This is a genomic window from Flavobacterium aquiphilum (assembly GCF_027111335.1).
GTDB lineage: Bacteria > Bacteroidota > Bacteroidia > Flavobacteriales > Flavobacteriaceae > Flavobacterium > Flavobacterium aquiphilum.
In genome coordinates this window covers 3,229,192-3,344,534 of sequence record NZ_CP114288.1, presented here as the reverse complement: position 1 = coordinate 3,344,534, position 115,343 = coordinate 3,229,192, and the positions used below count along the sequence as shown (strand labels likewise).

The window sequence follows — 115,343 nt, the reverse complement described above, 5'->3', positions numbered from 1 at the left end:
GTATGGCAGCTTCATTTGATGATCAGTTTGTTTATCGTGTTTTTGATGCCGTATCTGATGAAGCCAGAGCAAAATACAATCAGTGGATTAAAAACGGAAATGAAAACAAACGGTTTTTAAGTCTCTCAGTATGGACTCCAAACGTAAATATTTTTAGAGACCCGCGCTGGGGACGTGGTCAGGAGACCTATGGCGAGGATCCTTATCTTACTTCTCGAATGGGTATTTCTGTTGTGAAAGGACTGCAGGGACCGGCAGATTCAAAATACCGTAAACTTTTGGCCTGCGCAAAGCACTTTGCTGTTCATTCCGGCCCAGAATGGAGCAGACACGAATTAAATCTTAATAGTGTAGATCCTAGAGAATTGTATGAAACCTACCTGCCAGCATTTAAAGCATTGGTACAGAACGCAGATGTAAGGGAAGTAATGTGTGCCTATCAGCGTCTGGACGATGAGCCTTGCTGTAGCAATACCCGTCTTTTGCAGCGTATTCTTCGCGATGAGTGGGGATATAAATATATGGTAGTTTCAGATTGCGGAGCTGTTACTGATTTTTATACTACTCATAAAGTTTCATCAGATGCGGTACATGCTGCTTCCAAAGCTGTACTTGCAGGAACTGATGTAGAATGTGTTTGGGAAAAGTACCCATTCAAAAACCTGCCTGAAGCTGTTGCTAAAGATTTAATAAAAGAATCCGATATTAACAAAAGTCTGCTTCGTGTTTTAGTGGGGCGTTTTGATTTAGGTGAAATGGACGATGATGCCATTGTGCCTTGGACAAAGATTCCTGCTTCGGTTCTTAACAATAAGGAACATCAGCAGTTGGCACTTGAAATGTCTCAAAAAACAATGACGCTTCTGCAGAATAAAAACAATGTTCTTCCTTTAAACAAAACAGCAGACAAAATTGCGGTTATTGGTCCAAACGCTGATAATGAACCTGTGTTATGGGGAAATTATAATGGTACACCCGTTAGAACAATTACGATAAAAGATGGAATTGAATCCAAAATAGGAGTTAATAAAATCTTTTATGATAAAGCCTGTGATTTGGTAGAAGATAAAGTAACCCAGACTTATTTTGACCAAATTTCATTTGAAGGTAAAAAAGGAATGAAAGCTACTTATTGGAACAATCCAAACAGAGAGGGCGCCAGTGTAATTTCTCAGCAAATAGTTAATCCTATAAAAATGACTACCGCGGGTCAGCATGAGTTTGCTTCTGGAGTTAAGCTGGAAGGATTTTCTGCAAAGTATGAAACAGAATATACAGCGAAACAAAACGATACACTTGTTTTTAAAACGGGTATTACCGGTGTTTTTGAATTATTAGTGAACGGAAAATCAATTTCAAAAGCCAATAATTGGCGGACTGTTCCTTCTAATATTCCATTTGTTGTAGAGGCTGGGAAAAAATATAAAATTGAAATTCTTTATGCTCAGTCAAACAATTGGCAAGCCAATCTTGAATTCGATTTTGGAAAAGGTTTTGATATCGATTTTAGCAAATTGGTTCAAAAATTAAAAGGTATCGATACGGTAGTTTTTGTAGGCGGACTTTCGACTTTGCTTGAAGGTGAAGAAATGCCTGTTTCTTATCCGGGTTTTAAAGACGGTGACCGTACAAATATTGAACTTCCGTCTGTTCAGAGAAAATGTTTGAAAGAACTCAAAGATGCCGGCAAAAAAGTAGTTTTTGTAAACTGTTCCGGTTCTGCCATTGCTTTAGCTCCTGAAACCTCGAGCTGTGATGCTATTTTACAGGCGTGGTATCCAGGAGAATCGGGCGGTCAAGCTGTTGCCGATGTACTTTTTGGAGATTATAATCCTGCTGGAAAACTGCCGGTTTCATTTTATAAAAATTCAGAGATACTAGGTGATTTTGAAAATTATTCAATGAAGAACCGTACTTACAGATATACAACAGATGTTTTATTTCCTTTTGGTTTTGGCTTAAGTTACTCTAAATTTAATATTGGCTCCGGCACATTAAGCAAGACAAATATAAAACCGACTGAAAACACGCAGTTAAGTTTTCCAATACAAAATATCAGTAAACGTGATGGAACTGAAATTGTTCAGGTGTATGTCCGAAAATTAAATGATTCCAACGGTCCTTTAAAAACATTAAAAGCTTTTAAAAGAATCAATCTGAAAGCGGGCGAAAAACAAAATGTTACTATCGATTTACCGGCTTCTTCATTTGAGTTTTATGATACTAAAATTAATAAAATGAATGTGGCATCAGGTGAATATGAAGTTTATTATGGCAATAGTTCGGATGTCAAAGATTTAAAGATGACTACCGTTTTCATTAAATAAAACAGTTTAAAAAAAATGAATTTTAAAAAGAAGTGCCTTTTCGTATTCTGTAGTATTTCCGTGCTGGGACTTGCACAGAATCCAATTGTACAAACTAATTATACTGCAGATCCTGCGCCGATGGTGTATAATGGGAAAGTGTATTTATATACCTCTCATGACGAAGATGAATCGACTTGGTTTACGATGAATGACTGGAAGTTATACACCACCGAAGACATGGTAAACTGGACAGATCATGGGGCAGTGCTGTCCTACAAAGATTTTGGCTGGGCAAAGATGAATGCCTGGGCAATTCAGTGTATAGAAAGAGAAGGCAAGTTTTATATATATGCGCCAATAACCGATCGTCAGGGTAAAAACGGTATTGGAGTAGCAGTGTCAAATAGCCCTTACGGACCTTTTACAGATCCGTTAGGAAAACCATTAATTCAAAACAGCAATGCCGATATCGATCCAACGGTTTTTATTGATGATGATGGACAGGCCTATCTATTATGGGGAAATCCTGTACGCTATTATGTGAAATTGAACGAAGACATGGTCTCTTATAATGACGAAATAAAAACATTTCCAAACACCATTGAAGCATTTGGAAAACGTATAGGGAAAGAAGATCCTCGCAGGCCTACAACTTATGAAGAAGGGCCATGGCTTTATAAAAGAAACAAATTGTATTATTTATTTTTTGCTGCAGGTCCTATTTCAGAACATATTGGTTATTCGACAAGCAAAACACCGATTGGTCCGTGGAAATATCAGGGGGTTGTAATGCCTACTCAGGGAGGAAGTTTTACAAACCATCCCGGTGTTATTGATTTTAAAGGCAAGTCGTATTTTTTCTATCATAATGGTGCATTGCCAGGAGGTGGAGGTTTTACAAGATCAGTATGTGTAGAAGAAGCTGTTTTTAATCCGGATGGCACCATTAAACAGATGAATATGACCGAAGGAATAAAAAAAGGAATAGCCACTGTCAATCCTTACGTTAAGTCAGAAGCTGAAACTATGGCTTGGTCAAAAGATGTAAAAGCTATGCAGAATAATGAAGTAGGTGTTTTTATAACCGCCATGAAAAATGATGCTTTTACAAAAGTCAAAGATGTCGATTTCCGAAAAGATGGAGCTTCAAAATTTACAGCAAGGCTGGGTACAACCCACAACAGTGATGTATCTATGGAAGTAAGGTTAGACGGTGTGGATGGTGAATTAATTGGAACTATAAAAGTCCCAATGACAGGAGGAAACGATAGATGGGCATTAGTGACTACAGACATTCAGAAAGTCACAGGAATACATGATGTTTATTTTGTGTTTAAAGGAAAAGCTTCCAGCAAAATCATGTTTTTTGATTATTGGATGTTTTCAAAATAACAACAAACAATTAGATGTATCAATTGATCATTATTAACAATAAAATAAATTATTATAAAATGCCAATTAACTATCAGACCATTAAGAGCTTTAAGTTTATTTTATGCTTCTGTTTATTCAGTTTTTTTGCCTTGAATGCACAATCGGTTGTGGAGAGTCCGGACGGAAAGATAAAAGTATCAGTTTCGTTAAACAATGGAAAAGCTTTTTATAGTCTTGCTTATAATGGAAAACAATTTTTGGAAAACTCACCGCTTGGTTTAAAAACGAATATTGGTGATTTTAGTTCAGGATTGGTTTTAGAAGCCAATGTGAATAAAAATAAAATTGATGAAACGTATGAGTTAGCCAATATAAAACAAAGCAAAGTGCATTATGAAGCCAACGAGGCAGTGTTTTCTTTTACCAAAGAAGGCAAAAATGCTATTGATGTAATTTTCAGAGTAAGCAATAATAATGCGGCCTTCAAGTATAAAGTGTATCAGCAGAAAGAATCACGCTCCTGTGCGGTTCAGGAAGAAACTTCGGGTTTTTTATTACCTGAGGGGACAACTACTTTTTTGTGTCCGCAGAGTAAACCAATGGTTGGATACGCCAGAACAATGCCAAGTTATGAAACGTCTTACACTCTCGATGCTCCAACAGGGAAAAATGGTTCTGGAGACGGTTATACTTTTCCGTGTCTTTTTAAAGTAAAAAACAATGGATGGGTATTAATTTCTGAAACGGGTGTTGACAGTTATTATTGTGGAAGCAGGCTTATTGGAAATGATAATGGTTTATATACAATAGGATTTCCAATGGCGGGAGAAAATAACGGCAATGGAACAACAGCACCAGGTATTGCACTGCCGGGTGAAACGCCTTGGAGAACAATAACTGTAGGCGAAACATTAGCTCCAATAGTAGAAACCACCATTCCGTTTGATTTGGTTAAACCAAAATACGAAGCTTCAAAAAAATACCAATACACCAAAGGTACTTGGAGCTGGATCATGAAAATGGATAACAATACGACTTTTCCAGTTCAAAAACAGTATATCGATTTTAGTAACGCAATGGGATATGAAACCATTTTGGTAGATGCGCTTTGGGACACGCAGATTGGTAAAGATAAAATTGCTGAACTGGCAAAATATGGTGCTGATAAAGGAGTAGGACTTTATTTGTGGTACAACTCTAACGGGTATTGGAATGATGCTCCACAAGGTCCACGCGGAATTATGGACAACACAATCATTCGCCGTAAGGAAATGGCATGGATGAAAAGTATTGGCGTTAAAGGAATCAAAGTTGATTTTTTTGGAGGTGATAAACAGGTTACGATGAAGTTGTATGAAGATATTTTAGCTGATGCAAATGATTTTGGCATCATGGTAATTTTTCATGGTTGTACACTGCCGAGAGGATGGGAACGAATGTATCCAAATTATGCAGCAAGTGAAGCTGTTTTGGCTAGTGAAAATCTACATTTTGGTCAGGGAAGTTGTGACAATGAAGCAAAAAATGCTTCTACACATACATTTATCAGAAATGCAGTGGGAAGCATGGATTTTGGAGGAAGTGCTTTAAACAAATTTTATAACGCTGATAATACGCCAAACAAAGGTTCAAAAAGGATGACTTCTGATGTATTTGCTTTGGCAACTGCGGTATTGTTTCAAAGCGGTGTACAGCATTTTGCATTGGCACCAAATAATTTAACTGATGCTCCCGACTGGGCAATCAACTTTATGAAAGAAGTGCCGACAACTTGGGATGAAGTTCGTTTTTTAGATGGATATCCGGGTAAGTATGTGATTCTTGCCCGCCGAAAAGGAACTAAATGGTACATAGCAGGTGTGAATGCCCAAAAAGAAATGCTGAAAATTAATTTGAAATTACCAATGATTACAGCGGGTACCGAATTGAAACTGTATAGCGATGACCATAAATTAAATGGGAAAGTAAGTACTGTAAAAATGAATAAAAACCAGCAGATTGAATTAACAATTCCTTGTAATGGAGGTATGCTGCTAGTCAATTAATGATTGGTTTTAATTGTAATTAACTAAAGTGTAATGAAGAATTTAACCTGTATTTTTAAAATTGAAATGGTGCTGGTTTTTATAATTAGCGCAGCTTCTTTTGCTCAAAATCCGCTTATCAGAGATCAGTTTACAGCCGATCCTTCTGCGAGAGTGTTTGGAGATAAAGTTTATATATTTCCGTCTCATGATATATTGGCTACTGAGGGGAAAGGCCGCAAAGACTGGTTTTGCATGGAAGATTATCATGTGTTTTCTTCGGCTGACTTAACTCATTGGACAGATCACGGAATGATAGTACAGCAAAATTCAGTTCCCTGGGTTAAATCCAATAGTTATAGCATGTGGGCACCAGATTGTATCGAAAGAAATGGTAAGTATTATTTCTATTTTCCGAGCATACCAAAGGACACCATTAATTATAAAAAAGGATTTACTGTAGGAGTTGCCATTGCCAGTAAACCTGAAGGACCTTATGTACCGGAACCTAATCCGATAAAAGGAATCAGTGGGATTGATCCTAATGTTTTTATTGACAAAGACGGAAAGGCTTATTTATACTGGTCTGGAGGAAATATTTATGTGGCCAAATTAAAGGAAAACATGACCGAATTAGATTCTGAGGTGAAAACACTTGAGAATCTCCCTGCGAAAGGATTAAAAGAAGGGCCGTATGTATTTGAGAGAAACGGAATTTATTACCTGACCTATCCACATGTTGAAAACAAAATTGAGCGTTTAGAATATGCAACAGCTGATAATCCGTTAGGTCCATTCAAAGTTGCAGGTGTTATTATGGATGAATCGCCTACCGGATGCTGGACTAATCATCATTCGATTATAGAATTCAAAAAGCAATGGTATTTGTTTTATCATCACAACGATTTATCACCTCAGTTTGATAAAGCTAGATCTATTAGAGCCGATTATTTGCATTTCAATCCAGACGGAACTATTCAGAAAGTGATTCCGACTTTGAGAGGTGTTGGAATCACCAAAGCAAGAGATCAAATTCAAATTGACCGATATTCTGAAATAAGCGATAAAGGAGTTTCAATTTCATTTTTAGACAGTCAAAATTCCTTTCAAGGATGGAAAACTTCCTTCAATCAGTCAGGAGGATGGATACAGTACAACAATGTTGATTTTGGTCTAAAGAAATTAAAATCAGTGATTGTAAAAGCTTTTTCAGAAAAAGGCGGGGTTCTGCAGATAGTTTCGAAAGGGAAAAAACAAACGATTATTGCTGAGGTAAATATTCCGAAAGGAAGTAATTGGACAGAAATAAAATCACCGGTATTAAAAATGGAATCCGGTATTCAAAATTTAATTATTTTGTCGAAAGGTGATAATCAAATTGAAATTGATTGGATCAAATTTGAATAGCAGTACAAACTAAAGTTAGAAAAGAATAAAATTAATAAATAATAAATAAATAGTTAGAAATGAAAAAGATACAAATCGTTTTATTTTCATCATTAATGATGGGCTTGTTTTCCTTCACAAATATTGGTGATAAAGACAAGCTCAAAGGTAAAACAGCAAAAAATCCACCTGTGTTTTCCAAAGTGGTTTATCAGGGAGATGATCAGTTATATAAAAAGAATCCATTAAAAGAAGGGGAGTTTTATACTCCGGTGCTGCAGGGATGTTATCCGGATCCGGCAATTACCAGAAAAGGGGATGATTATTATATGGTTTGTTCATCATTTGCAATGTTTCCTGGCGTGCCTATTTTTCATTCTAAAGATTTAGTAAATTGGACAGATTTGGGTGGGGTTTTAAATAATGTTAACGAATTTAATCCGCACGACACAGGTATCAGTGCAGGGGTTTACGCTCCGGGGATAACTTACAATCCGCATAATGATACTTTTTATATGATTGTTACAGCTTTTACAGGGAATATGGGAAATATAATAGTAAAAACTAAAGATCCTATGAAAGGATGGGGAAGCCCAATTAAACTAGATTTTGGAGGAATTGATCCATGTATTTTTTTTGATGATAATGGAAAAGGCTATATCGTTCACAATGATGCACCGGATAAAGGCAAAGAACTTTATATTGGACACCGCGTAATTAAAGTATGGGAATATGATACTGCAACTGACAAAGTAATTCCAGGAACAGATAAAATTATTGTTGACGGAGGAGTAGATCTTTCTAAAAAACCTATTTGGATTGAAGCGCCGCATTTATATAAAAAAGACGGTCATTATTATTTAATGTGTGCCGAAGGCGGTACAGGAGGTAATCATAGTGAGGTTATTTTTATTAGTGACAGTCCAAAAGGTCCTTTTAAGCCATCATCGAATAACCCAATTCTTACCCAAAGATATTTTCCAAAAGACAGAGCCAATAAAATTGATTGGGCAGGACATGCTGATTTAGTATTAGGACCTGATAATAAATATTACGGAGTGTTTTTAGGAATACGCCCTAATGAAAAAGACAGAGTAAATGCAGGGCGCGAAACGTTTATGCTTCCTGTGGACTGGTCTGGAACGTTTCCTGTTTTTGAAAATGGATTAGTTCCAATGGAACCAAAATTAAAAACGCCAAACGGAGCTGAAAATAAAACCGGCAAGGATGGATTTTTTCCTAATGGCAATTTTACTTTCGAAGAAAATTTCACTACCAATAAATTAGATTATAGATGGATAGGTTTAAGAGGGCCGCGCGAAAATTTTATTTCAGTAACTAAAAAAGGACTGCAGATTAACCCATTTGAAGTAAATATTAAAGAAGTAAAACCAACTTCTACGCTTTTTTACAGACAGCAGCACAATAGTTTTACTTTTGCCACAACAATAGATTATAAACCTGCTTCCGAAAAAGATTTGGCAGGTATCACATGCCTGCAAAATGAACGTTTTAATTATGTTTTTGGTATCACCAAAAAAGGAAATGATACTTATATTTTGCTAGAAAGAACAGAAAAAGGGGAGTCTAAAATTATTGCAAGCACAAAAATTGACATCAAAAAACCAATTCGTCTGCAGGTAAAAGCAACAGGAGACAGTTATGAATTTAGCTATTCAACTGATGGTATTGATTTTAAAAACTTAGGGGGAGCAGTTTCAGGAGATATTCTGTCAACTAATGCTGCAGGAGGTTTTACAGGCGCATTGGTAGGATTATATGCAACTGCTGCTAATGATGCTATGCCTCAGTAAAAGTCTGTTCTTTAAGATATAGTTGATGCAAATGATAAGTCCTTAAGAGCATTTAACTCTGGGGCTTTTATCCTGTAATTCTTGGTATTTAATTATTAGCAATTGGTTTCATATTGCCTAAAAAAATAATTTATGATTCAATCTAAAATAAAATTTTATATGTTGTTACTAACATTTTTTTTAGTGATAAACGTATTTGGGCAGGCAATTAAAAAAAGTGAGCAGCGAACTCCTTCTCATTATGTTTTGCATAAAATGGAAGCGCAGGCTTTTAGAATTGCAGCTAATGGTAAATCAGTTTCAATTTATGTTGATCCCAATGATTGGAAAGGCGTCATTCGTGCTGCAAAAGACTTAGGCGATGATGTACGAAAAGTAACGGGGACAGCTTCTCCGGTTTTTGAGAGCGTACCATCTGAAAAGACTTCGATTGTGGTAGGAACTATTGGTAAGAGCCGTATTATTGACAAATTAATTGCCGCTAAAAAAATTGATGTTTCGGGGATAAAAGGAAAATGGGAATCATTTTTAATACAAACTATTGATAACCAGTTAGTAGTGGCAGGTAGTGATAAAAGAGGAACTATTTATGGAATTTATGATATATCCGAAAAAATTGGAGTATCACCCTGGTATTTTTGGGCCGATGTTCCCATTAAAAAAGCTAATGAACTTTACATAAAAGCAGGCAGATATATTCAAGATTCTCCAAAAGTAAAATATCGTGGAATATTCATAAACGATGAAGAGCCATCATTTGCACAATGGGCAAGAGGAAATTACGGAGGAATAAATTCCAAAATGTATGCTACTATGTTTGAATTACTTTTGCGTTTGAAAGCCAATTATTTATGGCCAGCAATGTGGGGAAAATCATTTAATGAAGACGATCCGCTGAATCCCGTAGTTGCTGATGAATATGGCATTGTGATGGGAACTTCACATCATGAACCAATGATGCGTTCGCAAAAAGAATATACAGATAGAAAAAAAGAAATTGGGGAATGGAACTTTGAAACCAATGAAAAAAATATTAGTCAATTTTTTTACGATGGATTAGAACGCAATAAAAATTTTGATAACTTAATCACTATTGGAATGCGTGGCGAAGGTGATGTGGCAATGGGAGAAGGTGATGATTTAAAGAACATCAAAACACTGCAGAATGTTGTTAAGAAACAGCGGGAAATTATCCAGAAAATATATAATGACGGTCCCGAAAACCACCCTCAGGTTTGGGCCATATTTACTGAAGTACAGCGTTATTATGATGCAGGCATGACAGTTCCGGATGATGTGATTCTTTTGTTTTGTGATAATAACTGGGGACAAATACGACGTACTTATCCTGAAAAAGAAAAAGTAAAAAATAGAATAGGCGGGGGTGGATTGTATTATCATATTGATATGAACGGAGGGCCTTGGAACGACCGTTGGGTCAACACAACCACAATTCCTAAACTGCGGGAGCAATTTAATTTAGCGTACCGATCAGGTCTTGATAAATTGTGGATCGTCAATGTTGGAGATCTTAAACCAAAGGAACTTCCTATCGATTTTGTTATGCATTATGCATGGAATCCGGATGCAATACCTGCAGATAAAACATGGGATTATACCGTTAATTGGGCCAGCAGTGTTTTTGGGAAAGAGCATGCAGAAGAGATTGCAGATATAGTTTCAAAGTATACCAAATATAATCTTTGGCGTAAACCTGAAGTACAGGTTGCTAATATTTTTAGCGTTGTCAATAACCATGAATCGGATAGAGTACTAAAACTATGGAGGGAAGTAACCGATAAAGCAGAAAAATTAAAATCAGAAATTCCTTCAGATGCTCAAGATGCTTATTATCAATTAGTATTGTATCCAACGAAAGCTTCGGCTGGTGTTGCTGAAATCTATCTGGCAGCCGATAAAAACAGGCTTTTTGAAAAACAAGGCAGAGTAAGTGCAAATGATTTTTACAAACGTGCTCATGATCTTTTTGAAGAAGATAAAAAAATGAGTGATTACTACAATGATACGATGTCCAAAGGGAAGTGGAAGAATATGATGAGTGACGTTCACATGGGGTATACAATGTGGTCTATGCCTAAAGCTAATCAACTTCCTGAGATGAAAGAAATAACTCCATTACCTGAGCCAACAATGGGTGTCGCTATAGAAGGATCTGAATTATCATGGCCGAATGTTACTGATAAAGCAGTATTGCCTGTATTTGACGGATTGGCTAGATCCAGTTATTATATTGACGTATTTAACCGTGGTCTTGGAAAATTTGAATTTGTTGCCAAAGCAAATAAACCTTGGATTAAATTAAGTCAGTCTAAAGGGGTTGTTGAAAAAGAAACACGTATTCAGGTAGATATAGACTGGAATATTTTAGACGATGGAAGTTTTGATGGTGTGATTGAAATTAGTCAAGCAAACTCAATAGTTCCCGTACAGCTTAGTGTTGTAAAAGCAGCTCAGCCAAAAATCAACGAACCTTATTTTGGGAGTTTAACGGGAGAGTTTTCTATTCCTTCAAATAAATACAATGCTAATATACCAGGAAAGAATGCAAAATGGATTGCTTTGCCAGATTTAGGAAGATCAGAAGCGAGTATGGGAATTTATCCAGCAAATGCACCAAGTGCAACTGTGGAAACAGCTCCTCGATTAGAATATAAAGTCTTACTTTCTGAAAAAGGAAAAGCAAAAGTTTTTTTAGGTATTCTTCCTGTGCAGGATGTTAATCCAACTCGTGGATTGAGAATTGCAGTTGCTTTAGATAATCAAACACCCCAAATTATTGATGCTCGAAAAGGTATGGTTGATGAGTTCAAAGAATATACTCCAAGTAATTTAGCGAACTCAAAAGTGTTAAAACCACTTCCTCCTTTAAACAGAGATTGTTATTTGAACGGCAGTGGTAAGGAACGGCGAAGCGATATTTTTGACAATATGAGGTGGCTTGATACAGCATTAGAAGTAAGCGAACCGGGTATTCATACCTTGAAAATCTTTATGATTGATCCAGAAGTAGTGATTGACAACATTGTTATCAACCCAAATAATAGGTATCCCAGTTATTTTGGACCAGTTCCAAATCAGTATAATGCAAAATAATTTTTAGATTCAATATGAAAAAGCAACATATCAAATGGGTTTTGTTTTTTAGTCTCCTCATTATTTTGGAGGGATGTAAATCCAGTCAAACAGCCGTAAATGGAATTGAAAAATCCAATACTCAAAACTGGATAGGAACTTGGGCTACGGCACAAATGCTTGTTGAACCCAATAATATGCCGCCTGCTCCGGGTTTGGCAGAAAATACACTGAGACAGATTATCAGGGTTTCCATTGGAGGAAAACGGATGAGGTTACGTTTTTCAAATATATTTAGCGATCAGCCTACCGTTTTAAAATCGGTAAGTATTGCAAATGTTGCTGATGCTCCGGCTATTGATGCAGCTACGCAAAAGATACTCAGCTTCAAAGGAAATTCGGGAGTAACAATGAACCCTCAGGAAGAAGTGTTTTCAGATGCTTTTGATTTTGCATTGCAGCCAGGCCAGCTTTTGGCAATTACCATTCATTATGGAACAGCTTCGCAAAAAACATCTGGACATCCAGGTTCCCGAACAACCTCTTATATTTTGGAGGGAGATAATCTGAACAACGCTGCTTTTTCGGGTGCGGTGAAGACAGACCATTGGTATTCAATTATGGGAGTGGATGTTGTTGCTCCTAAAAAATCTGCAAATATAGTCTGCTTAGGTAATTCTATTACAGACGGACGAGGTTCAGGAACTAATAAACAGAATAGATGGACTGATATACTTTCTGGGCGTTTATTAGAAAATAAAGGAACAGAACATATTGGAGTTTTGAACTTAGGAATTGGAGGAAACTGTGTTGTCAGAGGTGGATTGGGACCAACAGCATTGAATCGATTTGACAGAGATGTATTATCTCAGGCAGGAACAAAATGGTTAGTAATTCTTGAAGGAATAAATGATATTGGAGGAATCAAGAATGCTGAAGAGGCGCCAGTTAGAGCACAAGAATTGATTGCTGCCTATAAAGTGATGATCGACAAAGCGCATGCTAAGGGAATAAAAGTATATGGCTGTACTATTCTGCCGTTTGAAAAATCATTTTATGATGCTCCTTATCGACAAGAAGCCAGAGATGCTGTAAATGCATGGATTCGAGGAAATAATGGTTTTGATGCGGTAATTGATTTTGATGCAGCAATGGCTTCAGAGCCTGGCTCAAAAACTATTTTATCCAATATGCATGATAAGGATTTTTTACATCCAAATGAATTGGGTTATAAAAGAATGGGCGAAGCGATAGATTTAGGTTTATTCAAATAAAGCTATGAGTTAGCTTTTGTAAAAAAATCAATAAAAGACTTGAATTCTAGAATAGTTTTAAATAAAAATTAATATAAAATCGAAAGTAAATTACTTATGAAAAATATATTTATAGCTGTAGTATTAACCTCTTTGACTTTTTCGAGTACAATTGCCCAATCGCTCACAACACAAGTTCAAGTGAAGCAAGGCAGACTGCAGGGAACTGCTGAAGATGGATTACTGGTTTTCAAAGGAATTCCATTTGCAAAACCGCCAGTTGGTGATCTTAGATGGCGTGCACCTCAGCCAGTAAAAAAGTGGGATGGTGTGCTACAGGTAAATAAATTTGCGCCGGGTCCAATCCAGGGAGGAAATCCGCCTTCTGGAAAAAGCGAGGATTGTCTTTACCTGAACGTATGGACACCAGCTAAATCTGTAAAAGAAAAAGTTCCGGTACTGGTATGGATTTATGGAGGCGGATTTGGAGCAGGAGCAACTTCTGAAACCACTTACAACGGTAAAAACTTAGCCAAAAAAGGTGTTGTATTGGTCAGCATTGCCTACCGTGTGGGACAGTTAGGTTTTATGGCGCATCCGGAACTGAGTGCCGAAAATCCAAAAAATGTTTCAGGAAACTACGGCTTACTGGATATGATTGCAGGTTTGCAATGGGTAAAAGAGAATATTGCTGCTTTTGGAGGCGATCCAAATAAAGTAACCATTTTTGGAGAATCAGCAGGAGGTATTGCAGTAAGTATGTTATGTGCTTCGCCTTTGGCAAAAGGTCTGTTTAATGGTGCTATATCACAAAGCGGGGGTTCATTCGGTCCTTCAAGACTTACAACGTATCCAGGTGAAAACATGAAAACACTTAAGACTGCAGAAAATGAAGGATTGGATTATATGAAAAATGCCGGCGTGACTTCAATTGAAAAATTACGGTCGATTGAGGCTGATAAACTCCCTGCAGGACGTGGATGGCCCATTGTTGACGGATGGGTAATTCCTGATGATCAATACAAATTATATGAAGCAGGGAAATATAATGATATTCCCGTTCTTATTGGTTATAATTCAGATGAGGGGGCAAGTTTTACAAGAACCAAAGACCCAAAGGAATTTATCAGCAGTGTAGAAACGCGCTATGGTAAATTCGCAGAAAACCTCTTAAAAGCCTATCCTGTCAGTGATTCTTCGGTTCCAAAAACGGCTCGTGATTTATCCCGTGATGCGGCTTTTGGCTGGCAGACATGGTCTTGGGCTAGACTTCAGGCAAAAACGGGAAAGTCAAAAGTGTTTTTTTACTATTTTGATCAGCATCCAGATCATCCTAAAGATTCACCTTACTATGGTTTTGGTTCTTACCATGGTCAGGAGGTGGCGTATGTTTTTGAGAATTTAGATAAAGCAAACCCTCAAACGAGTAAGTCAGATTTAGCAGTTTCAGATCTAATGGGAACTTATTGGACAAACTTTGCAAAATATGGTGACCCTAATGGCAAAGATATTCCTAACTGGCCGGCTTTTAGCAATTCGGATCCCAAGTTAATGTATTTCAATAATAGTGCCTACACCGGTCCAGTTCCAAGTTTAAAATCACTAGAGGTTTTAGATTCTTATTTTTCCTGGAGACGTACACCGGAAGGCGAGGCTTGGGCAAAATAAATTCTATTTCAAATTATACTAAATTATAAATGCAACTGCTTAAATGACCATTAAACTATGAAGAATAATATCAGCCTAATGATGTTTGTTATCTTATTATTTTCAGCAAACACTATGTTTTCACAAAATCCTAATTTCCATATCTACCTGAGTTTTGGCCAGTCTAATATGGAAGGGAATGCTAAAATTGAACCTCAGGACACTGTAGAAGTTGATGGGCGTTTTCAGGTTTTGGAAACGGTAAATTGTCCAGAACTTAAACGTGAAAAAGGAAAATGGTACACAGCTGTTCCTCCATTATGCCGTTGTAAAACTGGTTTGACGCTAACCGATTATTTTGGAAGGACAATGGTCGCAAATCTTCCTAAAAATGTAAAGGTGGGAATTATCAATGTCGCAGTTGGGGGCTGTAAAATAGAGCTTTTTGACAAAGATAAATATGAATCATACGTGACAACCGCTCCTGATTGGCTGAAAGGAATGGTCAAAGAGTATGATGGAAATCCTTATGCAAGATTGGTTGAAATGGCAAAAATTGCTCAGAAAGACGGTGTGATTAAAGGAATTTTAATGCATCAGGGAGAGTCGAACACTGGCGATACGCTTTGGACAAAAAAGGTTAAAATTGTGTATGACAACTTGATGAAAGATCTTAAGCTGAATCCTAAAAATGTTCCGCTGCTTGCTGGAGAAACTGTTAATGCAGATCAAGGCGGGATTTGTGCGAGCATGAATACAATTATTGCCACTCTTCCAAAAACAATTCCTAATTCCTATGTGATTTCGTCTAAAGGATGTACAGTTGCTAAAGATAATTTGCATTTTGATGCTGCCGGCTATAGAGAATTAGGAAAAAGATATGCTGAGAAGATGCTTTCGCTAACAGAAAATAAAGCGTCAAAATAATATAGAATTTCAGTAATGATTTTTACAGCTAATCAGCCAGATATTTACCAAATGATAAAAGCAAATTTATTCAAAAACATACATAAAACAGGCTTATTTCTACTGTCTGTTATTGTTTCTTCTAATATGCTTTTTGCCCAAGAAAAAAAGAAATCAAAAGGAGCATTTGAAAATATAAAATACAGAAATATTTTTTTAGAAGCAGGGTATAAAAAAGCAGCTATTAGCGAGAAACTTTCTAAGGCTTATTACGATGTTTTTGAAGGTCCCAATCGTGTTTATTTTACTGTTGGAGATACAATGGCCTACGTATCGGATGTGAAAAATAAAGATGCAAGAACGGAAGGCATGTCATACGGAATGATGGTGGCAGTCCAGCTTGATAAAAAAGAAGTTTTTGACCGGATTTGGAGATTTTCAAAGGCGTATCTACAACATCAAAGTGGTCCTCGTGAAGGGTATTTTGCATGGAGTTTTAATCCGGTTACTATGAAGCAAAATTCCCCAGGCTCGGCATCTGATGGGGAATTGTATTATATCACCAGTCTTTTGTTTGCTTCTAATCGATGGGGTAACAGCACAGGTATTGATTATTATAAAGAAGCCAGACGAATACTGGACGCTATGTGGAAAAAAGACGGCACTGGGAATATTTATAATCTGATTAATACCGAACACAAACAAATAAGTTTTGTACCCGAAGGCAAAAATTACAATTGGACAGATCCGTCTTATCATTTACCCGCTTTTTATGAAGTTTGGGCTGCATATGCAAAAGATGGGCATGAGCAATTTTATAGAGATTGTGCCGATACTTCAAGGGCGTTTTTTCATAAAGCAACACATCCTGTAACAGCCCTTAATTCCGATTATACAGAATTCAGCGGTGAACCTCATGTTACGCCTTGGATGCCGGCAGGATTTCGTTATGATTCCTGGCGTGTTCCAATGAATATTGCAATGGATTATGCTTGGTTTGGTAAAGACAAAAAATGGCAAAAAGAATATGCCGTGAAGTTTCAAAAGTTTTTAAGGTTCAAAGGAATGGATACTTATGAAGATCAATTCAATCTTGATGGTTCAACTCCCGAATTTATTCTGCCGGCTGGTTCTGTAAAAAAATTAAGGCACTCCATTGGGTTAGTTGCCACAGCTGCAACAACAGCAATGATAAATGATGAAAAAGGAAGTTTGGATTTTGTACATGCTGTCTGGAACGCCAAGCTCGAACCCTATGAGGATGGTTATTTTGACCCATATTATGATGGGTTAATGTATCTTTTTAGCTTGATGCATTTAAGTGGAAATTATCAAATCATAAGCCCGCAAGCGCATTAGATTTTTTTTGCAATGAAATATAAGAAAGAATAAATTGAGTATTCACTAGGATTTTTAAAACAACAAAAATCATGAAACAATATCATTTTTTTATTGGATTATCGATGATTTTATTGAGTTCATTGGCTATGGCACAAATTGAGCCATTAAAAGTTATTGAAGATTTTAAACCTTCTTCAGTAAATCAGCAGGGTAAATTGTACCCTCAAGTGAATTCTCAGGGTCAGGTGAGAGCAAGTATTTTTGCACCACAAGCTAATAAAGTTCAGCTAGATCTTGGAGGTATTAAATACGATATGGTAAAAGATGATAAAGGTATCTGGACAGGAGTATCAAATCCTCAGGATGAAGGATTCCATTACTATCAGCTTAATATTGATGGAGCTTCGGTTCCTGATCCTGGAACAATATATTTTTATGGTGCAGGACGATTAGGCAGCGGAATAGAAATTCCTGCCGTAGATCAGGAGTTTTTTGCGATGAAAAATGTTCCCCACGGCCTTGTAAGCGAAAACATTTATTTCTCAAAATTGACTAATTCGTTCAGACGTTGTTTTGTTTATACTCCACCAAATTATAACGAAAATACAAAAACACGTTTTCCTGTACTTTATTTACAACACGGTAGTTTTGAAGACGAGACAGGTTGGTCGGTTCAGGGCAAAGCCAATTTGATTCTGGATAATTTAATTGCTTTAAAGCAAGCGGTTCCCATGATTGTTGTTATGGATAATGGATATGCTTATAAAAACCAAGGAAGTTCAGAAAATAAGCCCATATCGGTTTTTGAAGAAGTAATGGTAAACGAGATTATTCCAATGATTGATTTAAAGTTCCGGACTATTTCAGATCGCGAGCACAGAGCAATTGCCGGACTTTCGATGGGGGCCAATCAAACTATGAGAATTACAATGAACCATTTGGATAAGTTTGCTTTTTATGGCGGATTTAGCGGTACTTCTAATTATCCAAGTGCTGATGAAATTGATCCATCAGTATTTTTAGACGGAAAGTTTAATGACGGGAAAGCAGTAAACAAACAGCTAAAAGTTTTATGGCTTGGACTTGGAACAAAGGAACCAAATCCTTTTCCCGGTTCAATAGGTGCTTTCAAAAAAATGCTTGATAAACAAGGTATTCGGTATGTATTTTATGAGTCTCAAGGGACTGCTCATGAGTGGTTAACCTGGAGAAGGTCTTTACATCAGTATGCGGGCTTATTGTTCAAGTAAATAAATATTTCTATTAATTAAAAATATATTTAAAATGAAAAAAAATCTCTTGACAATTATTGCTTTGGTTGTTATGACTAGCAGTTTATTGGCACAAAAAATCGAAAAAGAAAGCCCAAAAGGTTTTGACCAGGTTCGAACAGGAATTCCTAACGGGAAAGTTGAGAGTTTAGAATATAATTCAAAAACTGTGGGAACTACCAGAAAAGTGACTGTTTATACTCCTCCCAGTTTTAGTAAAAATAAAAAATATCCCGTTTTATATTTACTTCACGGCATTGGTGGGGACGAAAAAGAATGGTTAAACGGGGGCAGCCCGCAAGTGATATTAGACAATCTTTATTCGGAAGGCAAGATAGAGCCTATGATTGTAGTTATGCCAAACGGCCGTGCAATGAAAGACGACAGCGCCACAGGCAATATAATGGCTCTCGATAAAGTGCAGGCTTTTGCCACTTTTGAGAAAGATTTACTAAATGATCTGATTCCTTTTATCGAAAAAAAATACCCAACGCTCAAAGACAGAGAGCACCGTGCAATTGCAGGCTTATCTATGGGCGGAGGACAGTCCTTAAATTTTGGATTGGGTAATTTGGATAAGTTTGCCTGGATTGGAGGATTTTCATCTGCTCCTAATACTAAGATGCCTCAGGAATTGGTGCCAAATCCTGAAGAAGCAAAAAAGAAATTAAAACTGCTCTGGATTTCCTGCGGAGATAATGATGGGCTTATCTATAATAGCAAGCGCACCCACGATTATTTGTTTAAAAATGATGTCCCCCATATTTATTACATTGAGCCGGGTGTACATGATTTTAAGGTCTGGAAGAATGGTTTGTATATGTTCTCTCAGTTTTTGTTTAAACCGGTAGATTCTTCCAGTTTTGCAAAGTACACTATTTTGGGAACTCCGGCTGAAACTAATATCAGAAATGCTAAATATCCTCAAATATTACCAGATAATCGAGTTGTTTTTAAAGTGAAAGCACCTGAAGCAGTAAAGGTACAGATTGATTTAGGTAAAAAGTATGACATGACAAAAGACGGTGAGGGAACTTGGAACGTAACCACCGATGTTATAAATAAGGGCTTTAATTACTATTCATTGCTTATTGATGGTGTGGCTGTTGCTGACCCGGCAAGTGAAACTTTCTATGGTATGGGACGTATGGCAAGCGGTATTGAAATTCCAAACAAAGAAGGAGATTTTTATGAATTAAAAAATGTTCCGCATGGTGACATTAGCATAAAAAAATATTTTTCAAAAGCCACTAATTCCTGGCGCGAAATGTATGTTTATACACCGCCAGGCTATGGTAAAGCCAGTGAAAAGTATCCAGTATTGTACCTGTTACATGGTGGAGGTGAAGATCAAAGAGGATGGGGGGCGCAAGGGAAGGCTAATTTAATTTTAGACAATTTGATAGCTGAAAATAAAGTCAAGCCAATGGTGATTGCAATGCTTGACGGTAACATGGGAAATACTGGTGGTATTGCAGGGTTTAATGAAAATGCGTTAAAGGCTTTTGAAAATGAATTAAAAAATGGAGCAATACCATTTGTAGAAAATAATTTTAAAGTTGCTACAGATGCCAGAAACAGAGCTTTGGCCGGTTTGTCTATGGGAGGATTACAGACACTTTATGCTGGAATTAAAAATTCAGATATGTTTTCCAGTATTGGTGTATTTAGTTCTGGCTGGTGGGCAAATAATACAGAATTGTCAGGGCCTCAGTACGAGTTTATGAAAAATAATACAGCAGTTATTAATTCAAATATTAAAGAATTCTGGATTTCAATGGGCGGTAAGGAAGACATTGCTTATGAAAATTGTAAAATAATGATGAGCAGGTTTGATGAGATGGGAATTAAATACAAATACAGTGAATATTCAGGAGGACATGCCTGGCCGGTTTGGAGTCATGATTTATATAAGTATACTCAATTATTATTTAAATAAAATATTGTTAAGTATGACTAATGGTATGATACAAAAGTTTTACTGGATTTATGATACTTTATTAAATATAGAAGAGTAAATTTTTAGCAGAGTTGATATCGTTACAATATGAAGGTTTTTAGTATTGTCTTTCTATGTTGTACGCCTTTTTTATGCTATGGATAATGAAAAGATTGCAATTTATTTAAAACACATATAATTGTTTAACTAATTTATTTTTTAATTCATGGAGGAGGTTAATAAAGATGTTACGATATATGACATTGCAGAGAAGTTAAATCTTGCAACTTCAACTATTTCCAGAGCTTTAAAGGATCATCATACAATCAGTGACAAAACGATTAAGAAGGTAAAAGAAGTTGTAGAAGAAATGGGGTATCGTCCCAATATTTTGGCAGCAGGTTTGCGTGGTAATAATACTAAAATAATTGGAGTATTGGTATCACGGATCAATAGACCCTTCCTTTCTTCACTAATTAGCGGTATAGAAGAGACGGCACAAAAATCGGGATATAGTGTAATGATTACTCAAAGTCACGATTCTTATGCAAATGAAGTGAATTTGGCAGAAGCATTATACAGCAGTAAAGTTTGTGGCTTGATTTGTTCCTTGGCTATGGAGACTAACGATGTGTCCCATTTTCAAAAGTTTTTTGATAAAAATATCCCCTTAGTTTTTGTTGATAGAGTTCCTAGGGAATTTGATACTAATCGCGTAATGATAGATAACTATTCGGCGGGATACAAAGCAACAAAGCATTTGATTGAGCAAGGTTGTAAACGTATAGCTCATTTAACCGGATTGCAGCATATAAATACATATAGTGAACGCAAAAGAGGGTATATTGATGCTTTAATTGAAGCTGGTTTGCCCATTGATGAAATGTTGATTATACATTATAACGCCTTAACTTTTGAAGAAGGAGAAAAAGCCAGCAATTATCTATATGATTTAGAAAATCCTCCAGATGGTATATTTTGTGCAAACGATTCAATGGCTGTTAAGGCTATTCAATGTGCTAAGAAAAGAGGGCTAAAAATGCCACAAGAAATTGCAATCATTGGTTTTAACGATGATCCAATTGCTTCGATGATTGATCCGGGATTGTCTTCAATTACACATCCATCCGTCGAAATGGGGCAAGCCTCAGCTAGAAAAATAATAAGCTTTTTAAAAGCGCCCAAAAAGAATGATATTTCCGAAATCACCTTTTTGAACACTGAAGTGGTTGTAAGAGAATCATCAAATAGACAAATTAAAAAATCCGGTAGTATTGATTTCTAATTTCAATTTGCATATCCAAGATTCGTATTTAACTAGAGACTGGAAATTGATAAAGAAACATCCACTCATGGAATAAATGTAAAAAGTTACACGGGAAATGTGTTCTTTCTGGCGTCATATCCACATTATAATAAGGTTGTTGATTTCGAAAATCTGTATGTTCTTGCTGGAGTTGAAGAAGACGATGACGATGACAACGAAGAAGAAGACGTAGACGAAGATGTGGAATTACTCATAGACATTGTTGTTTTTAGTTATTTTAAATTCTACTCGTCTATTTTTATTTCGACCTTCTTCTGTTTTATTTGATTCTATTGGCTTACTATTACCGTATCCAATCGTTTTTATTCTAGTCAAGCTTATACCTTTATTACTTAAATATTCTGCTATTGCTTGGGCTCTATCATCAGATAGTTTTTGATTATACTCATCACTTCCAACGTCATCGGTGTGACCAGAAATCAATATTTCAGTACTGTTATTTTTCTTTAAAAAATTGAATATTCTTTCGAGTTCATCTATGGCATCTTCATTTAAATCAATACTATTTGATTTAAAGTTGATGTTTTCTAAAATATACGTCTTTTCAAGTACTAAAGTTTCTTCCTCAATAACTTTATTTATTTTATTCTCAACAATATTGTCCGAATTGGGTTTTATCAAAGTAACAACCTTATTTAATGGCTCTATTGAAACCATATCTATAAAGTAATATGAACTGTTATGAGTTGCATTGCTATTGGTTTTTTTCTTTTTAGTTTTTGAATCATTATTAAAATTTCCAATTACAATATAGTTTTCTCCCCCTTTTGCTTTAATTACTTTTGAAACTAAGGTCCAATTATCTGAATTCGTATAATAGTCTTCATTTTCAACAGAGTGTTTAGAAGAGCTATTTAACCATATTTTTTTTAGTAAATTATCTGACAAACAATCTGAACTTGGAAGGTTTAATCTTGGATTTGAAAGAATAAAACTTATGTCACTTAGTGCATACTTGGATTTTTCTGCTAGACAAACATAAAATGAAACTTTATAATCTTTGTCCTTTTCTAAAGGACTTTTTAGGAGTCCTTGTATGTATTCTCTATAGTCATTCTCAGCATAAAAGTAACATCCAGCATATTTTTCACCAAATTTAGCAGTTTGGTGTCCATTGTAATTTTCAGGAATGGAAATCATATGATTTTTTGCATTAATATCAAATAAATCTGTTGTGCCATCATTAGGAGTTGACCAGTATTTTACATTTTCATTAAATGCACTAATTGAATCAGGCGTGTATCGAATTTCTTCAAAACTTGGATTTAAAACTAAATTTTGAGAAATTAATTTTAAGGATACAAGTATAAAAACTGTAGTTAATTTAAACGATTTAGTCATTTTTGTTGATTAAGTTTTTTAATTTAAACGCAAAGTAAATTCTTATATTGTGATACTTCTCTGTATAATTAGACACAACGTGAGGCTCTGTATAAATAGTTCTTTCTGCAACTTCTAATTTTTCTTTTTTTTCAATCCTGTCAAAAATATTTAAATCAATATTTCAAATCAAGTTAATTAGATTACAGGCAAAAATTGGGACGAGGCAGCTTCCACTCAAAGCCCTGAAATCACGATAGAGTGGGTTAGACCGAATGATTTAAATAACAAAATAGGCTATCTGAACTGTTTTAATAAAATGCTGTGTGAATGTTTAATATAGTGAACGGATCTTTGCTCCCTCTTTGGTAAGGGGTGGGGTGAGGATAAGCATAAGAAACTATTTTATATTTGCGCTTGGTATATAAAGCATTTTTTCCGGGTCCTCACCTTTTTAGTCTCTTTTTTATTGCTTTCTAAGTGTTGATTCCCGGGGAATTACCTCAGTTTTTAATTCAATTATTTTGGGTTCGAAAGACTTTCCTTCTTTTCGACATAACATTTCTTCTAATAACAAATTAAAAGCAGCAACACCCATTTCATAACTTGGTTGATCAACTGTACTTAATTTTGGTGTGATTACCTGTGAGACCAGCCAGTTACTAAAACCAATTACAGAAATTTGGTCAGGAACCTGAATTCCTTTTTCATTAAAATGGGCCAAAACCCCAACAGCAACTAAATCCGTAATGGCAAAAATTCCATCAATCCCTTTATCCTCCTCCAAAATTTGTTTTGCGAATTCGACTCCCTGCTCAAAAGTGATTGCTTTGCAAGAATACACCAATGAAGAATCAAATGGAATTCCATTTTTTTCCAATGCTTTTTTATACCCTAAAAAACGATCAATGGCATTTTGCGGATTTTCAAGGCCGCGAATATGGGCAATTTTTTTGCATCCCATATCAATTAGATGCTGGACTGCTTCCATCGCCGCTTTCTGGTCATTAATAATAACCTTTGAACTCGGAATCAATTTGGAAATTTTATCAAATTGCACAAACGGAATCTCTTTTCTAAGAATTTCTTTCAGGTGAACATCATTATTCGAATCATTAGACAGCGACATTATAATCCCATCAACTCTTTTATTTATCAAAAGTGCCACTTGCTTTTTTTCTAATTCTAAAGATTCATTAGACTGAAGAATAATAACTAGATAGCCATGCCGCTCTGCCTCAGCGATAATGCCATTAACAACTCCGGAAAAAAAATGGTGTACCACTTCCGGAATTATCAAACCTATGGTTTTAGACTCTTTAGTTCTCAAATTTACAGCAAAACTATTAGGTGTATAACTTAATTCTTCAGCTAGAGCAAGAACTGCTTTCCTTGTTTTTTCGCTAACATCAGGATAGTTCTTTAACGCCTTTGAAACAGTAGTAATAGATATACCTAAGCTTGAGGCTATTTCTTTTAATGTGGTCTCTCTCATAAAAACAAATATCGAAAAAAAAAATGACAAAATCGAAAACGTTTTCGGTGTTTTCGAAAACGTTTTCGGTCAAAAACACTAACTTGTTTTGTGAAATTAAAAATAGATTTGATAAAAAATAACCAAATAAATTATTAATAAAATAATTTCAAACCATGAAAACAATAAATTCATTTTTTAAAAAAATGGGATTAGTTACAGCAGTATTGCTATTTAACTTCTCTTTTTCACAAAATTCAAATTTATCAGGAACAGTGTCTGATGCTTCAGGCGCTCCTCTCGTAGGTGTAAACATTGCAATAAAAAATACCACCAAAGCTATTGCAACTGACCAAAACGGAAAATACACTTTTTCAAATTTGCAAAATGGTACCATTACTATCATCGCAACTTATGTAGGATTCAAAACAGCAGAATTAAATATCACAATAAATGGTAATACAGTACAAGATGTATCCTTAATAGAAGACGCAAATGTACTACAAGATGTTGTAGTCACAGGAGTTGTAAATCCTAAAGCCAAAATCAAATCCAGTGTTTCAATAACTTCTTTAGGCACGGAACAAATTACACAATCTGCACCTAGATCGACAGCTGAAATTTTTCGCACCATTCCTGGTATTCGTTCAGAATCTTCCGGAGGTGAAGGAAACTCAAATATTTCTGTTCGTGGAGTCCCTATTTCATCTGGCGGATCCAAATATTTACAACTTCAGGAAGATGGATTGCCTGTATTATTATTTGGTGATATTGCATTTGCAACAGCAGATATTTTTACAAGATTTGATGGAAATATTGCTAAAATTGAAGCTATCCGTGGAGGTTCGGCATCCACTTTGTCAACTAATTCTCCAGGAGGGATAATCAACTTTATCAGCAAAACAGGAAAAACAGAAGGTGGTAATTTGAGCACTACTTTTGGTTTAGATTATGGCAATTTTAGAACTGATTTGGATTACGGCGGAAAAATTGGAGAAGGTTTGTACTTTCACGCCGGTGGTTTTTACAGAACAGGTGAAGGAATTAGAAATACAGGATTTAATAGCAATAATGGTGGACAATTTAAATTTAATATTACTAAAGAATTTGAAAATGGTTCTATTACAGTTTACGCTAAATTCCTAAATGACAGGGCGGTTGCTTATATGCCAATGCCAGTAGCTGTTTCTGGAACAAATGCCAACCCAAATTGGAAAAGCGTTGACGGATATGATGCCACAACAGGTGCTTTACAATCTATTTACTTAACTCATAATCTTGGACTTGGGCCTGACGGAAATGTGCGCAGAGAAGCAGTTGCTAATGGAATGCATCCAATTTCAAAATCGATAGGAGCCAATGCTTCATTTGACTTAGGCGACGGTTGGAAAATTAATGACAACATCAGATTCACATTAAATACAGGTGGTTTTATTTCTCCATTCCCTGCTGAATTAGCCACAGCTTCAACAATTGCCAATTCGTTTGGAGCTGGATCAACTTTAAGCTATGCTGATAATGGAGCCGCTTTTAATACTCCAAATGGTTTAGTTGCCAGAATTCACATGTTCGACACTCAATTAAACAACATGGGGAATTTTATGAATGATTTGAGATTGACGAAAAAATTGGATAAAATAGGAATAACAGCCGGATTTTTTAAATCCATGCAAAATGTATCTATGTCTTGGCTGTGGAATTCATATTTACAAGAAGTTTCAGATGCGAATCCTCGTTTGATAAACGTTAAAAATGCTGCCGGTACATTATTGTCAGAAAATGGTCTTTATGCTTATGGAACTCCGGCTTGGGGAAATTTAGCCCGAAATTATGATACACAATACAATGTTTCGGCACCATATATCAATATTACGGTGGATGCAACTGAAAAATTATCATTTGAAGGAGGTTTACGATATGACAAAGGAAAAGTAACGGGTTCATTTGCTGGAGGCGTTTCAACAACCTATGACATCAACAATGACGGAAAAATATCAGTACCGGAACAAAATGTTTATGCGATTGATAATGCCAATGCTACGCCGGTAAATTATGATTACGATTATTATTCTTATACTTTAGGAGCCAATTTCTTAATTAATAACAAACAGTCTGTTTTCGCACGTATCAGTAAAGGTGCTTCAGCTAAAGCAGACAGAATTCTATTTAGTGGTTTGAATTATTTGGATGGAAATAAAATCAATGCTTTAGATTTCTTACAGCAATCTGAAATTGGATACAAACAAAAATTTAATAGAGGATATTTCTACGCCACAGCCTTTCATTCTAAAACAGATGAGCAGGGTGGTTACGAAGCTACTTCAAACAGTATTATCAAAAATAACTATAAATCTCTAGGTTTGGAATTAGAATCAGCCTATGATATAACTGATAATTTAAACCTTAGAAGTTCATTAACATACACAAAAGCTGAAATTACTTCTGGTGACAACAATGGAAACCAACCTAGAAGACAACCAAAATTAATGTACAGTTTTATCCCTACTTATAAATTCATGAATAATAAAAATACACTTGGTTTAAGTTTTGTTGGTCAGTCAAAAGCTTTTGCTCAAGATAACAATCAATTAGTGATGGATGGATTTGTAATTGTAAATGGATTTGTAGAAGTAGGTATTGCAAAAGGATTGTCTTTAAATATTTCAGGAAATAACTTGTTCAACACACTTGCTATCACTGAAGCAGAAGAAGGCAGCATCACTGAAAACAAAGTAAACTATGTGAGAGCAAGATCAATGACCGGAAGATCCCTTTCTATGGCATTATCCTATAAGTTTTAATTAAATACAAATTGCATAAATGCTGATTGGTTTTCAATTCCTGTATTTTTATAGTACAGGAATTGATTTTAAAATCATAAAAAACACATAATTATGATACTCTCTAAACCTAAACTTAGTTTTTGGCAAATAATCAATATGAATGTCGGCTTTTTTGGCATCCAATACAGTTTTGGTTTACAACAAAGTGCTGTAAATCCTATCTATGATTTTCTTCACGCTAGTCCGGATCAAATTCCAATATTAAATTTAGCCGGACCTTTAACCGGATTATTGATTCAGCCCATAATTGGGGCAATGAGCGATAAAACTTGGCATCCGAGGTGGGGAAGAAGAAAACCTTACTTTTTTATTGGAGCTGTGATTTGTAGTATTGCCTTATTTCTTTTCCCATTTAGTAGTTCGCTATGGATGGCTGCAGGTCTGCTTTGGATTTTAGACGTGGGTAATAATACCGCCATGGAACCGTATCGGGCTTTTATTGCCGACACTCTTAACGAAGATCAGCAGCCGACAGGTTTTCAAGCACAAAGTTTTTTTACCGGATTAGGTCAATTCTTATCCTATATTTCATTATTTCTGTTTCCCATCGTTTTTACAGGTTACAATGGGGAATTGCCTAACTGGATTTATGCCTCTTTCTTTCTTGGAGCAGTACTTTCAATAACATCGATTTGGTGGAGCATGAAAAAAACAGCAGAAATACCGCCTACAAAAGAAGAAATAGAAAAAATAAAATCAGAGCCCTTAAACCTCCTTTCTCCTTTTGTTGATATCTATCATGCTGTATTGGAAATGCCAAAAGTAATGTGGCAGCTTTTTTTAGTGTATTTATTTCAATGGTATGCTTTAATGTGTTTTTGGCAAAACAATTCCAAAAGCATTGCTTTGTCAGTATGGAATGTTACTCCTTCTAATAAAGAAATTTATGAAAAAGCAGTGGAATGGATGGGATTGATTGGTGCATTTGGATTTATTATAACCTTTTCAGTAGCTTTTTATCTGGCAAAATTAGCCAAGAAACACAGTCCCAAAATGGTGCATTTTGTTTGTCTTTTGTTTGGGGCAATTTCATTTTTCTTTTTCCCTATAATACAAAATCAGTATTTATTCTTTCCGGTAATCATTGGTTATGGGGTCGCATGGGCAAGCATGATGGGAATTCCTTACCTGATGGTTGTTACCAATATCCCTAAAGAACGATACGGAGTTTATATGGGAATAATCAATATGATGATTGTGATACCAATGATTTTACAAAATTTATCCTTTGGTTTTATCTTAAAACATTTTTTAAATAATGATGCACGCTTAGCCATCACTTTTGCGGGAGTACTTTTAATATTAGGCGCAATAGCAACACTTTTTATTAAAAGTAAAAAACCGCAGACTATGTAAAAATTGGTCCGATAAACCATTAAAAAACAACAATTATGAATAATATAGATATCCTTTGTGTTGGTGAAGTTCTTATTGACTTTATCGGACATCAATCAGGAGTTTTTATTGACAACACTAGAGATTATCATCGCTATTTAGGAGGTTCACCTACTAATGTCGCTATGAACTCTTCAAGATTAGGTTTAAATGCTATTATGGTAGCAACGGTAGGAAATGACGGTTTTGGAACTTATATTTTAGACAGGCTGTCCAGTGTTGGCTTAAATACAGATTATATCAAGTGCCTGGATAATAAATCTACCAGCGTTATTTTTGTTTCAAGATCTGAGAGTACACCGGATTTTATTCCATACCGTGAAGCCGATTATTGTATTGATGGGGAACAAATATCAAAAGAAACATTATCCAAAACTAAAATATTTCACACTACTTGTTTTGCTTTAAGCAAAAAACCAGCACAGGACACCATTTTAAAAAAAGCAGAAGAAGCATATAACTTAGGCTGTCAATTGAGTATTGATGTCAATTATGCCAAAAAACTTTGGAACAGTCAAGACGAAGCGATTCAAGTAATCAAAACGTATTGCAAGTTCAATCCGTTGATAAAAATTAGTGAAGATGACATGTTACGCCTTTTTGAAAAAGAACTTCCTCATGAAGAAATATTTAAATTTTTCCATGATGAAGGTGTTGATATCGTTTGTCTTACATTGGGTAGCAAAGGAGTGAAATTATCTCAAAAAGGAAAAAACCTGATACAATTGCCTGCTATTAAAGTAGATAAAGTTGTTGATACCACAGGGGCTGGCGATGCTTTTTGGTCTGGTTTTTTATTTGCTTATATCAAGAAAAAAACAATTAATGAATGTCTGGATATTGCCTTAAAATTAGCGGCTTTAAAACTACAAAATGTAGGTCGCTTGCCGGACAATATCAATATCTTATCTCAACTATTATAAAATTATCATGGAGCAAAATAACAAAACAATCACTAACGGTGTTATGCTTAACGCCTATCCTGACAGTATTGGGACCAAGCTGTGTGACACTATAAGTATGCTTAAAAAACCGGACTTTAAGGATGTTTTTTCTTTATTCTATGTGTTGCCTACATTTTTTAATAGCGATTTAGACAGAGGTTTTTCTATTATTGATTATAATATTAATAAAGATTTAGTTACTACAGCAGATTTAGATGCTTTGAATGAACTCAATATTAAATTAAAATTTGACATTGTATTGAATCATCTCTCCGTTGCATCACCACAATTCAAAGATTTGCTAAAAAAAGGAAATCAATCAAAATACAAAGATTTTTTTATCAATTGGAATGAATTTTGGGAGGGCAATGGCCAAAAAAATGAAGAAGGAATTATTATTCCTAAAGAAGAATTTCTCAAGAAACTTTTCATGAGAAAATCTGGTTTACCCATATTAAAAGTGCATTTCCCAGATGGCACCGAACAACCCTATTGGAACACCTTTTATCAGCAAATAACTTATAAAAAAATTGCTGCTGCTGATTTGCAAAATATAAAACAATTAACAGCAGAGCAGCGCATCATTATAAGTAAAAAAATCAACGATGCAATCGAACAAAATCAAGATTTTAGCAGTATAAAACTTGAAGATTGTGCGCCTTTCAAAACAGAAATTTTACAAATCGTTGAACAAAATCGTTCCTATTTAGGGCAAATGGATGTCAATGCAACATCTCCATTAGTTTGGGATTTTTATGAAGAAACCTTAAAAAAACTAAATGGTTATGGTTGCAATATTCTTCGTTTGGATGCTTTTGCTTATTTGCACAAACAAATTGGCAAATCGAACTTTTTCAACAAACCCGGCACTTGGGAATATTTAGAGCGTATCAAACAAATTGCAGACAAAAATAGTTTAATGCTCTTGCCTGAAATTCATGCAGAATATGGACTTCATTTGCATGACGAAGTAGCAAACGAAGGTTATACTATTTATGATTTTTTCTTACCTGGTTTGACTATCCACACTATAGAAAACAAATCGAGTAAAGCTCTACTAAACTGGGCAAAGGAAATTCTTGATAAAGGATACAAAACAGTAAACATGCTGGGTTGTCACGACGGTATTCCAGTTTTAGATTTAAAAGGAAAAGAAATTAATGGTGTTTACAATAAAGGCATGTTAGAAGATGATGAAATAGAAACCATCATGAGTACAATCATCGAGCGTGGTGGTCGTGTAAAAAATCTTTATGATCCATCAGGGAAAAAGATTTCTTATTACCAAGTAAATGCCACTTTCTTTAGTGCATTGGGTGAAGACGAACAAAAATTACTTTTGGCTAGAGCGATCCAAATGTTCATGCCAGGAATACCTCAGGTTTGGTATCTGGATATTTTTGCAGGAAAGAATAATTATGAAGCAGCAGATCATGGTGGCAGTGCAGGGCACAAAGAAATTAACCGTACCACATTAAGTTTGCAAGACATTGAGCGTGGATTAAAAACTGATGTTGTAAAGAAACAGTTGGAGATTATTCGTTTAAGAAACACATCAAGCGCTTTTTTGGGCAAAGTTGAAATAAATCCATCGACTGATGATTCAATAGCTATCAAATGGACCAACAATAATACTATAGCATATTTAGAAGCCGACCTTAAAACCAATACGTTCACAATACATCATACCGAAAATCAAATTACTAAAAAAATGATTTTTTAATGTCTTGTCCTAAAAGCTATACACTCTAGAATTGTGTATACCTATTTTAGGACAAGACAGTAGTTCAAGTCCTTGTATTACTTACTATTTTACTTGTTTTTGTTTTTTAATGTTAGATCAAATACAAACCAAGCGAATGAAACAATGCCTATTGCAAATAAAACATCACCAAAGGTACGTAGCCATTTTAATGTAATCATGTTAGGATCTTGCATTAATTCAGCAGAACGAGCGTACCACATTCCTTTTTCGATACTTTCTATGGCTTGCCAAATACCAATTGGAAGCAAACTCATTGTTGCCATTAAAAACAGACCAATATTAAGTGACCAGAAAGTGGTTTTGATTAACTTGTTGTTCCATAAGGTGTTTCTATACAAACTTCTTAGAACAAATAACATCAAACCAATTCCCAACATTCCATATACTCCAAATAATGCGGTATGACCATGAAGAGGAGTAGTATTCAAGCCTTGAACATAATACAATGCTATTGGGGGATTAATTATAAACCCGAATATACCAGCTCCTAGAAAATTCCAAAAGGATACAGCAAGCATGAAATAAATAGGCCATTTATAATCATCAACCCAAGCTGATGCTTTAGAAAGTTTATAGTTGTGATACGCTTCATATCCGATAAGGGTTAACGGTACTACTTCCAAGGCGCTAAACGTAGCTCCCAAAGCCATAACGGCACTGGGTGTCCCTGAAAAATACAAATGGTGAAATGTTCCTAAAATTCCTCCAGACAAAAAGACTATAGTGCTAAACAATACATTCAATGTGGCTGTTTTGGTTTTCAATAAGCCCAAACGAACAAAAAGGAAAGCAATTACAACTGTTGCAAACACTTCAAAGAATCCTTCTACCCACAAGTGGACTACCCACCATCTCCAATATTCAGAAATGGCAAGATTGGTTTGTCTTCCCCACATTAATCCGGCAGAATAGAAAAGTGCAATCGCAGAACATGAAATTAAAAAGAGAATGATTAGATTTTTTTCTTCCGTTTTTCTTTTTAAAATAGGAAGTAGAGGTCGAACCATTAAAGCCAACCACAAGAAAAGTCCAACCAGCAGAAAGATTTGCCAGAAACGGCCTAGATCAACATATTCATAACCTTGATGTCCAAACCAGAAATTTTGAACCAAGTTTAGTTTTTGCATCACTCCAAACCATTGACCGATCATGGATCCAACCACTATTATGAGTAAAGCAATGAACAAAAAGTTGATTCCAAAACATTGAAATTTAGGATCTTTGCCCGAAACTGCCGGAGCAATATACAATCCTGTTGCAAGCCAGGCTGTGGCTATCCATAAAATGGCCAATTGGGTGTGCCAAGTCCTGGTTACGGCGTAAGGCAGAAATTTGTCTATTGGAATTCCATACAAACCATTTCCTTCGACACCATAATGGGCAGTTACAATTCCCAACAGCACTTGTAAAATCATGAGCAAACTCACCACCCAGAAATATTTTTTCACCAAATACATCGATGGGGTCATCCCTTGTTTTAAAAGCGGATCTGATTTTGGTATTGGTAAACTTTCCCCTTCACCTGATTTTGCATGATAAAAAACCAATAATCCAATACAGAGTATCAAGGTTATAATACTGACACCCGACCAAGCCATTAAATCGGTAGTGGCTTTGTTTCCTACTAAGTCATCTGCAGGCCAGTTGTGCGTGTATGAAATATCAGAATTAGGTCTTTCTGTAACTGTTGCCCAAGTTGCCCAAAAGAAAAATGCATTCATTTTGTGCATTCTATTTGCGTCTTTGATGGCATTTTTTGGAATAGCATAGTCATTTCGTAATTTGTCAAATTCGGGAGAATTCGTAAACAAACCTTCGTAATAATGACTTAAATATTGAATAGCTAAAACACGATTTTCAGAAATAATTATTGTTTTTGTTTTTTCATCGTATCTATTGGTTCTTAAATCGGCTTGCAAACGTATTTTTAGAGCAGCTTGCTTTTCTTTGTCCAATGCGTCAAAATCTTTATTGAAATCTTTTTGCGCATAGCGGTTCAATATAAAAATAGCTTCTCTATGAAGCCAGTCGGCAGTCCAATCTGGGGCGACATAAGCACCATGCCCCCAGATGGTTCCCATTTCTTGGCCTCCCATACTTTGCCAAACATTTTGGCCGTCTTTAATTTCCTGACCGGTAAAAATGACTTCCTTGTTTTCTGAAATTATTTTTTCAGGAACGGGTGGTGATTGTTGGTAAATTTCGTAGCCATAATATCCTAAAACTCCAAAGGAAAAGAGCGCTACTAATAACAATCCAATCCATAATTTTTTTTCTTGACTCATAATTTTTAATTAGTTTTTTTGTGACAATTCTTTTTCCAATTCTATCGCTTTTGGAAACAAAATATTATTCTCCAAATGAATGTGAAGGTGTAAATCCTGTTCAAATTCTTTGAGTAATGCAATTGTTACTCGATAAGTATTACAGGCATCTTCTGGCGGTGTGTAATTATTGCTCAATGTTTCAATTTTTCTAAATCGATCTCCTTCTGTGGTGTGTTCGTCCATCATCATTTGAATAGGGTTATGTACGGTACCAGATTGCGGTGTCTCCCACTTGGAGTTATTTTGTTTTGCTTGAACCATTTTACGTACTCTAGGAAACAAAATAAGTTCTTCTTTTTTCATGTGTTTTGCCAATTCGCCGGCAGTAGCATTGAAATGTTCGTTGATTTCATGCAACTCGGGGTGACGTTCTCCATGAACTCTGCAGATTTTATCTAGGTAGGGTTTTATTTCCAACGTTTTTTCTTCCACATAACGATGGTGTTTTTTCTCGATATAATCAGCCAATAAATCGATAGGCCAAGATTTATAATCGATTGTATTTTCTGAATTGGATTGTATAAGTGAATTCAAATCTGAGACAACTAATTTCTCATCAATTTTTTTTGCCTCACAAGCATCATTAATGGTTCTGTTGCCTTGACAGCAAAAGTCAATACCGTATTTTTTAAATACTGATGCTGTTCGGTAGTCTTTCGCTACCAATTCGCCTATAATTTGGTTTTCTTGAATATTCATTTTTTTTATGATTTAAAGTTTTGTATTAATATGTTTGTTTTTATAGTTATATTGGACAAAAATATCCACTATTATTTTAATTTTTTTTAGCGCTTTAAAAAGGTTAATTTTTTTTCATGATCCATAGCCAATGTTTTTACAGTAGTTGTTTCTAACATTTTTTTAAGTTCATCCCTAACTAGTTTAAATTGATTATGCACAGGACAGGGCTTTTTTTCGTCACATTTTTTTAACCCTAAACCACAGCCATTGTAAATTGAATCTCCATCAATTGCGAAAACTATTGCGCTCAGCTTTATTTTTTCCATTCTCTGAATATCTATTGAGAAGCCACCTGTAGGGCCTTTGTCGGAGTTTATGATAAAACTTCGACAAAGATGTTGCAGTATTTTTGAAGTATAAGCAGTTGGCGATTCTATTGCTTCTGAAATTTCTTTCAAGCCCGTTTTTCTTCCAGCCAAAGATCGTTCAGCAATGTAGATTGATGCCTTAATACCGTATTCACAAGCTTTTGAAAACATTTATTCTTTTTTACAGGGCAAATATAAGCATTTATTTTTAATAGTGGACTAATTTGTCTATTATTAATTTACATTGTAATCAAAACCAGCTCGCTCGGCTCAAGTTACGTCAAATAAAAAAATCGCAAAAGTATATCTTTGATTAAACAGGTGTTTTGTCCTATTAATGACCTGTCAATTGTTATTTTAGGATGATTCAAAGGGCGATTCAACAACTTATAACCTGATAACGAAAGTCATTAGAGTCTATAATGAAATAAGGCCACATGCAAGTTGCGATTATCTAACCCCAAATCAAGCCCATTTACAATCAGGGAACTTGAAAAAAAGATGGAAGAATTATAATAAAAAGTTTAACTATGAAAAAACAGTTGTATAGCTGATTCAGGATTAAAAATTATATTTGTATAGCTATAATAGGATTTATTTAATAATCTGTATAGTTATTTTAGGACGATTCATAGTTATTTTTAGGACGATTCAAAGCCCACTCAAAGGCATGGATAGTGTATGAATAATGCATGAAAATGAATTGTAGAAATATGGGGTATCATTTTGGGGATAGCAATGTAAAACATCTGCAAAAAATACTATAAGAATCTTATAATTATACTAAACATCAAAAAAAGATCGATAAGGCTAAAATGAATTTGCTTCTATTGACCTATTTCTGAGTGATGGAGTGTCTTCATTGAAAGTAGGAAAGATTATTTTTACTTAAAAGGATGTCGGGTTATTGGCGGGTTGTTTAAAATGGAAACAAAGAAAAACCCCAGTGCTTACTGGGGTTTTTAATTATTATCGTGACCTCTAGTTTACAATTTACAAATCATTTTATGAATGATTTAAAGAAATTGGCATATTTTCAGTTTGATTTATAAGATAATTATTTTGGTTTTTTATAAAGAAGCGGTTTGTATGTATCGTAGGGGTTAAATAATGAAATACTGCAAATTCCAGTGTCGTTGATTACCTAATTCTAATTTGTGTTGACCATTTAATTTCAATATTGTTTTTAGTAGAGACCTAATGGTAATTGGTTGATTTTTATGGTGATAAAATGATTTTTATAATTTGTTGGTTGTTAATTTGTACTGATCAATTAAAATTGGAATTAGGTGGTCAGTCACACCGTTTTGTCCAATATAAAAGCCGAGCTGTTGAGCTCGGCTATATTTGTTGCATTATTTAAATGAATACTTTAGATTAAGTCTGCCTTTGCCGTAGCAATTTTTCCATCTTTAAAGGTGAAGTCAAACATTCCGCTAATTTGGCCTCCGGGAAAATCACCGGTAAAGTCAACTTCTAAATGTGCCTTGTTGTCGCCAGTAGTTAAATTAACTAATCTGGTTTGTGTTTTATAGCCAATAAAGTAGCTATTAAAATACTCTCTTATCTCGTTGTGTCCCATAAATTTTCGTCCCACGGATGGATCGTTTAATACTGCATTTTGTGCATATTTATCTAGGTAATTTTCGGTATCATAGCTATTACTTAGGTCAAGCCACTCTTTTATAAATTCTGTGATGTCCATTCTAATTTTTTTAATTTTGATGAAACTCATGTTTAAATTGAACAGGAGTCTTATTCGTCTTGTTTTTAAATAATTTATTGAATGATTGTGGCTGCTCAAAACCTAATTTATAAGCAATTTCTGAAACAGATAAATTTGTGGTTGTTAAATATTCTTTGGCTTTTTCAATCAACACATTATGAATGTGCTGTTGTGCATTTTGCCCTGTAATAGCTCGTAGCATATCACTTAAATATCTAGCTGATACGTTAAGATGTTTTGCTATGTATTCTACACTAGGTATACCTGAATTTATAGCGTATTCATTGTTAAAATATTCATTTAATATTTTTTCCATTTTGGCTAACAAGCCATTGTTTATATGTTTTCTTGTTAAAAATTGCCGCTTATAAAAACGATTACTATAGTTCAATAACACTTCAATGTAAGAAATGACCAAATCTTGACTAAAATCATCAATCGTATTATTGAGTTCATCACTTATATTTTCAAAAACGTAGAAGATAATTTTCTTTTCTTTATCTGAAAGATATAAAGCCTCGGTGGCACAGTACGAAAAGAAACCATAGGTTTTTATTTTATTATCTAATGAATATCCTCTAAAAAAATCTGGATGTATTAGTAAAGTATACCCCGAGTAATCTTGTTCATCGTCTGCACATGCTATAACTTGATTTGGAAATATAAAAGATAACCCTCCTTCGACAAAATCATAGTAACCTTGTCCGTATTTTATTTTTCCGGTTACACTTTTTTTATACGAAATTTTATAAAAGTTTGGTTGAATTGATTTAGGCCATTCTTCATAGGGTGTTTTAATATCAGAATAATTTACTAAACTTATAAGAGGGTGCAAAGGTTTTGGAAATCCTAAAACTTTATGCATTTCTGAAATTGAATTTAATTTTAAAGGTATATTTAGATCTTTATTCATATTGCAAAGGTATTAAATACTAGATACATATCGATTATTCAGGAAAGGCAAAAGTAAGATCATGATATATTCTATGAGTTACCATTTTCCATTCTCCCTCTATTTTTTTTAATGAAGGTTTATAGTAACCAGACTCAGTTGGAGTAACAGTACCCATTAAACCTATTGTCCCTGATGGCCATCCATTCTCTGGTTTGGTTGCTCCGACCGAATCAAATCTAATGAATTGAGCATCCATTTCGGCGTCACTTTCATTTACTGAGATAATATGGTCGTGTGTAGTATGATGGCTCCAGCCTTTTTTGGGATGCGGCAACATTAAAGTTGAAATAGCATTTGCAATTTCATTCTTTCCGTTAAGTGTGAATAATAAAATTGGATTTTCTGCGTTGAAATCATAAATTTCAACTTTACCATCAGCTGTAAAAAGATTACTTAGCATATCGCCATCTTGTTTATCTACAGCTCTTACATATTGGGCTAAAACTTGTTGAACGGCTCTTTCTGAACTCATTTGATTTTTAAAACTTTCCATTTTTTTAATTTAAATTGTTTTTATGAATTTTGATAAAATATTTGATGAACTTACAAATAAGGTATCATCTCCCCATTGCCAACTATTTCCATTTTTATTTAAAATTGTTGCTCCAGCTTCTTTAGCTATCAATATCCCAGCAAGCCAATTATACGTATCTAATCCTTCTTGACAGAATATATCAATTCTACCTGCTCCAACATTTGCAATTTGTAGCCCTGTTGGACCATAATTTCTTACTGCGCCAAATTCGTTTAATAATTTTTCAACTAGGTTGCTTGTTTTTTTGTTTAAACCTAAAACACTTTTATGTAATGGTGAATGATTGAAACATGCTAGCATAACTTCCATATTGTTTTTTGGAGCTATTTTTAGTTCAATATTGTTCAAAAAAGCCCCTTTTGCATTTTCAGCCCAAAACATTTCATTTTGTAAAGGATCATATATTATAGCTAAATCAGGTTGTCCATTTTTCATAAGTACTAAATTAATAGTCCAACCTAGTAAATGCTGCATGTATTGTACAGCTCCATCCATTGAATCACAAATCCAATATGAGGCTAAATTGCTGTCTTGTTTTTGAATCTCTATATTTAATTCATCATCTGCCCAAGGGATTGCTGGATATAATTTGGAAATGTTATCTTTTAAATAGGTCAAACACTTTTTATCAATAGTGTCAAACATTTTTTGAAATTCTTCGGGTTCTGTTGGGATTTTATGTTTCTTAAAATCCTTTGCAAACTCGTTTCCTATTGTTCTCACAATGTTCAAAAGTGCTGAGATATTATTCGTTTGTATCATTGTTGAATGAATTAAATTCAGTTATTAAAGTTTGAAATTGTCCTTCCGGATTTAGTTTTAATCTTTCGTTATATAGGTGTATAGCATCTGAACCAGCAACATATCTAATTTGATTTTTATTATCGGTTACTGCTTCATAAATTACATTTGCAATGTTCTCAGGTGTTGAAAATTGACTTATTTTGTCTTCACTATATCCTTCGCTCACTTTATCAATTAGATTTTTATATGCAACATGACTGCTACTATCTAAAGAGCGTCCGGCAAAATCGGTTTTTATTCCACCAGGAGCTATTGTTTTAACTTTTATTCCCAAATGAGAAACTTCATAGGCTAGACTTTCCGAAAATCCGTCTATCCCAAATTTAGTGGCTGCATAAACAGAACATGTTGGATAGCCAATTAAGCCAAACATCGAAGTAATGTTGATAAAAAGTCCATTTTTCTTTTGTTGAAAATGGGGCATAAACTCTTTGGATACTCTTATTGTTCCCAGTAGATTGGTGTTTAATTGTTTTGTTATTTGTTGATCAGACAGAGACTCAAGTGGACCAACCAAGCCATATCCTGCATTATTGACCACCACATTAATTGTGTGTTTTTTAAGAACTGTTTCAATAGCAGTTTTAATTTCTATCGGGTTTGCAATGTCTAATTTGACGAGGGTACAATTTTTAAGTTTAGTTAGTTCCATTTCGTTTTCGGGATTGCGCATGGCAGCGATTATATACCAATCGTTGGCGTGAAATAATTTTGCAGTTGCTTTGCCTAAGCCGGAAGAGGTTCCGGTAATGAAGATTGTCTTTTGCATGTTATTAAATAATTGAATAATACACTGCAAAGTTCAGAAGTTAATAATCTATGAATGTTGCTAAAATGAGTTTGGTTGTAGTCAAAATGACGTTGGTTTTGCCAATTTTCTTTGCAATAGATTTCTACTCGTCAGCATTAGGATGTCAACGATACTATTTTGCATGATCAGGTATGCCGATTTTAATTCCAGAAACTATATTAGTTTAAGCTTCTGTATTCATTGGGAGAAATTCCTGTTTTGTTTTTAAAAATTTTAGTAAAGTGGGAGGGATGTTCAAAACCCAAACTGTACGCTATTTCACTTATGGTTTTTTCTGAGTTCCATAACATTTTTTTTGCATCTTCAATAATTTTAAGATGAATTAGTTCTTGAGTAGTTTTTCCAGTATGTTTTTTCAGTAGATCTGATAAATAATTTGGTGAAAAATTCAGTTCATTTGCGAAGTACTTAACATCAGGTAATCCATTGTCTAAAAGTCTAGCATTAGAAAAATATTCACTTAATAGTTTTTCAAAATTTAAAACTATTTCAATATTGACTTTGGCTCTTGTAAAAAATTGTCTGTCGTAAAATCGTTCGCAATAGTTCAATAGTAATTCAATATTGTTTTGAATTAGATTTTGAGTGTGTTTGTCTATGTTTTGAGAATATTCTTTTTTTATTTTTTCTACACAATCCCATATTGTACTTTTTTCTTCATCAGAAATATGCAAGGCTTCATTTGAATCATAGTGGAAAAAAGAATAATCACTAATTTTTTTATTTAAATCTGATTTAATTAAGATATCTGGATGAAAAAACAAGCCCCAGCCTTCCTCCGGAATTAGACTGGGATTAGGAGCAATTACTTGATTTGGACCAGTAAACATTATAGAGCCCTCGTGAAAGTCACAGTATAATCTACCATAATCAATTTCGAAAATGTATTTTTTGAAAAATATGGCATAAAACCCCAGCTTATAAAAAGTATTTTCTTTGAATAGTGGACTTCTTTGTGCGCTAGTTAAATCAATCATTCTGATTAGTGGATGCTTAGGCCTTGTACAACCGTATAGCTTATCCAATTCAGAAATTGATTTTATTTCAATTACATTATCTTTCATAAAAAAGTTTTGATGGGTCAAAATTAAAATAATTCAACCACAACTTTCCCAATTTCAGTGCGGTTTTTCAATGCAGTATAAGCTTCATTCGCTTGTTCAAGATTAAATGATTTTGAAGAAATAAGCGGTGCAATTTTACCTTGTTCAATTAATTTTGAAGCTTTTTCTAATATTTGACCGTGTAAATGCTTATCCGTACCCGACAACAAAGGTAATAGCGTAAAAACGCCAGAGTAGGTTGCCCCAAGAAATGATAATGGTGCGATGCTATGTGTGCCCCATCCTAATGAACTAAGAACATGTCCTGTATACTTTTTAACTGATTTAAATGAATTATCCAAAGTAGTACCGCCAACAACATCATAAACGATATCAAAACCTTTCCCGGCTGTGTATTTGTTTACATATTCTTCGGGTTGCATTGAAGTATAATCAATAGCAGTAGCTCCCAGGCTTTCAATATATTTTAAACCTTTGCCAGAATCTGTTGCATAAACTTCAGCGCCAAATGCTTTTGCAATTTGGATTGCCATGTGACCAACACCCCCAGAACCTCCATGGACTAAAACTTTTTTGCCTTCAGAGACACTCGCTCTATCAACAAGACCTTCCCATGCAGTTATTAGAACCAATGGTATTGCTGCTGCTTGTTTCATTGAAATATTTTTTGCTTTTAACGCAATATGATCCGCATCTACTGCAATGTACTGAGCCAATGTCCCTTGATTATTGCCAACACCGCCTACTAAACCATAAACTTCATCACCTACTTTGAACCTTTGTACATCATTGGCAATATCGGCAATTACACCTGCCATATCAAGACCTATTATTGCAGGAGTAGTTACTTGCGCATGTGCAGCCAATCCTTCCTGTATTTTTAAATCGAGTGGATTTAAACCGCTTGCCATTATTTTTACTAATACCTGACCACTTTTTAAAGTTGGAATTGGTAATTCTTTTAGTACTAATGGTGCTTGAATTTCACTGAGTACCATTGCTTTCATTGTTTTATTGTTAGTTTTCATAAGTAATATATTTAAATTATTAGACAAATTTAGTTTGATATAATGTACTTGACTTAAACATATTAACGCTATTCTTATACATTTCAATGATTATCAATAGCCATAGCTAACCGGTGTTTTATTAGTAGTTGCTATTTTGAAGAATAAATTTGGAAACAGAAGATGGACCCAGTAAGCGTGACTAAATCCACAATAAAAGTTTTAGTATAAATTTAATTTATAATGATAAAGGTATGTTTGCTCTAACTTTGTGAGTGCTTAATTTTTGAGGGAGCTTCACCATATAATTTTTTAAAAGCAAACGAAAAATGGGATAAGTCTTCAAATCCTAAGTTCAGATAGATTTCTGATGCGGTCTTACCTTTTTCTGTTATTTGATAATAGGCTTCCTGTAACCTTTTTTGTTGCAACCAACGACCGGGAGTGGTATTGAATATACTCTTAAAATCTCTTTTAAAAGTGGCCAGACTTCTACCTGTGAGAAAGGCAAACCTTTTTAAATGAACATTGAAATGGAAGTTTTTGTTCATGAATTTTTCTAAATCAATTTTTTGTGGTTCGGCAAAATTAAACAACACATTTTTTAGTGATTCATCGTATTTCAGCAATACCATTAAGGCTTCTTTTTGCTTCAGCAGTAATAGCTCGGTGGCCGTATCTCTATTCAATAAATCTTCATAATGCAATAAAGATTGCATAAAATTATGGAGTAGCTCGTTTTTGGTAAATTTGATAAATGCCGCGTCATCTACTTTTTTTTCTACTGTATAGCTATATTCTGAACTGAATTTTTGCAACATTTCATTATCGAACACAATGGAAATTGATTTGAATTTTCCTGTTTCTGTAGGATATTTTATAAATTTTATCAAACGATTTTTTCGTGCCGAATATAAATCTCCTTTTTTTAATACCACCTTGTTAACCCCATCATTGAGTTCCATTTCGCCCGAGATTATCATTCCTATAGTGTGATATGAAACGAATTGTTCACCTTCCCGAAATGTTGTAAAATGACAGGAAGAGGTTATGGGTCGTCTATTGTTTTCTGTAGTGTCCATCTTGTTAGTAAAATTACAAAAATAATAGATGCCTAAAAGCATAGGTCTCCACAAAGGAAAACTTTATGAAGACCTGTGCTGTCAAGCCAATTTATGCCAAAATTGTTTTTGGTTCTAGATATTCCTCTAAACCATACACTCCAAATTCACGGCCAATACCGCTTTGTTTGAATCCACCAAATGGTGCCAATGGATCGTGTGGAAATCCATTGATACTTACCCGTCCTGCATTGATTTGTGTTGCCACTCGTTCCGCGCGATTCTTATCGGACGAGCTTATGTAAGCCGCTAAGCCGAAGTTGGTGTCGTTGGCAATAGCAATTGCATCTTCTTCATCTTTGTATGGGATAATAGATAAAACAGGACCAAAAATTTCTTCCTGCGCAATTCGCATATTGTTGCGCACATTGGTGAAAATGGTTGCTTTTACAAAGTTCCCAGCTTCTAAATTTTGGGGTTTTCCTTCACCTCCAGTTAATAAAGTAGCACCTTCTTGAAGTCCAATTTTGATATAATTTTGTACGCGCTCAAATTGTTTTTGGCTAACCATAGGACCGACACTTGTATCTTCATTGGCAGGATTTCCAACTATTATATTTTGCGCTGCTTTTTTTGCCAAAGCGTTTACTTCGTTTAATTTATCTTCAGGTACAAGCAATCGGGTTGCCGCAATACATGCCTGCCCACTGTTCATATAGGCCCCTAGTACTGCCTTTGGAATGGCTTCCTCGAAATTAGCATCGTCTAAAATAATGTTTGGTGATTTTCCGCCCAATTCTAAAGTGACACGTTTCATGGTATCTACGGCTTCTTTGGCGATGATTTTTCCTGTAACGGTTGAACCCGTAAATGAAATTTTTGCAACGTCGGGGTTACGGGTAATTTCAGCTCCAACAATATTTCCCAAACCAGTTATGATATTGAAAACCCCTTTGGGTAACCCTGCTTCGTGAAAACACTCTGTAATCAGTTGGGTTTGTTGTGCACTCATTTCACTTGGTTTGATTACTGTCGTGCAACCTGCTGCAATAGCTGTTGCCAATTTATTACAAATAAAACCGTTGCTCGAATTCCAAGGAGTGATGATACCTACAACTCCCAACGGCTCCAAACGCACTTTTGAATGTCCGACTTTTTTTTCGAAGTTGAAATTTTTCAATGTTTCTATCATTGTTGAAAATGACAAATACATTAGTTCCGCACTTCTTTTGGTAAATTGGTAGGTTCCGCCATATTCTTCTATCATTATTGCTGCCAATTCCTTTTCACGTTTGCTTACGGCTGCCTGTAATTTTTCTAAATATACAATGCGTTCTGCTATGGTAGTTTTTGAAAATGTTTTGAAAGCTGCTTTTGCAGCTGCAATAGCCGATTTGGTATCTTGTTCGTCGCCCAAACGTACGCTACTTATTTTTTGATTGGTCGTTGGGCTTAATAAATCGAAGGTTTTTTTTTTTTTTTTTTTTTTTTTTTTTTTTTTTTTTTTTTTTTTTTTTTTTTTTTTTTTTTTTTTTTTTTTTTTTTTTTTTTTTTTTTTTTTTTTTTTTTTTTTTTTTTTTTTTTTTTTTTTTTTTTTTTTTTTTTTTTTTTTTGTACCGTGTGGGGTTACAAACTCGCCGTTGATGTAAATTTGATCTATGCTTTTCATAATTTTTATTTTTATAAATTATATGATGCAAAGTTCTGCTATTACTATCCCAATAGGTTTGTTAAAAAGCTCAATCTTGATTTGTTGTAAAGTTCAAGTTAATTTGCTTAAAAATGAATTACTTTAAGAGGATTAAGGAATATAAAAAAGAGGCTGTCCGAAGGCTGCCTCTTTTTTATATTGATAGGAATTGAACCGATAAACTTAAGGTTATGAATTTGATAAATTTTAAAGCAATCTAATTCAAGTTCTTGTATTACTTACTATTTTACTTGTTTTTGTTTTTTAATGTTAGATCAAATACAAACCAAGCGAATGAAACGATGCCAATTGCAAATAAAACATTACCAAAGGTACGTAGCCATTTTAATGTAATCATGTTAGGATCTTGCATTAATTCAGCGGAACGAGCGTACCACATTCTTTTTTCGATACTTTCGATGGCCTGCCAAATACCAATCGGAAGCAAACAGCTGAGAACACAAGGCGGACATCTATTATAGTGCTACTAATTCCTCCTGAGGAAAGTTCAATGATTCCGAGAGCTCTGTTGGCCTGGTTTAGGAATACTACTTTAAATTGTTCCAGTAGTTCTATTTTGTTGAAATCCCAAGTGGACAGTATCAGTCTATAAGCTTCTCTGGAGGATTTGATTTGAGGTCTTTGAGATGCTTTAATTTTGGTTCTGTAGATGAGTTCAATTTCCGATACGCTTTGCCAGTTTTGATTTTGAGTTTCCATGATTTTTGATGTTTAAGATTAATTATGGAACCCAATCAGGGCATTGATGAGCGAGTGCAAAAAGCAACGCAATAAAGCAGACTTAAGTTCTGCATTTATGGGGGAATTTTTTGTGGCGAACCGATAAGATGCCCGAACTTTGTGATGGAATTAGGCGCCAATTTCCCAAAAGAATTACTAATTCTAAAAAGGTTAATAGCCTAAGGGTGTCTGCTCGGGGGCAAAAAGATAGTTGAATCCATGTATAAAACGAAAGGAGCTTTTCCTAGAGAAAAAGCCCCTCTTTGCTAAAGGTTTTCGGGATTTTGTTGTTTGAGGCGGGAGCGGATTTGATAGAGGTTTTGTTCCATCAGGTTCAGGATGCTTTTATGGTATTTTGACGGTTTGTTTTTAAAGCCCCTGCACTGGATGACTTTCATTTTGGAAAGGGAGAGTTCAAGGGTTTCTATGGGGCGGTTGTCCAATTGGGCAGAGAATAGGAGCGAATCTGTTTTTGTGTAATATTCATTGGTAAAAATGCAGTGGGAGAGTAAATCCCCTTCCTCCATGAAATCCTTTACGTTTTCCAGTATGTACAGGCTCAAGTTATCTTGAGAAAAGCGAAGCCCGAAAAACGGCTCTTTTTCTTGGGCGTATAGAACCTGTGCTTTTTGGATTTCAGAGCGGATTTGGAGCAGGTATTTTTTGCGCTGAACCGCCCTTTTTTTACTAACCAGCCTATCATGGGCCGCATTGAGATTGTCAGGGCAGACAAAACCAGAACAGCTGAGGTCTTTTTTAAACCAACGAAGCAGGGAAATATAATCTTCCCATGTTTTAAAATCTTCAATTTTGTAGTTGTTTTTAAGACAGGTTTTCACCGCCTGCCAGTTTTCGTTTATGTGCTGTGCGTGGGAGGTCAGGTAATAAGAAAGCAGAGAAGTTTGTGAAGCTTTAAGCATGGTTTCGGAGTGGGGGTCTTTTAAAAGCGAAGCAAACAGTATCTGCGGGGCGATGTTGTAAAAGCCAGTTTTAAACCCGTTTCTTTTCAGCACAGGCAGTACTTTCTTATTGGGGAACACTCTGTAGGGATTGATTCGGTATTTGGGGGAGTTTTGGAAATTTTTTGGGCGAATTCCAAAAGGGGAGGGAGTATTGCCACTGGTCATAGGTATGGGAAAATACATTGGTACTGATACTCATGCTGCGGACTTCCCCTTGGACGTTTATCCAGTGCTGCATCACTTCTTTGTGAAAGTATGAGGGCAGGCAGTTCTTTTTCATGTGTTTGTGCGAACAGATGATGCGCACCACCTGATAGCCTGCGTATACGTCCAAAGTGGCGGAATATTCAATTTCCTTGAAATACACCCGATTGCAGTCCTGCATTTTAAGTTTTCCTGCACAGGCTTTGCATTTTATAAATTTTGCGCAGGCTTCGTTTGCATGGTCAGGTTTCCAAGAGTGGTTGCATTCCAGGCAATAAAATTTTCCTCGGGAGAGCACTCCCCATTTCAGGAAAACCGTTTTTTCCGCCCAGGTGTGCACTTGCGCCTGGATTGGTGCAAGTGAAGCGCTGAGCCGTGTTATTTCTTTCTCGATGGTGGTTTTAGGTATCATAAATCAAAAAGGGTTAAGGCGGTTTGCACGGTTTTAGGAGTTTCTTTCACGGGAGTTTTGTCTACCACCTTTTGGGCGGTTTCGATCGGGGTGGAGAATAAATCCGTCTGCGGGGGCTTATTTACGGTTATATCGCATTTGATTTCTGCGGGTGAGGTGATTGTATCATCGATATAATATTGGACAGCTATGTCAAAAATTTCGTTATCGGCAAAGGCATTTAGCCCTGTTTTTTTGACTTCGCTTATAATGTGTTTGATGCACTGTTCTAAATTTTTAGAGGGCTTTGCAAAAGCGGGGGAGAAAGCGGTATCATTTACCGCTTTCTCTTTGAGAAAATTCTCGATTATATTTTTAAAAGTTTCGGAAGCGTCCATTGCTCAAAGATTTAAAATGTTAAAAGGTCTTATTCAAAATTGCGACAGTAGATGTCATAGCAGTATTCTTCCAAGCAGAGCCAACATATAAAGGTATAGTGTGGGAGTTTGTAGCGGTTGGAAATGGGTTCCCCGAGTGATTCTTCGAGTTCGGTTTTGATGTTTTCCAAATCCTCAAAATGTTCGATGTAAAAGGCTTTGCAGTCGGTGTGATAAATAAATTCTTCTATCATTCCGCTAATGCACCCGCTATGTTGCAGGTCAAGTAAAAAGGATTTGAGTTTTTCTTTTTTGGTTCCGTCATAGGATTCCATATTATTGCGGATTATCGCATTGAATGTGCGACTTACATCATAGTCGCTGAACATTGATTTGGTCAAGGCTTTCATAATTCTTTTCTTTAGGCTTATACAATTTATTGCGGGCTGTTAAAAAGGCAGGTCATCAGGGTCTTTGTCGGACTGGGTATCCATCGTCGTATTGTCCTGTACCCCTTTTGGGAATGAGAGGATTTTAACATGACTGGTGTGAAAGGTAAGGCTGCCGTGCGCCTGTGTGTCACTTCCGATATAGGCATTGCACCCAATGCGCCCGAAGAGTTCCACGAGTGCCCCTTTCTTGAGCCACTGCGCTATTTTGGAACTGAGCCAATAGGAGCATTCGATATAGGTTACTATTTTTTTAAATTCGGATGCCCCTTTGGGTTTATATCTGTCGTTAATTGCTATACTGAAATTAACGACTTCACGGTCTCCGTTTACTTTACAAACGGTGGCATCTTTTGTAATTCTTCCTGTAATTTCCATGACATACAATTTTAAAGGTTACTGTTGTTTTGATTTTTTCCCAGTCCCCGAAATGAATTTTTTCAAAAGAAAAACGGGAAAAAAGAAAGCACAAGTAGAGTGTCCGAATAGGAAGCCGAAGTGCTATAAGTCCCGAAGGGTGGTGGAGCGGGAGCGGAGCCATTATGCGCATGCAGGCGAGGGAGGACACTACTTTAGCTGCCCTTTTAACCCGTTTTGAATGAAAATCATGTCTTAAATGATAGAAGCCATTGGGATTTGTACAGAAACATGTGCTGCAGAAACGTTATTTAGGCAAAGGAAAGTTTGTGATTTAAGTGGGGAGTTTCTGCAAACGATGACCGCTATAACTAAAGGTAAGCGCTGAATGAATATTCCTTTGGTTTTAAAATAGAAAAGGCACAGGAGAGAGAAGAAGGTTTTTTTATGGTATTGCAGGGCTATTATAATATTGAACAGGCGAAGAAAAAAGGAAAAAGCAGCAAGCAGTATTCAGATTTAAATGCTTGAGAAAGCTGTTGTTTTTGTTACAGACAAAAAAAATCGATTCGGAGAGACAAAAAAAAAGAGGTATTCAAAGAATCTTTGAGCGTAAGAATGAAGAATAAAGATTTGCCACTTTAATGAGATCGCTACCTAATAGTTTTTATTTTACCTGTCTGAAAGTCAAATTAATTCTAGGGAGTACCTCCCTTGCCGTTTTAGGCACCTGATGTTGCCAAAAACTGATTGATGCGCCCGCAAAAACTACGAGCAAACCATGATGAAGAATGAACGGCATTACTGGGGAATCTCTGTGTTGAACTTAAGGGTCGTCAAACAAAATAAACAATTCCTCCAAAAGTTACTGAAGCGATGATGGGGTTGATGCCGGATTTGTCCGTTTTGTCACTGTGCCAGGCTACGCTGTCTTGTCCGTTTCTATATAAGCTCAGTAGTACAGCATTGAATTTTACATGGATTTCGGCTTCGACTCTCTGGCGGATATTGCGCAGATCTTTTGTAAGTTCTTGAGTATTGGAACCAGCTTCGATATTATTTTTGTCTTCAAACCATGAAACCATCCTTGGAGCCGTGACCACTTTGTCGTACATAGGCATTTCATACTCATACCAATGCGTATCAGCTAAGAGTGCTTGATAATAATAGTCAGATTCCTCTTTATTGAAGAAGTTGTCAATAAGAAATACATCCGCATCGGGCAGGTCAAAATCTTTCCTGCCACGAGTCCCCGACATAAATAGTTCCGTATCGTCAAATAGTGTCATTGGAAAATTTAATTTTTAGTAACAATTGAAGGGTATATTCATCTTGAGAACCATCGAAATATTTTTCAAGCACCTGCTCAAAAATGGGATTGGTGTTTGGAATGTTCGCAAACAACGTCATGCACGAACGGAGTTTTAGATAGTCCGGATGCCCAAAAATCTGTAAGGCTGTTTTGTCTTTTAATTGTAATAAAGCAGTCGAAATTTCGATTAAATGCTTGCCTAAAACGGGATGTGAAAGATATTGTTCTGCTTCGGCCAAATCCTCAATTGCGTAAAACAGGGAAGTTTCGCTAAAGCCCAAACCTTTGATCTGGGGAAACACAAACCACATCCAATGAGTTTCCTTATGACCTTTATTGATTTCTGCAAGGGCTTGTAAGTACAGCTGATTTTGCGCCTCTAAGAAGCGGGTTAATTCGTGAGAGTAATTTTTTTTAAGCATTGGTAGTGTTATTAAAGTTATTAAAGCAATGTATCTATTTGAAAAACCTTTTTCGGATATTTGGCTGCATAACTATAGATTAACTGCATGATATAATTATTGCTTTTGTAAGGTGTGGTGTAACTTTTAATTTCAGATGGTTCGGTAATTCCAATATCAGACGGTATGTAGCCCATCCCATAAAAATGACCATTTTCAACCCATATGCAGCTTCGTTCCTCTGGAGTTCTCCCTTTGTCGGTAATAAAGAAATTCGGCCTGTTTGCTAAAACAAAATCGATAGCATTTTCTATAGTTTCATTATGCTTTTCAAGGAGAGGCAAGTCCCTAACATCCAATTGTTGAGGAGCTTCTTCTGTGAGGGTACAGTATTTGCAAAACCGGTAGTCAATCCCAAAGTTTTCTGCCAACCGCTGCAACATGTTTACGCCATCATACATTGTATGAAAAACTTCTATACAGCGTTGAAACTTGTTCACCTTGCCGATGACCAGATACCTGTAGCCATTACGTGCTTCATATTCATAAAGACCGAATTTAGCCTCGAAGCGCTTCAATGCCTTGTTGTGTATTGGCCATAGTTTTTGAATCTCGGTGCATTCCAGCAGGAGCGCCATTAGCTCGGTAGCGCAAACTTCAAATGAGATACCGTAGATGTCCCTTAAAAAATGTTGTCTTTGTGGCGTAATTTTGTGCCCGCTAAAATGCGATGCTACACGTTTTTTCAAGTTGACTGCCTTACCAACATAGATGACTTTTTTAGCCTGATTATAGAAATAATACACTCCTGGCTTTTCCGGCAACTGCTCGAAGTCTGCAGGAGGGAGATTGGGCGGCAGGCGTTGGTCTTGCGCGGTTTTTTTTAGCATTTTACCTATTTCACCTTCTTCGTCCCATTGCAGCAGTCTGGAAAAAAGAATAGTCGTGGCATCGGCATCACCTCCGGCACGGTGTTGGTTGACCAAAGGGATGTCCAGGGAACGGCAAAGCCTTCCCAGACTGTAAGAACCAAGTCCTGGTTTTATCTTTCTTGCTGCCCGAACGGTGCAGAGCTTTCTGGCAGTCCACTTAAAACCGGCTTTTTCCAGCTCATGACGAACGAATGAATAATCGAAATTGACATTATGGGCAACGAAGATGCGGTCGGTAAGCATCGCTAATACTTTCTCCGATATGGCATCAAATATGGGTGCATCACGAACCATTTCATCACTGATACCTGTCATGGCAAAAATAGGCAGGGGGATCTCCTTTTGCGGATTGACCAAGGTTTCCCAGCGGTCAATAACGTTTGTACCATCATGGATAATAATTGCAATTTCCGTGATGCGGCTCCCACTGGCATTACCGCCTGTGGTTTCAATATCGACTATGGCATATTCCTGCTTTTTCATCTATTATATAACGTAAATCCCTTTCTTATTCTTGTTGTTTGGGCAATGTAAAAGACCTTGCTTTACTGTCCCATTTTATGCCTAGGCAAGCCAATTTCATGTTCCTGCGGATAGGGAGCCCGATGCGTCATGCTGATGTCTTCCCGAATCTGTTCATGTACTTTATACTGCCTGTCTGTAGCATTAGAATATCTCGGATCGGGAATGAAAGGCATCTTTGCCATTTTACTAATGGTAACCGTTGGAAAATGATAATCTACTTCAACAGTCCCTAATAACAAATAGCAACCACCTCCCTGAAAAGGATATTTTTCCAGACTGTCAGCGAAATGAGCGGTATCGAAATATTCTCCCTCATAATCAATCCAGGTTCCAAAATACATGGTCCCCCTGTTGGTTGGTACATGCTTTCTGGAAATAAGATAAGCGAGCATTTTTACCGTTTTTTTATGATGGCTTGCCAAGTCTTTTGTCATTACAGTGCCTCTGTATTTGGTTTGAAGCAAATCGAAGGGAGAGAAAGAAACCGGAAAACTCAATAGCTCAATTTCATCGAAAGCATCTTCAAATACAGAGCGATCCAATTCGGGAAGCTTATAATCCTTGACCGGTTCCTGCAGTAGCATCAGGTTTCTGTTTTCGGGTTTGAAGTTTACCAACAGCAAACGAGCCATGACCAGCAATTGATTTTTTGATTTGCCTGTGAAACGAAAAGCCCCTATAAATATCAATATCTGGATTCCTTCAATACCGATGGGAATACGGTTGATGAAATCTTCAAGCGATTTATAAGCCCCGTTTTTTTCCCGTTCATTAATTATTAAATGGGCCATTTGGATTTCCAATCTTTCCAGGTGCATCAGTCCCAAATATACGTCTATTCCATATAGGGTCGTTTCGTATTGGCTCTTATTGACACAAGGGGTGTGTATGCTTGCCCCGGACATTTTTGCCTCATGCACATATACTTCGGTACGGTAAAAGCCTCCTTGATTATTGATTACGGCGACCATGAACTCAACAGGGTAGTGTACTTTGAGGTAAAGGCTTTGATAACTTTCGACCGCATAGGAAGCCGAATGGGCTTTGCAAAAAGAATAGCCTGCAAAAGATTCGATTTGGCGGTAGATTTCTTCACTGAGTTTTTGTGGATGCCCTTTTTTGGCACAGGAAATAAAAAAGTCTTCTTTCACTTTTTGCAACGCGGCTTTAGAACGTCCTTTTCCGCTCATGGCCCGGCGCAGGATATCACCATCTGCAGCAGGAAGTCCTCCGTAATGCAACGCAATTTTAATAACGTCTTCCTGATAGACCATAATACCATAAGTTTCCCCGAGTTGCTCCTTGAAGACCTCGTGAAAATATTCGAATTGGTCAGGATGGTTGTGACGAAATACATATTCTTTCATCATACCCGATTGTGCCACTCCGGGACGGATAATAGAGGAAGCTGCAACAAGCGTTTTGTAATTGTCACAATTAAGACGTCGCAATAATCCGCGCATGGCCGGACTTTCGATATAAAAACAGCCGATGGTTTTGCCCCGCGCCAAAAAGATATTGGCCGTAGCTTCGTCTTTGGATAGGGCAGTGTTTCGAATATCAACTTTAATACCCCGGTTTTTCTCGATAAGTTTTACGCTATCGTCTATATGACCAATGCCGCGCTGGCTCAAAATATCAAATTTATCAAAACCGATGTCTTCGGCAATATGCATGTCAAAAAGCGCAATAGGAAATCCTTTGGGAGGCATTTCCAAAACAGAGTAATTGGTAATCGGTTCTTCTGAAATCAAGATGCCGCAGGAATGCATGCTGCGCTGATTGGGATACTTCTCCAATAGCATGCCATATTCCTGAACCAGTTTGACAACAGAGTTAGTGTCATGGGTAGCCATCGGATTTTTAGCCAATACGTCCAGTTCGTCTTTGGGAAGCCCGAAAACTTTACCCACTTCGCGGAATATTGAACGGTATTTGAATTCCACGTTGGTTCCGCAGAAAGCCACATGATCGGCTCCATAACGATTGAAGATATATTTGAGTATCGTATCTCGCTCTTTCCAGGACCAGTCAATGTCAAAGTCCGGGGGGGTTTTACGGTTTACATTTAAAAAGCGTTCAAAATACAAATCCAGTTCAATAGGACAGATATCGGTAATGCCCAGACAGTAGGCAATGATACTGTTGGCACCACTGCCTCGTCCAATATGCAAAAAGCCACAACTGTTACTGTAACGAACGATATCCCAGGTGATCAAAAAGTAACCGCCAAACCCCAGTTCATCAATTACTTTGAGCTCTTTTTCCGCTCGGGCTCTGGCCTGTGCGTTATTGGAACCGTAGCGCCAATGGAGTCCCTGATAAGCCAGGCTGGTCAGTAAAGCCATGTCGCTTTTGTGGTTATTGGTATAAAACTTTTTGTTTTTGGATGTTTTAAAATCAAACTCAAAATGGCACTGATCGATTATGTTTTGGGTATTGGCGAGAATGTTCGGATGCTGTTCATATTTAGCCAATAGTTTCTCTAAGGGCAACATAAAATCAGTCTGCCTGCAGTAATCATCTTCAGTCAATTTGGACAATATGATATTGGTGTCAATCGCCCGAAGGATTTTATGTAGGTTGAATTCTCTTTTGGTACGAAAGGTTACAGGCTGGAATACTAGCATCTTATGTTCCAATATTTTCCACTGCTGATGGAACAGTTTTGAGAGTTCTTCCGGACGAATCCCGATGTATTCATTGTCTTTCAAACAGGCAGGGACATTTTCTAATGGATAAATAATAATCACATTTTCAAAATCCGGAGCGGATAAAGGAAGTGGAATCTCTTCAAAATTATGTCTGGTAAGAAAGCGGTTCATTTCGGCAACACCCACGGCATTTTTGGCCAATCCAATATAGCGAAGCACATTGTCAGCCCGAAACTCAATTCCTACCAGCGGTTTTATCCCGACCTCATTGCAGACCTTTGTAAAATCATAGATGCCGGTAACGGTATTGATATCCGTGAGTGCCATGGCTTTTACCTTGCAGGCAACGGCCTGTTCAACCAAGTCCGTCAGCGGAATAGTACCGTAGCGTAGGGAATGGAAAGAGTGGCAATTGAGGTACATGGTATTAGGATTTGCGTTTTAAAATTTCGTCTTTGTTGTTGGGTTTGAAGGTGGCCCCGGCACAGCGCATCACCGCATCAAAACCATAACGGCTCTTCATTCTGTCCATAGCCTGGTATAACGATACCATTTCTTCGGTATCTTCAAAGAGATTAATTTGATAATTGCCCCTGACCAATCCACTAAAGCGGACACCGATGAGTCGAAGGCGCATCCGGCGCTGGTACACTTTATCAAAGAGATCCATCACAGTTCTGGTAAGGACGTGGTCGGCAGAAGTGTATGGGATTCGGCATTGTTTGGTTTCGGTATCGAAATTGGAATAGCGTATCTTAACCACTACGGTAGAAGTGAGCCATTGCTCTGAGCGCAACTGAAACCCCAGTTTTTCGACCATGCCTATTAAAACCGATTTCAATTTGGGAATATCTATGGTATCTTGACTAAAGGTATCCTCTGTCGAAATGGATTTTCTTTCAGTATAAGGTTCAACGGGATTGTTGTCAATGCCATTGGCTTTTTTCCATAATTCGATACCATTTTTGCCAATCATTCGCTGTAAGACTTCCATTGGCATTTGCGAAAGCGTTTCTATGGTGCGGATACCGATTCGGGACAACAACTGAAAAGTAACATCCCCGACCATTGGTATTTTTTTTACTGATAAGGGGTTGAGAAAAGGCTGTACCAAATTGGAAGGTATTTCGAGGTTGCCTTTGGGTTTGCCTTCACCGGTTGCAATTTTGGAAACGGTCTTGTTGATTGATAAGGCAAAACTTATCGGGAGTCCTGTTTCACGGGTGATGGTTTGTGCGAGTTCAGAAGTCCATTGGTAACTGCCATAAAATTTATCCATACCGGTAATATCCAGATAGAATTCATCGATGCTGGCTTTTTCCATGACGGGGGCTTTGTCTTCAATCACTTGGGTAACCGTGTGCGATAATTGGGAATAGCGTTCCATATCGCCTTTCAAAACCTTGGCCTGTGGGCAGAGACGAAGTGCCATTTTAATAGGCATGGCCGAGCGGACACCAAAGGTACGGGCTTCATAGGAACAAGAGGCTACAACACCGCGATCACCGCCACCAATAATTAGAGGAATCCCTACCAATTGGGAATTTTCCAATCTTTCGCAGGACACAAAAAAAGTATCCAAGTCCATATGTACAATTGCTCTTTCCATTTTCCTCTCATTTTATACAGGACAAAATTAATACAGGTTGTAACAAAAATATTTATATTTGTTGTTCCAAATTATAACAAAATAGTTATGTCTTTATTTTCGGACAACATCAGAAGCCTCAGGCTAAAAAAGAAAATTTCACAGGAGAAATTGGCTGAAAGCCTGATGATCACCAGGGGGAGATACGTCAAATACGAAGACGGAACTTCGGAAGCCCCTTATGATATACTAAAAAAAATAGCCCATTACCACCACATCAGCATTGATTTGTTGTTATCGGTGGACGTGCGGAAAATACCGCTGGACGATTTGTTACAACTAGAAGACAACCGCTTGGTGCTTCCCATCACCGTCGATAGGGAAGGGGAGAATTATATTGAGGTGGTGACCCAAAAAGTGAAGGCAGGTTATTTGAATGGCTATGCCGATCCGGAATATATTGAAAGCCTGCAACAGATTTCTTTGCCTTTTTTAGGCCCCGGAAAATACAGGGGCTTTCCTGTTGAGGGGGATTCAATGCCGCCCCATGAAGACGGTTCTATTATTATTGGGCGTTATGTAGAACGATTGGGGGAAGTTATGGATGGCAAAACTTATATCTTCATTACCAAAAGTGAGGGGATGGTGTATAAACGGCTCAATAAAAACAAAAAAAACGCACTGGTTTTGGAATCGGACAATAGTTCTTATCCTGCCTATGAAGTAAAGGCTTCCGATATACTGGAGATTTGGGAGTATGCCTGTAATATCGGACGCAATGACAAAAGAACAGAAATCACCGATTTGGAAACTTTAAGGGATATGATTTTGGGTTTGAAGGGAGATATTCAAGACTTGAAGAAATAAGTGCAACCAATAATTAGGTTGGGGAAACCGCAAATTATTTTTTTTTAATGACCAAATGCGATTGTGTTGGATCATCGAGTAAGCGTTCCATTTCGGAATGAACAATATCGAGGATATCTTGTTTAATCTGTAGGTAATTCCGTTGGATGATTGAATGGTCAAGTTTGCGCACAGAGGGTATTTCCATATACTTTTCTTCTTCTTTTTGGAGTGCCTGATGATCGTTTATGATTTCTGAGTGGAAGGTTTTGAGTTCGATTTTGCAGTCGGGGTTATCGGCAACCATCCCTACAAATTCGCCAGAACTTAGCGTGGCTATTTTGGAAGGGGGTACGGCAGCTTCGAGCTGTTTGGAACGACTAATGGAGGTGTCATTGCTATTAATAGAAAGGCTTTCACGGTCCTGCATGATTTTACCTATGCGTTCCGATAGCTGTTTGGAAGTATCTCCGGTTACCTGCCCGCTAATGATATTGCCAGTTATGTTCATAATCACATCGGCCTGTTCGCGTCCATAGTCTTTACGCAATTGGCTAAAATCCTGTATGCCTAGGCAGGTTGCCACTTTATTGCTTCGGGCGGTTGCAATTAAGCCGTCCATATTGTTGAGATAAATAGTTGGGAATTCATCAAAGATCAGGCTGGATTTCATTTTTCCTTTTTTGTTGACCAGCTTTACAAGCCTATTTACATAAAGCGATAACACTGCACCATAGATTTGTATTTTCTGTGGGTTGTTACCTATGCAGACGATCTTTGGGGCTGACGGATTGTTAATGTCCAAAGTAAAGTCATTTCCCGAGAGCACATAATATAATTGAGGGGAGGAGAGCCGTGCCATGGCTATTTTAGCGGAAGCGATTTGTCCTTCAAGCTGTTCCATTACATCATTGAGATAGGCATTTACAAAAGGATTGATCAGTACCTCGATTTCCTTTTCGGCCCTAAGCAGCGTAAAGAGACTGTCGTAATCCATCTGCATGAGTTCAATGACATGAGGCAGGGTACAAAATTCTCCATCTTTATAACGCCTCAAATACCATATGATGGCTGACAAAAAATTAATGGGTGATTCCACAAAAAAATCACCTTGGCGTTTGATCCATTCGCGGTTGAGTCCTAATAAAATGGTTCGTGCCGATTCCGAAGCATCGGTAATGTCTTCCATACTTTGAGGGTCGAGGGGATTGCAACGGTGCATAATCTTGTCAAAATTGATAAAATAGCATTTTGGAGCAATAGGATAATTCTTTTTGTATTTCTCAAAGGTATTGTAGACAATTTTGGAGAGATCATCATACTTAAAATCATAGACAAACATGCTGAAGCCTTTTTGGATGTGTTGGGTAATCACATGACGAATAACGAAATACGACTTCCCTGAGCCGGGCGTTCCCAATACCAATAATCCCCGAAAGGGATTGATAATATTGATCCAGCTGTTTCTGATTTTGTTTTTTAGATGATAACGGGCTGGTAAATTAATAGAATATTCGTTTACCAATAGCCTTTCTTCCTGAGGGAAAGTTTCGTTTTCTTTGTTGAAGATGTCCCGGCTATCCAAGCTTTTTTTTATGATACGGGATAGAAGGGTACCCCCGGTGAGCATCAAGAGATAACCAATAGAAGTTATTCCCATATATGCCACTGCAATTGGAATAAAATCTAAAGATAGCCAAAACGAAAGACCGCTAATAAAGTAAATTAATAAGCCAATAAAAAAGTAGGCAAGAGCTGTTTTATAATTCATTTTTTCCTCTTTTCGTCCTTTTGCTCCCAAAAGGGAAATCAGTAAAAAGAGCAAAGCAAGGAGTTTGGATTTATTAAAGTTAAAAAACAAGCCCGTGTGATAAATATTGCTTAAAATGGCATCACTAAATTTAGTAACCAGTTGCCACTCAGAGAAAGCCCTATAGCAATAATAATAAAAGTGGATGCTTAAAATAATAATGCTGATGAGCCTGGTCATATCCATTATCTTTCTGAGCGCCTGTTCATTTTCTCCCGTCTGCATTGCCTCTTCTTATTTGATTGAAATAAAAACAAAAGTAAATTTAGCTAAGATTTGGCGAGTAATCCTACTCAAAATATGGTAAGGAAAAAGGAGTGACTAGGAGCAAAGATATTCTCAAAGCAGTATTCTATTTTCAGACGGGAACTAATTATTATAAACTGGAATACTATGTTAGAAGCTAAATAATAATGCAGAAAATTACAATTTTTCAACCCATTTACCGATCTCAGCGAGTAGTTCATTAAAATCAGGTTGACCTTTGAAATACAGTTTGGATGTTTTTTTATAGTGTTCTATAAATCGTTCCCGAAGCTCGGGGTTCTTCAGTAAAAAAGCGTCATTATTAGCCATTGGGATTTTGCAGTCTTTGGGAGGAAAGCGAGCTTCTTTGTGTATTTGATATTCTTCTGTTCCTATGAATGCTTTTACCGCATCATCATGTGATAAGGCTGTAGACATCATAGTATTGCCGCATTAAATTTTGTCGCTCTTCTTTATCTTCCTGTTCTTGCCTGAATTTGGTTGCAATAGTCTGTAATTTTTCAACAAAAGTGTAGCCAATGTTATAACAGGCAATATCTATAGCCCGATTGTCGATTATATCTACACCTTGTTGAACTGCTTTTTCATACGCCCAAGAAGAAATGGTTAAGGGGTTGTTAGGTGTTACGGTGTCAAATCCGACCTCTAATAATATACCTTCCTTAACTCCGTCTATGGCATCTGTTTTACTTTCATAATGCAACCTTATCTCTCCACTACGGTATTGCCTTTGGTCGTCAAAAGCTTTGTCTCTTACTACCGTATAATGCCGTTTATTTCAATATCGTTTGCCAAACTATCGTAAAAGTCTTTCCTCTTTTGGATATTTCGTGGCTTATTGTTGTTTGGGTTTTCATTGATTTCCATTTCGGCCGGTGGCTTGATATGGATGTCGATGTCTTCAGAAAAACGGTGTATGATTCCGTAACCCTTGGATAGAGATGTACCTCCTTTGAGCTCAAATTGTAACCTTTGTTGTTTTAACCCATATAGCACATGCGTAATCCAATAGTCTTTTTCGACAAGACCAGGTTCTATATTTAATTCTGCCCCTAGAATACGGAGCAGATCACGGAAATTTTTATGGTTGTGTAAGTAGTCATGCATATTATACTGTGATAACAGGTTCTAACATTTTTTTTGCTTTGATACTGCCATATTCCACAAGTGATTTTTTTAATTTTTTGGCATCCATTGTTTTTGCTTTGGAATGCACTTTTGACACTATTTCTTTAGGGTCTTCAGCCAGCTGGTCAAGGTTGTTTAACAAGTTTACCAATAAAAATTCCGGTGTTACTTTATTTGGAAAATGAGGTTTAATCCTAAATGAAAAAATCATACCACCAAGATTAAAATCGCCATGTCGCTTATGGCTGTAAACCGTTTTTCCATTGTGTAGCTGGGTGGTTCCTACTCCCAATGCGTTATACGAATTTTAAGGAAGTTACCAAAAAACGTTTGTCTTTTAGAAAAGAACGCACCAATACATCTTCTTCGGGAGGTGTCTCTCCAAAGATGGTCAGCTCGCGATAATAGTATAGCCCTTGAGACAACTTTTGCAAAGTGCCTTCCTGTACCAACTGTTCCAAGTGACGGTCAACAGATTTTGACCACTTGGATAAATCAGCCCTACGATATACCTTTCATTATTTTAACTCCACTCTAACAAATGCAGATACTATTTTATAAACCTTAATAAATTTTCGTTCTACCAAAAAACCGTTGACAAATGTTGATGGTCTTTTACACCCCAATATCCTTTCCTTTGGTTTTTCCCATTCGTCCATTAAACTTTAATTTAAACTTCGATATTCTAAAGGAGTTATTCCAACCTCTTTTTTAAACATTCGGGTAAAATGTTGGGGATATTTAAATCCTAATTCATAAGCTATTTCACTAATCGATTTACCAGGTTCGTACATTTTCTCCTTTGCCAATTCAATCAATCGTAATTGAATATGCTCTTGAGCTGATTTTCCGGTTTCTTTTTTTAAAAGATCGCCAAGATAATTGGAAGACAAATATAATTTTTCAGCAAAGTATTTTACGGTTGGTAAACCGGCAGTCATTGGTAAATCTGAATTAAAATAATCGTCTAATACTTTTTCAAATCGGGTTAATACATCTTTATTGACATTGCTTCGAGTGATAAATTGTCGTTCATAAAATCGTTTACAATAATTTAAAAATAACTCAATATAGGAAACTATTAAAGTTTTACTATGATTATCTATGGCGTGATTCAGTTCATATTCTATTTTATCTAAACAGTCATTGATAATAACTCTTTCACGAGCTGATAAATGCAATGCTTCATTTACTTCATAGGAGAAAAAAGAATATTCTTTAATGTTTTTTCCTAATGCTGTTCCGTGTATTAAATCAGGATGAAAAATTAAAGCTTTTCCAAAGCCTCGTTGCTTTTCTTCTGATGCTATACCATAAACCTGTCCGGGTGAGATAAAAATCAGTGTGCCCTCTTCATAATCATAATCATTAATGCCATAAGTTATATTTCCGCATTTAATATCTTTCAAAAAAATACAATAAACTCCCATCTGTGCTCTAAAATAACAAAAGGGTTCCGCTTTTTGAAAATCAACAATACTTATCAAAGGATGAAGCGTTTCTATTCCTACTAACCGATTGTATTCTTTTACAGTATCTATTCTAACTATTTCTGACATTGTTTGATCATTTTGATACAAATTTAAGCATCTATTTGTCAATATTTTAGCCCATATTGAAGTTTCCGTAATTATGGTTGGTATTCAAGTAATTTGGGTAAGTGCTTACATATGAAATAGATTGAAATTTGCATTTTAAAATTAGACTTCAATAAAATGGACATATTTCAAAGGCTAAAAAATGGTGAGCTAGTTTCTTTTTCAGATCCTGATTATCATGTAATAATCGATAAAGCATCAAAAACAAAAAGTCTCCAAATTGAGTTAAATCAAGCCATTAACAATAATGATTTTCGAACAATTTGGAAGAAAATTTCAGGAAATGAATTAGATGAAACTACAACTATTTCTTTGCCTTTTCAGATTAATATCGGGACCTGTACTATAATTGGAAAAAATGTTTTTATCAATAGCGATTGCACTTTTCTGGATTTGGGTGGGATTACTATTGAAGATGATGTTCTAATTGGTCCCAAAGTAAGCCTGTTAACTGAAGGGCATCCTATCGAATCTGAGAAAAGAAAAGCATTATTCGTAAAACCAATCCTAATTAAAAGGAATGTATGGATTGGAGCTGGTGCCATTATTTTACCGGGTGTTACCATAGGAGAAAATTCAATTGTAGCTGCAGGTGCTGTTGTTTCAAAAGATGTACCTGACAATGTAGTTGTGGGTGGAATTCCTGCAAAAATTATTAAAGAGATTAAATAAATATAAAATGAAAATAATTCAAATCACACCCCTAATCATCAATATTGAAAAAGGGATTGTAGAATGGCAAGAAGCGGTAACTGACAAAGTTTATAAAAGTATATAATAACTTAAATAAAAATAATTATGACAAATAATATCAAAGACAAAGTAATAATCATTACAGGAGCAAGCAGTGGAATGGGAGAAGCGGCAGCAAAACATTTGGCAACGCTTGGTGCAACTGTGGTACTTGGTGCAAGAAGAGCCGATAAAATTGAAAAATTGGTAAATGGAATTAGTAACAATGGCGGAAAAGCCCTTGCTGTAACTGTCGATGTAACCAATCTGGAACAAGTAAAAAATCTCGTTGATACGGCTGTTCAACAATTTGGACGTGTAGATGTGATATTGAATAATGCAGGTATAATGCCACTGTCGCCAATGGATAGGATTAATGTGGAGGAATGGAATACGATGATTGATGTGAATATAAAAGGCGTACTCAATGGTATTGCAGCTGTATTACCTTATATGAAAGAACAGAAGTTTGGTCAGATCATCAACACATCTTCTGTGGCTGGTCATAAAGTATTTTACGGCTCTGCAGTTTATTCGGCTACAAAATATGCCGTTCGTGCATTGACAGAAGGATTGCGAATGGAAATAAAACCCTATAATATCCGAACCACAATCGTGTGTCCAGGAGCTGTTAAAACAGAATTGCTGGAACATATTTCCGAAGCAGATATTCAGCAGGCCAATAAAGATTATGTGGACGAAGTAGGAATAAGTCCGGACAGTTTTGCCCGTGTGGTTGCTTTCGCAATCAGCCAGCCAGAGGATGTTGACATTAATGAAGTCATCTTCCGCCCTACAGCACAGGAACTTTAATCAACTTCAGTTCCCGAAATTGTAAACTACAATGAAGCGGTAATGGGTGAGCAATATTTAATAGATTAAAAAAGTAAAACAGAAATAAAATGAAAAAAATATCAATTCTGGCAGTAACTGTTCTAATGTTTTTAATGCAATCTTGCACACAAAATAAAAACGAAAAAAAATCCGAAAAAGTAAAAAATGAAGATACAATCGAACACTACACTTTTGAGTTGAGTGATAAGGTAACACGTCAAAAAGTAACTTTCAAAAACCGTTTCGGAATTACAGTTTCCGGAGATTTATACCTACCCAAAGACAATAATAAATCTAAAAAGTATGCCGCTTTAGTTTTGAGTGGTCCATTTGGCGCAGTCAAAGAGCAATCATCGGGCTTATATGCTCACGAAATGGCAAAAAGAGGATTTGTTGCTTTGGCTTTCGATCCGTCCTTTACTGGTGAAAGTGGCGGTGAAGTTCGTAACGTAGCATCTCCAGATATTTTCACAGAAGATTTTAGTGCTGCAGTAGATTATCTTGGATTGCAAAACTATGTTGACAGAAACAAAATTGGTGCATTAGCCATATGTGGTTTGAGCGGAATGGCTATTACAGCAGCAGCAAGTGATACCCGAATTAAAGGTGTTGTAACCGTATCAATGTATGATATGTCACGAAGCATCAGCAAAAGTTATAAGGACAGTTATACCAACGAACAACGTCATAAAGTTGTCGATTACTTAAGTCAACAACGTTGGATTGATACCGAAAAAGGAACTAACGCTTTAGGTTACCACGAAGTACCATTTGACCAAAAAGGAAACATCATTAAAGGAACAAAGCTATTGCCTGATACCTTACCGGAAAATCCAAATCCAGTTTTGGCTGATTTTTATTCGTATTACAAAACAAAACGAGGTTATCATCCAAGATCAATTAATTCAAATTCAGCTTGGACGGCAACTACACCCATTTCATTTTTCAACTTCCCTATGCATGCTAATATCGAATTGCTTTCTCCAAGACCAATTATGCTAATCGCTGGAGAAAAGGCTCATTCGCGTTATTATTCTGAAGATGTTTTTAAAATAGCAACCGAACCAAAAGAGTTAGTAATTGTACCAAATGCAACCCATTGTGATTTATATGATAAAGTTGACATGATACCTTTTGATAAATTAGAAACGTTCTTTAAAAATAATTTAAAATAAGTCACTCATGGAAAACAAACACAGCTCAAGAAGAAAATTCATCCAACAAACGGCACTTGCGAGTGGAGCTTTGCTACTAGCAAATCCACTGCAATTATTTTCAAACGAAATAAATACAATAACTATGAAGAATATTAAATCAAGAGGTTATGCTGGTAAAAATATAACGGATCCTTTAGAACAATGGAATTTTGAACGTCGTCCCGTTGGTGACGATGATATTTTAATCGATATTAAATTTTCGGGCATTTGCCATTCAGACATTCATACCGTTGAAGGACATTGGGGGCCACAGAAATATCCGCTTGTTCCGGGACACGAAATTGCAGGAATAGTATCGGCAGTTGGTAAAAATGTCACCAAATTTAAAATTGGGGATAAAGCCGGTATTGGTTGCATTGTTGATAGTTGCAGGAAATGTGATAATTGCAAAAAAGGTGAAGAGCACCATTGCGAAACGGGTATGACGGGAACTTATGGTAGTCCAGACACTACTTCACCATCGGACATAACTCAAGGCGGATATGCAAACAACATAGTTGTAAAAGAACATTTTGTAATCAAAATTCCAAATAATTTAGATTTAAAATATGCCGCTCCATTATTATGCGCCGGAATTACTACTTATTCTCCTTTAATGAGAGAAAACTTTAAAGAAGGTGATAAAGTCGGAATAATAGGAATTGGAGGTTTAGGTCACATAGCAGTTAAATTGGCTGTTTCTAAAGGTGCTGAGGTGTATGCTTTTACTACAACTGCCGATAAAAAAGCCGATATTTTATCTTTTGGTGCAAAAGAAGTAATTGTTGTAGATAGCATGGAAAAACTAAATCCTTATAGAGGAAAATTAGATTATATGCTTTCAACTGTTCCTTATGATTATGACTTGGCTTCATATGCCAATTGTGTAAAGCCTTATGGGAATTTCACCCAAGTAGGTATGCCTATTAACGGACATTTATCATTAAACAATTTTCAAATGATTTTCAATAGAGTAAATTTCAATGCGTCATTGATTGGTGGAATTCCTGAGACTCAAGAAGTAGTCGATTATTGTGCTCAAAATAATATACTTCCACAAATTGAAATTATAAATGCAAATGAAATTAATGATGCTTGGAAAAAAGTTGTAAATAACGAAGCAAGATATCGATTTGTGATTGACGCGGTAACATTTTAAAACCAAATTCAAATGAAATTTTTAATTAGTGCAATAATGGTTCTTACATCATTTTCGTTAAGTATTGCAAGTTGCAGTACGAATGAAACTGCTGAGCCAAATGCTACAAATCAATTAAATGACATTGGTAACCCAACAAATGGAACTATGAAAATAACTATAGGATCTTCAGTTTTTACGGCTACGTTTTATGACAATGCAACGGCAACGGCTTTTAAATCGATGTTGCCTCTCACCATTAATATGAGTGAACTAAACGGAAATGAAAAGTTTTTCTACTTTTCAAACACGCTGCCAACCAATCCTTCAGTTGGTGGTACTATTCAAGTCGGAGATTTGATGCTATATGGAAATAACTGTTTGGTACTTTTCTATGAAAGTTTCAATACATCATATAGTTATTCACAAATAGGAAAGATAACAAATACAACTGGGCTTGTGAACGCTTTGAGTAGTGGAAATATTGATGTGAAATTTGAACTGGAATAAAGCTCAATATTAAACTAAAAAGCAATTGCAGAAATTAACACCAGTAATTAATGAAAAGTGTTTTTTTATATTATATCCCTAATGAAATGAGAAGAACAGGAACATTTTTTAATTGAATAACAAAGCAACTCAACTACTCTAAAAGTTAAGCTAGCAATTAAATTTTGTTGATTTAGAAATAGACAACATAATATTAAGAGGTACAAATGCATTCTATGTTCTTTTGTAACCAAATTATGTTTCGTTAAAACGTTTCATTATTGCCCACTTTTGTATCATAATTACTTTGCAGGATTGACGGAGATTTGCCTTGATAGTAAAATACTAAAATTAATACAATGAAAAAAACAATTTTTATAACAGGGGCATCCCGCGGATTTGGAAAAATTTGGACAGAAACTTTTTTAAAACGCGGCGACAATGTGGTGGCAGCGGTAAGAAATACCGATTCATTAAAGGAATTGGTAACTGAATTTCCTAAAAATTTATTGGTTCTAGAATTAGATGTGACTGACAAAAAAGCATCCTTTGAAGCAATTTCAAAAGCAAAGAGCCATTTTGGAGCCATTGATGTATTAATCAATAACGCTGGTTACGGACATTTTGGAGCCATTGAAGAATTGGAAGAACAGGAAATCCGTTCGCAGTTTGAAACAAATGTGTTTGGTTTGATTTGGCTTACTCAGGCAGTTATTCCTATTATGCGCGAACAAAAATCGGGTCATATCATCCAGCTTTCAAGTGTTTTGGGCGTTATTGCATTGCCTACTTTAGGGATTTATAGTGCTTCTAAATTTGCTGTGGAAGGTTTGACAGAATCTCTGGCAGCGGAAGTGGCAAGTTTCGGAATTAAAGTTACTCTTGTAGAACCAAATGGTTATTCTACAGATTTTGCTGCATCATCTGCAGCACAAAGTAAACCATTGGAGCAATATGATGCTGTGAGAGCAGCACTTCAGGAAGGAAATAAAGAAGAAGATTATGGCGTGCCTGAAGCGACTGCAGAAGCGGTTTTAAAACTGGTAGATGCAGAAAATCCTCCGTTAAGATTGCTTTTAGGCAAAGCTGGTGTCCAATGGACTAAATACGCTTATGGCGAACGTTTGAAAACCTGGGAAGAGTGGCAGGATGTTTCTGAAGCGGCACATGGAAAATAAAGTTTAAATTTGCAGAATCCGATTCGTCGGGTTCTGCATTTCTTTTAAAATTAAACAGATGAATCATTTCGATAAAATAAGTAGTTACAATCAGGCTATCGGACTTAAAGCTCCCGAACATCCGTTGTTTTATATTGCTCGGGGCAATAAAGATTGTTGTGGTGTTGGCAAGGAATCCGAATTTACGGCTGATTTTTATATCATTATTTTCAAAAAGGTCGAATCGGGAAGTATGCAATACGGCAAAACAAAATACGATCATAACCGGGGAAAAATGTCATTCATTAAACCGAGACAGATTACTGGATGTAAAAACATTCGTTTAGAGGAAGATAGTTTTGTAATCCTCATTCACGAGGATTTTTTATCAGGAACAACAATGCATAATGAAATCAAGAAATATGCTTATTTTGAATACGAAGTAAATGAAGCATTACACCTTTCTCCAAATGAGGAAGAAACAGTTTGGAATCTGGTGTATGCGATGGAAAAAGAATACCACAACAACATTGATGATTATAGCAAATCCATAATTCTCAGTCACCTTAGTACCTTGCTTAAATATGCACAACGCTTTTACAAAAGGCAATTTATTAATCGCGAGGAATTATCTGGGGCTACATTTACAAAGTTCAATGAAATACTTTCTTCCTATTTTGAAGATGGAAAGAATATTGATTTTGGTCTTCCAACGGTAAGCTATATGGCAGAAAAACTCAACATTTCTTCACGTTATCTTAGTGATATGCTGAAACAAGAAACAGGAAAAACAGCTTTGGAGCTCATTCATTTCTTCTTGATTTCAGAAGGCAAGAATTTATTGATGGAAGGCAAAATGAACATTGCAGAAATTTCGATTTCTCTGGGATTCGAAAACGCCACTTATTTTTCCAGATTATTTAGAAAAGAGGTTGGGATGACTCCTTTTCAATTCAAAAATGGTTTCTTAAACTAGAGACTAACCATCAAAAATGCAAATATTATAGAAAATAAAAGACTTCAATTACTGCAGAGTTTTATTGGTAAACCATTTTCGGGTAGCCCCTCCCCATTTGCCAAATGGCTGAACGGGACGGTGATTTCTGTTGATGAAAAATCGGTTGAATTTCAATTTGAGGTAAGAAAAGAGATGACTAATCCGTCAGGAACACTCCACGGTGGGGTCATTTGTGGGATGTTTGATGATTGTATCGGTGTTAATTTTATGATTTTAGGTACAGAATATTTCTTCCCAACGATTAATCTAAATGTAGAATTTTTTAGTGTGGTAAAAGAAGGTGAAACTGTAACTGTAAAAACAAATATCATAAAAAGAGGAAAATCTGTAATCAATATAAAAGCCGATATGTTTAATTCTGAAAGAATTATTGCTTCAGCCACATCAAATCTTGTGATAAGCGAAATGACGATAAACATGTAGGTACATTTTTTATTCAATTTATTGGTTACGATTGATTTTGAAAATTATTTTTTTTGGAATAATTTATATGATAAAGGCAAATTGAATTGATTCCTAAATGATGGTAAAAGGACATAAAAATAGCCCATTTCGGAAGAAATGGCTATAATTTTGTTTGGATAAAAATTGTAAATTTACACACCAAGTTAAGGTTTCGATTACAGATGAATTTTAGTCTTTGCTTAAAGCTTGGGGTATTTAAGACATGAATTTTAAGTTTGCGAAGCATGTCAAATGAGATATTATTAAGAAAGAGATAGGCTTACTTTTATAGTATTTTAGAAAAAATCATGGAAAATTATTTAAAAAAAACATTGCAAATCTTAGTACTTTCTTTATTTGCGAGTACTTCTTTACTAGGACAATCGTCTATTTTTAAAAAAAGAGAATCGTATCAGACTCTTAATCAAATATGGGAGTTAGAACCTGAAACAAAAAAGGAACCTTTTTTGATTACTACCTATAAGCCGGTTTATGTTTTGCCTTTTCGATTTTCGAGCCATAGACGTGCTGTTGACTTTGTAGTGCCAGCTGATGAAGTTTCAACTGAGAAACCAATTCAATTGGACAATGTCGAAGCTACAATACAATTAAGTTTCAAGGCCAAAATAGCACAAAATATTTTTGGAAAAGGTGATTTATGGATAGCTTATACCCAAAAATCGTATTGGCAAGTATATAATGCCGAATTTTCAAGACCTTTTAGAGAGACCAACTATGAACCGGAAATTGTTTTTAACTATCCTGTTAAGTTTGATTTTTTGGGTTTGAAAACCAAAATGCTTGGGTTTGCTTTTAACCACCAATCCAATGGAAGAGAAGGCAATCAATTTTCTCGCAGTTGGAATCGTTTCATTATGCACGCTGGCTTTGAGGACAAAGATTGGAGTTTAATAGTTAGAACTTGGGTTGCTTTTCAAACCAATGAAAATCCCGATATCGAAAACTATATGGGCAGAGCCGATGCTACCTTTAATTACAGATTGAACAAACATTTATTGACCCTAAAAGCACAGCATTCATTACGAACCGGTGATGAAAACCACGGTAGTGTTGAATTCGACTGGGCTTTTCCAATTTATGGAAATTTAACGGGTTATGCTCAGTTTTTTCACGGTTATGGAGATGCAATGATTGATTATAATCAAATCCATACCATTGGAGGAATTGGGATTGTATTTGCAGGAACTTTATAAAAATATACCTTTGAATAATTTATTGAAGAGTGTATGAAAACCGCCAAATAAAAATAAGAGGCGAAGTTATTTTGAAAACAGAAGCGCAATTATCTCTGCCGAGTTTACTCTCGAGGATTTGAAAAAAGCTTTACACCTCTAAAAACATGAAAGGGACTAATTTTTAATGAATAAAAATTAGTCCCTTTTGCTAAAATATACTGGTGCAAAACGGTATTAATTATTATGTTATTCGTGTTTTTACGAACATGATAATTTTATGAAAAATGCCGGCTGTAATAACAAATCATTACACAGAAGAACAAGAACAAGCTGCCCGTTTTGCTAATGCTTTAGCACATCCGGTGAGGATAGCCATTTTACAACTACCCAATAATCAAACTTGTTGTTACCATGGTAATATGGCTGATGAATTGCCTATTGCGAAATCAACCCTTTCCCAGCATTTGAATGAATTGAAAGATGCAGAATTGATCCAAGGAAATATTACGCCGCCTACAGTAAGATATTGCATCAATAGGGACAAATGGAATTTGGCTATCCGTTTACTAAGCGGAGTTCTACCTCAGAATCTAGAACCAAATGTTGCTATAGTTGTGAATCCGGAACAATTAATAAATAAAGAAATTGTACCCTAATACTATCTGTTTTCAAAATTTAAGTAAAAAAATGAAAACAATTAAAGTACTTGGCCCAGGCTGCCCAAAATGCAAAACCACTTTTCAGAATGCGCAGATATCAGTCTCTTTTTTAGAAATATTGAAGCATAAAAGAGTCAGATTACTTTAATCATTATAAAGATTGAATTAATCATAAATAATACTAAGCTGTTGAATTAAGCATAATTGACCGTAAATCGCAGGTAATTTAATGTTGCCCAATACTAAATGTAAATTCCAGTACCGTTGACCAATTTAGGTTTCCATTTAAATTCGAAGGAAATTGAAATTATAATCTAATTGTAATTAGCTGATTTTTATCGAATAAAATGAATTTTATAAATGTGTTGGTTATCAATTTACACTGTTCAATTAAAATTGGATTAGGGGTTACCTTTTTTTCCAGTATACTGTACAGACAATAATTGTTGTATTGCAAACAAAACTTTTTGATCTACTTGTAAGCTATTCCGGTTTTAAAAAATCTTAATATTTTATTTTTCAACAACTTAGTGTATATGCAGGATAAAGATCCATATGAAATTCATTTTATCTTTTTTTTAATTTATAAGTAAATTTTTTATATTTGGAATCATACAAATATTACTTTTTATAAATAATAACGCATTTTATCTCATTAAAACAGCATTTAATCGTTTTTTGTATAATCCTATTTGTTTATGTTTTACTGAAGAACGACTAGCTTTTTATGAGGTTTTTTTTTGAGCAGTCTATGAATAAAGGTGTTTTTTGGTAAAGCTATTGTCGCAGTCTTAGAAATCATAATAAATTGATTTTTAATAGGGGACTGTTAGTCTTGAATTTTGGATTGATAAAATTTAAAAGAAGTGGGTTATGAGAAGAAATTTACTCTTGCTTATTTTTTGTGTTTTTTTACAAATGGAAGTGAATGGACAGACGTTCACCTATACACCTGCTTCGGGGGCTTTTATTATTCCGGCTGCAGCGGGTCTAAGTGTAAAAGTACAAGCATGGGGAGGTGGTGGAGCAGGAGGAGGTTCGACTAATGCTGGCCTTGGGCTAGCCAGAGGTGGTGCCGGAGGTGGTGGTGGAGCTTATGCTGAAAGTACATTTACAGTGTCTTTGGGTGCATCTTTAACCATAACGGTCGCAGGATCGGTTAATGGTAGTTCAGGAGCTGATGGTAGTAATGGTTTTGATTCTGTTGTGACTGGATTTTCGAGTGATGTTAAAGCGTTTGGGGGAAAAGGAGGAAAAGGAAATAGTGCCGGGGGGACACCAGTTGGAGGTGCTGGTGGTACTTATTTGGGAACTACGGGCTCTAATGGTAATTCAGGTTCTGGCGGTGCTACGGGTTTGCTAATTAGTTCAGGAGCTGGCGGTTCAGGAGCTGGTGTTGGAGGCGGCGCAGGTGGTGGTGCTATTGATAGCAATATTCTTGCTAATAGTTCAGGCAATGATGGTACTACCTTTGGAGGTGGAGGAGGAGGCGGAGTAACTACAGTTTTGGGAGGGAATCATGCAGGAGGTGCTGGGGCAGCAGGGAAGGTAGTTATTGGTTATATATGTCCAAATTATAATTCACTTACTTCGCCTGCAACAGGAACAAGCGCTTGTGCTCTTATAGGGACATCTACTATAACGTTGACTTCATCCACCGGACTACCAGTAGGGACTTATACTGTAACTTATAACACAAGTTTACCATCTCATACAGGACTTACAGCAACAATGACGGTATCTGTGGCAGGTACAGGAACTTTTACAGCTACAGGTTTAACAACTGCAGGAAATAGTATTATTACCGTAACAAAATTAGAATCAGGTCCTTGTTTTACCACTATAGATACAAACAATGTTGCAACTGTAGTAGTAAATGCTTCACCGGCCATCACGGTACAACCTGCGACTCCAGCCGCAACTTGCGAAGGAGCAGATACACAAACAATATCGGTTACTGCAACCGGAGCGGGATTAACTTATTCATGGAGAAAAGACGGTGTTGTAGTATCAAATAGCAGTGTTATTGGTGGGCAAGGGACGAACACACTTACTTTTACAAATCCACTTGCAGCAAACGCAGGTAGTTATGATGTTGTAATTGCTGGAACATGTGCTCCTACTGTAACATCGAATGCGGTAACGGTAGCAATAAATACTGCTCCGTCAATCACGGTTCAGCCAACTGTACCAACGGAGACATGTTCGGGAAGTGGTACTCAAATTATGTCGGTTACAGCAACCGGAACAGGATTGACTTATTCGTGGAGAAAAGACGGTGTTGCGGTATCAAATAGCACTGTTGTTGGTGGACAAGGAACAGCAACACTTACTTTAATAAATCCAATTGAGCCAGATGGTGGAAGTTATGATGTTGTGGTTAGCGGAACATGTACGCCCGCTAAAATATCAAATACAGTAGCAGTAGCGATAATTACTCCATTATCTGATCCTGGCGGAATTTCAGTAAATGGGGCAGCAGCTGGCACAGTAACGACCTATTGCGCCTCAACTTCAGCTGTATTTAGTGTTGCTGCCGTAGCCGATGCTAGTGACTATAATTGGATTGTTCCTAATGGATGGACAATAGTGAGTGGTCAAGGAACTACCACGATAACCGCTACTACCGGTAGTAGTGCTCAAACTGGTAATGTTTCTGTCTATACCAGTAATTTATGTAATACTACATCAAGTTCTCAATGGATTGCTTTGAGTACTATTCCTCCAATCGCCCCAACAATTGCATTAGTACGGCCAGATTGTACCAATCCAACAGGAGCCATCACAGTTACCAAACCGGTACCCGTTACAGGAATTGTGTATATCATCACCGGTACTAATCCTGTAGTTGCTGCTGTAAGCAATTCAACGGGAGTATTTACAGGATTATCAAGAGGAGATTATACGGTAACGTATCAAAATGGATCAGGTTGTGTTTCAGCAGCGCAAACTGTTTCTATCCAAGCGGCAAATGCCAATACTTGGGATGGGACAAAATGGTCTAAGACCAACGATACAATGCCTCCTACATCGGGCGATGTTATTGTTTTTAATGGGAATTATGACTTAAATGTAGATATAGAAGGTTGTTCCTGTCAAGTGAATGCTGGTTACACAGTGACGATTCCCAGCGGAAAGACAATGACGATTACCAATGGAGTGAGTAACGGGGGAACTTTAATTTTTGAAGATGACGCCAGTTTGATTCAATTCAATGATGCCGCGGTGAATTCTGGCTCAATTACTTATAAACGCATCACTGCTCCAATGAGGAATTTTGATTTCACGTATTGGTCTTCTCCTGTGGTAGGGCAAAAATTATATGATTTGTCACCCAATACGTTGTGGGACAAATATTTTAGTTACGAAAATGGTAGTTGGCAAGTTTATCCATATGGTGTCGGTACGATGGATGCTGGAAAAGGATACATTATCCGTGTTCCAAAACCAAATTCAAGCTATTTAAATGGAAATGATAATTGGACTGGATCTACATATGCCCAGCCAGTTGATTTTATTGGGGTTCCGAATAACGGTTCCATCACAATTGCCACACAAGGAGATGGGAAGGATAATTTAATAGGAAATCCTTATCCTTCGGCAATCGATGCAGATTTGTTTATTACTGAAAATGCTAGCCTTATTGGTGGAGCATTGTATTTTTGGACACACAACACAGCTATTGCTCAAAGTGGCTCGTTTTATGTTTATAGTTCCAGTGATTATGCAAGTTATACTTTAACAGGAGGTACAGGAATTTCTTCAGGTAATTTTGTAGATGTCAATAATAATGGTGTTTGGGATTCAGGAGAAGTAGAAATGAGTTCTAATAAGCCTTCCGGAAAAATTGCTGCGGGTCAGTCCTTTTTTGTGATGAGTAGTGCTTCTGGCAATTTTAACTTTAATAATTCGATGCGTATTTCTGCATCGGGGTCTAATAGTCAGTTTTTCAAGTTGTCTGAAATCAAGAAAAGAACAGGAAAGATTGAGAAGAACAGAGTTTGGTTGAATTTAAGCAATTCAGATGGTGCTTTCAAACAAATGTTGGTTGGTTATATCACGGGAGCTACCAATGATATAGATAATTTGTATGATGGTATCAGTTATGACGGAAACACCTACGTCGATTTTTATAGTGTTAACAAAGAAAAGAAACTTACCATACAAGGACGTGCTTTGCCTTTTGATAAAACAGACAAGGTGCCTTTGGGGTACAGAAGTACAATAGAGGGAACTTTTAAGATAAGTATTGATAAAGCAGATGGGGAATTGACCAATCAAAGCGTTTTTATTGAAGATAATGTAACCAAGACACTTCATAATCTAAAGGATGGGGCGTATTCATTTTCTACAGCGAAAGGAACTTTTGATAATCGTTTTGTGTTGGTTTATGTAGATAAAAATGCAGTAGTTACTAACACTCCGGTCGTGGTAAATCCTCCAATAGTTGTAGCCCCACCTGTAACAGTTGATCCTCCTGTGGTAATCAGCCCACCAGTGGCAGTAAATCCTCCTGTCGTGGTTAATCCGCCGATGGTAGCAAATCCTCCTGTAAGCATTGTAGGCTCAACTATTGATAAACCCATTGATGAGAATAAAAACAAAGAAATTATTATCTCTGTTAAAAATCGCTTGGTAAAAATTAACTCTTTTGACGAGATTATAGAATCTGTCCTAATATATGACTTAAGAGGAAGGCAGCTTTACGAAACCCGCAGTGTAAAAAGTAATGAATTTGCAATATATAGTTTAAGTTCAAGTGAGCAAATGTTAGCTGTTAAGATTCAATTGACTAGCGGACAGTGGATCGCAAAGGAGATTTTTTTTAAGAATTAATTTGAAATAATATTTTTTTTCAATCTCATTCCGTTAATTCAGAATGGGATTTTTTTACTTGAAATACATACTGTCTTATTAACCACACTGCATTTAGGTAATATTGATTTTTAAATCTGTAAAAATCTCCAAATATTGTGGTGCATTTTTAAAAAACTAAATTTGGTTTATGCGTGTACTAAATAAAAGAAGATCTTCAAATAAGGCGTTCTTATTAAATTATTATGTGATTTAATTATTTAGAATTTTTACAGTCGTTTTTGTATGTGTTTTCTCTTTTTCTTCTTCAATTACTTAGGCAAATAATCATACGTCATTTCCGGTTGCAATAAAGAATCGATTAGTTTACAAATTTTGGTTCGAACCCCTCATCGTCCACCTTTTTTAAATAGCCTCATGAGATGCCTTGTTTTGGTGATTCTTTTGGTTCGAAATTCATTTTTTAAATTTATTCAATTTTCCTCACTACCTATATTTAAAGGATTAATTGATTCGAAGATCTTATCGTCAATATTAAACAACATCCTTTTTGAGATAATTATATAATAACGAAAAAATTATAGCTGTTCTAAAATCATCAAATTCATAGAATTACACTACATATATTTAGGTATGCCAAATGGGAATCCTGTTGAATCGTTAGTTAACGCATTTAACTTTCTATTTTTCTATCAAATATCAAGGTCCTACCTTCTGAAATGTCGCGAGGTGGATTATATCGAAAGTATACTGTTCTGTAATATCAATTTTCCAAATATTGTAAACGATTATTGAATGCAGAAAAAAGTGCTTGTCGAATGATAGCATAAAGGGTGCTATAATTAAATTATCACTTTAAGTTAGAAAACCAACATCTAAAAGACGTTGTTACTTATTAATCTGACTTACAATATCGTATAAAAAAAAGCAGGTTATAGTCAAAATCACTAAAAGTGGGTATTGTGCTTTTAGTCTCACAAGTTTATATTTGTAAAAGATACACTTATAAATTGTTTTGAATTGAAATCACTAAATATATTTTTGAATCTGCTACTAACAATTTTGCTGCTTATTTCCAATACAGTAAAATGCTTCATTTTTAAAATATTTTACTTAAAAACAACCTTTTTTGTTGAAGGTTTTTTTTATACCTACTATTCATCAGTTCTCATTCTGCTTAATCTAAAACGATATTTTACAATTGGATAAATAAATTCAAGTCAAGACTTATATATGTAAATACCTCCAAAATCAATCAAATTATTAAATATTAACCTATGAAATATGAAAAAAACTTTACTTTTTTTATTACTTGTGTCCCTATATAGTCAGGCGCAAGATAAAATTTCGTTTACCTATGATACCGCCGGCAATCAAACACAAAGGAAACTTTGTGTTAATTGTCCAACTGCTAAATCTGCGAAAACAGAAAAAGAGATTTTAGCACTTACTGAAAATGAATTAGAGAAATTCTCACCTGAGGATCAATTTTCGTATTATCCAAATCCTGTAAAAGAGGAATTATTTCTTTTTTGGAAGGAATCCAATACTTCAATACTTAATTCAATTCAGGTTTACTCGATTACCGGACAATTACTTCAGACCTATGTCGTAAAAAAGAAAGGGGACTCATCTCAAAACATTCCTTTCAATACTTACCCGACTGGAACATATATAGTGCAGCTTAACTACTCTGACTCTTCTAAAAACATAAAAATATTAAAGCAATAGCATATGAAAAAATATTACTTTTTACTTCAGCTTTTTTGCTGTTCTTTTATGTCAATTGCCCAAATCAGCCAAGGAAAATTGGTTGATGGTGTACAGCCAATCACTAAAGTTTCTGAAAATCCAACAAATAGTTCTTCGTTGAATTTCATGCAGGCAGTTAGTGCATCAGCATCTCTAATGTCAACACCTACAGGAGGTTCTAGTGAAGTAGGGATAACTAAAGGGCAATTGTCCGTTTCTCCCTCAGGAGGATCAAGCTATACAATCCCAATTGCTGTGCCTCCAGGTATTAATGGCGTAGTACCTCAAATTAATTTAGCTTATAATAGTCAAAGTGGTAATGGCGTAGCTGGTTGGGGGTGGAATATTGCAGGAATCTCTGCAATTACAAGAATAGGAGCTACTAAATATCATGATGGAACAATTGATGGTGTAGATTTTGATGATCTAGATCGATTTGCATTTGATGGACAGCGATTAATGATAAAAAATGGCACAGGAGGGACTTATGGAGGAAGTGGTACCGAATATGAAACAGAGAATTTTTCAAATATTAAAATTACTTCTTATGGAACTCATCCCAGTGGTGCAAATTATGGGCCGGCTTATTTTATAGTACAATATCCTGATGGTTCAAAAGCTTATTATGGAAATTCCTCAGATTCTCGTTCCATTACCAACTGGAATATTACGTATTGGGAAAATCCACAGGGAGTAAGAATCTCGTATTATTATAATCAATCCAATAATTGCACTACAATTAGCAGTGTCAAATATGGGAGTAAAGATGCTAATACTCCTATAAATAGTATAGATTTTATTTATCAAACTAGGCTGCGACCAGAACAAAGTTATACAGGGGGGCAAAGTATAATTCAGGACAAGATATTAAATCAAATAACAGTTGTTGGTAATGGTGTGTCTTTTCGAAATTATGTATTAAATTACGAAACCACGACTTTGGGTTATGAAAGGCTTGTGGGAATAACTGAAAAATCAGGAGATAATACTAAAAGTTATAATCCTACAAATTTTGGCTATGAAACAACTCCTCAAACTGTTTATGGATCTGAAATAACATCAAGTTTAAGTGTTGGAAATATTACTCAATCCAATGCTAGAACCGTTGCAGGTGATTTTGATGGAGATGGTAGTATGGACTTTATCCTTTACCCAACTACTATGAATAAATATTGGATATTCAATAATATCACAGCTGGTAGTTCGACCAATATGGGTTGGTTGCATAATGTTGGTTTTTTCAACGAAATTTTTCCGGTAAATTATATTAATTATGCCAATAAATTAATGCCTTTACAAGGGTATACAGTAGTTACAGGTTATAATACATTTACCACTTACGCTTTAACATCCTATGGTATAGTACAACAAGCACAAAAGATAATTAATTTTCCAAAATTCGAGTTAAACTACTATATGTATTGTGATAGTTGGGATCCAACTGATGAGCCAGTGGATCCCATTGAAATGCACTATGAGGGTGATATAGCTAAAAAATTTCTTAGTGGAGATTTTAATGGTGACGGAATTACCGATGTAGTAGCAATCGACCAAGAGGTTTATTATCCATACCAAGATGATTGTCATTATCCTGAAACCTATCAAACCTATCCCGGTGGAAATTTACATTTCATTAATCTAGATCAAAGAATACCAGCTCCTCCGCTTAGCTATTCAGCAGGAGCCATCTATATAACTAATTCGACCAAGTATGAAATAGCAGATTTTAACGGTGACGGTAAATCCGATCTTTATGTTTTTAATCCTGGCTATGTTAGAATTTATACGATGAATGATAGCGAAACATTTGAATTACTCTATGAAAATAGTAGTTATGATTCTAATATTGCATCAGACAAGCCAGCATTGTTTGGAGATTACAATGGTGATGGTAAATCTGATTTTATTATTCCTAATAGCACTGGAAGTAGCATATGGCACAAATATTCTTCTACAGGTACTGTACTTGTAAAAGAAAGCCAAACATACAGTGGAATTAATTTTCAAGCCAATACTTCAATTTACAACTACAGTGTAATTCCAACAGATTATAATAATGATGGAAAAACAGATTTACTATATACAGCTTCCAGTAGAGGGGCAGGTTATAATGTTGGAAGTTTAGATGTTACTTGTTACATTAATAGAAATGGTGTTTTTTCAAATTCAGGAGGGAATTATTATAGTGCCAGCATAAAAGATAAACCAGAAATTTATGCAAACGCTATGCCTATTTTCTTGAACCCCAACCAGAGGAATCAAAAATTAGAATTGGCTTTTATTAATAGTAACAAAATATTTTATTTCAAGTCTAATAAAGATTTTAACAAGGAACAATTGTTAAATTCGATAACTGACGGGAATGGAGTTGTCGAAAACATTTACTATAAACCGCTCATTGAACAATCTTATGATGAAATTGGACAAGTTTATTCTAATAGCAATTTTACTGAAAATTATCCCAATATGGATATTTCTGGAGTGCCAACTTTTCAGGTGGTAAGTAAACTAGAAAAAATAAGTGCAACAAGTTATAAAAAACAATTATTTAGCTATTATGGAGCAGTTTCCAATGTAGAAGGTCTTGGTTTTTTAGGTTTTAGAGGAATACTGAGTACTAATTGGTTTGATGGTACTACTACAAATATGCTCTCTTCTGTAAGTAGAAATGATATCAGCCTTAGAGGTGTACCGATTGAAAATTATACAGTATTGGGGGCAGCGTTAGCGCAGCAATCAGCTCCAAGCTCTTTTATAAGTAAATCAATTTTCAACTATAGCAGTGTATTACTGCCCAATAAGGTTTATGAAATTAAAACAAACTCTAAGCAAGAATTCAACGGATTAGATGGAACTAACTCAGAAATAGTATATAATTATGATGGTTACAATAATCCTATACAAACCATTTTAAATGTAAAGGAAGGAGGTTCAACGGTTCAAACTACCACAACAAATTATAGTTATGACGACCAACCGACTGCTTCAACTTATTATATTGGGCGTCCAATTAGTAAAAATACATCAATTACAGGATCTGGTGATACTATGACAAGTGAAGAATTGTACAGATATACAAATCATTTGCTGACTCAAGTTAAAAAGAAAGGACATAATACCAATTACATTACCGAAGACAATGTATATGATGCTTATGGTAATATTACCAAAAAAACAATTACGGCATCCGGATTGACTCCTAGAGAGACAAATTATGAGTACGATTCTTCAGGAAGGTTTTTAACCAAAAGCACAGATATCGAAGGACTGGCAACAGTATTTGCATATAACGCGAACAATGGTACACTCCTTTCGGAGACCAATCCTTATGGATTGACGACTAGTTATACTTATGATTCATGGTTCAAAAAAATAAATGCTACTGATTATTTAGGTAAAAATATGGCAGTGACTTATACCAGAAGTGGAGGAGATTATCTCATTGGTACCAATGGAGATGACGGTAGCGCTACAGAAGAAATATTTGACGATTTAGGTAGGAAAACACAATCAGGAGTAAAAGACATTAGTGGTAATTTTTCTTATATCTCTTACCTTTATGATATTTACGATAGAAAAGTAAAAGTAAGTGAACCGTTTTCCGGAGGAAGTCCCTCTCAATGGAACGAAACCCAATATGATGATTATGGCAGGATAACACAAAATATCGCTTTTACCGGTAAAACAACCAGTATTAGCTATTCGGGATTGACTGTCACAGCAAGTGATGGTGTTAAAACCAAGACTTCTACCAAAAATGCCATGGGCAACGTAGTTAGTATGACAGATAGTCCAGGAGGAACGATTGCTTATACTTATTTTGCCAATGGTAATCTCAAATCGACCAATTATGATGGGGTGACAACAACTATTGAGCAGGATGGTTGGGGTAGAAAAATCAAATTAATAGACCCATCAGCTGGAATTTACACCTATACTTATAATGATTTAGGTGAAGCTTTGACCGAAACTACACCAAATGGCACTACAACTTACACCTTAAATGGACAAGGAAAGCCGACCCAAAAAACAATTGTAGGAACCAATACCAATAGTTCAACCACTTACACTTATGATGGTGGTACTAAATTACTCACGGGCTGTACTTTTGTCGATATTTTAGAAAATAGTGCGACTATAACGACCAGCTATACTTATGACAGTAGTAAAAGGCTTTCGAGTACTTCTGAAACTACGCCTTATGCTTCATTTAGCAAGCAGCTTACTTATGATGGATTTGGTAGATTGAATACAGAAACTTTAACAGCTAGTACAGCTGGAAAATCTAGTGGTAAAACAATACAACATACCTATCAAAATGGACAGTCTTGGCAAATTATCGATCCTTCCTTTTCTCAGGTATTGTGGCAAACCAATTCGGTCAATGCTAGAGGGCAGCTTACTGGAGCCACGATGGCCAACGGCAATATAGGCCTTGCCAATACCTATGATTCGTATGGTTTTATTACCCAAACCAAACAGGATAGGTTGATCGCATCTCCGGGAAATATTTATACATTCAATACTGCATTTGATGCCCAGAGAGGTAATTTAACAAGTCGCACCAATAGTTTATTTAATTGGAGCGAGAGTTTTACCTATGATAGTTTAGATCGTTTGACTAGCTTTAAAAATACGGCTGGTGTGACAGAAACGCAAAGCTATGATGATAGAGGAAGGATAACTCAAAATGCAGTTGGAACCTATAATTATACAAATAATTCTGCAGTTTATCAAAACACATCGGTGACGTTAACACCTAATGTCCTTTCATATTATCAGACAAACCATGAGCAAAACGTAACTTATAATGCCTTTAAAAGTCCTTATCAAATAGAAGAGGTTGGAAAAGATAAAATTAATTTTACGTACAACGATGGCAACGATCGTAGCACAATGTTCTACGGTAGTTTAAATAATGACAAACTGTTACGACCCTATCGCAAATACTATTCTGCCGATGGCAGCATGGAAATAAAACATAATATTCAGACCGGGGCTATAGAGTTTGTAACTTATATAGGGGGCGATGCTTATAGTGCACCTTTAGTTTTAAAAAGTGATGGAACAACCCAAAATTATTTATATTTACAACGCGATTATCAAGGCAGTATTATTGCCATTACCGATGCATCAGGATATGTATTGGAAAAACGCCTTTTTGACGCCTGGGGAAATGTTTTGGTGCAGGATGGCGCGGGTAATACGCTAAACGGTCTTACTATTTTGGACAGGGGGTACACGGGACATGAACATTTGCAAACAGTAGGCTTGATAAATATGAATGGTCGTATTTACGACCCTAAATTGCATAGATTTTTACAGCCGGATAATAATGTACAAGACCCGTTTAATACTCAAAACTATAATCGTTATGGGTATGTTTTAAACAATCCTTTAAAATATACGGATCCAAGTGGAGAGTTTTGGAATATTGTTATTGGCGCCGTAATCGGGGGAGTTGTGAATTGGGCCACGCATGGTTGCCAATTTAATACCACGGGACTCGCTTATTTTGGAGTTGGAGCTGTAGCAGGGGCTTTGACGGCCATGGGAGCTGGCGGAGTTAGTTCAGCACTTGCTGGAGGTTCTTTTTCTGCTGGAGCATTGGGGACTGCAGCAGCTTGTTCAGTAGGTAGTGGTTTTGCTTCAGGTGCAGTCGTAGGTGCGGCTGGTGGTTTAGCAGGAGGGTTTACTTCTGGTTTCGGCAATGGTTTAGTAGAGGGTAAGAATATTGGAGATTGTTTTAAAAATGGTATTAAAGATGGGGCATTGGGAGCAATTACCGGTGGTGTCATTGGTGGAATTGCTGGGGGTATAGATGCAGCACTAGATGGAAGAAATTTTTGGAGTGGAAAGGGGCAATCTATTGATGCTGTAAAAGTCCCTGCAAATACAGTTTGTAGCGATGAGTATACAAGTAATGTAGAAATGAGAGCCGATTATAATAACAATATTGGTTCAAGAGACGGATTAAGCTTAGAACAAGTTGAAAAGAAATTGAATACATCGGTTGCTTTAGGTGGAAATGGGAATTTACCTTCAGGATGGAATTTAGATGCTAATGGAGGATTAACTGATGGGTCTACGACTGCTGCGGGTATTACAGTTCGTAGCTATTCCGGCGGAATTGCTAATAAAATGTCTTCAAATATATTTATGTCTCCCTCCGTAAAAGGATATGATTTAAATATTAGGAATATGTTATTTAAACATGAATTTATGCATGCGTGGCATATGAGTTCAGGATTTGGTGGCTATAATACATATTCAGAAAGAGCAACTTCTTCTTTTAGCGTAGCTTATTGTAATGCTTATGGTTATGGTTTTATGTCAAGCACATGGAGGAGTGATATAGGATCTTACCCAGCTCAATTTAACTGGACAAAATTTAATAAAATAATACCATTATGGATAAAATAATAAAAATATTTATACTGGCACTAGTATGTTTATCATGTACAAATAAGGAGAGGTTTGAGAGAGATAATAATAAAATAATTTTCCGATACAGTAGGTTTATTACAGTCGATTTTGATGAAAGAATAATAAAAGTTAATTACGCAGGGTTAAAATATTCAAGCGTAATTAATCTTTCCAATAGGGAGGACTCTTTAATAATAAATTCTTTTAATAAAAATAAAATTTATGAGGTCGATGGGGAATTTGCATATCCTGATTGCCCATGGTTAATGCCAAGTTTTGAAGATAGAATTGAAATATATATTGATAAAAAATTGAAGTCAAGAATACTTATTAATAGTAAGCCAAATTGTGTTTCTAAAACGCCTTCTGTTTCAAGTCAAGAATATAGAATAGTTCAATTTAAAGATGATATAAAAAAAATATTGGAAAATAATGGAGATTTTAAAATATCTTTAGATACATTAAAGAAATTTCAAAAACAAAAAAAAGTACTTTTTTTGTAGAATTATTTCGTTAATTCAAGCGGAAACAATCTCAGCGGTTGACGTGATTCCTCCCACCGTCTTGTTTGTAAGGAGTTCCTAGTTACATTAAAGTACAAATGGGAGCGTTTGCAAAGCGGTTAGATAAAACAGAAGTAACTTTAAACGGGTTTACTTCTGTTTTTTATTTGAGATTGTAAACTAGATATAAATAAACAAGGTTAAAACGACATATTTAGAGAATTAATTTTATGAAATATAAATTACTTTTTTCACTTTTACTATATACTACCCTTGTATTCTCCCAGCAAGAAGCAAGTAATTGGTATTTTGGGAGTCGTGCCGGAATAAAATTTCTAGCTGACGGTAGTGTTACTGCTTTACCCAATAATGCAATGACAGCGCAACATGGTTGTGCAACAGTTTCAGATGGAAATGGTAATTTGTTATTTTATTCTAATGGCGAAAAAATTTGGAATAAAAATCACCAAATCATGAGTAATGGAATGAATTTGTTAGGTAGCATTTATTCAACCCAATCGGTATTTATTTTAAAAAAACCAGGCTCATCTAATTTATTTTATGTTTTTACCCTTGACATAGTTGCGAATAATAGCGGATTTAGATATTCTGAAGTAGATATGAATTTAGATGGTGGGCTAGGAGCGGTAACTGCCAATAAAAATATACTACTTTACACACCCAGCTGTGAAAAAATAGCTGTCGTTAAACATGCAAACGGTGTCGATTATTGGGTTGTAACCCATGGTTGGAACAGTAATAGATTTTATTCTTATTTAGTAACTGCCTCCGGCATAAGCAGTACTCCAGTGGTAAGTAGTTCCGGATCAGTTATAGATAATACGCCGGCTGGTTCAATAGATGCTAGTGGAGGTATGAAGATTTCTCCAGATGGCAGTAAATTAGCATTGTGCAATCAATTCTTATATGATGTAGAATTATTTGATTTTAATACTACAATAGGCACTGTTTCTAATGCAAATATTATTCTGAAAGAAAATTCAGGTCAAACTTATAGCATAGAGTTTTCATCAAACAGTAAAGTTTTGTATGCTTCATTGACAACAAATGGTATTTTATACCAATTTGATTTAAAAAGTCCCAATATAGCCTCATCAAAAATTGAAATTGCAAAAACATACAATTCCAATGGAGATTTACAGATTGGAATTAACAGTAAAATTTATTTGACTGCTTTTTCAGGGACTTCTAAATTAAGTGTAATTAATAATCCTGATATTTTGGGATTAGGCTGTGATTTTCAATATGATTCAGTTTCTATGGCCGGTTCCCAATTTTATGGATTACCAGTGTTTTGTGCTTCTGTTTTTAATCAATTTTTTGCCGTCAAAAAATTATGTTTTGGTGATACTTCTGAATTTGCTTTAACAACAACTGAACCTGTTACATCAGTAATTTGGAACTTCGGAGATGGAAATACATCGACATTAAGAAATCCAACTCATGTCTATACAAGATCAGGGACTTATACAGTTTCAGTTTTGGCGACGAGTGCTACTGGCACAAGCACAAAAACAAGAGACATTACTATTTCGCCTATTCCTACAGCAACACAGCCTCAAGATATCTTGGCTTGCGGTACTAATAATGATGGATTGTTCAACTTCGATTTGACCACACAAAGCACTACGATTCTTAACGGACAAGATCCAAATGTTTGCGTTATTAAGTATTTTGCCAATGCCGTGGATTATGTAAATAAAATAGCTATTCCATCTCCAAGCAATTATATTAATAAAGTTCCTTATCAGCAAGAAACTATAATTGCTGAGGTTTCCAATAAAACCAATGGGGAATGCAAAAGCACGACAACTTTCAATATTGATGTTTTTGATACTCCAAAACCAAGTACTGCGATTCCTAAGATTATTACTTGTGATAACATCAGCGTTGGAACAGATGCAGATGGTTATTCATTATTCAATTTGACTCAAAGAGCAAACGGAATATTAAACGGTCAATCTGCAACACAATTTTTGATATTGTATTATAAAGATATTGGGTTGACACAGCCTATTTTGACCCCAACGGCCTATCAAAATACCAATCCAACAGAAACCATTTATGTAAAAGTAGCCAACAAAGACAATCCGAATTGTTTTGCTGTAACTTCATTCATAATTGAAGTTTTTGCGTTACCGGTTATCAATAGCATTGTTGACTTAAAACAATGCGATGATGATATTGATGGTTTTAGTGTTTTTAATTTGGAAGAAGCAATCAACAAGATAACGGTAAATGCAGCATCGGAAACAATCACTTTTTTTAAAACGGCTTTGGATGCGAATAACAATACTAATCCCATTCCGAATCCAACAAACTATACCAATCAAATTGTCAGTGTGGACAAAGTATTCGCGAAGGTAACCAACAGTAAAGGGTGTTTTAGAATCGCCCAAGTGAACCTTATAGTTTCCACTACACAAATTCCGCTAAATTTTAAAAGAAATTTTACTCAATGCGACGATGCAGTTTCGGGTACCAATACCGATGGAATTGCTTCTTTTGATTTTAGCGGGGTTACCAACCAAATTCAGAGTATTTTTCCAGTTGGTCAACAATTGGATATTAGCTATTATAGAAATTTGCCTGATGCGTTGGCTGAAAAGAATGCGATTCAGGATATTTCGAATTATAGAAATATTGGTTATCCAAATACCCAAAATATTTACATCCGTGTAGATAGCAGATTAAACAACGATTGTTTAGGACTAGGAAGCCACATTACTTTGACAGTGGAGCATATTCCTGTTGTTCAGCCGATGAAACTAAATCATTGTGATGATAATCAGGATGGGCTTTATGCATTTGACACTTCGGCTATTCAGACTATTTTATTGAACGGATTAACGAATGTCAAAGTTTCTTATTTTGACCGAAATAACAATCAGTTGCCGAGTCCATTGCCTAATCCATTTATTACCGGATCACAAAATTTAAAAGTAGTTGTTACCAATATGACTTCAACGGCTTGTTCATTTGATACGACTTTGCAGTTTATAGTCGATGATTTGCCTGAAGCTTTTCCAATTGCTGCAGCTTTGACAACGGTTTGTGATGATGAAGCAGATCCGGTTTTGCAGGATGGAAAATTTGCTTTTGATACCTCCGGTTTTCAAACCAGAATTTTGGGAGGACAAACCGGAATGACGGTTAACTATTTTGATGGTAACAATAATGCTCTTTCCAGCCCGTTGCCTAATCCTTTCATAACTTCTACACAAAATGTGAAAGTGGAAGTGGTTAATCCTGTGAATCCTTCCTGTACCGCAACAACAATAATTCCTTTTGTGGTGAACCCGGTGCCGAAAATTCAATTAACAGGAGATGAATTGGTGTGCAGTGATTTGCCGACTTTTACCAAAGTTATTAATGCAGGATTACTGGACGTGACTCAAAAAGCAACTTGCACTTATAGTTGGACATTAGACGGAAATCCAATTGTGGGCGAGACGAATTATGATTTGACGGTCAATAAAAAAGGAATTTACAAAGTGGAGACAACCAACGATCAAAGTTGTTCCAGAACAAGAACCATCACTGTAAATGCATCGGATAAAGCAAGTGTAGAAGTAAATATTGTTGATTTGTCAACAGATAATAGTATAACTGTTTTGGCTAAAGGAGCGGGGGATTACGTTTTTTTCCTGGATAATGAAAATGGGGATTATCAAACTAGCAATATGTTTACTAATGTTCCTGCAGGAATTCATACTGTTTATGTAAAAGATTTAAATGGCTGTGGTATTGTTCCAAAAGAAGTTGCCCTTTTAGGAATACCTAATTATTTCACACCTAATCAAGATGGATACAATGACACATGGAACATAAAAGGCGTGAATAGTGATTTTAACACCCAAACAACTGTTCGTATTTTTGATCGTTACGGCAAGTTGCTAAAAGAAATCAACCCGATAGATGATGGTTGGGATGGCACTTATATTGGCCAGCAAATGCCAGCCACTGATTATTGGTATTCCATTCAATTACCAGATGGCCGAATCTTTAAAGGACATTTTGCTTTGAAGAGATAATAAAAATTAGGTTAAGAACTATTTCCCAACTTCTTTAAATCTTGTAAAAAATGGTTCGAAAACAGGTTCGTAAGGACCACCTTTTTTAAAGAGCCTCTTCAAGTACTTTATTTTAGTGATTCTTTTGGTTCGAAATCTACTTTTTAAATTTATTCATTTTTTATCAAGCCCTGTATTTACAGAATTATTTGATTCGAACCCTCTATGGTCAAAATATAAAATTCAAATTTTATTTTCTTAAGAATAGATGATCTTTTATATTGAGTTGTACTATTAAATGTTTTTATGTTAAGTGCTAATTTAAAATTCGATCAAATCTTGTGCCAATATTATAAATTGCTGTTATTCCCTTTTCCGTAACCAAAAAGCAAAAACAACATCATATTATAATTATCTTTTAATTTCTCCTTAAGAATTTTAAACGCCTTACTAATTTGTGCCTCAACAGTTTTAATAGAGACATCCAAATATTCAGCAATTTCAATATTGGTAAGTCCTTCTTTTTTACTGAGGATGAAAATTTGCTGACATTTTGGAGGGAGGTTTTTGATTTCTTGATTAATTAACGCTATCATTCGTTCGACAGTGCTTTCATCAGTATTCTCAACAACATTCTGTATTGATTCCAAGTATTTTTGCTGTAGTAGCATTTTAGCTTTATTCTGCTGATAACTGTTTATAAACTCATTATAAACAGATTTATATAAAAAACTCTGTATTGGAAATTCGGGTTTAAGTTTATTTCTACTTTTCCACGTATTTAAAAACACATTTTGTACAATATCCTGCGCCATTGAATGATCATTAACCAAAGTCATGGCATAAGCATGTAATTTTCTGTGAAATTTATTCAATAGAAATTTATAAGCCTTCTCCTCGCCATCTACAAGGCTCTTTATCAAAATTACATTATCATCAAAGTCCATAAATGAGTTATTATTTGGCAATAATAAAGAAAAAAAATAAATGAATATTTAAAAAAAAATCAAAAAGAGTTAGGGTATTGTAATTTTGCCTTGTATTATAAATAAAAACTCTCTGGAAATGGATTTCGAAGAAATTGAAATATTAATCATAAAGTACTTTTCTCAATCAGCAACTATGGCTGATTTGGATGCTTTAAACCAATGGATAGAAAAACCTGAAAATCAATCGATATTCGAGGAATATGTAAAAACACATTATGCAATTACACTGGCGATGGGTGATCCAGATATCAAATCAGTTAAAAAAGCACTTTTCGAAGAGATAAAAAAAGAAAAGAAAAAAGTACGTAAGATCAGATTGTATAGTGTAATGAAATATGCAGCAATTGCTATTTTATTTTTGGGAATAGGTTTTCTAATGCAGAAGAACTTTTTTAATGAAAATAGTAACAAGCAAAAATTAGTTTTAAATGAAAATGAAATTACTTTAAAGCTAGGCGATGGAAATACCAAAATCATTGCTGCAGATGGAACTTCAAAGGTGTATGATGCAAATGGAAAAGTAGTTGGCAAACAAAACGGAAAAGAGCTTGTTTACACAAGTAATGGAGAAGGTTCTGAATTAGTATACAATACATTAAGCGTACCCAACGGAAAGCGTTTTAATATTACATTGTCAGATGGGACAATTGTTCACCTAAATGCGGGAAGTTCAATTACATTCCCTATAGCTTTTTTGAAAAATAAAATCCGCAAAGTATTTCTTTCGGGAGAAGCTTTTTTTGAAGTAGCCCATGATAAAAAAAATGCCTTCGTAGTAAATGCAAGCAAACTGGATGTAAAAGTTTACGGTACCAAATTTAATGTAAGTAATTACCAGGAAGATAATTCAACTGACGTAGTATTAGTAGAAGGATCAGTAAGTATGGCTGAGTCAGCTGAAACAATTAATAGAAAAAATGAATTTTTCTTAACTCCTGGTTTTAAAGGAACTTTTAATAAAGAGAACAAGAAAATTTCTAATGAAAAAGTGAATACATCATTATATACTTCCTGGATGACTGGAAATTTAGTTTTTAGAGATGAATCATTCGATAATATCTCCAAAAAATTGGAAAGAAGGTATAACGTAATTATTATAAACAATAACAAAAATCTTTCCAAAGAAACATTTAATGCCACCATTGAAACAGACCATGAAAGTATTGAACAGGTTTTCAATTATTTTAAAAAGGTTTATCAAATAGATTATCAAATAGTAGAGAATAAAATAATAATCCACTAAACCAATGCCTATGAACTGAAGTTTTCTTTAAAATTAATATTAACAACGGTCACTTTATACCTATTCAGTATGTAATCTGGATAAAAAAAATCGGAAAATGCGCCAACATTTCCCGATTAGGTGAAGTGATAAAATCAAAGATTAATCACTATTTAACATTCCAAAATTATGAAAAAACCACCAAAGTCCAATGGATTATTGCCATCGAACTTAAAATTTGATTTGAAAATGAAGCTATCACTGTTATTTTTTATCACTGCAAGCTTTGTTATGCAGGCAAGCTTGTCATATTCTCAAAAAACAAAACTCTCTTTAAATAAAGAAAGCGTTTCTGTAAAAGAAATTATTGATGAAATTGAGTCAAGCAGCGAATTTAAGTTTTTGTTTAATACCAAGGCAGTAGATTTAAATCGTAAAGTCACTATAAAAGTAAAGAATGTACCCATTAACACCATTTTGGATTTACTTTTTAAAGGCACTGATAATTCTTATGAAATAGACAATCGAATGATTTTACTGACCAAAAGAAAGGAAAACAAAGCCGTTATTTCAACTCCCAATTTTATTAATTCGCCCCCAAAGCAAATTAAAGGAATAGTAACCGACTTAAAAGGTCAATCATTATCAGGCGCAAATATTGTTGAAAAAGGGACAAAAAATGGAGTTACAACTGATTTTGACGGAAAATATTCGCTTACAGTATCAGATGAGAACGCTATTCTTGTAGTGTCATTCATGGGATTTGATACTCAGGAAGTGTCAACCAAAGGTCAAACTACTATAAATATAAAACTGAAAGAAACTCCATCAGGTTTGAACGAAGTTGTGGTAGTAGGGTACGGAACTCAAAAGAAAAGAGATTTAACGGGGTCTGTAACTAGCATTAAATCCAGTGAATTACTTTCAGCTCCAAGTTCCAGTACTGCTGAAGCATTGCAAGGAAGAGCTGCTGGGGTAATAGTTCAAAACTCAAGTGGATCTCCATCTTCGACTCCTACAATTCGTATTAGAGGAGCAAATTCATTGACTTTCGGAAATGATCCTCTTGTAATTATTGATGGTGTTCAGGGAGGTAGTTTATCAAGTTTAAATCCAAATGACATTGAATCAACTGAAGTTTTAAAAGATGCTGCATCTCTATCAATTTATGGATCAAAAGGTGCAAATGGAGTAATTCTTGTAACAACCAAAACAGGAAAAAAAGGAGGTACTCGAATTTCTTATAACACCTATACAGGAGCAGATCATATAATTCGCCAATTACCGGCCTTAAATGCAACTGACTATTCTAATTTAGTTAATGAATATAGAATTGATAAAGGACAGGCTGCTTTATTTTCTCCGTCTGAAATTGCTGCAATGGGACAAGGGACTAATTGGCAAGATGCTATTTTTAGAGATGGATTCACTACGAACCACAATCTAAGTTTTAGCGGCTCAAACGATAATGTTAATTATTTTGTTTCCGGATCTATGCTTAACAAACAAGGCATTGTTATCAATACAGATTTTAAGCAATATACCTTGCGTTCTAATTTTAAAGTGCAAATAAGCAAGAAATTTGCTTTAGGATTAAACTCTTTTTATTCAAATGACAGAGCACGTAATGGCGATTCCGAAGGTGCAATCAATTCAGCATTACAATGGTCACCAACAAAAAACATCTATGAAAAAGATGGCATCTATACACAACCGGGTGGTGGAGTAGGACCTGTTTCATTATATAATCCTGTGGGATATGCTAATGAAATTGTAAACGAAAAATTCAGCAAAAGTTTTATTGTTTCACCTACCGTTGAATATAAATTCAATAATTATTTGAAGGCTACCAGTCAAATATCATACAAATACAATAGTGATATGACAGGTTATTTTAATAATCAAGTTGTTAATGCCGGGCCTGCAAGCAATGTAATGGGAAGCAGAACTGAAGCAAACTATAATTCATTCCAAAACACCAATATTCTTGCTTATCATCAAACTTTTGGAGACCATACTCTTGATTTTACTAGCGTTTATGAAATAACAAAAGCAGAAAATAGAATTCTTAGTTCATCGGCTTTAGGTATTCCGGTTGGTTTAGGATATAATGGTATTTCATTTGGTTCAACCATACTAAAACCCTATAACTTACTTTCCAATTCGGCTTCTGAGTCAATTATGGGTAGAGTCAATTACAGTTATAAAAGTAAATATTTAGTTTCTCTTTCTGATCGATATGATGGTGCCAGTCAGCTTGCTGAGGGAAATAAATATCAAAATTTTTATGCTGTTTCTCTTGGATGGAATTTAATGGAAGAATCTTTTATGCAAAATATGAGAGGCTTTCTCAAAGATTTAAAATTTAGAGCCAGTTATGGAACAGTTGGTAATTCAGCAGTACCAGCTTATTCTTCTCAATTATTATTTAATGCATCAGTAGATTCTAATAACAATCCGATACTAACGTTAAGCCAGATAGGAAATCCTAACCTGAAATGGGAAACTACTTCTGAAAAAAACATCGGAATTGATGCCAGTTTGTTTGCCGGACGAGTAAATTTTTCGGCTGAATATTATTCTAAACAAACCGATGATTTGTTGATGTGGCAAACTGTGCCTGTAGCATTGGGAGTAAATTCAATATTGACAAATTCGGGAACGGTTACCAATAAAGGATTTGATTTTTCATTAGGAGGAACACCAGTAACCACTGATAATTTTAAATGGAATTCTAATTTCGTCTTGAATTACAATGAAAATAGAATTTTAGCATTAGACGGTATTTCAGATACTATTATTTATTCAAGTAATGCTGACTATCCTGGTTTAGCAGGATCATTCGTTCAAATGGTTGGTCAGCCCATGGGTACTTTTATGGGCTTTAAATACACTGGAGTATGGAATGAGTCGGAAGCTTCGACTGCAGCACTATACGGTAAAAAACCTGGAGATGCTAAATATGTTGACATCAATAAAGATGGGAAAATTGACAATTCAGATGTTACCATCATTGGAAATGCTCAACCTAAAGTAACATTTGGCTGGAATAATACTTTTACTTATAAAAACTTGGATCTTAATGTGTTTTTCCAAGGTGTAAGCGGAAATAAAATTTACAATGAAAATAGAATTCGTAGAGAGTCATTTACTTCTGATGCCTTTCCAACCAATCCACTTGTAACTGAACATTGGACTCCTACTAATCAGGATACAGATGTTCCGGCATTTCAAGGAAGCGAAAATATAAATTCATCTAGATGGGTTGAAGATGGATCCTATATCCGTATGAAAAACATTTCGTTAACCTATAATTTTTCTAAACTATTAATAGAAAGATCTAAATTTCTTTCAGCAGCGAAGATATATGTTAGTGGTAGTAACTTGCTGACTTTCACAAAATATACTGGATTTGATCCGGAAGCAAGTATGGGAAGAGATGCTGTAGCAGCTGGAGTTGATCGAGGTGTCTATCCTTCTTCAAAAAGTGTAATTCTAGGTTTAGGCATCACATTTTAATAATATTTTAAAATCTTAGTTATGAAAAATTCTAATATATATAAAATCGTATTAGGCTTATTAATTGTGCCTATTCTAATGATAAGCAGTTGTGCGGATCTGGAAGAAGATCTTACAGGACAACCTACAGCGGATAAATTCTTTAATACGATAACCGATTTTAATAGTTTTCTCGCTGGAGCATATACTCCCCTAATTAAACTCTATGGTACAGATTATCCTTATGTTGCCGGAGCCGGAGCCGAAGACGTTCATACGTTAGTAGGCAGATGGAAAGGGCTTGAACAATGCAATATAAATTCGATGGGGAATCCAAACGAAATAACAGATCAATTGTGGAATTCTCATTATTCAAGTATTTCTGTTTGTAATACTACTTTAAGTTTGGCAGGGACTTCAAAACTATCTACCGATCAAATTTCGCCGATAACTGGTGAAGCAAAATTTATGAGAGCTTTAAATTATTTTTATTTAGTTAGATGGTTTGGTGAAGTGCCGATACTAACAGAATCAAATCAAATAAAGGCCTCAACAGAGCCGCAATCTTCGGTAAGTGATATTTATAAATTTATTGTATCGGATTTAGTAGATGCAGAATTAAAACTACCTTCAAGCCAAGCGCTTAAATCAAGGCCAACTAAATGGGCTGCCAAAGCACTTTTGTCAAAAGTCTATTTAGCTATGGCTGGATTTCCATTAAATGATACTTCAAAATATACATTAGCAAGAGACAAAGCTAAAGAAGTAATGGATTCTGGTGTTTATTCCTTGCAAACTAAATTTTCTGATTTGTGGCTTTGGAAAAACCGTTTATCAAATAATGAATTCATTTTTACTCTTTATGCCGATGTAACAACCGGAACAGGTAGTTGGGTTAATAGAGCAGTACGTCCATGGGATCATGGCGAAGGAGGCTGGGGTGATTGGGAAAGCGACAAACGTTTTCTTGCTCAATTTCCAGTTGGAGAACGTCTAAATGGAACCTTTTACTTAACAATGATAGATGGGACTAATTGGCAAAATACTGATTATGCTCAGCCTTATGTTGGAAAATTAAGAGATGGAGGAACAAATACCGGGGGCTATGCTGGTCCACCTGTTGCAGATCTTGCTGATGGATTTTTCTCTATTATTCGGTATTCAGATATTTTGCTAGTTTATGCAGAAGCAGCAAACCAAGCTGATGGAGCACCATCTGTTGCTGCTTATTCGGCCATTAATTCGATTAGAACCAGAGCAGGTTTGAGTCCAATTTCCGGTTTAAGTAAAGATAGTTTTGATAAAGCGGTACTTGATGAAAGAAACATGGAATTGGCTTTTGAAAATAATCGTTGGTTTGATTTGTGTCGCCGTCATATTTTGAAAGAACTTATGAGCGTTTGGTACCCAAATTCTGTTATTGATGATCACAATTATTTGTTGCCAAAACCAACGGATCAATTGGCTATAATGAAAGGTGTAAAACAAAATCCGGGATATTAATTGTCAATTTATTGATATTCTTAAAAAGCAATTACTATGAAAAATAAATTTATTCAAATATTTTATTTGTGCCTAGCAGTGATTATATCTTCTTGTAGTGAGGATAAATTACCGAATGATTCAACTTTGGAATCACCGATTGGGGCACTGATTTTAACAGTTAACGGAGTTGATTATACAGCAATACCAAAGTTGTCCAATGGTCAAACGCTTAACGACACATTATCCATAAATGTAAAAATTCCAAGTCCAACCGGAATCGTGAAGCAAATTTCTCTTACTGATAAAAATGCTTCTGCCAGCGTTAAACAAAATGACAATGTTGTTTTTGTAAAAAATGTATTGCCTATAAAAGTGACGAATGCGGGAGGAGATCATAATTACTATGTTAAAATGAATTTTACACCACCCCCTTTTATGTATTTTATAAAGACTTCTGATAAAGATGCATCAGGAAAGAAATATTTCTTAAATACATTAACTGCACAAAGAATCGTTTCCGGCACTTATGACAACAAATTTGAGGGATACATTGATTTGACAGGAACCAATTGGGATAATATTGGATTGATAAAATCGGATAAGACTGTTTATTTTGATTATAATGGTGGTTGGTGGCCTGAAAAATCTTCAGGTTCATTCAATTTAACTGAAGAAGCTTCTCCGGGAACAGGATATTTTTCTTGTTCTGGACCATGGGCAGACTGGAATTGGGCTAATGCCAACACATCGATTGTATCGCCAGGCATTTGGAAATTTAATTTTGATTCAAAGACCAATAAATTGGATTTGGTTGAAACACAATTTGCAATAACAGGTTCTGCGTCTGGTTCTGTACAAGCGATGACTTACTCGTCAATTGATAAAACCTGGTCAATAACTGCCAATTTAAATGCAGGAAAATTTAAATTTACGACTATTCCATTTGCAAATGGTGATCTCGTTGTTACTTATGGAGAATTGAGCAATAGTATCAGTACCGGAAGTCTGGTTGCAATAGGGAACGATATTCAAATAGCCAGTTCAGGCAAATATAAAATTCTATTGAACTTAAGTTCTGCTCCAAATTACAACTATATCATCACTAAAATTTAATCTGGTATAAATCATTAATTATGTACGGTATTTTTTAGCTTGAAGCTAACATTTCATTTCACAGTTGTTTCGTGAAATATTGAAATGCTAAGATGCTATTGCATAACTGTATCTTATTGTTAATTAAGTAAAAAACAAATATTAATCATCAGTTGAGTTTTATTTTTTTTGGTTTGAATACTGACCTGGCAGGTTTTTATAATCTGTTAGGTCTAAACCAAAAAGCATCGTCATTTAACTCCAACTCCTTGATTACCTAATTTAAACCAATATATAATCTTATCCATAGACATGGATTAATACAAATAGATTATGAAAAAAAACAGTCTTTACAGATCATTCTTTGTGTTATTTACACTCTTTACTTTTTTCTGTACCGAAGCCCAAACCGAAGGATACTATTCAAAACAATGGGGGACACTTAAAAACGAAACCAATGTTTCCTTTGCAAATAGTAATATTCATTATTCAAATAATAGAGTACCAGAAATAACGAAGCAAAATAGTTTTACTGCTAACGCATGGAGAGGAGAAAAAATTCATACGCAAATTTTATTATGGTCTAAAACTAATATTGACAAGGTGTCCTTTAAAATTTCTGATTTAATAAATTCAAAAGGAGATAAAATTGACTCAAAAAAAATAACGGCTTCGTTTATGAAATACGTTTGGACGGATGGGTATTTTGGAAATGGTTGTAGCCCTAGAAATAATTCAAAGTTAGACTCCACTCTTGTTGCAGATTTAATAGATACAGTTTCAACAGTTCCGATGAAAGCAAGAACAGTTCAACCAATTTGGTTAAATATCGAAGTGCCGCAAACGACAGCAACTGGAATTTATAATGGAAAAATTGAAATTAATGCAGGAAAAATATTTACACTAAATGTATCAGTCCGTGTTTTAAATCATGTTTTGCCATTAGCATCACAATGGAAATTTGATTTAGATTTATGGCAATATCCGGTTTCTATTGCCAAAAAACATAATACTCCTTTGTGGAGTAACGAACATTTTGAGCAGATGAAACCCTATTATAAAATGTTGGCATTAGCAAGCCAAAAAGTAGTTACCATCAGTATGATTGATGGAGGAAATCAAAGCAAAGAAGATTCACCTGGAATGATTAAATGGACAAAAAAAGCAAATGGTTCTTGGAGTTATGATTACAGTTTATTCGACAAGTATGTTTCTTTTGTAATGAGTTGTGGGATTACAAAGCGCATAAATTGTTTTACAATGGTTCCTTGGAATATGGAATTTACTTACTATGATGAGGCTTCAGGGAAAAATGTTTCATTTGTTACAACTACAAGTTCTGCTGAGTACAAAGATTTCTGGGAAGGAATGCTTAAAGATTTTACCAAGCATCTAAAAGAGAAAAACTGGTTCCAAATTACCAGCATTGCGATGGATGAAAGAAAGTTACCAGATATGCTCGCAGTCATAAAAATAATTAAGGAAGTTGACCCACAATGGAAGATTGCGCTAGCAGGAAGTTACCATCCAGAATTAATTGAATTGGTAGATGATTATTCAATTTTTAAAGCCAGTAGTTTTACCAATAAAGATTTGAAGTATCGAAATTCGAAACAATTGGTTTCAACTTTTTATACTTCCTGTGAAGGAGAAAAACCTAATATGTTTACTTTTTCTTCGCCTGCCGAATCGGTTTGGATGGGATGGTATGCTGCTTCTAAAGGCTTTTCGGGTTACTTACGCTGGGCTTATAATCTTTGGAACAAAAATCCTATGGAAGACTCACGCGGTGTTTTCCCCGCTGGTGATTTTTTTCAAATATACCCAGGCCCAAGAAGTTCTGTTCGATTTGAGAAGCTAATAGAAGGAATTCAGGATTTTGAAAAAATAAGGATTCTAAGAAAAGAATATAGTGATAAAAATAATTCCAGCAAATTAAAAGAATTGAATGAAGCTTTAGAAAGATTTGACATAGAACTTTTAGATAGTAAATCAGCAGATGAAATAATAATTTCAGCAAAGAAAATTTTAGAAAAATATTAATCTGCTATCGATCTGTAAGTTTTTTTAAATCATGTAAAAAATGGTTCGAAAATAGGTTCGTAAGGACCACAGAAATTTAAAAACCTCTAAAATCAAATGATTTTAGAGGTTTTTTTATAGTTCGAAATTTAGCCGCTAACTTAGGATGGATCAGGTGCAAAAGTAGGATCAGGGGATCAGGAACATATATTCCTTTGTAATCTCTTTTTTTCTAAATGGCAATATCAAAACTTCTTTGGCTATCTAATTCCAAGCAAAAAATACCCTTAAATTAGTTTCTAAAATTTATTTTACTCTTTTCAAAGCAATTTTACCCCAGAAATAAATGATAAAAAAGTTTGGTGTTAAAACAAATTAATTTTACCCTTTATTTAATAATAAAAACTAAATTTACCTCTTTAAAATTAGATTTACCCTAAAAAACAGAACGTAAATGAAAAAAGTTGGATTCACATGGCTTAAGGAAAAACTAGATATCCAAGGGTTTAAATTGACCCATGAATCATATATAGGGACAACGGATAAAACCGAATTAAGTTCCACAAATTCGATTGTGCGAACATTCAAATCTAAATATGATGTAAATATTGATCACCCAATGAGTCATTTAGAATTTGCTCTGAAATATGATGATTTTAATCTCGCGTTCATCAAGGAAATTTTCACCTCTGTTGGCCATCAAACAATAGTTGACTACATCAAAGAAAATCCAAATAGAAAATATCCAAGAATCATTGGTTACTTGTATGAGTTTACCGGAGGAAAACCTATTGAAGTTAACGTTACTGCAACTAATTATGAGAATATATTGAATGTCTCGCGATATATAACAGGGGATATTACAAAAATAACTAAATGGAAAGTAAACGATAATCTTTTAGGACAAAACAAATTTTGTCCTATAATCAGAAGAACCTCTGAACTTAGTGGGTTACTCGATTGGAATATTGAAGAAGCAATTGAAAATTTAAAACACAAATACTCACCAGAAATTTTTAAACGAGCAAGCTATTATCTTTATAAAAAAGAATCAAAATCTTCCAGTGAAATAGAGAAAGAAGAACCTTCACAAGACAGAATGGAGAAATTCATTGCATTATTGGAAGAAGCAGGGCAAAGAACCTTTGAAGAATCATTATCTGAGACCGAATTGGTACGTTTACAAAACGTCATTGTCGATCCCAGATATGCAGACGACGGTTTTAGGGATTTTCAAAACTATGTTGGACAGACAATGAGAGACTATACACAGAAAATACATTACGTATGTCCACCACCGCAATATGTAAAATTTCTGATGCAAGGGATACTTGATTTAAATAAAAAAAACAGTTCGACCAACTCAATTATAAAAGCTTCAATGGTATCATTCGGATATGTATATATCCATCCGTTTGAAGATGGTAACGGAAGAATTCATCGTTTTCTTATTCATGATATTCTTGTACGCGATGGTGTTGTTCCTAATGGTACAATACTTCCTGTTTCTGCTCAAATCCTTGCCCATATGGATGAATACGATACTACTTTGGAGCTACTTTCTAAATTGATTGAACGAAAAGTAAAATATGTTCTTAATGATGCAGGAGAAATGATTGTTGAAAACGCATCAGAAATAGAAGCCCTATACCGATTTCCAGATTTAACTAATCATACCGTGTTTTTGGCAAGAGCAATACAAGCTACAGTTAATAACGATATTCCTGAAGAGCTGTATTTCCTTCAATGTTATGATGAACTCAAAGGCGAGATACAAAACATAGTTGATATGCCCGATAATAAAATTGACCGAATGATTTTGTTCCTCCATCAGAACAAAGGAAAATTAGCTAGTCGTAAACGCGATTTTTACAAGGAGTTAAGTGATGATGAAATCAAGCAAATGGAACAGGCTTATTATGAAGTATTCCAAAAGAGAAAACATCCAAATCAATGAAATTTTTAACCAAGCAACAACAATATTAAATATTAGAAATCCTCAGGTCTGCAAATTGAAATTTCAAGATTGAAACAAAAATTAATGACAGGATCTAAATTATAAAGATCAAAAAATGGCTTCACCAACACCATTAGATGTAATTCAACTATTCAAATCCGTTTTTAGAGGAAGAGAAGATGTGTTTGCGGTTCGTTGGGAAAAAGGAGGCAAAAAAGGCTATATGCCAGCATATTTTTATGACCCATATCGGTATCGAATTCATAAAATAAATGGAGGTACTTTTCAAAATTACACAGATAAAGAATATTTAATTCTAACTGAAAGGGAAATTGAGAAACACCTTAATGGAGAACAACATATTGGTATTTATCCTTTACTCAAAGAAAATACATCTTGGTTTATTGTTGCCGATTTTGATAAAGTCCAATGGGTTGAGGACTGCAAAAAGTTTATAATTGCTTGTAATAAAATGGGGATTCCTGCTTATTTGGAACGTTCACGTTCGGGTAAAGGCGGTCATGTTTGGATATTTTTTGAAAAACCTTATCCAGCGATAAAAAGCAGAAAGATTTTCATCTCAATTTTAGAGCAAACAGGAGTCTTTTCTTTATTTGACAAGAGCACCAGTTTTGACAGAATGTTTCCCAATCAGGATTTTTTGTCCGGAAAAGGATTTGGAAATTTGATAGCACTTCCTTTATATAAAAAAGCCTATGAACAAGGAAACAGTTGTTTTATTGATATGGAAAGTCTAGAACCAATTCCGAATCAATGGGATTTTATAAAGAATATTCAAAGAATTTCGGAAATAAAACTTGATGAACTGCATCAGATTTACAACACACAAGAAAACACACCAAGTCCACTTATTCCCAAATCGAATAATGAGAAGCTAACCATAAGGTTGGCAAATGACGTGATAATTAATCGCTTTGCCATTTCTCTTCCATTGATCAACTTTCTAAAAGAAGAATTAAATTTTCTGAATGCAGAATTTTTAGTCAAAAAAAAGATTGGGAAAAATACTTTTGGAACCGAACGATATTTCAAACTAGTTGAAGAAACAGAAAACGAAGTAATTATTCCAAGAGGCTTTATTGGAAAAATAATTCGTTTTTGCAGAGAACATAAAATTGAATATGATTTCAAGGATGAAAGGGAAAAATTAAAAGAGGTATCTTTTTTATTCAGCGCACAACTCCTAGCACATCAGCAAATAGTGATTGACGCGATTGAAAAAAAAGATTTAGGAATTGTTGTTGCTCCGCCGGGTTCAGGAAAAACTATTGTTGGGCTAAAAATTATTGCGGAGAAAAAACAACCTGCATTAATCATCACTCATCGCAAACAAATTGCCGACCAATGGATTGAAAGAATCGAAACTTTTCTTGGAATCCCCAAAAGTGAAATTGGAAAAATAGGTCAAGGCAAAACTAAAATCGGTAAGCAAATAACTGTTGCTATGATCCAAAGTCTATCAAAAGAATTGGAAAAACCTGATGGAAGAAAAATTTTGAATGCTTTTGGAACAATTATTTTAGACGAATGCCACCACATCCCGGCAGAAACATTCAGAAATACAATTTCAAAACTGCAAACCTTTTATTTATATGGATTAACGGCAACACCATTTCGAAAATACAATGACGGTAAATTGATTTTTATTCATTTGGGCGAAGTAATTGCCGAAATAAAAACAAGTGAAATAAGCACATCTAAAAGGCCAAAAATTGTTATTCGAAACACTGAACTTGATGTACCATTCAATTCCAAGACAGACAAATTTGAAACGCTATCAAAAATCCTGATTCACGATTCTACCCGAAATAAATCAGTTCTTCAAGATGTGATTATTGAATTGAAATCTGACAAAAAAGTCGTTATTATTACAGAACGTAAAGAACATATTGACTCATTAAATCAATATTTAAAACAATCTTATGAAGTGATCACTTTAAGTGGAGAAGATTCTGAAAATAACAAAATCTCAAAATGGAAATCATTAAAGGAAGGGAATTATCAGGTATTAATCACCACTGGACAATTCTTTGGAGAAGGAACCGATTTACAAACTGCTAATTGTCTCTTTCTCGTTTATCCATTTTCTTTTGAGGGAAAATTGATTCAATACATCGGTAGAGTCCAACGATCGGAAATAGTTCCAACTATTTATGACTATCGAGATATCAAGATTGATTATTTAAACAAAATGTTTCTGAAGAGAAATACCTATTACAGAAAAATAGATAGACTTGCGACCTTATTTGATGAACCCGAAGAGGAAATTACTGTTTCAAAAGACTCTTTCGTTATTGATAAAAGAGTAAAAATTCCATTTGAAAACCTCGAATTCCGTTATGGTAGTTTTGCTTTTAAATACAATATTACCGAAATAAATACTGAACTTGAATTTGACATTGAAAATCTTGAAATCAGGCCGGAATTTGAAGTTTTGAAAGATTATTTCTCTAAAGCACTCAAAATTAAAACTATTTCAATTTCTATTTATGCTGAATTCGAGAATGGAAAAGTAATCTCACAATTAGCGGAATCCAATGATTTAACAAAGATAACTAGTGAACTGATTGAAAGTGTAAAATTTAAGTTTATTACAAAAACATTCTTAAGTAAACCAAATTTGGTTAATCAAGAAAACTTATTAAATATTCAGCAATTACAAAATCAAAATAATTTCAATTTGTATGATTCTGGAGATGAATTATTGAATGATTTTTTGAAGAATCAAAATTACAAACATCAAACGCATTTACAATATTTAGCCAAGCATCACGAGAGAACTGTTCTTAAAATCAGATTTGTTTTAAATCCATTTTCATTTGTTTTCCTTCTAGCAGGAAAAAAGGGATTTCATATTGTCTTAGAAACCTTAAATACAGAAGAAGCAACCTATGTTTGGCATTTTGACAAAGACAGGCAATTTATTCCTGACATATTAAAACAAATTGACAACTACCTAAATATCATTAGAAATAACGGCAGACAAGCTTTTATAGAAAATCCACCCAATAATTTCAGTAAGGTACTTCACGATTATTCCACGGATAAGAAAGGTTTTATCATTTGGAAAAATTTGATCGAAGAAAGGCTAACTTAAAAGTGTCCCGTCCTGTAGGACGATTCAAAGACGATTCAAAGTCCACTCAAAGGCATGGATAAAATCTACTTTGTGGATGATTGGGTTTTTTATAGCCCTTTTCCATCAGTATGGGATTGTTGTACAAGGCTTCATAAACTTTTCCAATTGGTACGGCTTATGCAGTTTGGACCGGAATTGGAGCAGTTGGAACTGTTCTCGTTGGTATTTTTTTATTCATAGAACCAGCGACATTTTGGAGACTTTTTTTCTTGTTTACTTTAATTCATCAATTATTGGGTTTAAATTTGTCTCGGCGCATTAAACGAAAACCAATTTTAATAGTTTCAACTCAAATGGAAAATGGATAGTACTCAAGGAAGCAATGGCGTTATATATCTGCTGCTGGCAATAATTCTGATGTTGATTTCGGTGCTTTGCTATCTTGTTTACCGATTGGTTCAATCAGGGAAAGCAAAAAAGAATGTTGAGGAAAAATTTGATTTGCTTGAAATGAAAGTCAATAATCTGCAGTTGGAAACATTGGAGTCTAAACTCAACCCGCATCTTTTCAAAAACATCCTCAATTCGATTCAGTCACATGCTTACCAAACCTATTTTGCTTTGGATAAATTGGCCAATGTTTTGGATTATATTTTGTATGAAAGCCAAAAAAAGTTTGTTTCCCCAAAAGAAGAAATTCAGTTTGCCCTGAATTTGATCGAAATCAACAAAATCAAAGTGAGTCCGCTTTTTGAACTGAAAGTGAAGGCCAAGATTAATGAAGAGGAAAAATTGTATGAGCAGAATCTTTTGGCTCCTCTGATTTCGATTGATTTAATTGAAAATGCCTTTAAGCATGCCGATTTGCAAAGTGCCGATGCCTTTATTTCGATACTGTTTGAGTTTAAGGATAATTGTTTCTATTTGACGGTTTCCAATAAAATTTCTGAAAAAAAAGCCCTGAAAAAAGAAAGAAGCGGAATTGGTGCCACGACCTTGGAACAGCGATTGAAAATTATTTACAAAAATCAGTTCAAATTGGATAAATTTGTCGAAAACGACATATTTGTTGCGCATTTAAAAATCAATCTTCTTGAATACAAAAATCAAATGTTTACTGCTTGACGATGAATTGCCGGGTTTAACTTACCTGAAAATGCTTTGTGAGCAAATTCCAGAATTAGAAATCGTAAAAGCGTTCAATGATCCACAAAAATTATTGGAAGAGGTTCCCAAATTCGATTTTGATTTGTGCATTTCGGATATCGAAATGCCGGGAATTGACGGGTTGACTTTGGCTAATTTGCTACAGGATAAATTGGTTATTTTTACCACTGCCTACAAAAATTACGCTGCTGAGGCATTCGATATAGATGCCGTCGATTATGTCACCAAACCCGTGACCAAGGAGCGTTTGGAAAGGGCTGTCGCCAAAGCTTTGGAACGTTTCCAAAAATTTGACAGTTCGAGGAAATTTATCCACTTGAATACTGATAAAGGAAAGTCATTGCTGTATTTTGAGCAGATCCAATACATCAAAACAGCAGCTGTTGATAGCAGGGACAAGGAAGTTTATTTGGCTGACGGCAGTATTTTAATTCTTAAGAACATCAATTTTGGCTCTTTATTAGATCAGCTTCCAAAGGCTGATTTCTGCCGAGTGAACAAAAAAGAAATTATTGCGATAAAGGCGGTACAGTATTTTAACCACACTGAAATCACTCTCTCACTTCATGAGGGAAAAGGAAAGCCAACTGTATTGGTTTTGAGCGAAACCTACAAAAATGATTTTTTGTCGAAAGTGAAAATCTAACTTATTACAAAGTTTTGCGCTCTTGTTACATCCCGCCAAAATTAGCCTGCAATTCGTTTTAGGCTTTCAAAATCTGTTTTCATATTTGCATAGAATTAATTTGTTTTAATGAGAACTTATGAAAAACATCACTAAATCCTTTTTTTATTTGATTATTATTGGCGGTTTCTCAGGATTGATCTATTGGATTATCCAGAAGGGAAAAATGCTTGAAGTTGGAGGCAACGTAGTTCCCCATTATATCGAAAATGGATATTTGGATGAATTTAAAACATCCATGATGCACAACTTGCAACATCCTTTGGCTATTCTTTTGGCACAAATTATAACAATCATTTTGGTAGCCCGTTTTTTTGGTTGGGTTAGCCGAAAAATTGGCCAGCCAACTGTAATAGGCGAAATGGTTGCTGGTATTGTTTTAGGGCCATCGTTGATTGGAATGTATTTCCCTGAGTTTTCGGGAATGTTGTTTCCGAAGGATTCGTTGGGGAACCTTCAGTTTTTGAGCCAAATCGGATTAATACTTTTTATGTTTGTGATAGGTATGGAGCTCGATTTGAAAGTACTAAAAAATAAGGCGCATGATGCAGTGGTGATTAGCCACGCCAGTATTATAATTCCTTTTTCTCTAGGTTTGGGTTTGGCCTACTTCATTTATCATTCTTTTGCGCCTCAGGGAGTCGAGTTTATTTCTTTTGGACTGTTTTTAGGGATTGCAATGAGTATTACTGCGTTTCCTGTTTTGGCGGGAATAGTGCGGGAACGCGGGATTCACAAGACAAAATTGGGGGCAATTGTTATAACCTGTGCCGCTGCCGATGACATTACAGCATGGTGCATTTTGGCGGCAGTTATTGCGATTGTAAAGGCAGGTTCATTAACTGGTTCTCTCTATGTTATCGTGTTGGCGGTAATTTATGTAATGCTGATGCTGAAAGTGGTTCGTCCTTTTCTCAAAAAAGTTGGCGATTTGAGTTCAACTAAGGAAAGTTTGAGCAAACCAGTTGTGGCGATCTTCTTTTTGACATTGTTGTTGTCTGCTTATGCTTCGGAATTAATCGGGATTCATGCTTTGTTTGGTGCCTTCCTAGCGGGTGCAATTATGCCTGAAAACAATAAGTTCCGTTCTATTTTTATCGAAAAAATTGAAGATGTTTCGGTGGTTGTCCTGCTTCCTTTGTTCTTTGTCTTTACAGGTTTGCGAACCCAAATTGGATTGATTAACGATCCTTATTTATGGAAAGTTACGGGAGTTATTATTTTGGTTGCGGTAGCTGGAAAATTTTTTGGGAGTACCTTTGCAGCAAAGATTGTCGGGCATAGTTGGAAAGATAGTCTGTCTATTGGGACATTGATGAATACAAGAGGTTTGATGGAATTGGTCGTGCTGAATATTGGTTATGACCTGGGTGTTCTTTCGACCGAGATTTTTACGATGATGGTAATTATGGCTTTGGTGACAACGTTTATGACTGATGTTGGATTTGATAAACTATATTTTTAGGGACAAACTTACTATTATCCCCGAAGAAATAAGCAGTAAGGGTAAATACAAAATTCTTATTTCCTTTGTATCACCCGACAAAGGGAAAACCTTGTTGAAAGTGGCCAACAGTTTGGTTAAGAAACAGGGGGGGAACACCATTGTTACCGCAATGCACCTGTCTTTAACTTCTGAGATGCATTCCTTTGATGTCAAAGATCAAGAAAAGGAAGCTTTTTTGCCCGTTGTTTCTGAATCAGAAAGGCTTAACCAAAAAATCACTACTCTTTTTAAAGTGTCAAATGATATCGATTCTGAAGTAACGGAGACGGCAAATCACGGTGAATACGATTTGTTGTTGGTTGGTTTGGGACATTCTATTTTTGAAGGGACATTGCTCGGAAAAGTACTCGGTTTTACGACGCGAATTATTAACCCCGACCGTTTAATCGATAAAATTACCGGTAAAGAAGGATTATTCGAGAATTCCCCTTTTGATGAAAGAACCAGACAGATTGTGACAAACAGTAAAATGCCGGTTGGAATCCTTGTCGATAAAAAGTTAGAAGAAATAGATCGTGTCTTTATGCCAATTTTTGCTAAAGAAGACGGATTTCTGATCGAGTTTGCACAAAAACTGATACATAATAACGGTTCCCAGATTACGGTTTTGGATGACGTTGGAGAAGCAAGAAGTACTAGGGATATTCAGGAAGCGGTTCGTGCGATTGAACAAATAGCGCCCAACCATATTATGATGATGCAGGAAAGAACAATAAAAAAAGAGTTTTTGGAACAACAAGATTTAATGATCATTAGTCTTGAGAGTTGGAAAAAACTGATTGATTCCCACAGCACTTGGTTAAACAATACGCCATCGGTATTGATTATTAAACCGTAAATACATTAATATTGGGTTTAGCGGTTATCGACACTGTTCCAAAAGTGTTTAAGTTGAAAAGTCAAGGCTTCGGTTTTTATAATCGGAGCCTTTTTGGATCGGCAAACAAAGTCTGGAGAATAAGTTAAATTATTTTTTTGTTTGCTGATCTTAAGTAAGCTAAAAAGATCATTATGAAATTCTAAAAGATTAAAAAAGGCTTTATTTGTATTTGTCCATTAGTTTCTTCATATCTTCTTTTACATTTACATCCAAGACTTTGGTGGATATGCAAATAAAAAGAGGAGACTATGATATGGGTTAATAATTCTATTTCTGAAATTCTAAAAGTAGTTTAAAAAAATTGAAGTTAATACCTTTTAGTAGTTCTATTTAAACAGCTAGGTTGTAATTTTTTTTTAGTTGACAGAAAGTTTTTTTAAAGCTTGTATAAAATGGTTCGAAAACAGGTTCGTAAGGGCCCGATATTCCAAAAAAAATGTAGCCTGTAATATTTTTAAAAAAATAAAGTAGCTTTGAAGAATCAAAAATTCGTAATTTTTTAAAATGAAATGGATTACTAGAGAAAGACCAAAAATAGACCGAATTGCATCACCTTGGCTCATTAAAAAATTTGTTGACAGTGAGGCCGAATTCATTTATGTCCCTTTTAATATTGTTCTGGATAAAGCAAAAGAACTGAATGCTATTCCTTTCGATATTCCAAATGTAGAGTTTACCCACTACAATGAACAAAGCACTTTTGATTACATTGTCAAAAAATATGAAATTGACGATCCTGCCATTTCAATTATGGCAGCAATTGTCCGAGGAGCGGATACTGACAGACATGATATCGCAAAAGAATCTGCCGGGCTTTGGGCTATTTCAGCCGGACTTTCTTACAATATAACTGATGACTATAAATTACTAGAAGAAATGTACTGTTATCTTAACAGAAAAGACAAAACCTACCACTGGATTTAGTTTTTCTTTGGAAAATAGCATTTAAAAACAGATCCTTTATACTTATATTTTCCCTTAAAGAAATAATAAAAAGAAAACGAAGATATGCCGGGCTGCTTCAGCCTGGCAAAAAGACCTCGGCATAATGCCTTGTTCGGACCTCACAAGCCACCCTTCGGGACTTATTCCGATTCCTTTTGGCCTGTCTGCACCCCGTCCTATGAAATTGCTTTCTTTTTCTTTTTTCCCATTTTCTGTTTTCTTTTGAAAAATAAATTTATTGGTGCCTGTACAGGCTCAGTCACAACTTAAAGATTTTACTTCAGTCAAATCTTTAGACCCCACTTTGCAATAAAGACATTTTTATGCTTTTAAAAGCACTTATAAAAACATATACTTGCCTGCATAAATAGATACTTGCACACTTGTATTCCTACATGCTTACGTGCAGAAAAAGTTGCTTTCCAACATTCCTACAAATATTCCTATATACATACCTGCATGCTTGTGTACATAAAAAGTTGCTTCCCAACATTCTCGGCACTTATATACTTGAAGCCTTGCTAGCATAATTAAGTACTTAAGAGACACTCATCACAGTTATTCCACCAATAACCTGCAGCCAAGGAACTATCACAAAACAATTTAATAATCCCACCATTAAATATAAAAAAAAGGGCATTGAGCCCTTTCAATTAAAAATCATCGGTAATAATATTTTCATGAAAAAATAGCAAGTTGTGTTCTGACCTGCTTGAAATACTTTCAGCAGATCAAAACCACTTGCCTTTGCAGGGGCTGTAAAAAAAAACTCCAAAGTCATTTTTTTAATTAGTTGTATCGAATGTTTTTAGTATTAGCTTCCCTCTTTATAAGTTCCCCCTGAATTTTTAGTATCGATATCATATTAAACATCCTTTCATATTTAGGACGTTTTTTTTACACCATAATTGTTGCAAACAAAAGGGAACGCATTAAAAAAGACCCTAATCAAAACATTTGATAGTAAGGGTACTTCGAGATGGTGATATAAATTGACAACTAATCAGCCTAATCTAAAATTTATAACTTTGCAATATTCAACATGTAGAATATGATTATAAAATCTTTAGAAATAGTAGATTTCATAGTAAAGCATTTATATTTTCAGCCAACTGATGCAGAAGACACGAATTGTTCAATCTTTCGGGTGAATGAATGTTTGCAAGTAATTGATGCTGTTAAACTCAATTTCTATTTAGTTATTTTATGCAGTAAGGGTAAGTGTGATATTTCTGTTGGACAGCACGACTTCGCTATACAGCCATCTACAATTTCTATTGTTCCACCACATACCGTTTTTTCTATTATGCATTTTTTAAAAGACTTTGATGCCTATTTTTTACTTTTTAAATCTGATTTTGTAAAAAAAGGATTTGTGAAAAGTGAGATTATGGAAGAATTGTTATTCATTAACCCAGATTATCCTCCAACTTTCGATTTGGAAAAAAAAGCCTTCGATGACACATTATATAAGTTCATAAAAATAAAAGAGGAAATAGGCAATCAATCGCCTTTCTGTATTGAAGTTTCACGACTTTATATATTGCAGGTACTTTATGATTATAATCGGATATGTGAAATATGCCTGCTGAACTCTGACAAACTTATTAACCGACAATATCAGATAATGTACGAGTTCAGAAAATTAGTAGATAAGAATTTTCATAAGTTCAAAACTGTAAAGGAGTATGCAGACATCATGTTCCTGTCGCCAAAATATATAAGCGAATGTGTGAAAAACCAGATAGGTGTGTCAGCACTTACTCTAATTCAGAACCGAATTATTTTAGAGTCAGAATTTCTATTAAAATACGCTCACCTGACCATAAAATCTATCTCTGACAAATTGGGATTTATTTCCACGTCTGCTTTCTCTCGTTTTTTTAAAGGAATAAAAGGCATATCTCCTGAAATGTATCGTAATAAACAGGAAAATTGACAACACAAACGGAATTTTTGCGATTGACTAACATAGCTTTTATTTAGAATTTTGTTTCATAATTTTAAGTATATTTTTATGAAAAGAAAAAGGTTAAATGGTTGTATATCAATTGCTGTTGCATTGGCCTTCATTATATCCTGTAACAATCAAATAAGTACAAAAAAATCCTAACAAAGAAAAAATATGAAAGCTATACAGTTCAGAATTGCAAGACCTACAAATAACTTGGCAGAAGTTGTCAAATTTTATCAGCAGGGTTTAGGATTAGAAGTATTGGGGAAATTTGAAAACCATTCAGGTTATGACGGGGTTATGTTGGGGTTCCCGGATAAAACATATCATTTAGAATTTACCCAGCATACAGACACAGTGCCTTTGCCGAAGCCCACAAAAGAAAATTTAACGGTCTTATACTACGATAACATCGAAGAATATAAAAAAGCTAATGAGCTACTACAAAAAACAGGGGTAACTCCCGTTGAACCCGAAAACCCTTATTGGAAAGACAAAAGCGAAACCTACGAAGATCCAGATGGCTGGAGAATTATTTTGTTCAACGGTGTTTATAATCCGTAAGTTGTTGTTGGTAGGTTATGTTTGCAGGCGTTTCATTGTATAATTTTGATGGACGCATAGATTTGCTGTAAGGAAGAAACCTATATGCTATCTACCCACAATCTTTTTTGTTACAAATTCGCTGAAAAAGAAATAAACATAATATGTTTCATCTGAAAAGTTTCGAAATACATTTCAACAATTCTCATAAACACCGAATCTTACTGACATTCCCACCCTATATTAATAATACAGAATCCTGCTGTAGAAAGGATTTAGCTAACATATTGTATTGTGCATATCCTGCAATTAAAGCTCTATTGAATTATCTTTACTGTTATTGTCATTCATTTAAATTTTATTCGGAGAAATACACTATTTTTACTCTATTTTTTAAAAAGTTCGATTACGAATAAGGATGATTTTAGTCAGTAATATGGCTGGAAATCTTAAATTTGCATAGATAAAACTGAATGTATGCCCACACCACAAGAAATTCAACAGTTTTTTTCTCCATTTTATAACGCTGAAAATAATATCTGGGAGCGCTTTTCAGAAAAAATAACTGTTAGAGAATTTCAGAAAAATTATGTCATAAAAGATTATCAGTGTGTAGAAAAATATTTGAATATTGTAGCCACAGGTTCTGTGGGACTATTCGTTTGGAACGGAAAAAAAGATATCTGCATCAACTTGCTTTATGAACAAAGTTTTATGAGTGATTATTTTTCTTTCCTTAAACAGCAACCTTCGGGCATTAAAACACAGGCATTGGAAGACTGTACATTATGGTCAATCAGCTATCCTGATCTTAACGAGCTCTATTCCCTGAATGAAACTGGATTAAGGATTGGTAAAGCGATCCCTGAAATATTGTTCCTACGAAAACAACAGGAACAGATCAACCTTCTTACACTTAGCCCAGAGGAGCGTTATATGAACCTCATTAGCCAGCGTCCCGAAATTTTTCAGCGTACACCTCTTAAAATAATAGCTTCTTACCTGGGGTTAACTGCGGAAAGTCTTAGCCGTCTCAGAAAAAGAGTTACTAGGAAGTAAAACTTACCCAACGTCAAGTTGATTTCACTTTCTTATAATTAATTTTGGATGATCTAATTCAAAAAATATGAAAGAAAAAAAACGACTTGGGAGCATTATCATTTTTTATGTTATTGCCATTATTTTTCGCTTTTTGGCGGTTAAAACCAATCTATATGGTTTTATCGACAACCAATTTATACAAATTTTACTTCGTGGAATAGGCCCCGCAATCGGCGCTTTTGTTTCGGTTAAATTGTTTAATATTCCCTTAAAGCTTTCCTTGAAAGGAAATTATCAAAATTTATTTTTGCCTTTGTTTGTTTTCTGGATTTTCCCAGTCGTTCTCATTGGAACAGTCAACTATATTCAGCAGGAACAATTTCCTTTTGCGCTGCTTTTCACGGTTTTGGTATATGGTTTATTGGAAGAGATCGGTTGGCGTGGATTTTTGCAAGAACAGCTGAAAGATTTACCGAAACTTCAAAGTATAATTATTATCACGGTTTTGTGGTTTATCTGGCATCTGAACTTTGAGTTCATCGGTTCCAATATGATTTTTCTCGGTGTCTTGTTTTTGGGTACTTGGGGAATTGGCAAAGTATACAATAGGACATATTCATTACTGGCAGTAGCTGGATTTCATTCGCTGAATAATTTTTTTAGAGATGGTCTTCACGAAAGAGAGCTGATATTAATTACGGTATTGCTGTTGATCTGGATTGGCTTTATGATTTGGCATAACCGGAAGCTCAAAACGAATACAGAAGAATCATCGCTTACCAAACACTCATAAGCCATTCCAACGTTGGGGATATGACGGTATTGTTCCCACAGAAATATCCGGATATCGTAAGTCGCATCATTACGCTGGACAATCGCAGAATGGCTTTTCCTAAAGACCGGAACCTCAAGATATATTCTTTACGTTCCAGCGATCAGCCGGCAGATGAGGGAGTAATCCCTGTAGAGAGTGATCTGAAAAAAAGGAGAATGACCATTATCAGGTTACCAGATGTAAAGCACAATGATATGGATGATGATGCCAATGCTGAGCAAAGGAAAGAAATTCAAAATTATATATGGGGCTTCCTGAATGACTGAATGTGTTTGGCTATGAAAACCATGCAGGAGCAAAGTAAAAATTTCCAGCAGATGGAAGATCATACAAAAAAGCTATACATGATGGAATTTGCTGAAGGATTAGTGATATAACAAAGATATGGAATTATAGAAATAATGATGTTCAACTTATAAAGAAGAGTAAATATGTTAAATAAAATCATGCTGGTTGTCATTGTTGTATGGCAATTATTCCTTTCGGTAAGTGCCCAACAAACATTATGGGGCAATCGGCAGGAAAAGGAAGGAATATACAGTATACAGGATAGTGTTATGATCCATACAAGGGATGGAGCGGAGATTTCAGCAATGATAGTACGCAAAAAAAATGATAAAGTTCCACGACCTGTTGTATTACAATTTACAATCTATGTGCGGGACCAGGGGCGGGATATACAGTCGCTTAAAGAGGCTGCTGATAGGGGATACGTTGGAGTTATGGCTTATACAAGAGGTAAACGTTTCAGCAGATCCGATATTTTTCCTTATGAAACCGATGGAAAAGATGCTTATGATGTTATTGACTGGATCAGCAGACAGTCTTGGTGTAACGGGAGTGTTGGGATGTATGGAGGCAGTTATAATGGATTTACACAATGGGCTGCGGCAAAAAAACGGCATCCGGCCTTAAAAACCATTGTTCCTTATGTTGCAAACCGTCCGGGAATGGGACTTCCTATGGAGAATAATATTTTTGTTAACCCCAACTATGAATGGTCTTTTTATGTAGGAAATAACAAATACCTTGACAACAAAACAGGCGATGATCGACAACGATTCCGCAATATGATGTTCAAATGGTGGGAAATCGGAGCAGCTTACAATAAAATGGATAGCATCGACGGAACGCCCAACCGGCTGTTCCAGCGCTGGATCAGTCATCCCGATTTCGATGCGTATTGGCAGAATATGGCTCCGTACAAGAATGATTTTGCCCAGATCAATATTCCTGTTCTGGCTTTTGACGGCTATTACAATGATTCGCAGAATTCGGGGATTTATTACCTCAAGGAAATGAACAAGTACAATCCCAAAATACCGGTGTATCTTGTTATCGGGCCTTATGGACATTTCGGTACACAATCGGGGGGACAGGAAACTATTAACGGTTATACCATCAGCAAAAAAGCCTTATTCCCCATTAAAGAGTACACATATCAATGGCTCGACTATGTGCTGAAAGGTGCTGTGAAACCCACTTTTCTGAAAGATAAGATCAATTACCAGGTAATGAGTACAGATGAATGGCGGAGTGCTTCTTCACTGGATGCGATGCATAATGACTATCTTAAATTTTACCTGAGTTCGGAAAAAGTAAGAGAAGGTTTTTCATTGGATTTAAAAAAGCCAAAGAATGAGACCTTTCTAACACAAGAAGTGGATTTTGCCGACCGGGAAAATAGCAATAATGATTATTATCCTGACCCTATCGTACGCGACAATCTATCTGGTAAAAACGGTTATGTTTTCATCAGCGAACCCATACAGCAGGCTGTGATCGTCAATGGATCGTTCAAAGGAAATATACGGTTGAGCATCAATAAAAAAGATGCCGACATCGGTGTCACGCTTTATGAACTAAACTCCGAAGGAAAATATTTTCACCTTTCTTACTACATAGGGCGGGCAAGCTATGCCAAAGATATGACTCGGAGGCAACTGTTGACACCTGAGAAGAAAGAGATCATAAAGTTTGAAAACACCCATCTGGTTAGCAAACAGCTAGAGAAAGGCAGCCGGCTTGTAGTGGTACTGAATATCAATAAAAACCCATTCTCAGAACTCAATTACGGAACAGGGAAAACCGTGAGCAGCGAAACCATTGCCGATGCAAAAAAACCGTTGGTGATCAAATGGTTTAACGATAGTTTTGTGGAAATTCCAATCTTGAAATAATCTATATAAACTTTAGGAAATTAAATAAAAATCAGCTGGAGTTGCTATAATAAAAGATAAGCTACAAATTCCGTTAACATTTAATTCAGATTAAAATTGTCATCAAGGAGTAATGAATTTCTCCAAAAAATATAAAAAGTGATATAATGTTAAATTTAAAAGCAGCTTCTTAAGAAATTAAAGATTCTTTAAGGAGATATAGTTTGAAAACAATAGCCATTCACCAGCTTTCCTAAGTTTTTCATCGTACACCTCTGAAAATAATTGCTTCATATCTGGGATTGACTGAAGAAAGCATGAGCCGACTTAGAAAAAAAGTGACCGGGAAGTAAAACTTACCCATCGTTAATTCTTTTTAGCTTTCTTATGATTAGTTTTGAATAATGTAATTCAGATAAAGAATAATGAAAGAAAAGAAACGGTTTGGGAGCATTATCATTTTTTATGTTAGTACATATTTTTATTGGCTGTAGCAGGCTTTCATTCCCTGAATAACTTTTTCAGGAACGCGCTACATAGAACCGTACTGGTTTTAATTGCTATACTATTAGCAAGCTGGATTGGATTTATGCTTTGATATAAGAGGGGTAAAACAATAACCGAACCAGTAAAGTAAAAGTACTTCAAAACGAGGAGACAATAATAATCTATTTGTTGAGAGTCATATACTATTTTTTACTTAAAGAACATTAAAACATATCAATATTATGAAATACATCATCTTAATTGTCTTAATAATTACTGGAACATCTTTGTCTGCTCAAAATAAAACCGATGTTATTGATGTAATTATTAAAAGAGAAATGAGCGAGAGAAAAATACCAGGGTTACAAATAGCAATTGTTCAATGCG

83 protein-coding genes and 1 pseudogene (2 of these 84 only partly in view) are annotated in these 115,343 nt (G+C 35.4%); 51 read left to right on the top strand and 33 right to left on the bottom strand.

From position 1 onward, the window contains the following. From xyl3A to OZP12_RS13630, 13 genes are all read left to right on the top strand, one after another. On the top strand, positions 1–2,327 hold the 3' portion of the coding sequence (gene xyl3A, locus OZP12_RS13690; RefSeq protein ID WP_281225586.1) for a xylan 1,4-beta-xylosidase. The gene continues 268 nt to the left of window position 1, outside the view; the window shows 2,327 of its 2,595 coding nt (coding positions 269–2,595); its start codon lies beyond the left edge, outside the window; its stop codon occupies positions 2,325–2,327. Between the two features lie 15 nt (positions 2,328–2,342). After that, on the top strand, positions 2,343–3,701 hold the full coding sequence (locus OZP12_RS13685; RefSeq protein ID WP_281225585.1) for a glycoside hydrolase family 43 protein: 1,359 nt from the start codon (positions 2,343–2,345) through the stop codon (positions 3,699–3,701). A gap of 59 nt (positions 3,702–3,760) precedes the next feature. Then, positions 3,761–5,728 carry a glycoside hydrolase family 97 protein gene (locus tag OZP12_RS13680; RefSeq protein WP_281225584.1) on the top strand — a complete coding sequence of 656 codons (1,968 nt, stop codon included), beginning with the start codon at positions 3,761–3,763 and terminating at the stop codon, positions 5,726–5,728. 33 nt (positions 5,729–5,761) lie between these two features. Continuing rightward, a complete protein-coding gene (locus OZP12_RS13675) occupies positions 5,762–7,114 on the top strand; it encodes a family 43 glycosylhydrolase (RefSeq protein ID WP_281225583.1) in 1,353 nt (450 codons plus the stop codon). 59 nt (positions 7,115–7,173) lie between these two features. Next, a complete protein-coding gene (locus tag OZP12_RS13670; protein ID WP_281225582.1) occupies positions 7,174–8,907 on the top strand; it encodes a glycoside hydrolase family 43 protein in 1,734 nt (577 codons plus the stop codon). Positions 8,908–9,090: 183 nt separating this feature from the next. Beyond that, positions 9,091–12,021: a glycosyl hydrolase 115 family protein gene (locus OZP12_RS13665; RefSeq protein WP_281225581.1), complete on the top strand. Its 2,931-nt coding sequence runs from the start codon at positions 9,091–9,093 to the stop codon at positions 12,019–12,021. 14 nt (positions 12,022–12,035) lie between these two features. Further along, a complete protein-coding gene (locus OZP12_RS13660) occupies positions 12,036–13,274 on the top strand; it encodes an SGNH/GDSL hydrolase family protein (RefSeq protein WP_281225580.1) in 1,239 nt (412 codons plus the stop codon). A 96-nt stretch (positions 13,275–13,370) separates the two neighbouring features. Then, positions 13,371–14,921: a carboxylesterase/lipase family protein gene (locus tag OZP12_RS13655; protein ID WP_281225579.1), complete on the top strand. Its 1,551-nt coding sequence runs from the start codon at positions 13,371–13,373 to the stop codon at positions 14,919–14,921. Positions 14,922–14,978: 57 nt separating this feature from the next. Then, on the top strand, positions 14,979–15,827 hold the full coding sequence (locus OZP12_RS13650; protein ID WP_281225578.1) for a sialate O-acetylesterase: 849 nt from the start codon (positions 14,979–14,981) through the stop codon (positions 15,825–15,827). Positions 15,828–15,842: 15 nt separating this feature from the next. Then, positions 15,843–17,165, top strand: a complete 1,323-nt coding sequence (locus OZP12_RS13645; protein WP_281225577.1) for a family 8 glycosyl hydrolase — start codon at positions 15,843–15,845, stop codon at positions 17,163–17,165. 71 nt (positions 17,166–17,236) lie between these two features. After that, positions 17,237–18,397, top strand: coding sequence for an alpha/beta hydrolase-fold protein (locus tag OZP12_RS13640; protein ID WP_281225576.1), 1,161 nt, complete (start codon positions 17,237–17,239; stop codon positions 18,395–18,397). A gap of 34 nt (positions 18,398–18,431) precedes the next feature. Continuing rightward, a complete protein-coding gene (locus OZP12_RS13635) occupies positions 18,432–20,357 on the top strand; it encodes an alpha/beta hydrolase-fold protein (RefSeq protein ID WP_281225575.1) in 1,926 nt (641 codons plus the stop codon). A 226-nt stretch (positions 20,358–20,583) separates the two neighbouring features. After that, a complete protein-coding gene (locus tag OZP12_RS13630) occupies positions 20,584–21,642 on the top strand; it encodes a LacI family DNA-binding transcriptional regulator (protein WP_281225574.1) in 1,059 nt (352 codons plus the stop codon). 228 nt (positions 21,643–21,870) lie between these two features. Here OZP12_RS13630 and OZP12_RS13625 read toward each other — a convergent pair whose 3' ends face one another. Further along, positions 21,871–23,025 (bottom strand): OmpA family protein, encoded by a 1,155-nt coding sequence (locus OZP12_RS13625; RefSeq protein WP_281225573.1) that lies wholly within the window; start codon positions 23,023–23,025, stop codon positions 21,871–21,873. Positions 23,026–23,470: 445 nt separating this feature from the next. Continuing rightward, a complete protein-coding gene (locus OZP12_RS13620; RefSeq protein ID WP_281225572.1) occupies positions 23,471–24,499 on the bottom strand; it encodes a LacI family DNA-binding transcriptional regulator in 1,029 nt (342 codons plus the stop codon). A gap of 155 nt (positions 24,500–24,654) precedes the next feature. On the opposite strand from OZP12_RS13620, the gene OZP12_RS13615 reads away from it, so the two are divergent. From OZP12_RS13615 to OZP12_RS13600, 4 genes are all read left to right on the top strand, one after another. Continuing rightward, on the top strand, positions 24,655–27,279 hold the full coding sequence (locus OZP12_RS13615) for a TonB-dependent receptor (RefSeq protein WP_281225571.1): 2,625 nt from the start codon (positions 24,655–24,657) through the stop codon (positions 27,277–27,279). Positions 27,280–27,372: 93 nt separating this feature from the next. Continuing rightward, a complete protein-coding gene (locus tag OZP12_RS13610) occupies positions 27,373–28,677 on the top strand; it encodes an MFS transporter (RefSeq protein ID WP_281225570.1) in 1,305 nt (434 codons plus the stop codon). A gap of 35 nt (positions 28,678–28,712) precedes the next feature. After that, positions 28,713–29,639, top strand: coding sequence for a carbohydrate kinase family protein (locus OZP12_RS13605; RefSeq protein ID WP_281225569.1), 927 nt, complete (start codon positions 28,713–28,715; stop codon positions 29,637–29,639). Positions 29,640–29,646: 7 nt separating this feature from the next. Next, positions 29,647–31,383, top strand: coding sequence for an alpha-amylase family glycosyl hydrolase (locus OZP12_RS13600; RefSeq protein ID WP_281225568.1), 1,737 nt, complete (start codon positions 29,647–29,649; stop codon positions 31,381–31,383). An 89-nt stretch (positions 31,384–31,472) separates the two neighbouring features. On the opposite strand, the gene OZP12_RS13595 is transcribed toward OZP12_RS13600, so the two are convergent. The 23 genes from OZP12_RS13595 to dinB all read right to left on the bottom strand — a co-directional run bounded on the left by OZP12_RS13595 (position 31,473) and on the right by dinB (position 55,368). Then, positions 31,473–33,710 (bottom strand): nitric-oxide reductase large subunit, encoded by a 2,238-nt coding sequence (locus OZP12_RS13595; RefSeq protein WP_281225567.1) that lies wholly within the window; start codon positions 33,708–33,710, stop codon positions 31,473–31,475. 9 nt (positions 33,711–33,719) lie between these two features. Continuing rightward, on the bottom strand, positions 33,720–34,451 hold the full coding sequence (gene ric / locus OZP12_RS13590; RefSeq protein ID WP_281225566.1) for an iron-sulfur cluster repair di-iron protein: 732 nt from the start codon (positions 34,449–34,451) through the stop codon (positions 33,720–33,722). An 86-nt stretch (positions 34,452–34,537) separates the two neighbouring features. After that, complete coding sequence (locus OZP12_RS13585; RefSeq protein ID WP_281225565.1) at positions 34,538–34,972, bottom strand: RrF2 family transcriptional regulator; 435 nt, start codon at positions 34,970–34,972, stop codon at positions 34,538–34,540. 1,201 nt (positions 34,973–36,173) lie between these two features. Next, positions 36,174–36,506 carry a nuclear transport factor 2 family protein gene (locus tag OZP12_RS13580; RefSeq protein ID WP_281225564.1) on the bottom strand — a complete coding sequence of 111 codons (333 nt, stop codon included), beginning with the start codon at positions 36,504–36,506 and terminating at the stop codon, positions 36,174–36,176. 10 nt (positions 36,507–36,516) lie between these two features. Then, positions 36,517–37,440: a helix-turn-helix domain-containing protein gene (locus OZP12_RS13575; RefSeq protein WP_281225563.1), complete on the bottom strand. Its 924-nt coding sequence runs from the start codon at positions 37,438–37,440 to the stop codon at positions 36,517–36,519. A 34-nt stretch (positions 37,441–37,474) separates the two neighbouring features. Continuing rightward, positions 37,475–37,975: a nuclear transport factor 2 family protein gene (locus OZP12_RS13570; RefSeq protein WP_281225562.1), complete on the bottom strand. Its 501-nt coding sequence runs from the start codon at positions 37,973–37,975 to the stop codon at positions 37,475–37,477. Positions 37,976–37,984: 9 nt separating this feature from the next. Beyond that, the gene (locus OZP12_RS13565) at positions 37,985–38,779 is read right to left on the bottom strand and encodes an inositol monophosphatase family protein (protein ID WP_281225561.1); all 795 of its coding nucleotides are present in this window, start codon (positions 38,777–38,779) and stop codon (positions 37,985–37,987) included. After that, positions 38,763–39,590 carry an SDR family oxidoreductase gene (locus OZP12_RS13560; protein ID WP_281225560.1) on the bottom strand — a complete coding sequence of 276 codons (828 nt, stop codon included), beginning with the start codon at positions 39,588–39,590 and terminating at the stop codon, positions 38,763–38,765. The genes OZP12_RS13565 and OZP12_RS13560 overlap by 17 nt, the downstream gene beginning before the upstream one ends. Positions 39,591–39,790: 200 nt before the next feature. Beyond that, positions 39,791–40,696, bottom strand: a complete 906-nt coding sequence (locus OZP12_RS13555; protein WP_281225559.1) for a helix-turn-helix domain-containing protein — start codon at positions 40,694–40,696, stop codon at positions 39,791–39,793. Positions 40,697–40,719: 23 nt separating this feature from the next. Beyond that, the gene (locus OZP12_RS13550) at positions 40,720–41,724 is read right to left on the bottom strand and encodes a zinc-dependent alcohol dehydrogenase family protein (protein WP_281225558.1); all 1,005 of its coding nucleotides are present in this window, start codon (positions 41,722–41,724) and stop codon (positions 40,720–40,722) included. A 242-nt stretch (positions 41,725–41,966) separates the two neighbouring features. Beyond that, positions 41,967–42,785: a helix-turn-helix domain-containing protein gene (locus OZP12_RS13545; protein ID WP_281225557.1), complete on the bottom strand. Its 819-nt coding sequence runs from the start codon at positions 42,783–42,785 to the stop codon at positions 41,967–41,969. A 91-nt stretch (positions 42,786–42,876) separates the two neighbouring features. Continuing rightward, complete coding sequence (locus OZP12_RS13540; RefSeq protein WP_281225556.1) at positions 42,877–44,433, bottom strand: aldehyde dehydrogenase family protein; 1,557 nt, start codon at positions 44,431–44,433, stop codon at positions 42,877–42,879. A gap of 393 nt (positions 44,434–44,826) precedes the next feature. Next, a complete protein-coding gene (locus OZP12_RS13535; RefSeq protein ID WP_281225555.1) occupies positions 44,827–45,174 on the bottom strand; it encodes a JAB domain-containing protein in 348 nt (115 codons plus the stop codon). A gap of 287 nt (positions 45,175–45,461) precedes the next feature. Then, entirely contained in the window at positions 45,462–46,208 is a 747-nt protein-coding gene (locus tag OZP12_RS13530) for a PcfJ domain-containing protein (RefSeq protein ID WP_281225554.1), read from the bottom strand. 13 nt (positions 46,209–46,221) lie between these two features. After that, positions 46,222–46,773 carry a hypothetical protein gene (locus OZP12_RS13525; protein ID WP_281225553.1) on the bottom strand — a complete coding sequence of 184 codons (552 nt, stop codon included), beginning with the start codon at positions 46,771–46,773 and terminating at the stop codon, positions 46,222–46,224. After that, positions 46,770–47,150, bottom strand: coding sequence for a Cas9 inhibitor AcrIIA9 family protein (locus OZP12_RS13520; RefSeq protein ID WP_281225552.1), 381 nt, complete (start codon positions 47,148–47,150; stop codon positions 46,770–46,772). Before OZP12_RS13520 ends, OZP12_RS13525 begins: the two co-directional genes overlap by 4 nt. 29 nt (positions 47,151–47,179) lie before the next feature. After that, the gene (locus tag OZP12_RS13515; RefSeq protein ID WP_281225551.1) at positions 47,180–47,539 is read right to left on the bottom strand and encodes a DUF7222 domain-containing protein; all 360 of its coding nucleotides are present in this window, start codon (positions 47,537–47,539) and stop codon (positions 47,180–47,182) included. A gap of 39 nt (positions 47,540–47,578) precedes the next feature. After that, entirely contained in the window at positions 47,579–47,956 is a 378-nt protein-coding gene (locus tag OZP12_RS13510; protein ID WP_281229075.1) for a single-stranded DNA-binding protein, read from the bottom strand. An 815-nt stretch (positions 47,957–48,771) separates the two neighbouring features. Next, positions 48,772–49,194: an alpha-ketoglutarate-dependent dioxygenase AlkB gene (locus tag OZP12_RS13505; RefSeq protein WP_281225550.1), complete on the bottom strand. Its 423-nt coding sequence runs from the start codon at positions 49,192–49,194 to the stop codon at positions 48,772–48,774. Between the two features lie 16 nt (positions 49,195–49,210). Then, a complete protein-coding gene (locus OZP12_RS13500; RefSeq protein ID WP_281225549.1) occupies positions 49,211–49,669 on the bottom strand; it encodes a DUF1810 domain-containing protein in 459 nt (152 codons plus the stop codon). A 20-nt stretch (positions 49,670–49,689) separates the two neighbouring features. Then, the gene (locus OZP12_RS13495; protein WP_281225548.1) at positions 49,690–51,063 is read right to left on the bottom strand and encodes an exonuclease domain-containing protein; all 1,374 of its coding nucleotides are present in this window, start codon (positions 51,061–51,063) and stop codon (positions 49,690–49,692) included. Positions 51,064–51,125: 62 nt separating this feature from the next. Then, positions 51,126–54,182 (bottom strand): DNA polymerase III subunit alpha, encoded by a 3,057-nt coding sequence (locus tag OZP12_RS13490; protein WP_281225547.1) that lies wholly within the window; start codon positions 54,180–54,182, stop codon positions 51,126–51,128. A 4-nt stretch (positions 54,183–54,186) separates the two neighbouring features. Next, positions 54,187–55,368 (bottom strand): DNA polymerase IV, encoded by a 1,182-nt coding sequence (gene dinB / locus OZP12_RS13485; protein WP_281225546.1) that lies wholly within the window; start codon positions 55,366–55,368, stop codon positions 54,187–54,189. A gap of 87 nt (positions 55,369–55,455) precedes the next feature. Here dinB and OZP12_RS13480 point away from each other — a divergent pair, with 87 nt between their 5' ends. Further along, the gene (locus OZP12_RS13480; RefSeq protein WP_281225545.1) at positions 55,456–56,214 is read left to right on the top strand and encodes an XRE family transcriptional regulator; all 759 of its coding nucleotides are present in this window, start codon (positions 55,456–55,458) and stop codon (positions 56,212–56,214) included. A gap of 34 nt (positions 56,215–56,248) precedes the next feature. On the opposite strand, the gene mobC is transcribed toward OZP12_RS13480, so the two are convergent. From mobC to OZP12_RS13445, 7 genes are all read right to left on the bottom strand, one after another. Next, complete coding sequence (gene mobC, locus OZP12_RS13475; RefSeq protein WP_281225544.1) at positions 56,249–58,228, bottom strand: conjugal transfer protein MobC; 1,980 nt, start codon at positions 58,226–58,228, stop codon at positions 56,249–56,251. Between the two features lie 198 nt (positions 58,229–58,426). After that, positions 58,427–58,690, bottom strand: coding sequence for a hypothetical protein (locus OZP12_RS13470; protein WP_281225543.1), 264 nt, complete (start codon positions 58,688–58,690; stop codon positions 58,427–58,429). Further along, positions 58,665–58,973: a nucleotidyl transferase AbiEii/AbiGii toxin family protein gene (locus tag OZP12_RS13465; RefSeq protein ID WP_281225542.1), complete on the bottom strand. Its 309-nt coding sequence runs from the start codon at positions 58,971–58,973 to the stop codon at positions 58,665–58,667. Before OZP12_RS13465 ends, OZP12_RS13470 begins: the two co-directional genes overlap by 26 nt. 53 nt (positions 58,974–59,026) lie before the next feature. After that, positions 59,027–59,377 (bottom strand): nucleotidyl transferase AbiEii/AbiGii toxin family protein, encoded by a 351-nt coding sequence (locus OZP12_RS13460; protein WP_281225541.1) that lies wholly within the window; start codon positions 59,375–59,377, stop codon positions 59,027–59,029. 1 nt (position 59,378) lies between these two features. Further along, positions 59,379–59,690, bottom strand: a complete 312-nt coding sequence (locus OZP12_RS13455; RefSeq protein ID WP_281225540.1) for a hypothetical protein — start codon at positions 59,688–59,690, stop codon at positions 59,379–59,381. A gap of 4 nt (positions 59,691–59,694) precedes the next feature. After that, positions 59,695–59,859, bottom strand: a complete 165-nt coding sequence (locus OZP12_RS13450; protein ID WP_281225539.1) for a hypothetical protein — start codon at positions 59,857–59,859, stop codon at positions 59,695–59,697. A gap of 204 nt (positions 59,860–60,063) precedes the next feature. After that, positions 60,064–60,957 (bottom strand): helix-turn-helix domain-containing protein, encoded by an 894-nt coding sequence (locus tag OZP12_RS13445; RefSeq protein ID WP_281225538.1) that lies wholly within the window; start codon positions 60,955–60,957, stop codon positions 60,064–60,066. Positions 60,958–61,113: 156 nt separating this feature from the next. Between OZP12_RS13445 and OZP12_RS13440 the strand changes: the two genes are divergently transcribed. From OZP12_RS13440 to OZP12_RS13370, 15 genes are all read left to right on the top strand, one after another. Then, the gene (locus OZP12_RS13440; protein WP_281225537.1) at positions 61,114–61,668 is read left to right on the top strand and encodes a sugar O-acetyltransferase; all 555 of its coding nucleotides are present in this window, start codon (positions 61,114–61,116) and stop codon (positions 61,666–61,668) included. 126 nt (positions 61,669–61,794) lie between these two features. Further along, a complete protein-coding gene (locus tag OZP12_RS13435; protein WP_281225536.1) occupies positions 61,795–62,541 on the top strand; it encodes an SDR family oxidoreductase in 747 nt (248 codons plus the stop codon). Between the two features lie 89 nt (positions 62,542–62,630). Continuing rightward, entirely contained in the window at positions 62,631–63,737 is a 1,107-nt protein-coding gene (locus OZP12_RS13430; protein ID WP_281225535.1) for an alpha/beta hydrolase, read from the top strand. Between the two features lie 7 nt (positions 63,738–63,744). Further along, a complete protein-coding gene (locus tag OZP12_RS13425; RefSeq protein ID WP_281225534.1) occupies positions 63,745–64,917 on the top strand; it encodes an NAD(P)-dependent alcohol dehydrogenase in 1,173 nt (390 codons plus the stop codon). A 12-nt stretch (positions 64,918–64,929) separates the two neighbouring features. After that, positions 64,930–65,406 carry a cyclophilin-like fold protein gene (locus OZP12_RS13420; protein WP_281225533.1) on the top strand — a complete coding sequence of 159 codons (477 nt, stop codon included), beginning with the start codon at positions 64,930–64,932 and terminating at the stop codon, positions 65,404–65,406. A gap of 338 nt (positions 65,407–65,744) precedes the next feature. Continuing rightward, positions 65,745–66,563 (top strand): SDR family NAD(P)-dependent oxidoreductase, encoded by an 819-nt coding sequence (locus tag OZP12_RS13415; protein ID WP_281225532.1) that lies wholly within the window; start codon positions 65,745–65,747, stop codon positions 66,561–66,563. A 58-nt stretch (positions 66,564–66,621) separates the two neighbouring features. Further along, positions 66,622–67,518: a helix-turn-helix domain-containing protein gene (locus tag OZP12_RS13410; protein WP_281225531.1), complete on the top strand. Its 897-nt coding sequence runs from the start codon at positions 66,622–66,624 to the stop codon at positions 67,516–67,518. A gap of 9 nt (positions 67,519–67,527) precedes the next feature. Beyond that, on the top strand, positions 67,528–67,983 hold the full coding sequence (locus tag OZP12_RS13405) for a PaaI family thioesterase (RefSeq protein ID WP_349293580.1): 456 nt from the start codon (positions 67,528–67,530) through the stop codon (positions 67,981–67,983). Positions 67,984–68,312: 329 nt separating this feature from the next. Then, positions 68,313–69,218, top strand: coding sequence for a phospholipase A (locus OZP12_RS13400; RefSeq protein ID WP_281225530.1), 906 nt, complete (start codon positions 68,313–68,315; stop codon positions 69,216–69,218). A 266-nt stretch (positions 69,219–69,484) separates the two neighbouring features. Next, on the top strand, positions 69,485–69,856 hold the full coding sequence (locus OZP12_RS13395) for an ArsR/SmtB family transcription factor (RefSeq protein WP_281225529.1): 372 nt from the start codon (positions 69,485–69,487) through the stop codon (positions 69,854–69,856). Positions 69,857–70,732: 876 nt separating this feature from the next. Beyond that, complete coding sequence (locus OZP12_RS13390; RefSeq protein WP_281225528.1) at positions 70,733–74,695, top strand: DUF8693 domain-containing protein; 3,963 nt, start codon at positions 70,733–70,735, stop codon at positions 74,693–74,695. A 1,263-nt stretch (positions 74,696–75,958) separates the two neighbouring features. Beyond that, complete coding sequence (locus OZP12_RS13385) at positions 75,959–76,405, top strand: T9SS type A sorting domain-containing protein (protein WP_281225527.1); 447 nt, start codon at positions 75,959–75,961, stop codon at positions 76,403–76,405. A gap of 3 nt (positions 76,406–76,408) precedes the next feature. After that, the gene (locus OZP12_RS13380) at positions 76,409–82,849 is read left to right on the top strand and encodes an FG-GAP-like repeat-containing protein (RefSeq protein WP_281225526.1); all 6,441 of its coding nucleotides are present in this window, start codon (positions 76,409–76,411) and stop codon (positions 82,847–82,849) included. Next, positions 82,837–83,355 (top strand): hypothetical protein, encoded by a 519-nt coding sequence (locus tag OZP12_RS13375; protein ID WP_281225524.1) that lies wholly within the window; start codon positions 82,837–82,839, stop codon positions 83,353–83,355. Before OZP12_RS13380 ends, OZP12_RS13375 begins: the two co-directional genes overlap by 13 nt. A gap of 230 nt (positions 83,356–83,585) precedes the next feature. Next, a complete protein-coding gene (locus OZP12_RS13370; RefSeq protein ID WP_281225522.1) occupies positions 83,586–87,410 on the top strand; it encodes a T9SS type B sorting domain-containing protein in 3,825 nt (1,274 codons plus the stop codon). Positions 87,411–87,739: 329 nt separating this feature from the next. Here OZP12_RS13370 and OZP12_RS13365 read toward each other — a convergent pair whose 3' ends face one another. Then, positions 87,740–88,336 carry an RNA polymerase sigma factor gene (locus tag OZP12_RS13365; protein ID WP_281225521.1) on the bottom strand — a complete coding sequence of 199 codons (597 nt, stop codon included), beginning with the start codon at positions 88,334–88,336 and terminating at the stop codon, positions 87,740–87,742. Between the two features lie 118 nt (positions 88,337–88,454). On the opposite strand from OZP12_RS13365, the gene OZP12_RS13360 reads away from it, so the two are divergent. The 18 genes and pseudogenes from OZP12_RS13360 to OZP12_RS13275 all read left to right on the top strand — a co-directional run. Further along, complete coding sequence (locus OZP12_RS13360) at positions 88,455–89,621, top strand: FecR family protein (protein ID WP_281225520.1); 1,167 nt, start codon at positions 88,455–88,457, stop codon at positions 89,619–89,621. A gap of 168 nt (positions 89,622–89,789) precedes the next feature. Then, positions 89,790–93,119 (top strand): TonB-dependent receptor, encoded by a 3,330-nt coding sequence (locus OZP12_RS13355; protein WP_281225519.1) that lies wholly within the window; start codon positions 89,790–89,792, stop codon positions 93,117–93,119. A gap of 21 nt (positions 93,120–93,140) precedes the next feature. Beyond that, positions 93,141–94,601: a RagB/SusD family nutrient uptake outer membrane protein gene (locus OZP12_RS13350; RefSeq protein WP_281225518.1), complete on the top strand. Its 1,461-nt coding sequence runs from the start codon at positions 93,141–93,143 to the stop codon at positions 94,599–94,601. A gap of 36 nt (positions 94,602–94,637) precedes the next feature. Continuing rightward, a complete protein-coding gene (locus OZP12_RS13345) occupies positions 94,638–95,696 on the top strand; it encodes a cadherin repeat domain-containing protein (RefSeq protein ID WP_281225516.1) in 1,059 nt (352 codons plus the stop codon). A gap of 312 nt (positions 95,697–96,008) precedes the next feature. After that, positions 96,009–97,718: a DUF4091 domain-containing protein gene (locus tag OZP12_RS13340; protein WP_281225515.1), complete on the top strand. Its 1,710-nt coding sequence runs from the start codon at positions 96,009–96,011 to the stop codon at positions 97,716–97,718. 433 nt (positions 97,719–98,151) lie between these two features. After that, the gene (locus tag OZP12_RS13335; protein ID WP_281225514.1) at positions 98,152–99,654 is read left to right on the top strand and encodes a Fic family protein; all 1,503 of its coding nucleotides are present in this window, start codon (positions 98,152–98,154) and stop codon (positions 99,652–99,654) included. Positions 99,655–99,769: 115 nt separating this feature from the next. Further along, a complete protein-coding gene (locus OZP12_RS13330; RefSeq protein WP_281225513.1) occupies positions 99,770–102,772 on the top strand; it encodes a DEAD/DEAH box helicase in 3,003 nt (1,000 codons plus the stop codon). 146 nt (positions 102,773–102,918) lie between these two features. Then, positions 102,919–103,122 carry a DMT family transporter gene (locus OZP12_RS13325; protein ID WP_432419530.1) on the top strand — a complete coding sequence of 68 codons (204 nt, stop codon included), beginning with the start codon at positions 102,919–102,921 and terminating at the stop codon, positions 103,120–103,122. Beyond that, positions 103,115–103,879, top strand: coding sequence for a sensor histidine kinase (locus OZP12_RS13320; protein WP_281225511.1), 765 nt, complete (start codon positions 103,115–103,117; stop codon positions 103,877–103,879). Before OZP12_RS13325 ends, OZP12_RS13320 begins: the two co-directional genes overlap by 8 nt. Continuing rightward, on the top strand, positions 103,848–104,567 hold the full coding sequence (locus OZP12_RS13315) for a LytR/AlgR family response regulator transcription factor (RefSeq protein ID WP_281225510.1): 720 nt from the start codon (positions 103,848–103,850) through the stop codon (positions 104,565–104,567). Before OZP12_RS13320 ends, OZP12_RS13315 begins: the two co-directional genes overlap by 32 nt. Before the next feature lie 118 nt (positions 104,568–104,685). Next, positions 104,686–106,951 (top strand): annotated as a pseudogene (locus tag OZP12_RS13310) (cation:proton antiporter). A gap of 546 nt (positions 106,952–107,497) precedes the next feature. Continuing rightward, positions 107,498–107,917 (top strand): chromate resistance protein ChrB domain-containing protein, encoded by a 420-nt coding sequence (locus OZP12_RS13305; protein ID WP_281225509.1) that lies wholly within the window; start codon positions 107,498–107,500, stop codon positions 107,915–107,917. Positions 107,918–108,989: 1,072 nt separating this feature from the next. After that, on the top strand, positions 108,990–109,877 hold the full coding sequence (locus tag OZP12_RS13300) for a helix-turn-helix domain-containing protein (protein ID WP_281225508.1): 888 nt from the start codon (positions 108,990–108,992) through the stop codon (positions 109,875–109,877). Between the two features lie 186 nt (positions 109,878–110,063). Then, positions 110,064–110,456, top strand: a complete 393-nt coding sequence (locus tag OZP12_RS13295; RefSeq protein WP_281225507.1) for a VOC family protein — start codon at positions 110,064–110,066, stop codon at positions 110,454–110,456. Positions 110,457–110,912: 456 nt separating this feature from the next. Beyond that, positions 110,913–111,494 (top strand): Crp/Fnr family transcriptional regulator, encoded by a 582-nt coding sequence (locus OZP12_RS13290; RefSeq protein WP_281225506.1) that lies wholly within the window; start codon positions 110,913–110,915, stop codon positions 111,492–111,494. Positions 111,495–111,561: 67 nt separating this feature from the next. Then, positions 111,562–112,269 (top strand): CPBP family intramembrane glutamic endopeptidase, encoded by a 708-nt coding sequence (locus OZP12_RS13285; RefSeq protein ID WP_281225505.1) that lies wholly within the window; start codon positions 111,562–111,564, stop codon positions 112,267–112,269. A gap of 473 nt (positions 112,270–112,742) precedes the next feature. Further along, positions 112,743–114,491, top strand: coding sequence for a CocE/NonD family hydrolase (locus OZP12_RS13280; RefSeq protein WP_281225504.1), 1,749 nt, complete (start codon positions 112,743–112,745; stop codon positions 114,489–114,491). Between the two features lie 707 nt (positions 114,492–115,198). Further along, positions 115,199–115,343 carry the 5' end (the start) of a serine hydrolase gene (locus tag OZP12_RS13275; RefSeq protein ID WP_281225503.1) on the top strand. It continues 1,295 nt past the right edge of the window, so the window shows 145 of its 1,440 coding nt (coding positions 1–145); its start codon is at positions 115,199–115,201; its stop codon lies beyond the right edge, outside the window.

Bases quoted from the DNA above. Each gene is read 5' to 3' on its own strand.
- OZP12_RS13685 (WP_281225585.1), top strand. From the start codon at position 2,343: ATGAATTTTAAAAAGAAGTGCCTTTTCGTATTCTGTAGTATTTCCGTG.
- OZP12_RS13680 (WP_281225584.1), top strand. From the start codon at position 3,761: ATGCCAATTAACTATCAGACCATTAAGAGCTTTAAGTTTATTTTATGC.
- OZP12_RS13675 (WP_281225583.1), top strand. From the start codon at position 5,762: ATGAAGAATTTAACCTGTATTTTTAAAATTGAAATGGTGCTGGTTTTT.
- OZP12_RS13670 (WP_281225582.1), top strand. From the start codon at position 7,174: ATGAAAAAGATACAAATCGTTTTATTTTCATCATTAATGATGGGCTTG.
- OZP12_RS13660 (WP_281225580.1), top strand. From the start codon at position 12,036: ATGAAAAAGCAACATATCAAATGGGTTTTGTTTTTTAGTCTCCTCATT.
- OZP12_RS13655 (WP_281225579.1), top strand. From the start codon at position 13,371: ATGAAAAATATATTTATAGCTGTAGTATTAACCTCTTTGACTTTTTCG.
- OZP12_RS13650 (WP_281225578.1), top strand. From the start codon at position 14,979: ATGAAGAATAATATCAGCCTAATGATGTTTGTTATCTTATTATTTTCA.
- OZP12_RS13645 (WP_281225577.1), top strand. From the start codon at position 15,843: ATGATTTTTACAGCTAATCAGCCAGATATTTACCAAATGATAAAAGCA.
- OZP12_RS13640 (WP_281225576.1), top strand. From the start codon at position 17,237: ATGAAACAATATCATTTTTTTATTGGATTATCGATGATTTTATTGAGT.
- OZP12_RS13635 (WP_281225575.1), top strand. From the start codon at position 18,432: ATGAAAAAAAATCTCTTGACAATTATTGCTTTGGTTGTTATGACTAGC.
- OZP12_RS13630 (WP_281225574.1), top strand. From the start codon at position 20,584: ATGGAGGAGGTTAATAAAGATGTTACGATATATGACATTGCAGAGAAG.
- OZP12_RS13625 (WP_281225573.1), bottom strand. From the start codon at position 23,025: ATGACTAAATCGTTTAAATTAACTACAGTTTTTATACTTGTATCCTTA.
- OZP12_RS13620 (WP_281225572.1), bottom strand. From the start codon at position 24,499: ATGAGAGAGACCACATTAAAAGAAATAGCCTCAAGCTTAGGTATATCT.
- OZP12_RS13615 (WP_281225571.1), top strand. From the start codon at position 24,655: ATGAAAACAATAAATTCATTTTTTAAAAAAATGGGATTAGTTACAGCA.
- OZP12_RS13610 (WP_281225570.1), top strand. From the start codon at position 27,373: ATGATACTCTCTAAACCTAAACTTAGTTTTTGGCAAATAATCAATATG.
- OZP12_RS13605 (WP_281225569.1), top strand. From the start codon at position 28,713: ATGAATAATATAGATATCCTTTGTGTTGGTGAAGTTCTTATTGACTTT.
- OZP12_RS13600 (WP_281225568.1), top strand. From the start codon at position 29,647: ATGGAGCAAAATAACAAAACAATCACTAACGGTGTTATGCTTAACGCC.
- OZP12_RS13595 (WP_281225567.1), bottom strand. From the start codon at position 33,710: ATGAGTCAAGAAAAAAAATTATGGATTGGATTGTTATTAGTAGCGCTC.
- ric (WP_281225566.1), bottom strand. From the start codon at position 34,451: ATGAATATTCAAGAAAACCAAATTATAGGCGAATTGGTAGCGAAAGAC.
- OZP12_RS13585 (WP_281225565.1), bottom strand. From the start codon at position 34,972: ATGTTTTCAAAAGCTTGTGAATACGGTATTAAGGCATCAATCTACATT.
- OZP12_RS13580 (WP_281225564.1), bottom strand. From the start codon at position 36,506: ATGGACATCACAGAATTTATAAAAGAGTGGCTTGACCTAAGTAATAGC.
- OZP12_RS13575 (WP_281225563.1), bottom strand. From the start codon at position 37,440: ATGAATAAAGATCTAAATATACCTTTAAAATTAAATTCAATTTCAGAA.
- OZP12_RS13570 (WP_281225562.1), bottom strand. From the start codon at position 37,975: ATGGAAAGTTTTAAAAATCAAATGAGTTCAGAAAGAGCCGTTCAACAA.
- OZP12_RS13565 (WP_281225561.1), bottom strand. From the start codon at position 38,779: ATGATACAAACGAATAATATCTCAGCACTTTTGAACATTGTGAGAACA.
- OZP12_RS13560 (WP_281225560.1), bottom strand. From the start codon at position 39,590: ATGCAAAAGACAATCTTCATTACCGGAACCTCTTCCGGCTTAGGCAAA.
- OZP12_RS13555 (WP_281225559.1), bottom strand. From the start codon at position 40,696: ATGAAAGATAATGTAATTGAAATAAAATCAATTTCTGAATTGGATAAG.
- OZP12_RS13550 (WP_281225558.1), bottom strand. From the start codon at position 41,724: ATGAAAACTAACAATAAAACAATGAAAGCAATGGTACTCAGTGAAATT.
- OZP12_RS13545 (WP_281225557.1), bottom strand. From the start codon at position 42,785: ATGGACACTACAGAAAACAATAGACGACCCATAACCTCTTCCTGTCAT.
- OZP12_RS13540 (WP_281225556.1), bottom strand. From the start codon at position 44,433: ATGAAAAGCATAGATCAAATTTACATCAACGGCGAGTTTGTAACCCCA.
- OZP12_RS13535 (WP_281225555.1), bottom strand. From the start codon at position 45,174: ATGGAAACTCAAAATCAAAACTGGCAAAGCGTATCGGAAATTGAACTC.
- OZP12_RS13525 (WP_281225553.1), bottom strand. From the start codon at position 46,773: ATGATACCTAAAACCACCATCGAGAAAGAAATAACACGGCTCAGCGCT.
- OZP12_RS13520 (WP_281225552.1), bottom strand. From the start codon at position 47,150: ATGGACGCTTCCGAAACTTTTAAAAATATAATCGAGAATTTTCTCAAA.
- OZP12_RS13515 (WP_281225551.1), bottom strand. From the start codon at position 47,539: ATGAAAGCCTTGACCAAATCAATGTTCAGCGACTATGATGTAAGTCGC.
- OZP12_RS13510 (WP_281229075.1), bottom strand. From the start codon at position 47,956: ATGGAAATTACAGGAAGAATTACAAAAGATGCCACCGTTTGTAAAGTA.
- OZP12_RS13505 (WP_281225550.1), bottom strand. From the start codon at position 49,194: ATGTCGGGGACTCGTGGCAGGAAAGATTTTGACCTGCCCGATGCGGAT.
- OZP12_RS13500 (WP_281225549.1), bottom strand. From the start codon at position 49,669: ATGCTTAAAAAAAATTACTCTCACGAATTAACCCGCTTCTTAGAGGCG.
- OZP12_RS13495 (WP_281225548.1), bottom strand. From the start codon at position 51,063: ATGAAAAAGCAGGAATATGCCATAGTCGATATTGAAACCACAGGCGGT.
- OZP12_RS13490 (WP_281225547.1), bottom strand. From the start codon at position 54,182: ATGTACCTCAATTGCCACTCTTTCCATTCCCTACGCTACGGTACTATT.
- dinB (WP_281225546.1), bottom strand. From the start codon at position 55,368: ATGGAAAGAGCAATTGTACATATGGACTTGGATACTTTTTTTGTGTCC.
- OZP12_RS13480 (WP_281225545.1), top strand. From the start codon at position 55,456: ATGTCTTTATTTTCGGACAACATCAGAAGCCTCAGGCTAAAAAAGAAA.
- mobC (WP_281225544.1), bottom strand. From the start codon at position 58,228: ATGCAGACGGGAGAAAATGAACAGGCGCTCAGAAAGATAATGGATATG.
- OZP12_RS13470 (WP_281225543.1), bottom strand. From the start codon at position 58,690: ATGATGTCTACAGCCTTATCACATGATGATGCGGTAAAAGCATTCATA.
- OZP12_RS13460 (WP_281225541.1), bottom strand. From the start codon at position 59,377: ATGCATGACTACTTACACAACCATAAAAATTTCCGTGATCTGCTCCGT.
- OZP12_RS13445 (WP_281225538.1), bottom strand. From the start codon at position 60,957: ATGTCAGAAATAGTTAGAATAGATACTGTAAAAGAATACAATCGGTTA.
- OZP12_RS13440 (WP_281225537.1), top strand. From the start codon at position 61,114: ATGGACATATTTCAAAGGCTAAAAAATGGTGAGCTAGTTTCTTTTTCA.
- OZP12_RS13435 (WP_281225536.1), top strand. From the start codon at position 61,795: ATGACAAATAATATCAAAGACAAAGTAATAATCATTACAGGAGCAAGC.
- OZP12_RS13430 (WP_281225535.1), top strand. From the start codon at position 62,631: ATGAAAAAAATATCAATTCTGGCAGTAACTGTTCTAATGTTTTTAATG.
- OZP12_RS13425 (WP_281225534.1), top strand. From the start codon at position 63,745: ATGGAAAACAAACACAGCTCAAGAAGAAAATTCATCCAACAAACGGCA.
- OZP12_RS13420 (WP_281225533.1), top strand. From the start codon at position 64,930: ATGAAATTTTTAATTAGTGCAATAATGGTTCTTACATCATTTTCGTTA.
- OZP12_RS13415 (WP_281225532.1), top strand. From the start codon at position 65,745: ATGAAAAAAACAATTTTTATAACAGGGGCATCCCGCGGATTTGGAAAA.
- OZP12_RS13410 (WP_281225531.1), top strand. From the start codon at position 66,622: ATGAATCATTTCGATAAAATAAGTAGTTACAATCAGGCTATCGGACTT.
- OZP12_RS13400 (WP_281225530.1), top strand. From the start codon at position 68,313: ATGGAAAATTATTTAAAAAAAACATTGCAAATCTTAGTACTTTCTTTA.
- OZP12_RS13395 (WP_281225529.1), top strand. From the start codon at position 69,485: ATGCCGGCTGTAATAACAAATCATTACACAGAAGAACAAGAACAAGCT.
- OZP12_RS13390 (WP_281225528.1), top strand. From the start codon at position 70,733: ATGAGAAGAAATTTACTCTTGCTTATTTTTTGTGTTTTTTTACAAATG.
- OZP12_RS13385 (WP_281225527.1), top strand. From the start codon at position 75,959: ATGAAAAAAACTTTACTTTTTTTATTACTTGTGTCCCTATATAGTCAG.
- OZP12_RS13380 (WP_281225526.1), top strand. From the start codon at position 76,409: ATGAAAAAATATTACTTTTTACTTCAGCTTTTTTGCTGTTCTTTTATG.
- OZP12_RS13375 (WP_281225524.1), top strand. From the start codon at position 82,837: ATGGATAAAATAATAAAAATATTTATACTGGCACTAGTATGTTTATCA.
- OZP12_RS13370 (WP_281225522.1), top strand. From the start codon at position 83,586: ATGAAATATAAATTACTTTTTTCACTTTTACTATATACTACCCTTGTA.
- OZP12_RS13365 (WP_281225521.1), bottom strand. From the start codon at position 88,336: ATGGACTTTGATGATAATGTAATTTTGATAAAGAGCCTTGTAGATGGC.
- OZP12_RS13360 (WP_281225520.1), top strand. From the start codon at position 88,455: ATGGATTTCGAAGAAATTGAAATATTAATCATAAAGTACTTTTCTCAA.
- OZP12_RS13355 (WP_281225519.1), top strand. From the start codon at position 89,790: ATGAAAAAACCACCAAAGTCCAATGGATTATTGCCATCGAACTTAAAA.
- OZP12_RS13350 (WP_281225518.1), top strand. From the start codon at position 93,141: ATGAAAAATTCTAATATATATAAAATCGTATTAGGCTTATTAATTGTG.
- OZP12_RS13345 (WP_281225516.1), top strand. From the start codon at position 94,638: ATGAAAAATAAATTTATTCAAATATTTTATTTGTGCCTAGCAGTGATT.
- OZP12_RS13340 (WP_281225515.1), top strand. From the start codon at position 96,009: ATGAAAAAAAACAGTCTTTACAGATCATTCTTTGTGTTATTTACACTC.
- OZP12_RS13335 (WP_281225514.1), top strand. From the start codon at position 98,152: ATGAAAAAAGTTGGATTCACATGGCTTAAGGAAAAACTAGATATCCAA.
- OZP12_RS13330 (WP_281225513.1), top strand. From the start codon at position 99,770: ATGGCTTCACCAACACCATTAGATGTAATTCAACTATTCAAATCCGTT.
- OZP12_RS13320 (WP_281225511.1), top strand. From the start codon at position 103,115: ATGGATAGTACTCAAGGAAGCAATGGCGTTATATATCTGCTGCTGGCA.
- OZP12_RS13305 (WP_281225509.1), top strand. From the start codon at position 107,498: ATGAAATGGATTACTAGAGAAAGACCAAAAATAGACCGAATTGCATCA.
- OZP12_RS13300 (WP_281225508.1), top strand. From the start codon at position 108,990: ATGATTATAAAATCTTTAGAAATAGTAGATTTCATAGTAAAGCATTTA.
- OZP12_RS13295 (WP_281225507.1), top strand. From the start codon at position 110,064: ATGAAAGCTATACAGTTCAGAATTGCAAGACCTACAAATAACTTGGCA.
- OZP12_RS13290 (WP_281225506.1), top strand. From the start codon at position 110,913: ATGCCCACACCACAAGAAATTCAACAGTTTTTTTCTCCATTTTATAAC.
- OZP12_RS13285 (WP_281225505.1), top strand. From the start codon at position 111,562: ATGAAAGAAAAAAAACGACTTGGGAGCATTATCATTTTTTATGTTATT.
- OZP12_RS13280 (WP_281225504.1), top strand. From the start codon at position 112,743: ATGTTAAATAAAATCATGCTGGTTGTCATTGTTGTATGGCAATTATTC.